The sequence below is a fragment of the Dokdonella sp. genome (assembly GCF_041395345.1).
Lineage (GTDB): Bacteria > Pseudomonadota > Gammaproteobacteria > Xanthomonadales > Rhodanobacteraceae > Dokdonella.
On the sequence record NZ_JAWLAR010000001.1, the window covers coordinates 228,682 to 343,463 of the forward strand.

A 114,782-nucleotide genomic window follows, 5' to 3' on the forward strand; every position below is an offset into this window, starting at 1 on the left:
CGTGACTTCGGACCTGCCGGATCCGGCCATGGCCGATGCGCTGGCTGTGGAGATGCCGGAACAGGATGCCGAGCCGGCGTCTGCAGAAGCGGCCGTCGAGAGCATTGACGAGGCGAGCCCGGGCAAGAGTGAAGATTCGGTCGCAGCCCAGGCGCAGGTTTCCGAACCGGATACTGCCGAAGCCGCGGCCAACGAAGTGGCCTCCGCCGCGCCAGAGTCCGGCACGGTCGATGTCGCACCTGAAGCGCCGACGAGCAGTCCCGGGCTGGGCGCAAGCGCGCCACCCCCACCGGAAGATTCGACCCTGGCCCTGGTCTGGAAGCCGGGCCAGATCGAGCGTCTGCCGCCGCCCAAGCCCAAGGCGCGAGACTACGACGTGGTTGCCGTATCCAGCCTGGGCGGTCTCGTGGGAAGAAAGGTGCAACTGCTGACCGCGGGCGGGAAGCAGGTCGATGGCGACGTCTTGAAGGTCCAGTCGGCAGACCTGGTCCTGCTCGTTCAGGTTGGCCGCGGCAGCGCGGAACTGAACGTGCCACTGGCCAATATCCGTGAGGTCCGACTGATGCGGCAGCGGCCGGCCGAGCCCAGATGAACAAGCCAGCCGCTGTCACCGGGGCTGCGACGAATGGCTGCCCTGGTTCGTCCTTTGCTGCATGGGCGCAGACGGTCTGCCAACGCGCGTGAATGCCGGCTTCGGCCAACCGCTTGATGCCCTCGTCCTGCAGCGGGCAAAGCGGGGCGATAGCGCGGCGATGGAGGCAATTTTCCGCCTGTATTCGCGACCTTGCTACAACCTGGCGCTGCGGATTCTCGGCGAATCCGCCGCAGCCGAGGATGTCGTTCAGGATGTGTTCTTGCGCATGATGGATACGATCAAGGGCTTTCGTGGCGATGCGCCGTTCGGGGCCTGGCTCAAGCGCATGACCGCGAACGCAACCATCGATGTTGTTCGGCGCAATCGCCGATTCGACAGTGACGATGCCGAGGCGCGCATCTCCAATATCGAGTCGGGGCAGGTCTCGGCGGAATCAGGCGTCGATGCGTGGTCCCTGCTGATGCAACTGAGTCCTCGCGCCCGCGCCGTTGTTCTGTTGCATGAAATGGAAGGCTACACGCACAAGGAACTGTCCGAGTTGTTCGGACAGAGTGAAAGTTATTCGAAGTCGGTGCTTGCCCGCGCACTCAAGCGCATTGGCACGCTTGCCGGCGATGATGAGGAATGAAGAGAGGTAGCGTGATGTCGAACAATGAATCACGGATGGACCAGGACGCTGCATCCCGCTGGGAGCTGCTGCCCGAGTTTGATCCGGATCCGGCCTTGTGGTCGCGGATTCAGTCGCGCCGTGCGCACCAGCAGGTGCGACGACGCCAGCGCCAGCGCTGGGTGGCATCTGGGCTTGCCGTTGCCGCGCTGCTTTGCGTGGTAGCCGTTTCCCGCTTCCAGATTGAACAGCCGAAACCCGACCAGGTTGCCGTATGGCAGGGGTATTCGCAGGCGCTGGAACAGGAATGGCTGGCCATGGCGCGTGCAACGCCTGATCCGCGCGTACGCGCCGAGTTGCGCCTGATCGATCTGGAGTTGCAGACTGCCTACGACCGTGGCGCTGCGGAAAGCGAGTTGATTCCTTTGTGGAAGTTGCGAAATGAGGCATTGCGTGAGCTGATCGACAACGATGTCAGTCGCATGCGTGCAGTCACACGTCTTTGATTTTTTCTGGAGAAGGGCATGAAAGGTGTATTGAAAGGATTGGCAAACCGCGCGGGCACGGTGGCCTTGTTCGGTTTTGTGGCGCTCGGCTCGACGACAGCTTCGGCTGACGGATCGTCCGTTGCGGCCCGGGTTGCTCCGCTTGCGGCGCAGTCGGATGCCTCGCTCGGTGTTTCCCCGGAGCAGCGATTGCAGGAAGAACTGCGCGTGCTGCTGCTCGACATGATCGAGTCGGGTGCATTTGGCCAGACCCCTTCGGATCAGATTTCCCTCTCGATCGATTCGCCGAAGCAACGCGCCACGAGTCTTGGGGTGCTGGTCGATAGCAGCGCCGGCTCGGCGGCGGTCGAAGGACTGCAAGTGGTCGGTACGACGCCAGGCAGCAGCGCGAGTCGGCTTGGCTTGCAGAGTGGTGACGTTATTGCGTCGGTGAATGGAGTCTCGCTGGCCGGTCTTGGCAACGACTCCAATGGCGGGGCACGCGCCGCCTTGGTCCTGCGTGACCAGCTCGAAAGCCTTCCGGATGATGCAACGATCGAGTTCAAGGTGATCCGCGACGGCCGTCCCAGGACAATATCGGGCGCCATGGCGTCGGCCTGGATTCCCGCATTGCACCTGACCGTGGGTGACGGTGTGGCCGTGGCATCGGCAGCCCAGGGAAGTGGGTACGGCAGCAGTGCTTCGCGTGGTGACGGATGCGGGCGCCTGAGCATCTTTGACAACGCCCCGCGTCAGCAGAATCTGCATGCGGCGGCCTTGATCAGCATCGACGGTGAGCGCTCGCCGATGGGCGGTCAGGAAGTATTCCGACTGTCCGAGGGCCGGCACGTGCTGACGGTTGGCGAGAAGATCGAGAGCCGCTATCTGGCTTTCAGCGAAGTGTTTCGCAACAGCAACGTGAAGAATCCGTACAAGACTCTCGAGATCGACGTGGCCCCGAATACGACCTATTTCCTGGCTGCAAAGCTGATCCAGGACAAGCGCAACGTATGGCGTGACGGTGCCTACTGGGAGCCGGTCATCTGGAGCCAGTCGACGGAATCGTGCAAGTAAGCCTGTAGCACCCGAAACGGGGCGTCTCGCTGGGACTGGGACGTGGCCACAGGTCCTCTGTCGGCCCATGGGGAATCCATGGGCCTTTTTTTTGCGCCGGTCAACAGCTCACGTAGACTGCGTAGCGGGCCTCGGCACTATGCGCAGGTTTCGCTCAGGCAGCTTCCGCTAGACTGTCGTTTTTCGGCAGGTTCGAAGCGATGACTGTCCTGAGCGTCAACGTAAACAAGGCTGCCGTCCTGAGAAACTCAAGGGGCGGGCGCCATCCTGACCCGCTGGCCCTGGCCAGGATCGCCCTCGCCGCCGGCTGTCACGGAATTACCGTGCATCCGCGTCCCGACCAGCGTCACATCCGGCTCGATGACGTGCTCGGCTTGCCCGCCGTCAGCGGTGATGCCGAGATCAACATTGAAGGCAATCCGTTCGCCCCCGCGCGTGAGGGCTACCCGGGCATGCTTGAACTGGTGCGCCGGGTTGCGCCTGCCCAGGTCACCCTGGTGCCTGACGGTGACGGTCAGCTGACCTCCGATCATGGCTTCGATCTGAACAGTGATCTGTCGGATCTGAAGCGTCAGGTGCGGGCCTTCAAGCAGTTTCCGCTGCGGTTAAGCATTTTTGTCGATGCCGGCAGCAGCGGGATGAGCCAATTGGCCGAAATGGGTGTCGACAGGATCGAAATTTACACGGGTCCGTTTGCAGACGCGTTTGCCCGTGGCGACTATCATCGCGAGCTCGGTGCCTGCCGCCGCACCGCGCTCGAGGCGCGTGATGCAGGATTGGGCGTAAACGCCGGGCATGACCTTAGCCAGGACAACCTGGACTGCCTCTTGCAGGAGCTACCGTTTATTGACGAGGTGTCGATCGGACATGCGCTTTTTTGCGAGGCCCTGCTCGAGGGCCTCGACACGACCGTCAAGCGGTACCTGCGCATTCTCGACCGGCAACGGAGTGCGCAACAGACCGCTGCTTCGAGCCGATGAACAAACCCCGCGCGACCCGGGTATCGGCCGCGCGAAAATCAGTCGACAGGCCGCGAACCTAGTCGGGCGTAACGGCGAGTACGCGAAGCTGGCTGACCTCGTTGTTCTGGGCAATCGTCAGGACCTGGGCCAGATTGTCGTACGAGGAATGGGCTTCCGGACGGATGTCCACTTGCAAGGGCTTGCCCGCCAGCACGGCTGCGTGCAGGCTGCGCCCGAGCGCAAGGCGATTGGTCGACTGGCCATCAAGGGTGATCTCGCCGCTGTCATGGATGCCAACCGTGAGTACCAGCGGTTCCGGCCTTTCAGGGTTTTCACTGCTCATGAGCGGGAAGTCGATCTTTTTCGTGATCAGAGGCGCGCTGATCATGAAGATGATCATGACGGTCAGGAGGATGTCGATCAGCGGGGTGATGTTGATTTCGGCCAGGGCCGGACTGGAAGAACTCTTGCGGACATACAACATGGTGCACCTCCGTTTGCCAGCTTCTCGAATGTTGCCGTGGCGACCCGGTGCCTGATGTGATCTGGCCTTCGCTGATCCGGAACGCCAGCTACAGCGTACTCCTGCGGGCCAACCCGGTGCCAGCACGAAAAAAGGCGCCGCTGGTGCGACGCCTTTTTCCCTGATGCCTGGAACGGTGTGGTGCGGATCAGTTCGTCTGAGCCGTAATGAATCCTATCTTGACCATGCCAGCGCTCTTGGCGTTCGCCATGACCGTAGCAATCAACTGGTACTGGGTGGTCTTCTCGGCTCGAATCTGCAATTCGGGTTGCGGGTTCTTCTGTGCCGCAACACGCAGCTGGGCCGAAAGCATGGCTTCGGTGATCAGTTCGTCGTTCCAGTACAGGTCACCGGTCTCCTTGACTGCGAGATCGATGGGTTCCGGTGGGTTGGTCTCCACCGTATTGGGGTTTGCCTGCGGCAGATCGATACGGATCTTGTGGGTCATCAACGGTGCCGTGATCATGAAGATGATCAGGAGCACCAACATTACGTCCACGAGGGGCGTAACGTTGATTTCCGCCATCGGACCACCGCCCGAATTGGATGAGAAGGCCATGGCTTACTTCCTCGCGGCTGCGGGCGCCGGGGCAGCTGCACCACCTTCGACGCGGGAACCGATTGCGAAGAAGTCATGCAGGTCGTGGGCAAATTCATCAAAGCGCGCGTAGATGAGTCGGTTGCTGCGTACGTAGAAGTTGTAGGCAAGCACGGCCGGGATAGCAACGAACAGACCGATGGCGGTCATGATCAGTGCTTCGCCGACGGGGCCGGCAACGGCTTCCATCGAGGCAGAGCCGGTCGAGGCGATCTTGATCAGGGCGTGATAGATACCCCAGACCGTACCGAGCAGGCCGACGAAGGGTGCCGTCGATCCGACCGTTGCCAGGACCGTCAGGCCGCCTTCGAGACGCATGCTTTCGCGAGCGACACCCTGGCGCAAGGCGCGATCGATGAACTCGGAACGATTGAGTGCCTCGACCAGACGACTGCCTTCGTGGCGGGTATGGTGCTGTGCCGCCGTCGCTGCCTCGAGGGCGATCTTCGAGAACGGCTCGGACTTCGGCTGTTCTTCCAGGAAGCGGATGGCCTCTTGAGCCGACGGCGTTTCCCAGAAGGTGTGAATCACCCGATCCATGCGCGATCGCACCATCGTGTTGCGAATCAGATTCGCAATGATGAAGTAGATCGACAACACCGACATCGTGATCAGGGTGATGAAAACTACCCATCCGACCAGGTCGAAGTTGTGGATGAGATGATCAAAGCCCATCTGCGACATGGCTTGGGCATTGTTGCCGCCACCGGGAAGGGGTGGGGGCATGGCACCTGACTGATCCGCAGGCGAGGTCGACGAAGCATCTTGCTGCATGGCGCTACCTTAGATGATTGCTACTGGTTGAGGTTGAACTCGATAGGTACCAAGGCGTAACCGCGACTTGCTACACCGTTCTTCTGGCCGGCATTGAAAACCCATGTCTTCACTGCCGCAATTGCCGCCTGGTCGAGTACGCGATATCCACTCGTACTTTCTACTGTGATCTCTTCCGGCTTGCCATCAAGGCCAACCAATACTTTCAGCACGACCTTGCCTTCCATGCGCTGGCGGACTGCCTGCGGCGGATACTTTGGCGGTCGCAGCCTACGGTAACTGATATTTTCGCTCGGTGCGATATCCACGGGCGGCGCCGGCGGAGCCGGTGGTGCGGGTGGCGGCGCAGGAACGGCCATCGGCGAGGCTTCCTCGACGATCACGGGCGGCGGTGGCTCCGGTGGCGGAGTCGGCGGCGGCTTGATCTTCTCGATCACCTTCGGCGGCGGCTTTTTCGGCGGCTCCGGTGGCGGCGGCGGCGGTGGGGGCGGTGGGGGCGGCGGTTCGATGAACTCGACCGTCACCTTGTTGTCGACTTTCTTTTCGGTTTGCTCAGGCGGCGACGCCGGCGTTGCCAGCAGCGCAAGGGCAAACACGTGCACAGTGAATGCGCCCGCCAGTGCTGCGACACGGAGCCAGCTAAAGGTGGCCTTTTCGGGTTGGTAGACGTCAGCCATCGGTGTTGACCAAACAGTTGTTGTTGTTCTTGCGCGCGATCCGCCGGATTCCCCGCGGACATGACTGATGCCAATCCCGCAAAGCAGAGCCCATCACGGTACAACACCCGTGTGCTATCCGACAAGACCCAGGCGTGGAAGCCGCGTGGGCGCAGGCTGCAGCGCGGCGATGTCGCGATGATGACGTTTCCGTATTGATCATTTGCGCTTCAACTTCACGCCGGAAGTGACCGCTTTTATTCGCTGCTCTGCCATGACCTTCGTGCTCGGAAAGGTGGCTGCCTTGCGCCATGCCGCCAGCGCGGCCGCATCGTTGTTGGCATAGCTCTCGATATCACCCAGAAGTACGTAAGCCTCCCCCTCCTGGCGCAGCTTGCCTTTCTTGATGGCCCGGTCGAGGGCCACCTTGGCTTCCGGACCGCGCTCGGCGTAGAACAGCATGAAGCCGAGCTGGTAGTCGACATTGCCGTCTTCGGACTGCGCGGACGCATTTGTATAGGCCTCGATGGCGCAGGGATCGTCCTCTGCCTGGCTGCAGACGTCGCCAAGCAGCTTGTTGTTCTCGTAGGTCGGTTTGACGATGCCCTTGCTCATGCCTTCCTTGAGCGTGCTTGCGGCTTCCTTGGGCTTGTCGGCATTCGCATACAGCTTGGCCAGTTGCGTGTAGTCCTCGGAAGCCACGATCAGACCCTGGTCCTTGGCCTTGCTGAGCACGGCTATGGCCTCGGGATACTTGTCGTCGTTGACGTAGATCGTGGCGAGCTGCTTGATCAACTTGATGTCATTCGGGTTCTTCGCCAGTTGTTCCTTGACCACGTCGGCAGCAGCCCCGTATTGATCCAGCTCGGCCAGGCTGGCCATCAGGATCTGGTTCCAGCTTTCCTTGGGTTCATCGGTGCTCGCGATAGCCCGCTTCATCGTATCCGCGGCTTCCTGGAACTTGTCTAGGCGATAGTAGATGTTGCCGAGCAGGGCAATCTGGTCCGCGTTCTCGGACCCGGTTTCGGTCTTGAACCGGTCCAGCGTGGCCAGAGCATCCTCGTACTGTTCGGTCTGGACCTGAAACTGGGCGAGACGATACATCAGGGCGAAATGCGCGTTGTTCGGCAACGAATCCAGCTCGACGGCCCGGGCCGTGGCAGCGATGGCTTCGGCCTCCTTTTCCTGGTCCCAATAGATGGATCCGAGCAACTGTTGCGCGAAGGCTTCCGCGTAGGGGCTGACCTTCTTCCCGCCCAGCACTTTCTCGATCTCGGGAAGAGCCTTGTCGAACTCGCCGTCATTGACGTAGTCGGTAGCCTTGTTCAATGCGCTCTGCTCGCGCGAGCTCATCGTGACCTTGGGGTCCTTGCGCGCGGCATTGGGGAAATCGACCTTTTCCTTGGCCGCAAGAACTGCAGTGCTTGAAAACAGCAGCACGGTCGCGCAAAGCACGATTTGTGCAAGCCTCGGTAGCTTCATGATCTCTCCTCGACTGTTTGTCCCGGGATGCTGATGCCCCGGCAACGAATCTTTCCGGATGGTTCGAGCGTACCGCCGCAGACACGGCCTGTACAGGCTTGAACCGGTAATTTTTCTCCAGTAGCGTGCTCTTGCAACGGTGCAACGCAGCTGTGCGTCTTGCGGGGTTGGCTGGCCGGCGCTGGCACCGGCCCTTGAGTATATTTTTATAAGTGTTAGCGGATTCGCTGGCCGCCTGCGCGGCTCAGATATCGAGGTTGCTGACCCTCAGCGCGTTCTGTTCGATGAATTCGCGCCGCGGTTCGACGACATCTCCCATCAGGGTCGAGAAGATCTCATCGGCAGCGACGGCATCCTCGATGCTGACCTGGAGCAGACGGCGGGTTTCGGGGTTGACCGTGGTCTCCCACAATTGCTCCGGATTCATTTCGCCGAGGCCCTTGAAGCGCTGGATCGTGCGCCCCCGTTTTGCCTCGTCCATCAGCCACGCCTGTGCTTCGGCAACGCCACCCGTCAACACGAGTGACTTGCTGCCACGGCTGACGGTTGCTCCGGGCTGGATCAGACCGGAGATCTGGCGAGCCGCTTCCGCGATGGGTCGGAATTCACCGCCGAAGAAGAAGTTGGACGGCAGTATCTGGGTGGTCAGGCTGCCGTGCTGTTCGCGATCGATGACGAGTGCAGCGGGGTGCTCGTCGGTGGCGGCTCGAAGCGTGAACTGATAGCGCGCGAGGCCCGAGCCGGCCCGGTTCATCAGCTCGCCCAGCTGCGACAGCCATGCCTGGGTCTGCGCAGCGTCCTGCCAGGATTCGCCCGATGGGGGCGGCGCGTCCATGAAGGCGCGCAGCAGGGTCACGTCGTGGCGCGAACCGAGGCGGTCGATCTGGTCCAGTGCGGCCTGGTAGTCGAACAGGAGTTTCTCCAGCCCGGCACCCGTCAGTGGGGGCGCATCGGGGCTGTAGGCGAGCTCGGCATTGTCGACCGCATTCGAGATCAGGTAGCTGTTGAGGGCGGCGTCATCCTTGAGATAGAGCTCCTGCTTGCCCTGCTTGAGCTTGTACAGCGGCGGCTGGCCAATGTAGATGTGCCCGCGTTCGATCAGTTCGGGCATCTGGCGATAGAAGAAGGTCAGCAGCAACGTCCGGATGTGGGAACCGTCGACATCGGCATCGGTCATGATGATGATGCGGTGGTAACGCAGCTTGTCGATGTTGTACTCGTCCTTGCCGATACCGGTGCCGAGTGCCGTGATCAGGGTTCCGATCTCGGCCGATCCGAGCATACGGTCGAAGCGCGCGCGCTCCACATTGAGGATCTTGCCCTTCAGCGGCAAGATGGCCTGAGTCTTGCGATTTCGCCCCTGCTTGGCCGAACCGCCGGCGGAATCACCCTCGACGATGAACAGCTCGCTCAGCGCGGGATCCTTTTCCTGACAGTCGGCCAGCTTGCCGGGCAATCCCGCGATGTCCAGGGCGCCCTTGCGCCGGGTCATCTCGCGGGCCTTGCGGGCTGCTTCGCGGGCGCGTGCGGCATCCACGACCTTAGCCGCAATGGCACGGGCCTCGTTCGGATTCTCGAGCAGGAATTCCTCGAGCTTCTGGTTGACCGCCGACTCGACGATGCCCTTGATCTCGCTCGAAACCAGTTTGTCCTTGGTCTGCGAGGAAAACTTCGGATCGGGCATCTTCACCGACAGCACGACAATCAGCCCTTCGCGCATGTCATCGCCGGAAAAACCGACCTTGGCCGTCTTCTGGATGCCGGCCTTGTCGATATAGCTGGTCAGGGTGCGGGTCAGCCCTGCGCGCAGGCCGGCCAGATGGGTGCCACCATCCTTCTGGGGGATGTTGTTGGTGTAGGGAAAGCAGGTTTCCTGATAGGAATCAGTCCATTGCAAGGCGGCTTCCACGGTGATGGCATCATTTTTCAGCGAGAAATAGATGACATTCGGGTGCAGCGGTGTCTTCAGATGGGCCAGGTGCTCGACGAACGACCGGATGCCGCCGGCGTACTCGAAGACGTCCTGGCGCTCGGTCCGCTCGTCGGTCAGTTCGATACGAACGCCCGAGTTGAGGAAGGACAGCTCGCGCAGGCGCTTGGCCAGAATATCGTAGTGAAATTCGACATCCGAGAAGATTTCCCTGCTCGGCAGGAAGCGCACGGTCGTGCCGAGGCGGGTCGACGGACCGACGACCTTGAGCGGGTACTGTGGCTCGCCCATGCGGTATTCCTGATGGTGCTCGGAACCTTCGCGATAGATGGTCAGCCAGAGATGCTCCGACAAGGCGTTGACCACCGAGACGCCGACGCCATGCAGGCCGCCGGAGACCTTGTAGCTGTTATCATCGAACTTGCCGCCGGCATGCAACACGGTCATCACGACCTCGGCCGAGGAACGACCCTCCTCATGCATGCCCACCGGAATACCGCGGCCGTTGTCGACGACACTGACCGAGCCATCGGTATGGATCGTGACGGAGACGCGGTCGGCGTGCCCCGCCAGGGCCTCGTCGATCGAGTTGTCGACCACCTCGAAGACCATGTGATGCAGGCCAGAGCCATCATCCGTGTCACCGATGTACATGCCGGGACGCTTGCGCACGGCCTCAAGGCCTTTGAGGACCTTGATCCTGCTTGAATCGTATTGCTCGCTCATGGGACTCCGCGGTGTTCGGGTGCGGCCACGGCGCAGGCTGCGCAGCGGCCGGAAGACAAGTCCTTGATTATAGCAGTCAGGCGGCATTTCCGGACAGTTGCCAGGTTGGCTTGCGAGCCTCCTGTTTGGGTTCCTGGCGCGGTCCGGGAGGGACAGGACCGGTTGAGCCGGAGCCGCTCAGTCTGAGCTCGGCTCGCCGACAACCCGGCCTTGTTCCACGTGGAACACCCGGCAGCCACCGGGCAAGTCCCGCACCCCCGCAGGCAAGTCGGTTCCGGTCACCAGAACCTGGGCACCGCTGGCATGGATCAGTTCGATGACGCGCGCCTGGTGATTCAGATCGAGCTCCGATCCCAGATCATCGAGGCATACCATGGGCCACTCGCCACTGAGTTCGGCATGCAAGCGGGCCTGGGCCAAGACCAGAGCCAGTGCACAGAGCTTCTCCTGACCACGCGAAAGATGTTCCTTTCTCGGTGCAGCCTCGAACCCGATCGACCAATCGGCCCGATGCGGTCCCCTGCCCGTATGCCCGCGCTCGCGATCCCGTTGTCGACTTTCGGCCCAGGTCTCCAGCAACTCGGATCCTTCCTTCCAGCCCTGGTCGAAAGCCATGGCAGGCGCACCCAACTCGGTCAGGAACTCACCCAATACCGCATCCAGCACGGGACGCAGGTGCTCGAAATAGGTTTTGCGCATCTGCGTCAGCGCGTGACCCGATTCCGCCATCTCGATCTCCCACGGCTCGAGTGACGCCACATCGGCCCCATTTCGAAGCGCGCTGTTGCGCTGGCGCAATGCACGCTGGTAGCGCCGCCAGTGTTCAAGAAAGGCGTGTTCCACGTGGAACACGCCCCAATCGAGATAGCGGCGACGCTCTTCTGCGGCTCCGTTGATCAATTCATGGGACCCGGGCTCGAAGCAAACCACCGCGCACGCCTCGACCAGCCCCGAAAGGCCGGTCGCTTCGCCGTCCACGCGTGATTCGAGCTTGCCACCGGCACGCGACAAGCCCAGACGTCGTTCACGGCCATTGCCGCATGAAACACTGCCAAAAACGGAAAACCCCGTGCTGCCGATCGAGCTCAGGCTTTCCCGTGCCCCGCGCCGGAACGAGCGCCCATGGGAAAGCAGAAACACCGCCTCGAGCACACTGGTCTTGCCGGCGCCATTCGGGCCGACGAATGCGTTCCAGCCTGACGTGGGCGTCAACACGACATCGCCCAGGGACCGAAGATTTTGAATGCGCAGTTCGCTCAGGTACATCGGCAACCGGTGCTCCGGAATGAAAAAGCCCGCGCTTCCAGGGAGGCGCGGGCTTCAGGGTGGCTCAAGATCAACCCGGATCAGAGGCGCAACGGCATGACCACATGCCGGGTGTCGTCGGAATCCACCTTGCGCAACAGGCAACTGGACTGGGCATCACGCAGACTCAGAACGATCTCTTCCCCACTCAACGCAGCCAGGGCATCCATCAGGTAGTTCACGTTGAAGCCGACGCTAAGCTCGGAAACACTGGTCTGCACCTCAAGTTCCTCGACCGCTTCTTCCTGCTCGGGATTGTGCGCGACGATGCGCATCTTGTTCGGGCTGACCTCCAGTTTGACTCCGCGGTACTTTTCGTTGGAAAGAATCGCGGCACGTTGAAGTGCAAAGCGCAGTTCGTCGCGACCGACCCTCACGTCCTTGTCGGCGCCAATCGGGATCACGGCCTCGTAATCGGGGAATCGCCCGTCGATCAGCTTGGAAGTGAAGGTTACGCCGCCACGGCGCAGACGCATGTGGTTCTTGCCCAGCTCCAGCTCGACATTCCCTTCCCCGGCCTCGAACAAGCCCTGCAATTCCAGCACACCCTTGCGTGGAATGATGATCTGGCGGCGCGCCGAAATCCTGGAATCGAGTCTGGTCTCGGCGAGAGCCAGGCGATGTCCATCCGTCGCCACGCAACGCAATGACTCGTCGCGCACGTCAAGCAGCAAACCGTTCAGGTAGTAGCGCACATCCTGATGGGCCATCGCGAATGCGGTTCGCCCGATCAGGTCCTTCAGCGTCGCTTCCGGCAGGCTCACGCGTTCGACGACATCGATGTTGTCGATGACCGGAAATTCGCTGGCCGGCAAGGTCGCCAGGGTAAATCGGCTGCGCCCGGCGCTTACCGACACACGTTCGCCATTCTGCTCCACCTTGACCTTGGCTCCATCCGGCAAGGCCCTGCAGATATCGAACAGCTTGCGTGCGGGAATCGTCACTTCGCCCTCGACCAGATCCTCGGCCGCCGTACGGGCGATCATTTCAACTTCCAGGTCGGTTCCGGTAAACGAAACCCCGTCGGCTCCGACGTTGACCAGCAAGTTCGACAGGACTGGAAGGGTTTGTCGACGTTCGACAACACCAACGACCTGTTGCAGCGGTTTCAGCAAGGCTTCGCGAGGAAGAATGAAGCGCATGATTGGGTCCCTTCCTGTTACTGGCTTTGGTTTATTCAAGACTTGTGGTGGCAGTAGGCTATGGGGATAAGCCTGTTTTTCTCAATAAAACGTTTATAATCAACAATTTGGGATGGAAACTCGGGGTGGAGAACTGAGCCGGCCCGATGTGCATGGTCTGTGGATAATTCTAACCTGATCAACTGTCCACCGCTTATCCACAACTCGTCAACCTGTCAGCGTGCGAACCAGCTTGTCCCAGTCCTGATTGAGCTTTCCATCCGTCTCGCGCAGATTCCTGATCGTACGACACGCATGCAAGACCGTCGTGTGGTCGCGCCCGCCAAAGGCATCGCCGATCTCCGGCAGGCTGTGCTCGGTCAATTCCTTGGCCAGGGCCATCGCCATCTGACGCGGCCTGGCCACCGAACGGCTGCGCCGCTTGGAGAGCAAATCCGCCATGCGCAACTGGAAGTACTCGGCGACCACCTTCTGGATATTGCTGATCGAGATCGCCTGGGCGTGAACCGTGAGCAGATCGCGCAGGGTTTCCTGCGCGAATGCGACGTCCACCTGCCTGCCGCCAAAATTCGAACGCGCGATCAGGGTATTCAGAGCGCCCTCCAGATCACGCACGTTTGAACGCATGCGCTTGGCGATCAGGAAGGCGACATCCTCGGGCAAATCGACACCCTTGCTCGCTGCCTTGCTCAACAGGATGGCGGCGCGTGTTTCGAAATCCGGTGGTTCGATGGCAACCGAAAGGCCCCAGCCCAGCCGCGACTTGAGGCGTGGCTCGAGATTCTCGACCTCCTTCGGGAACCGGTCGCAGGTCAGGATGATCTGCTGCTTGCCGTCGAACAAGGCATTGAACGTGTGGAAGAACTCTTCCTGGGTCGTGTTCTTGCCGGCGAAGAACTGGATATCGTCGATCAACAGCGCGTCCACGCTGCGGAACCGACGCTTGAATTCATCCATGTTCTTGGTTCGCAGCGCATCGATCATGCTGCCGACGAATTGCTCCGAGCGCAGGTACAGCACCTTGCATGCGGCGTTGTTCTGGCGCATCAGGTTGCCCGCCGCATGCATCAGGTGGGTCTTGCCGAGACCGGTGCCGCCGTACAACAGCAAGGGGTTGAAGGCGCGTCCGGGGTTGGTCGCCACCTGCATGGCGGCGGCCTTGCCCAGTTCGTTGGTCTTGCCTTCGACAAAGGTCTCAAAGGTGTAGTTCGGATCAAGATTGTGGGCGGCGCTGGATCGTGTTGCAGACTTGGCCTGGCTGCCGGCGGCCCGTTCGGCGCTCTTGCGCCCGTCCAGGGTGCCGACCGCGAGCACGATCGGGACCGGCGAACCGTTCTGGTATTCGATGACGGCTCGAATGCGCGCGAAAAAGCGCTCACGCACCATTTCCAGCGTGTAGTCATTCGGCGACAGCAGCTTCAAACCCTGCGCGCTCTCGCTGGCCTGCAGGGGTTTCAGATAGGTCTGCACGTCTTCGGCGCCGAATTCCGTTTCCAGACGCTCAATGCAGCGCCGCCAAAGCTCGCTCATGATTCCTCTTCGATCAGGTGGGGCCGCTCAATCGCGCGAAGGCCTGGGCCGACGCGAGCAGCGCAGTCTAACCCGAACGATTCGGGAGGTCGCTGGAATTGCTGCTGCACGCTTCCATGTGGTCTGATCGTGCGGCCGTGCCAGGCGCCGCGTACTCGACTCCGGCCTCGACCGAATGGGCGCGAATCGTCGGTGGCGCGGCGCCCGAGCGCCGAACCCCGCCGATTCCGGCACGGGCCGGCCTGGCTGCAACGCTTGACGCAACAGCCCGCGCGCCCCTATCATTCGCGCCCTTTTCTCCAAGCCTGGCGCCACATCATGGCCACCAAAAGAACCTACCAGCCGAGCAACCTCAAGCGCGCTCGCACCCATGGATTTCGCGCTCGCATGAAGACTCGTGGCGGTCGCGCCGTGATCAATGCACGTCGTGCCAAGGGCCGCAAGCGTCTCGCTGTCTGACAATCTGCCTGGCGGTGCCATGGGGCTGTACAGCCTCCCGCGCACCGCGCGACTGCTCAAGCCCGGTGACTTTGCCGCGCTGAAAGGAAAATCCAGACGCATCAGCGTCCGCCATTTCCTCGCCGAGTTCTCCCCGAATGACCTGCCGACCTGCCGTATGGGCCAGGCCGTGTCCCGGCGTGTCTCCAGGCGTGCGGTTGACCGCAACCGCATCAAGCGCCTGGTCCGTGAAAGCTACCGCCACGTGCGCGCGCAGCTGCCCAGCGTGGACATCCTGCTGATTGCCCGATCCAGCGCCGTGCAAACGCCGAGTGCAGAGCTGCGCGATGACCTTTCGTTGCTCTGGAAAAAACTGCTGACATTGAAGGCTGCAGCCAGCACCGGCACAATGCGCGGCTGATTGCGCTTGCCGAGCCGACTCGCCACGTATTCGTCGAGTCGGGTTCGGCCGCCCCATTCCTTTCCATTCGCCGAAGTCTGGCGAGCTCGTCCAAGAACCCGATGCCGCCATGAATAATCCCCGCACTTTCCTGCTGGTCGCCCTGTTTGCCCTGAGCTACCTGATCTATTCGCAGTGGCAGATCGACTACAACCCGCAGCGGGTCGAGGCGGTCGAAGAAGCCGCGCCGAAGGCGGCCAGTCAGGACCCTGCCATTCCAGTCGCCAGCGATGCCGATATTCCGCAGGCTGGCAGCGTGCCGGCCCCCATCAAGGCCGAGGTGCCGGGCGAACTTGCGCCGGCAGGCACGCAGATGGAGCCGGTCACGGTCACCACGGACCTGTTGCGCATCCAGATCGATCCCCGCGGTGGCAATGTCGTCAGCGCGGATCTGCTGGCGTACCCCGAACAACCGAACGAAGCCCAGCGCGTGCGCCTGTTCGATACCGATCCGTCGCGCTACTTCGTTGCCCAGAGTGGCCTGGTCAGCACCGACAGCCCTGCTCCGAACCACCAGGCACCGTTCCAGACGGCCAGCCACGACTACGTGCTTGCCGACGGTCAGGATCGGCTCGAAGTGCCGCTGACCTGGTCGGACCCGTCCGGTGTCCAGGTCAGCAAGATCTTTGTCTTCCAGCGTGGCAGCTATGTCATCGAGCAGCGCCAGCAAGTCGACAACCAGAGCACCACGAAATGGACCGGCAATGCCTACCGGCAGCTGCAACGCGTGCCGCTGGTCCTCGACAGCTCCGGCATCAAGGGATACACGAATACCTCGCGCTACAGCTTCATGGGCGCGGCCTGGTACAGCCCGGAAGAGAAATTCCAGAAACTGAAGTTCGAAGACTTCAAGTCCGATCCGCTCAATCGCACCGTCACCGGTGGCTGGATCGCCCTGCTTCAGCACTATTTCTTCGCCGCATGGATTCCACCCGCGGATGAAGCCGACCAGTTCAGCAGCAAGGAAGTGGGCAGTACAGGCCAGGTTCGCTACCTGGTCCGCAGCGCGTCTCCGGCGATCGAAATCGCACCGGGAGCACAGCAGACCTTCAGCGCCCGCCTGTACGTCGGTCCAAAATTGCAGAGCACGCTGGACGACCTCGCACCGGGCCTGGCCAAGACCGCCGATTACGGCATCTTCACCGTCATTTCCGAACCGCTGCACTGGCTGCTTGCCCAGTTCCACAAGCTGACCGGCAACTGGGGCTTCGCAATCATCCTGCTCGTCATCCTGATCAAGGCGGTGTTCTTCAAGCTGTCCGAGGCGCAATACCGATCCATGGCGAAGATGCGCAAGATGCAACCGCGCGTGGCCGCGCTGAAGGAACGCTACGGCGATGACCGCGCCAAGATGAATCAGGCAATGCTGGAGCTTTACAAGAAAGAAAAAATCAACCCGCTTGGGGGCTGTCTGCCCATGCTGGTCCAGATTCCGGTTTTCCTCGGCCTGTACTGGGTGCTGCTCGAAAGCGTCGAGCTGCGCCAGGCGCCGTTCATCCTCTGGATCCACAACCTGACGGCGCCGGATCCCTACTATGTGCTGCCCGTGCTCAATGCGGCAACGATGCTGGCCACCCAGTGGCTGACACCGATGACCGGCATGGATCCGATGCAGGCCAAGATGATGAAGTTCATGCCAGTCATCTTCTCCGTGCTGTTCGCATTCTTCCCGGCTGGCCTGGTCCTGTACTGGACGGTCAATGGCGCGCTTGGATTGCTGCAGCAGTGGATCATTACGCGGCGTATCGAAGCAGGACCAAAGGGCTCGGTTCCGGCCACGACCAAGTAGCTTTCATAGCGAATCAACAAGGATGCGCAAGGCGCAAGCATGACCAGCCAGGGCCAGACGATTGCCGCCATTGCCAGCGCAACCGGCGCTGGCGGTATCGGCGTTATTCGCCTGTCCGGTCGCAGCTGTCTGGAAATTGCCGTTCACCTGCTCGGGCGCGCGCCAAAACCGCGCCACGCGCATCCCTGTGCCATCCGTGACGCAGCAGGCGGCGTGCTCGATCGTGGCCTGCTGCTGTATTTCGCTGCACCCCATTCCTATACCGGCGAGGACGTGCTCGAGCTGCAGATGCACGGCAGCCCGGTGATGTTGCGAACCCTGCTCGCTCGCATGATCGAACTCGGCGCGCGTCCTGCCGGCCCAGGGGAATTTTCCGAACGCGCATTCCTGAACGGGAAACTCGATCTGGCCCAGGCCGAAGCGATCGCCGACCTGATCGCGAGCAGCTCCGAGGCGGCCGCCCGCGCCGCAACACGCAGTCTCGAAGGCGAGTTTTCCAGGCGCGTCAACGAATTCACCGAAGCCGTTGTGCGACTGCGCATGTGGATCGAGGCAGCGATCGATTTTCCGGAGGAGGAGATCGATTTTCTGGCCACGCCACGCCTGCTCGAGAATTTCGCCGAGTTGCGATCCCGCCTCGACCGCCTGCTGTCGGCAACGCGACGCGGCGTACGGCTTGCGGATGGCTTGCATGCGGTGATCATCGGTCGACCCAACGCCGGCAAGTCGAGTCTGCTCAACGCGCTGGCGGCCAGCGAGCGCGCCATCGTTACCGAAATCGCCGGCACGACACGCGATGTGCTGCGCGAAAGCATCGACCTGGACGGCATCGGTGTGACCCTGGTCGATACCGCCGGGTTGCGCGAATCCAGCGATGTCGTCGAGATCGAAGGCATCCGACGCGCGCGCGCCGAGCTGGACAAGGCCGACCTTGCGATCCTTGTCACCGACGACCGACAGGTCGACGTCGATCTGGAACTGATTGCCCGCTTGCCCAAGGCGGTTGCACGACTGATCGTGCACAACAAGATCGATCTGGCCGGCGCAACACCGCGGCGTGAAACAATCGACGGCATTCCTCATGTCTGGCTTTCGGCCCGGGACGGGCCCGGGCTTGACCTGCTAGTCGACGCGCTGAAAAGCGCTGCCGGCCAGGGCGAGGGCGGGGATGGTGCGTTCAGCGCGCGAGCGCGCCATGTCTCTGCACTGGAGCGCGCCAGCGAACATCTGGAAGCCGCAGCGAGTTCCCTGCAACATCAGCGAGCCGGAGAACTGGCTGCCGAGGGGCTGCGCCAACTGCAGCACGAGCTCGATGGAATCACCGGAGAATTCAGCAACGAAGACTTGCTCGGTCGCATTTTCGCGGATTTCTGCATCGGCAAGTGAACCCGCGCTGGGGTCGTTCCAACCGGGTCCTGTCGCGATTACGGAGTGCAACCATGCCGAAAGCCGACCCCCGCGTCGATGCCTATATTGCAGGATCCGCTGATTTCGCCAGACCGATCCTGGAGAATTTGCGCAAGCAGATCCATGGTGCCTGCCCGCAAGTCGAGGAAACTATCAAGTGGGGATTTCCCCACTTTGTCCACGCAGGTGGGGTGGTTTGCTTCATGGCCGCATTCAAGCGACACGCCGCATTCGGTTTTCACAGAGCCGCGCTGCTTGCTGGAATTCCCCCTGGCAAGGACCGGGAAGCGATGGGCCAGTTTGGCCGTCTCCTTTCCACTGCCGACCTTCCATCGCCGACGACTTTGGCCTCGCTTTTGCGCCAGGCGGCAAGGCTCAACGAAGATGGAACCGTCGCGCCGAGGCGAACCTCAAAGAAGAGCGCATCACCGTCACCCATGCCCCGCGAGCTGGCGCTCGCGCTGAGCACAAGCAGGAAGGCGCGCTCGACTTACGACTCTTTTCCCCCAGGCGAACAGCGCGAATATCGCGACTGGATTGCCGAGGCGAAGCAGGAGGCGACTCGCAAGCGTCGCGCTGCACAGGCAGTCGAGTGGCTTGCCGAAGGCAAGAGAAGAAACTGGAAGTACGCAGCGCGCCGTGAATGACAACGACAGCCATGCAAGACGCATGCACGGTCGATGGCGCCTCTGCGCGCAGGCAAATGGCACAACATCCATCTGAACGGACCATGTGTTCTCCGCTGCAAGGTATCAATCATCTACTGGCTTGCGGATAATGAGCGGCTTATCGGGAGATCGAGAATGCGCGCCCTGTTGTTTGCCATGATGCTGTTGCCTGTTGCCTGCGCCGCCGAGTCACTGACGATCGAAAGAATCTATTCCGGCGGATCGCTGGACGGCTCGGTGCCGCGTGAGCTGAAGATTTCACCCGATGGACAGCGCGTGACTTTTCTGCGCGCAAAGCAGGACGACCAGAACCGTCTGGATCTCTGGGAGTACAACCTCAAGGACAACGCTACCCGTCTGCTCGTTGACGCAGATGCGCTGGACAGCGGGAAAGAGCTTAGCGACGCCGAAAAGGCCCGCCGTGAGCGTGCCCGCACGGGCAGCCTGAGTGGCATCGTCAGCTATTCCTGGGCACCCAATGGCAAGGCTCTCCTGTTCCCGCTGGGAGGAAAACTTTATCTTTACACACTGGACGCCAAAGCGGAGACGGCAGTTCGTGAACTGCCGACGGGTGGAGATTTCATCGATCCCAAGGTATCGCCAAAAGGCGGCTATGTATCCTTCGTGCGCGAGCAGAACCTGTGGGTCATCGACCTTGCCAGCAACGAAGCCAGGGCACTGACCAACGACGGCGGTGGTCCCGTCCACAACGGCGAGGCCGAGTTTGTCGCCCAGGAGGAAATGGATCGCAGCGACGGCTACTGGTGGGCACCGGACGACTCGCTGGTCGCCTTCGAGCGTTATGACGAATCCGGCGTCGAAGTCGTCAAGCGCACCGAGGTCTATGCCGATCGCACCGAGACTGTCGAACAGCGCTATCCGGCGACCGGTACACCCAATGTCGAGGTCAAGCTCGGGCTCGTTGCACCGAGCGGCGGCGTGACGCGCTGGATCGATCTTGGCGTGGACCCCGACATCTATCTGGTCAGGGTCAAGTGGCTTCCAGATGCAAGCGGGCTCAGTTTCCAGATCGAGTCGCGCGACCAGCAGCGTCTCGAACTGAATCTGGTCGACGCGGCCAGCCTCGAGCAACGCACCGTGCTCGAAGAGACCAGCGATACCTGGATCAATCTCAATGACGATCTGCGCTTTCTCGCCGATGGCGAGCGCTTCATCTGGGCCAGCGAACGCAGCGGATACAAGCATCTGTATCTGTATGGACTGGATGGCAATCTGATCAACGCCATCAGTTCGGGCGACTGGAACATCGACGAAGTGCTGGGCGTTGACGAGAAACTGGAACGGGTCTACGTGATGTCGAACCGAGGCTTTGCCCCCGATGCACAGATCTATGCGCTCAAGCTGGATGGCAGCCAGGCGGATGATCCGCAGCGCATCAGCAAGCGCAACGGCACGCATGCGGCGAAATTCTCGACGGATGCGACCTTCTATCTGGACACATTCAGTGATCCGGAAACACCACCGCGGACGAGCGTGCGCAAGCCGGATGGCGAATTCATCGCCTGGATCGAACAGAACCCGCTGGATGCCGGGCATCCCTACGCAGCCTACGTCGAGAACTTCATCAAGCCGGAATTCGGAACCCTGACCGCCGACGATGGCCAGATCCTCCACTACCGCCTGTTCAAGCCGGCCGGGTTTGATCCCAGCCGACGCTATCCGGTACTCGACTATTTCTACGGCGGACCCGGCGCACAGAAAGTGACGCGCGCATGGGCGGATCAGACCACCCATTTCCTGCAGTACATGGCGCAAAGCGGCTACGTGGTTTTCACGCTGGACAATCGCGGAACTTCACGCCGCGGACGCAAGTTCTCCGATGTCATTCATCGCCAGCTCGGAAACGCCGAAGTACTCGACCAGTTGGCCGGCATCCACTGGCTGAAGCAACAGCCCTGGGTTGATGGTGATCGCATCGGCACGTTTGGCTGGAGCTATGGCGGCTACATGACCACCATGATGCTGGCCAAGGCTTCGGAGGATGTCGCGGCTGGCGTGGCTGTCGCGCCGGTCACCGACTGGACCCTGTATGACACCCATTACACCGAGCGCTACCTGTCGACGCCGGAGGACAACGCCGCCGGTTACATCCGCAGTGCGCCTTTCGCCTGGCTGGACGGATTCAGCTCGCCGCTGCTGCTGATTCATGGCATGGCTGACGACAACGTGCTGTTCTCGAACTCCACCCAGCTCATGTCGGCATTGCAGACACGTGGCATCCAGTTCGACCTGATGACTTACCCGGGCGGCAAGCACAGCCTCTCGTCGAATGCGATGAAAACGCATGTCTTCACCCTGATCGCGAACTGGCTTGACCGGCAACTCGAACCCGGGAAAGTGGTGGAAACGCCACCTGCCCAAAAGCCGCACTGAGCAGGCTGAGGCCAGCATTGTGCTGCCCGGTCCTCAGCGAGCCCGGCCCTGACATGGAAGGGCGAGGCCACAATCGGGATGACGCGGCGCTGTCCAGGCATCATCATCCCTCGTGGTGGAGGCCCCTGAGGCCGCCATTGAACGTATGGAGATCATTGAACCGATAGCCCCGCCGGGAGTCCGTCATGATTCGAACGCTCTTGATTCTGCTGTTCCTGCTCTGCTGTCTGGACGCCTACGCAGACGAACGCATCCTCGAATTCCACAGCGATATCGAGATCGCCCGGGATGCAACGATGGGCGTCACCGAAACGATTCGCGTGCGCGCCGAAGGCAATCGTATTCGGCGCGGCATCTATCGCGATTTCCCGACCCACTACAGGGATGCCAACGGCAACCGCGTACATGTCCTGTTCGAGCCACTCGGGGTCACCCGCGACGGCAAGCCGGAAGCCTGGCACGTCGAGTCGCTGTCGAATGGCGTCCGCGTCTACTTCGGTGATGCCAACGTCTACCTGGGCAATGGCGAATTCACCTACGCGTTCCGCTATCGGACAGCGCGTCAGCTCGGGTTTTTCGACAAGCATGACGAGCTCTACTGGAACGTGACCGGCAACGGCTGGGATTTCATCATCGAGAAAGCCAGTGCCAGCGTGAGCCTGCCCGAGGCCGTGAGTGCGGACCGCATCACCGTCGAGGGCTATACCGGGCCGCAGGGTTCGAAAGCGCAGAATTATGTGGCCAGCGTCGATGCCCAGGGGCGCGCGCAAATCGCGACAACACAGCCGCTGGCTCCGCAAAACGGCTTGACGCTCGTGGTCGGCTTTCCGAAAGGGGTGGTCACCGTTCCTGATTTCAAGCAAAGCCTGCGCTGGTTTGCTGCCGACAATCGCCGTGAAGCGGTGCTTGCGCTGGGCCTGCTCCTGCTGTGCGGATTTCTTGGATTGCAATGGTGGCGCGTGGGCCGTGATCCGGAAGGTGGCGCCATCATTCCGGAATACGATCCGCCGGCGGGTCTTTCGCCGGGGGCCATGCGATACATCCGCAGGATGGGCTATGACAACCGTTGCTTTGCCGCCGACATCGTCCAGCTTGGCGTACTCGGTGCGGTCAGGATCAGCAAGGAGACCCATTCCAAGTTCGTCGTCGAACGCAGCCACGCAGGTGGCTCCGGATCGGCCATGCCGGAATCGACCAGGCTACTCTATGAAGGCTTGCTCGGCGATCGCAGCTCGATCGAATTCAAGCAGGAAAACCACGACATCATCGGACCGGTACGCAGGGCCCACGAGAAATTGCTCGACAGCACCGAGGCCAAGCCGAACTTTCGCCGCAATGACGGCATCGGTTGCCTCGGCGGGCTGATCAGCATTGCCACCATCGTGGCCGCGTTCCTGATCGACAATCTGGGGCCCACCCCACAGGCGATAGTCGGAGCGGTGGCTACCTTCATCCTGGCCTCGATACTCGCCAGCGTGATCTACAGTCGGATCGCTGCCCGTATCGACGGTCGAGCCACGGGTGTCCTGAGTATTGTTGGCCTGCTTTTCGCGCTGGCGTTGACTGCGGGCGCGGTCTGGTTTCTTGCCCATTTCACCAGCCTGCTGTTTGCATTGCTGGTGGCCCTGATTGCCGGCGTACAGGTGCCCTTCGGCTACTTGATGCGTGCACCGACTCCAGCCGGCCGCAAGCTGCTCGACCGCATCGAGGGCCTGCGCCTGTATTTGGGCGTCGCCGAGCGCGACGATCTGGTTCGGGCCAAGGCACCGCCGATGAGTGTCGAGGAATACCAGCGCCTGCTGCCGTATGCCATGGCGCTGGATGTGGAAAAGACCTGGGGCGATCATCTCGCCGCCGCCATCGGTCCTGCGGCAATGGCAGCGGCGGCGGGCAGCATGGCCTGGTATGCGGCGAGCGATGCATCGCGCGGCTTTGATGCCGGCAGCTTCGGCAGCTCGCTTGGATCTTCGCTCAGCAGCGCGATCAGCTCGTCGTCGACCGCTCCGGGCTCATCCTCCGGTGGCGGCGGCGGTGGCTCGTCCGGAGGTGGTGGCGGCGGCGGCGGCGGCGGCGGATGGTAGCAGCCTGGACAGCGGCGTCAGGATGAGCCGCTGACAAGTGCAGGGATTCGCAAGTGCCCGGGCAACAGCGCAGTGGCCAGCCGCTGCCCAGTCCCGTATCCCGACCCGGCTATCCAGCCCGACTCTTGCCGGCGGCTTCGAGTGCAGCGAGGTATTCGGCCCAGTTCCTTTCCCGATCGCGACCCAATGTGTACAAGGTATCCCAGGCAAAGATGCCGGTCTGGTGTCCGTCGCTGAACTTGAGCAGCACGGCGTAGTTTCCAACCGGAACGATTTCGTCGATGTTGACGTCGATCTTGCCGGCCACCAGCACCTTCTGACCGGGCCCGTGCCCCTGCACTTCCGCGCTGGGCGAATTCACGCGCAGGTATTCGGCCGGCAACCGGAACACCTCGCCATCATCGAATCCCACCTCAAGATCGTGCGAAGCACGGTGCAGGGTGATCAGGGTTGGAGTGGGGTTCATTGGGGAAACGGGAATGAGGAACTGGGAAGTCTGGAGTACAGTCGGAAGGGAGCCGCCACTTTGGCTTGACCCGTTCCCTATTCCCTATTCCCGACTCCCAGCATTCAATGCACCGAATCGGACAAGGGCACGCGGGGGTTCATCGGCCCGGAGGGGGGGCCGGCGACCAGCCACAGCGCTTCCAGATAACCGGTACCGAAGCCGATCGAGCAGATCTCGTCGAATCCGTAGTCGCCGGCATCCGCATGCCAGTGCGCATTCGGATCCACCTCCCTCACCACCAGGGCGTCGGACTCCACGTTGACCAGCTGGCCGATGTAGCTGACCTCGCCGTCATCGTCTTCAAGTACGTTGACCGAAAGCAGCGGTGCGAAACGCATGGCTGCCTCGGCGATCACGGCCCAGTTGTCGAGCGGGAAATCCTTCGGGATGGTCAAGGCCTCGTCGCGAATGGCCAGTGCCTTCTCCACGAATTCGCGCGAGGGGTCTTCCTCGATCTGGCTCAGGTCGGCGATGGTCAGCACGACATAGCCGTCGAAACGCATGGCATCGCCGACTTCCGCGATCAGGCAGAAATCGCGCGAAAGGCCCACGACATAGCCGTGAATCCAGCCTGGCTGGACCTTTTCACGGGCGAAGCGCATCGGAATTCGGGCTTCCAGCGCCTCGCGCAGGATGACGCGGACACCGGTGGATCTGAACGGGACAACAGTACTCATGGCGCTATGGTCGGATGAATGGCTTGTGGCTGCAAGTTTGCAGCCGGGAACAGGGAATCGGGAGTCGGGAATGGGAGAAGCAGTCCAATGGAGCTGCTCGCGTTTGCTCCAACCATTCCCGCTTCCCCTTTCCCTGCAGTCAAAGGATGTACCGCGACAGGTCCTCGTCCCTGACCAGCTCGCCGAGATGATCCTCCACGTAGGCTGCATCGATCGTGAAGGATCCGCCTTCCTGATCGGAGGCGGTGAACGAGATCTCGTCGAGCAGCCGTTCAAGCACGGTGTGCAGCCGGCGCGCACCAATATTCTCGGTGCGCTCGTTGACCTGGAAGGCCACTTCGGCGAGTCGCTTGATGCCCTCCTCGGTGAACTCGAGCTTGACCCCTTCCGTCCCAAGCAGAGCCGTGTACTGCTTGGTCAACGCGTGCTGGGGCTCACTCAGGATGCGGCGGAAATCATCCGCGGTCAGGGCGCCCAACTCGACGCGGATCGGAAACCGACCCTGCAATTCGGGAATCAGGTCAGAGGGCTTGGCCAGCGAGAATGCGCCCGAGGCAATGAACAGGATGTGGTCGGTCCTGACGATGCCGTGCTTGGTCGACACCGAGGAGCCTTCGACCAGGGGCAGCAAGTCGCGTTGTACGCCCTCGCGGCTGACACCGGCGCCGCTGAACTCGCCACGCTGGGCCACCTTGTCGATCTCGTCGATGAAGACGATGCCGTTCTGTTCGCAATTGTCGATCGCGTGCTGCTTGATTTCCTCGTCATTGACCAGCTTGCCGGCCTCTTCCTCGATCAGCAGCGGTCGTGCCTGAGCCACGCTGAGCTTGCGCTTCTGCGTTTTTGAACCGGCCAGCGACTGAAACATGCCGTGCAACTGGTTGGTCATCTCCTCCATGCCCGGTGGCGCCATGATTTCGACGCCGACGTTGAGAGCAATTTCGATCTCGATCTCGCGATCATCGAGCGCGCCCTCGCGGTACTGCTTGAGCAGCTTCTGGCGCGTGTCGGCTGCGCGATCATCCTTTGCCTGGGGTTCATTGGCGAAACCGACCGACTGCCGACGCGGCAACAAGGCATCAAGGATGCGGTCTTCGGCGCGGTCTTCCGCCTGCGTGCGCACGCGCGCCTTGGCCTGCTCCCGCGCCATCTTGACCGAAGCGTCGGCCAGATCGCGGATGATCTGCTCGACATCCTTGCCGACATAGCCGACCTCGGTGAACTTGGTCGCCTCGACCTTGATGAACGGCGCGTTGGCCAATGCCGCGAGGCGCCGCGCGATCTCGGTCTTGCCGACACCGGTCGGACCGATCATCAGGATGTTCTTTGGCGTCACCTCGTTGCGCAACTCCGGCTCCAGCTGCATGCGCCGCCAGCGATTGCGCAGCGCGATCGAGACCGCGCGCTTGGCCGCGTTCTGGCCAATGATGAAACGATCAAGCTCGTGGACAATTTCGCGGGGAGTCATTTCTTGCATGGGGTGGAAGCCGGGAATAGGGAGTAGGGAAAGGGGAATCGGGAATCGGGAATCGTAAAAGCAGAATGCTGCGGGCAAGGGGCTGAAGTTGGAGAGTCTGGTTGCTGCTCTTTACCTATTCCCTATTCCCCACTCTCTATTCCCAGCTCTTCCACCGTTACATTGCCGTTCGTGTAAATGCAGATGTCACCGGCGATCTTGAGGGCCTGCTCGACGATGGCCCGTGCGTCGAGATCGGTGTTTTCGATCAGGGCCTTGGCTGCGGCCTGAGCGAAGGGTCCGCCGGAGCCGATCGCAATCAGGCCCGCTTCGGGTTCTACGACATCGCCATTGCCGGAAATCAGCAACGAGGCATCCTTGTCCGCGACCGCGAGCATGGCTTCGAGTCGACCGAGACGTCGATCGGTGCGCCAGTCCTTGGCCAGCTCGACGGCGGCACGGGTCAGATTGCCGCTGAAACGTTCGAGTTTTGCCTCGAACAACTCGAACAGGGTGAACGCATCCGCAGTGGCACCGGCAAAACCCGCCAGCACGTTGCCCTTGCCGAGCCGGCGCAGCTTGCGCGCATTGGCTTTCATGATGGTGTTGCCGAGCGTGACCTGGCCGTCGCCGCCGATGACGACCCTGCCGTTGCGGCGCACCGAGACAATGGTTGTGGCGTGAAAGGATTCCATCGAAATATCCACAGGCCTGCAGAATCGGTTGATCTGGGGGCCGCCTGGTGTATTCCAAGGGATACGGCAGCAAATCGGGTTGCCAGACCGCCAATCGACGCTCCAACGGCATTCTCTGGAGAGGGCTGCACAAGAAAAGGCCGGCTTGCGCCGGCCTTCGTTTGCATGCCTGACAAACGGAATCAGCGGTTGTAGTAGGCGCCCAGGTTGGTGGCAAACGCGGGATCGGCAAAGTTCGGCCAGTTGTCCTTGTCGAATCCAGGGGCGTCCTTCAAGCGTTCCTTGCTGACATTGAGGACAAGCTTGTGATTTGCATAGTCGATGCTGAAGGACTTCCACGGCACTGCAAACAGCTTGTCGCCAAGGCCGAGGATTCCACCGTAGGACACGACCGCATACGCGATCTCGCCCGTCGTGGTGTTGAGCATGATTTCCTTCAGATCGCCCAGCGATTCGCCTTGTGCATTGTGAATCGCGTCGCCGATCAAAGTAGTGGCGGACATGAATTTGGAAGCGGTACTCATTCTGAAATTCTCCTTTCGATGCATGAAACCGGCGAAGCTCCTTCGCGGTGATCCCATGCTGCCGAAACAAGAATGAACCCAGGGCAAAATGCACTTTTCCCATTCACCTGCGTGTCAGAATGCGTTCATCCGCGGTAAACAGACCCGGCATCGGCGCACAGCGAATGGCCGGGCGCGAACGCATGAAGGCCGGATGGCGCGTCTATCTGAAGGTATCCTGTCGGCTGAAACTTCAAGGACATGCTTTGACAGGCTCTCGACGAGCGAGAGGCAGGAATCGTCCTGCGACGGGCTGGCGTCGGAATGAAGCCGATCTGGCGTTGACTCCCGCGTTCGTTGTCCCTGCGCTGGCAGGGATCCGGTTCCGCTTTCAGGCTTCGCACCGCCGGCGAAGTCACTGCAGGGTCAGCCATCCGGCGCCCTTCAAGCGATTCCCGCCCACGCGAGCATGACCCGTGTCGCGTGGGTGCCAACTGCCACCGAGTCTGCCCCGGCCCTGATCCGGCGCGGAGGGCTCGGGTGCTCCCTAGTCCTTGCGCCTCTTGGCACGCGGATGGGCGGAGTCGTAGACCCTGGCCAGGTGCTGGAAATCCAGGTGGGTGTATATCTGTGTGGTGCCGATATCGGCGTGGCCGAGCAGTTCCTGCACGGCACGCAGGTCACCCGAGGACTCGAGCAGATGGCTGGCGCAGGAATGCCTGAGCAGGTGGGGATAGACGCGTTTCCACACACCCTGATCGCGGGCGCGTCGCTTGAGCCGTGTGCGCACACCATTGGTGCTCAGCGGGCGACCGTTGCGACCCCGCAGGATGTGATCATCATCGCCGCCTCCCTCCTGGGTACGAAGGGCCTCCAGCGCCTGCATGGCCTGGCGACCGACCGGAACGATGCGTGTCTTTGATCCCTTGCCGGTCACCCTGAGCATGCCCTCGGCCGTATCCAGATCGCGCCAGCACAGGCTGACGATCTCGGCGACACGCAATCCGCTTGAATAGAGCAGTTCGAGCATGGCGCGATCGTGCACGGCTTCTGCGTCGTCGGTCGGGAATTCGAGCAGGGCGCCCATCTCGTCGGCGTCGAGAACCTTAGGCAACTTGCGCAGAATCTTCGGTGAGCGCACGCCGACGGCCGGATTCACCTTGACCTCGCCATCGCGGGCCAGGTAGCGGAAGAAGCTGCGACAGGAGGACAGGAACAGGCCAAGGCTGGCCGGCGCAAGGCCGCCGCGATGCAGTTCCGCAAGCAGGGTCTGCAGCTGGGCGCTGCGCAGGTCGCTCCAGCGCTGCAGTCCGAGACGCTCCGCATGGGCCGAAAGCCTGCGCAGCGCGCGGGCGTAATTGGCCAGGGTCGACGGAGAGTAGCGCCGCTCTACGCGCAGATAGCCCAGAAAGCGATCCACTGCGCTGTTCAGTGGCGCGCTCATCTCATTCGCTGTGGGCGTAGCGACCCACGGCCGCCGCCATGGCCTCGGCAATCAGGCGCAGGAACACCGTACCCATTCCCGGGTGGAAGCGGTTGGCATCCTGACTGCCGATGGCAAGCATGCCGACATCGCCGATCGAGAGCAGTACCGCCGACTGGACTTCTCCGGCACGTGCGCCAAACAGGGTGTCGAGCTTGTCCTGCTGCAGGCGACCGCAAAGCGGCTCACCACGCCTGAGGAAATCCGCAAAGGCCGGCATCGAGGAAGGTCCGTCGGCCTCGACCAGCAGCCAGTCGGTGGCCGGCAACTCCGGCTCGCTCTTGAACAGCAGGACACGCACGAGGTCGGTATGGAAATCTTCGGTCAGGCTGGCGACAACGCCCTTTACCGTTTCGGCCAGGCTGTCAGCGCGCATCAGGGCCAGGGTCAGCGTGTGTACGCGCACCATCAACGATTCGTTTTCGTGAGCAATTTCGATCAGGTCATGCAGGCGCCGCGAGAGTTCGCTGTTCTTGTCGCGCAGCACCTCGAGTTGATAGCTCGCCAGCGAAGCGGCAGGCCCCTGTTCGCGTGGCAAGCGCAGCAACAGGGCGATGTCGGGGAACTCCTTGAGGAAATCCGAATTCCGTCGCAGGTAGCTGGCGACTTCCATGGCCGTCAGGCCGTCCTTCACGCTCAACTCACTCATGCCAAACTCCTTCAAATGCGAATGTTGCCGGGCCGGTCATCCACAGGGAATGTCCGCGCCCCTGCCATTGTATTTCGAGAACGCCGCCAGGCAGCCGGACCACCACTTCGTCGCCGATCTGGTCGCGCTGGCGCAGGACCGCGACAGCAGCACATGCCCCGCTTCCACAGGCCAGTGTTTCGCCGACGCCGCGCTCCCACACGCGCAGTTCAATCTCGGATTCAGACAGGATGCGGGCAAAACCGACATTGCAGCCGCGCGGGAAGGCACTGGCATGTTCAATTTGCGGGCCAAGCACCCGCACCGGCGCCGCAGCGATATCCGGGACTTCGAGCACGGCATGCGGATTGCCCATCGAGACGGCACCGATCTCGATCGAGCGCCCCAGCACATCGATGGAGTAGCGATCGCGTTCGCGGGGCGCGTCCAAGGGCAATGCCGCAGGTTCAAACCGGGGTTCGCCCATGTCCACACGCACACGGGCGTCCGCGAGGCGCTCCACGCGCACCGGTCCCGACGGACTCATCAGGCTGACCAGTCCACTGCCGAGCACGCCTTCGCGCGCCAGCCACGCAGCCACGCAGCGAACGCCGTTGCCACATTGCCCGGAGCGCGACCCATCGGCGTTCCAGATGCCATAGGCGTAGGCACAGCTCTCTTCAGTGGCGGGTTCGATAGTCAGCAACTGATCGAAGCCGACACCGAAATGACGATCACCGAGGCGCCGGATGGCGTCGGTATCGAGTGTCAACGGCGCGTTTCGACAATCTATGATGACGAAGTCGTTGCCGATCCCGTGCATCTTGCTGAATTCGAGGGCCATGTCGGGCAACAGGCCTACTCGGAGGCCGGCGTATTCTCGGCCGGATCCGCTGCGGCGGGCTTGACCAGATCTCCCTTGGCGCCGCATGCACCCAGCAGGGCGGCGAGCAGGAGGATCGGCAACAGTCGAGGGATGCGGTACATGGTGAGGCTCGCAGCAAGGGGGAGTATCGCCTGAAGTATAGCGCTGGCACCGCTACCCGGTTCATGAAAAAACCCTGACCCGGATAAGGACAGGCGAGCACGACAACGCGCCAAGCAGGTATGCTCGGTGCATGCCGCTGACACCCATTCTCATCGCGCTTTATATTTTTGCCGGGTTTTGCGCCCTGTTCGCGCTGATCAACGGCTTCGGCGCGCGCCGCAGATGGCGCGAAAGACACCGCTTCTCTGCCTGCCATCGCAGTCTCTGGGTGCTGGTGTTCATCTTGCTGGCCCTGCTCGGGGCATTTGCGGCGACCGCCCTGAACGGCTATCGGCGGCTGACCGAAGAAACCACGCTCGCCACGATCCAGGCGCGCCAGATCGAGCCCCAACGATTTGCCGTGCGTGTCGATTTCCCGGATGGCAGCCATCGCGGTCTGGAGCTCAGAGGCGATCAGTGGCAACTGGACGCGCGCGTGATCAAGTGGGAGCCGCGTGCCGTCATGCTGGGTGCGCCGACCCTGTACAGGATCGATCGCATCAGCGGTCGCTACGTCGATGTCGCGCACGAAAACGAGCGGCAGCGTACGGTTGTACCGATGGCCGAAGCCGGCATGATCGACCTTTTCGACGTCAAGCGCATGTATCCGCAATGGATCCCCTGGCTGGATGCGGACTTTGGCAGCGCAGCGTATCTGCCCCTGGTCGATGGAGGCGAATATCAGGTCAGCCTGGCGCCAGCTGGCGGTCTGGTGGCGCGTCCGGCCAACGAATTGACCGCGCAGAAGTTGCGTGAGGCGAATTGGTAGGCACGCCATGCTGGGCTAGAATTCGGCTACGCATCGGCCCGATGGGCCGCGAGGTCTGCACACCAAGCAAGGAACGGAATCCATGGCCTCAAAGCCGGACAAGGCGGACAAGCCCCGCGCATCCCTCTGGCGCATTCTCGGCGCCGTCGCAACCATCGTCGTGGTTGTCAGCTACACGATGATCCACACCAACTTCGTTACCGGGCGCTCGCTGCTGCTGGCCTTTCCCGGCTGGGAAGTCACCTATCGCAGTTGCTGGCCGAATCCTTTCGGAGGTGCCTGGGTCAGTGATGTCACCCTGATGCCGTATGAGGGAGACGAGCAGGACGCCTATCACTTCGACAGTCTTTCCGTCGATGTCCCGATGTTCCAGTTCTACAGCAGCGGCTTGCGCAAGAAATTTCGCAACCGGCTCGAGGCCATCAAGGAGATCCGCCTCGAATTCAGCGGCGGTCACAGCAACCTGAGCTGGCCCATCAGCGACGAGCTGCTGCTCTTCGGCAATGCCAGCGCGGCGCCCTTCGAAGCGATGGGTTGCATGGATGACGAGATCTGGCTGAGCGATGAGTTGACCGACATGGGACTGGCAGCCGAACCCACGCGTCTGACGATGAGCTGGAATCGCAGCAACAGCCGACTGATCAAGGAACAGTCCATCCACACGCCCGGTGTCGGGCGAGTCGATTACCGCGAAGAACAGATCATGTACGACGACTTCCCGTTGTTCAGCCTGATCGAGACCGATCAGAATGAACTGGTCTCCGGCGAGTGGCATGTCAGGGACGAAGGCTTTGTCGTGGCACGCAACGCCTGGTGTGCCAGGAAGGACGAAATCAGCCCGGCGCAGTTTCTCGATCGGCACATGGCGACCGTGCCCCGCGTGCTGGCTGCCTTCGGCATGGAGGCGAACGCAGAAACCACGGCGGCCTACCGGCGCTACGCAGAAAAGGGCGGATCACTCGATCTGGTCGTCAACTACAGTCCCACTATCGATGCGGCCGTCTACGAAGACGATGACTGGGGTCGATGGCTGGCCCGTACCCGGGGCGAGCTGCTGGTGGATGGCTACAGCACGAAACTGGGCATGCGCGCGATTGCCGAGCGCCCGTTCGGCGAGGAGTTCGAGGAGATGACCGCCTTTGCCGCCTTGCAAGCCGAGCAGGCGCGCCTTGCCGCCCGTCGCGCTGCACTGGCCGAGCAGGCAGATCCCGACAGCGACAAGCGCGAACCCGAAGCGACACCGGTTTCGATGGCAACGTTTCACGCGGAAACCCTGGCCGAAGCCGAAGCACTGTTTGCCCAAGCCGAAGAAGCGGTCGCGACGGACGACACGATCGTCGACTACAGCAAACTCGGTGCCGAAGTCGGACAGCGATTCGTGGTCCACGCGAAAGGCAAGAAGCCGATGCGGGTGGAAGTCGTGGGCACCGAGAACGGCGTCGTCCAGGTGCGCCGCCACCAACGCAGCGGCTGGATCGAACACGGCCTCGCCCGCAGCGGCTTTGAATTTGCCGAACGGGTACGCTGATCAGACAGCCGACGCGATCATGGCAGACCGGGCATCCATTGACTTGCCATGATCAGCGTTGAGTTCGGCTCAGCACCTTTCCGTAGCGCAACGCCGTTTCGCCATCTTCGTAGTACCTGGGGCGTTCACCGATCCGCAGGTAGCCACGACGCTCATACAACCGTTGCGCGGACGAGTTGTCCCGCCGCACCTCCAGCCTGATGCTGCGACAGTGCCGGCGCCGGGCCAACTGTTCGCTGGCAGCGACCAGGCGCTCACCGATTCCGCGACCGCGCGCCTCGGGCACGGTGGCCAGCGAATAGAGGCGCGCAATGCTCGAATTGCTGCGGAAGAAAACGACACTGGCGCCAAGCAGCATGCCGTGGCTGCGCGCGACAAGAACGCGCGCCGTGTCACTGGCCAGATGCCGGTTCCACTGCCGCGCACTGAGGCGATCACCGCTGAACACGCGATTCTCCAGCGCGATCAATTCGGCCAGGTCGCCCCTGACAGCCCGGCGTATGCGTACAGTGTCTTTGTCGGGATGGGTGCTCGTCATGCGCAGGGTTCGGGCTGATGGTTTTGCAGGGTCGGGGCAATTCGCCTTGCCTTTGCCGGAATCGGGAGTCGTCCTCGCGATCCCGTATTCGCGCAGTCTGATCGATGCGGGCTCCCAACGCATCCGTTTCCGCCACCTTGCCTGCAGCCGGAAACCGCAACGGGATGAACGGCACCTGTAGAAGACTGCACCCGGCATTGAGCCCGCCTGCACGCCCGACAACGCCTATGTCAGACTTGTGCGAGCCGTCTGGGCGGGCCCGTCACGGGCCCGGGCCCGGCAATCGAACCCCTGAATGGTCAAGCCTGCATGAGCCGCCTTGTCATCGTTGTGGAGAAAACCTCGGACTGGGGTTCCTACTACCCGTCCGACAACGTCATTTCTGCCCAGGACTACCTCAAGCAGTCGCTCAACGACGATGACGAGCGTACCCAGGTCATCAACCTGTGTCGCAGCTACAAGTACCTGGGTACGGGCTACTACGTCTCGTTGCTGGCCGAGGCTCGCGGGCACAAGGTGATTCCCTCGGTGCGCACGATCAACGATCTGCGCCGACGCTCGCTGTACGGACTGGACATCGAGGACCTCAGCAGCCGACTCGGCAAGTTCCTGCCGGCCGGAGGTCGCGACACGACCGATTTCGGCATTCTTGTGTACTTCGGCGAAACCTCGCACCCGGCCCTCGAGGATCTGGCGCGCCAGGTGTTCGAGGCATTTCCGAGTCCGATCCTGCGCATCGAGTTCGAGCGCGACCGCGTCTGGCAGATCAGTGCAGTCAAGCCGACCGGACTGCATTCGTTGTCGGACGAACAGGAAGACGCCTTCGCCCAAATCCTGGATCGCTTCTCGAAGAAGCTCTGGCGCAAGCCGCGGGCACGCAGGAAGTTCCGCTTCGATCTGGCCATGCTGGTCAACCCCGAAGAGGTGATGCCACCATCGAACAAGAAGGCGCTGAAGCAGTTCATCGAGGCAGGCAGCGAGCTCGGCATCGAAGTGGACCCGATCGGACGCAATGACTTCCAGCGCCTGGCCGAGTACGACGGATTGTTCATTCGCGAAACGACGGTGATCGACAACCACACCTATCGCTTCGCCAACCGTGCCGAGAAAGAGGACATGGTGGTCATCGACAGTCCCGACTCTATCCTCAAGTGCACCAACAAGATCTATCTGCACGACCTGATGCTGTCGCGCAAGCTGCCGATCCCGCGTACCGAGATCCTGTATCGCGACGATCCGAAAAAGCTTGAGGAAAGCGGCCATCGCCTGGGATTCCCGCTGGTACTGAAGATACCGGATGGATCCTTCTCACGCGGCATCGTCAAGGTTGAAAGCGCGGCACACCTGAAGGAATCCGCCGATGCCCTGTTCCAGCACTCCGCCCTGATCCTGGCCCAGGAATTCATGTTCACTGAATTCGACTGGCGCATCGGTGTGCTCAACCGCGAGCCGTTGTATGCCTGCAAGTACTTCATGTCGCGCGGTCACTGGCAGATATACAACCATGGCGCCAAGGGCACGGCAAAATCCGGTGGCTTCGAGACCTTGCCCATCGAGGAGGCGCCGGCGGACGTGATCAAGCTGGCCCTGAAGGCCACCGCGACGATTGGCGACGGACTGTATGGCGTGGACATCAAGAAGGATGGCGAGCGTCTGGCCATGATCGAGGTCAACGACAACCCCTCCATCGATGCCGGCGTCGAAGATGCCCATCTGGGTTCGGCGTTGTATCTGCGCATCATGGGTGAATTTCTCAGGCGCATGGAGCGCAAGCGTCTGGGGACGCGCGCCTAGTCGGCGCCCGATTCCTCCCCATCAACGGCACTCAACTGCAGTCCCGGCAGGAATGCTGGGTACGGTTTCGCCGCTCTTCGCAGGAACCGGCTTCAGCCGTGATGCTCTTTCTACTCGTAAGGGAACTTCGACACTGACTCGGGACAGGCTCTTGCCGCAACGCTTGTTCGCCCCACGACCAGAAGCATCGCGCATGAATGCCCTCCTACGCCGAACGGCGCTCGTGGGGGGAATCGATGGCAATCGTGGTGCCGGGAAACCGTAGGAGGGGCGTCAGCCGCGATGCTTTCCTGCATTCCGACCAGAAGCATCACGAACGAATGCGGCTTTTACACAAGTCGGTTGCACTCCCGGCATCAATGGCGGAACTCATCTACGGCGGGGTTTTGGCCCTGGATGGGCGAGCCAGCGCTTCCTGGTCAGCCACAGGATGTTCAAAAGCGGCGCCGCGACCAGAAAGAAAGGCAGGGTCAATCCGGTGGCGGGGCCTCCCCGCAAGGCCGGAATGCAGAGCAGGGCGATCCCGCCGAGAATGGTCCAGGCCAGCAACCACGACGGGATCGCATCGCGGCGGGGTGCTTCGCTGGCAACGCGTCGTGTTGCGGGTTCGGTCAGTGTGAAGGGGGCGAGCAGCATGAGAGTTCTCCTGTTTGCGCAAGACTGGCCGGAGTCGGTCTCAACGCTTGAGATGTGGCGATTCGTACGGACATTGCATGTCTCGAAAGGCTCCGAAACGGGTCGGCGGGTCTGTCCCCGCGTGCGATAATCCAGGCCGTAGCCGGAGTACCGAGTGGAAACCAGCAGCTTCATGCAATACGCCCTGGTCCTGCTGCTTGCAGCAGTGATCGCCGTGCCCCTGGCCAAGCGCTTCCGGCTAGGCGCCGTGCTTGGCTATCTCGTGGCAGGCGCGCTGATCGGGCCGTCGGCCCTGGATCTCGTCGGCAACGCCGAGGAGATCTCGCACATCTCCGAGCTCGGCGTGGTCATGATGCTGTTCGTGATCGGTCTGGAGCTGTCACCGCAACGACTCTGGGTCATGCGGCGTCATGTGTTCGGCTACGGCAGCGTGCAGGTGCTTGCCACCGCCATCGCAATCGGCGCCATCGGATTATTGTTCGACCTAGGCTGGAAGAGCGCGCTCGTGATCGGTCTCGGACTGGCGCTTTCCTCGACCGCGATCGGCCTGCAGATCATGTCCGAGCGCAAGGAGCTGCAGAAGCCGCACGGCCGTCTCGGTTTTGCGGTGCTGCTGCTGCAGGACGTAGCGGCCATTCCGATCATTGCGTTGGTGCCTTTGCTGGTCGTCGCTCCAACGGCGAGCAACGTGGAGCCCGACCTGGTTGCCGTGTTGCGAGTCGTGCTGACCATTGCCGCCGTGATCGTCGGCGGGCGACTGCTGTTGCGACCGCTGTTCCGGGTTGCCGCGCGCACGCAGATGCCCGAGGTGTTTACCGCAAGCACCTTGCTGGTCGTGCTTGGTACCGCGTGGATCGTCGATCGCTCCGGTATCTCCATGTCGCTCGGTGCATTCCTGGCCGGCGTGCTGCTGGCCGACTCGGAATACCGTCACGAAATCGAAGCGCGCATCGACCCGTTCAAGGGATTGCTGCTGGGCCTGTTCTTCATCAGTGTCGGCATGACTGCAAATACGCGGTTGGTACTCGAACAGCCGGTTATCGTCGCTTCGCTGCTGATCGGGCTGGTCGTCCTCAAGGGAACCATCCTGTTTGCGGTCGGGCGCCTTGCCAGGGAGACGAACAGCGACTCGCTGAGACTTGCAGCCGTGCTTTCGCAGGGCGGCGAATTCGCTTTCGTGGTGTTCACTCTTGCGGTCCAGAATCAACTGCTCGATCCGCATCTTCGCGACATCCTGATCGTCGTGATCAGCCTGTCCATGGCGCTGACGCCCGTGCTGGTGCTCCTGGCCGAGAAGGCGATACCGAAGGACGCCGCGGTCGCTCCCGACTACGACCATATTGAAGAAATCGATCCGCCGCGGGTCATCATCGCCGGCTTCGGTCGGTTCGGTCAGATCGTTGCACGCGTTTTGCGCGCCAATCACATTCGCTTCACCGCGATCGAAAGTTCGATCGAGCAGGTCGAAGCGTCGCGCAAGTTCGGCAGCGAGATCTACTACGGCGATCCCTCGCGCAGTGACTTGCTGCGGTCGGCGCATGCCGACAAGGCCGAGATTTTCGTTGTCGCCACCGACGATCCGGATACCAACATCCGCACCGCACGGCTGATTCGTCGACTTTATCCGCATCTGAAGGTGTTTGCCCGCGCGCGCAATCGCCAACATGCGTTCCGGCTCATGGATCTGGGCGCCCACATCGTTCGCGAAACCTTCTACTCGAGTCTGGTTCTGTCGGAAGAAGTCCTGGTCGAACTGGGTCTCGAACCCGAGCTGGCGGCGAGCCGGGTCGAGAAATTCCGCGAGTACGACGAGAAGCTCCTGGCCGAGCAGCACCTCTTCTACGACGATGAAGCCGCAATCATGCAGAACGCACGCGAGGCGCAACGCGATCTTGATCGCCTGTTCGAGGCGGATATCGCCGCCGACAAGGAAGCCGGGGCGTGAGCACGCCGCGCGGCTTTGCCTTGTCGCAAATGGAGTTGCGCAGTTTCGATCGCGGCTTCTCCACCCGCTGCCATGTACAAAAACCGGATCGCTACCGTCTGCTCGAGGCGCTGCCGGGTGACGTGCAGCGGATCACGCGCGGATCGGGTGTGTCCTATGTCGGCGCCAGCTTCGCCGCGGACAGCGTCGTGCAGGATCTTGGCGCCTTTGATCGACTGCTCGAACTTGATGCCGATCAGGGCTTGTTGACGGTGGAAGCCGGTGCGCGCATCGGAGACGTGCAGCGCTTCGCACTGGCGCGTGGCTGGATGCTGCCGGTCGCACCCGGGCATCCGCAGGCCAGCATCGGTGGGTGCATCGCCGCCGATGTGCACGGCAAGAATCCTGCCCGGGATGGCACCTTCCGACGCCATGTCGAGGCGCTGGAACTGTTCGACACGGCACGCGGCTGGATGGTCGCAAGCGCGGACGAAAATCCTGAACGTTTCGCGGCCTGCTTTGCCGGATTCGGTGTTCCAGGGCTGATTGCCAGCGCTACCCTGCGCATGGTGCCCGCGCCAGCGGCCTATTCGCTGCGAAACGTCGCCGTTGCCAGCCTGGTCGAGGCAGCCGAAGTGTTGCGCACGCATGCGGGTGCGCCCATGTTGTACGGCTGGCACGATGGTCGGCCGGCCCAGTTCGGACGCGGCGTCATTCGATTCGGCCTGGAAGCGCAGGAAAAAACGCGAACAAGCCGCAACGTCGCGGCCGACCTGCCCGGCATGATCGAGCCCTGGTCGCTATGCGCCTGGAATCGAGCCGGCATCGGCGTGATGAACCGGTGGATCGAACGACGCTACCGACGCAACAGCAGCGAGCGCGTTTCGGTCGAAGCGGCGATGTTTCCACTCAATGAGGCGCGTCGCTACTTCGCCGCGTTCGGCAAGGACGGCTTTGTCGAGGCGCAATGGCTGTTGCCACATGCGCGCTACTCCGAATTCGTTGTCGCGCTGGGTGAGGAAGTCAAACGCAGCCGACCGCGCATCAGCCTGATCGCGAGCAAGTTGTTCGATGGCGACGCCGATGGCCTGGCGTTTGATGGCAAGGGGATTGCACTGGCAATCCAGTTGCCGCAGCCGCGCCACGCTTCGCAGGCGGCGTTCATCGAAAGGATGACCGAACTGGCCCTCGCGCATCAAGGCCGCCCCAACCTGATCAAGGAGTCGAGTCTGCAGGCGGATGCCGCGCGGCGTGGCATTCCGGATTTCGACGCGGCACGCGAGCGTCTGCGCCGGTTTGATCCGGCTGGACTGCAGGTTTCGGAATTGACGCGGAGGCTGTCGCTATGACGGCCATCGTGATCGGTGCATCGAGCGGCGTCGGCCGCGCGCTCAGCGTCGTCCTGGCCCAGGCCGGCCAACCGCTGCTGCTGGTTGCCTCGGATGCCAGGGATCTCGCCCCGCTGTGCAGCGATCTGCATTTGCGTTTTGGTGTCCAGGCCAAAGGCCTGGCGATCGACCTCGCCGGCAACCCGGATCCCGGCGCACGCGTAATCGAGGCGCTCAAGGACATGCCGGCGGCGAGCACCCTGTTGCTGCCCGCGGGCATGTCACGCAGTGATGATGACGGCAGCCTCGGTGCGGCTGCCATCGGCCAGCTGCTCGCCATCAACCTGCATGCACCGTTGGCCATCGCGCACGCGCTGCTGCCGAGCCTGGTCGAATCGCGCGGCGTGATCGTCGGTTTCGGCAGTATCGCCGGTGCGCGTGGGCGCAGCAGGAATGTGGTCTATGCCGCAGCCAAGCGCGGGCTGGAAACGTATTTCGAAAGCCTGCGCCATCGCTACCCGCCCGCCAGGCTGCGCGTGCAATTCCATCGGCTCGGTTTCGTCAGCAGCAACCTCACCTATGGAAAGAAGTTGCCGCTGCCGGTGGCGACGGCGGAAGCAGTGGCAAACGATGTGGTCGGCCGATTGCGAGCCGGTTCATTCGATCGCTACACGCCGCGGTGGTGGAGCCTCGTTGCCCTGCTGGTCCGCTGCATGCCCTGGTTCGTGTTTCGTCGCATAAAAGAATAGGGCCTGCCTCGCGCCGCAACAGGTTGCGCACCGCATTGGCGCAGGAGATCCCCGCAGGAGGCGCGTCAGCGGCGTTGCTTTTCGACAACCTGCGAACAACGGCCTGGCCCCTGACGGCCCCCCTGAAAGACGACTCCTCCTTGCCAAGGTGACAGTTTGATCGCTTCATACCGTAGCTTGTGTTTCCTGGGATGAGCGAGTGGATTCCACTCCATGCATGGTCCCGCCGTTTCTTCGCAGGAGCAGGCTTCAGCCGCGATGCTTCTCGCGACTCGGAACAAGAGCATCGCGGCTGAAGCCCGCTCCTACAGTGCCGGGGTCGGGGCACAGCGCATTCTTAATGGGCGGGTGTGGTTACGAGCCACGTCAGCCTGCCCCTGAAACCTGAACAAAGCGCAAAGCCTCCTAGACTGGAAATTGTGCACTCCGCGGCGCAGAATCGGACGTCCTGCCTGCTTTGGCAAAGGGAAACGCCGTGAGCGCAGTACTGACTGACCAGCACGAAGCTCGTCCCGATGCCAGCTCGATGCTGCGCACGCTGGCGCTGTGCGACCTGGTCGATTCGACGGCACTGGTCGAGCGTCTGGGTGACCGCGAAGCGGCCGAGCTGATCCGCAAGCACGATCGTCTGGCCCGCACCCTGGCCGACCGTCACGGCGGCCGGGAGATCGACAAGACCGACGGCTTCATGATGATGTTCGACCGCCCGATCCAGGCGGTCGCCTTTGCGCTGGACTACCAGCGCAGCCTCAAGCAACTCAACGCTGCCGAGAAGACCGAGCTCAGTGCGCGGGTCGGCATCCATGTCGGCGACGTGGTGGTCTGGGACAACAGCCGCGAGGACATCGCCAAGGGGGCCAAGCCGGTCGAGGTCGAAGGCCTGGTCAAGCCGATCACCTCGCGCCTGATGAGCCTGGCCCTGCCCGGCCAGATCCTGCTCTCGAATATTGCCTATGCGCTGGCCCACCGGGCCCAGGGCGAACTGGGCGAACAACTGGAATTGGTGCGCTGGCGCACCCATGGCCGCTACCGCTTCCGCGGAGTTCCGGATCCGGTGCCGGTGTTCGAAGTGGGCGAAGAAGGCCTGGCCCCGCTGAAGGCGCCGCCGTGGTCGAGCAAGGCGCATCGCGAAGTGCCGTTCTGGCGTCGCCCGGCCACGGTGGTGATCGAGGCGCTGGTGGTGCTGGCCCTGATCGCGATTCCGGCGGTGATGTTCCTGCGTCCGGATCCGGCGATCGCATTCGCCAGTCGCGACTGGGTGGTGGTCGGCAGCCTCAATAATCTGACCGGCGAGACGGTGTTCGACGATGCGCTGGAAAGCGCGCTGCGCATTGGCCTGGAACAGTCCCGCTACGTCAACGTGCTGCCGGACCTGAAAGTGCGCGACACGATCACGCGCATGCAGCGCGATCCGGACACGACCGAAGTGAACCGCGAGGTCGGTTCGGAAGTGGCGATCCGTGATGGCGCAAGGGCCTTGATCCTGCCGACGATTGCCGAGATTGGCGGACGCGTACGCATCACGGCCGAGGTGATCGATCCGCAGACGCAGACCACGGTGTACTCGGAAACCGCCGACGGCATCGGCAAGGAATCGATCCTGCCTTCGCTGGATACGATCAACGACCGCCTGCGCGTACGCCTCGGTGAGGCGCTGGCCACGGTCACGGAAAACTCGATGCCGCTGGAGAAGGTGGCGACCGAGAACCTTGATGCCTTGCGTGCCTATTCCCTGGGATCCAAGAGCTATGCCCGCGGACAGTTTGATGAAGCCATGGTGCTCTACAAGCAGGCATTGGAGCTGGATCCGGAATTCGCCTCCATCTACATCCGAATCGGCAGCATTCATGCAAGCATGGTCCAGACCGACAAGGCCATCGAGGCGTTCGAGGCTGCACTGGCCAAACGTGAGCGCCTGACTCCACGAGACACACTCTATGCTGAAGTCATGTTGGCGGGCCTTCGCGCCGAGCCGGATGTGTTCGCAAAGTGGGAAGCGCTTTTCAGTCGCTACCCGGACTTTTTCGCTGGAAGCGGCGGTTACGCCTACATGAGCTGGCGCGATGCCAACCGCTTCGACAGCAAGACGCTCGCTGTCGCGCAGGCTTCCGCCTCCCCTCAAAACCCTGGACGCTTGCCAGCCTTGCATCTGCTCGGAATCTTGAATCTGGGCAATGAGCGCTTTGCAGATGCCCTGAGTATATTTTCAGACGCCGAGTCGGGTGGATTCGCTTACACTCAGTATCATGCAGCGACCGAAGCCGCAGAACGCAAGTTTGATCGTGCCAATGACACGCTTGCGCGTTCACCGAAGTTCGACCCGGAAAAGTATCTGCATGCCTACGCCACCAGTGCTGCGCTGGCAGTGGCTTTCGCGATCGATCGGGGTGAGTTCGAGGCTGCACGTGCACATCTGGCCGAAGTGCAGAGCGCTCTTGCGGACCAAAGTGTCCTGCACGGAGTCAACGAGGTCATTGCGCTGACGCTTGCCGAGCTGACGAATTCACAGCCGGGCAGTCAAAAGCAGCCGTTGGGCAAGGCTCTTGATCGCGCGACCGGGCAAAGAAGGAATGCCAGCGCTGGTTCACGAAGCTTTCTCGATTCACAGATCCTGGTGCTGGCCTATCTGGCGGCACATGACGGTTTACCCGCCCTCTCGAAATCTGCTCTTGCCGTGCTTAAGGCTGAGAAGTACGCCCCCTATTCAATGAACAACAAGCTGCGCCTCATTGCCGAAGCCGAACTGGCTCGGACAAGCGGCGATGCCACGCAGGCCGTACGCATTCTCGAGGCCTTGACCCAGGAAGCCGGCGAGCCTGTCTTGGCTCATGTCGCCCTGCTCGATGCCTATGTCAGCGCAGGTGAGCCCAGGAAAGCGCTGGCCGAAGCGCGCTGGCTGGCGTCACATCGTGGTCGCGCGTACGCCGAGTACGCGCCAGGCAATGTGCTTACGCCGTTCAATGTCAGTCAGACCAACCTGGCCTTGCTGCGTGGCGCGGAACTGGCGCTGGAAGCAAATGATAGGAAAGCCGCAGCAAACCAGCTCGAATCATTCCGCAATGTCTGGCCAGCCGCAGGGCAGAGCCCGGAGCTGGCCCGACGAATCGCCAGTGTTCAGTCCGCCTTGTCGCCGTAGTTCAGCCGCATTAACGGAAAGACCATGCAGGCATGACCGCCGAGTGTTTCGGCGTCCAGCTGCTGGTGCGCTGCTGCAATCTTGTCCTTTGGAGCCAGCGTCCCGGGCTTCAGGTTGTCAGGATCCAGTGCGGCGATATCGGAATCCGAAACCCCGATTTCCTTGAGTGCATCGGTCGGGCTTTTCTCAAAGCGTGCTCGATAGGCGTCATCGCTCGACAACCTCTTCATCAAGTCCAGTTCCTGTGCCTTTGGCAGTCTGCTATCGCTCATGAATCTGTTCCCCTAGTCAATGAATGGATTGGGTCGGGCTTCCCTGGCCCGATATTGAACCTGCATGCGCCGTGCACTGAAACGGCATCTGGCTTGTTGTGCACCGGTTGCAATGCGTAGGCTATCAGAACTGTTCCACCCGGAATGCCTCCATGCAAGTACGCCGCTGCACCGTGGTTTTCGTCGAACCGCGCGAACGCCTTGATTTTGATCTCGGTCGTCTCGTCGCCGGAGGGACCGGGGTTGCGCCGGTGCGCGAGTGGATTGCACTGGCGGCGCATCTGGATGAGGAAATCCTGCTCGAAGATGACGAAGTGCGCGTTCTGGGTCAGCTGTCGCCTGGAAACTGGACGGATTTCGAGGCGCTTGCGGCGAGTCTGGACAAGGCCGTGCTTGGACGTCTGATCGAAAAGGGCTTGCTGATTCGGGATACCGAAGACAGCGTGGACCTGTGTCGGCAGGACGACGAAGTTCGCCGCGGCTACTGGCGCGGACTCTCCGCGGCGCTGCACCGGCACACGCGCTGGCACGCCATCGACACGCTGGAGGCCGAGCGCAAGTTCGGCAACGAAACGGACCGGCCCTTTCTTGAACGCCTGGGCAGTCCCGAGCCACCGGTATGCGAGCGAGTCGAAGCGGACAAGCGCATTGCCCTGACACGACCGTCGGATACCGCCCTCGAAGACCTGATTCGCGGGCGTGTCACCTGTCGCAACTGGGATGCGTCGAAGCCGCTGACCGCCGAGGATTTTTCCGCCACGCTGTTTCGCACGTTCGCCGCGCGTGCCGTCAGCGACGAGCCCGGAATCGAAGTGATCAAGCGCGCGGTTCCCTCAGCCGGCGGACTGCATCCGACCGAAGCCTATTTGCTCGTGCAGAATGTCGAAGGCGTGATGCCCGGGCTCTATCACTATCACCCGATAGATCACGCGCTCGAACCACTGGGCGATGTTGCTCCGGAGGAAAGTGCCGAACTGGCTCTGCGTATCGTCGCTGGCCAGCGCCACTTCATGAATGCGCATGTGGTGATTGCTCTGGCAAGCCGCTTCCGGCGCACATTCTGGAAGTACCGCAATCACGCCAAGGCTTACCGCGCCGTTATTCTTGATGCCGGACATCTTTCGCAGACGCTGTATCTGGCGGCCACCGAGCGTGGCCTCGCTGCCTTCATCACCGCTGCCGTGAACGAGCGTGACATCGAGGAGATTTTTGGCCTCGATCCAATGTTGGAAGGCGTGCTTGCCGTCACCGGTTTCGGCTGGCGTGGCGAGCTGGTCGACGAAGTGGAGTTCGACCCTTTGGGTAGCGTCTGGCCGAATGGTGGAGGGATGAAGAAGGTGCAGGAAGAGTGAGTACCTTTCAACCGAGAATCGATGTACTGGAGTTTGATTCGCTGGGTCGTGTGTGACCGTTTGCGCAATAAGGCACGACGTTCGCGTTAGCACTGTAGGAGGCCCGTCAGGGGCGACGCTCTTCGTCACGCTGCAGTAAAGGCATCGCCCCTGACGGGCCTCCTACGAAACAGCTGATTTCTGCTTTGCAGTTGCCATCAACCGGGATCTAGCCGGGAGAGATCTTCGGGTTCGTCTATGTCCTGGGCGAGCTGCTCGGCGGTGATCACGGCGACCTCATCACTGCGCGTGCGCAGCAACTCGCGTGCGCCGCGATCGCCGTGTTCCGACTGTATCGCGGCAAACCAGCTGCGTGGAATCATGGCCGGGACACCAATGGTGCCGGCGTAGCCACTGGCGACCGCTTGTTCGGGCCTTGCGCGCCAGCGATCGCGCAACTTGCACAGGTGCCTTGCATCGAGTGCGGGTTGATCGGTCAGCACGACCAGGGCCGCACTGCAGGACGGATCCAGTGCTTGCAAACCGAGGCGCAATGAAGCCGACATGCCGCGTTCGTGATCGGGACACGGCAGACACCGGCAATCGAGATCGGCGACGACTTGCTCGATCTGATCCGGCTTCGCGCCGCAAATCACCACACAGTCTGCCGGCCCTGTTTCCATGCCGAATCGGACAGCGCGATGAACCAGGGACTCGCCGTCGATCAGCAGCAGTTGCTTGGACTGGCCCAATCGCGTCGATGAACCAGCCGCGAGTACGATGACGCCGTATAGCGGCCCGCCGCCTTCAGACATGCACGTCGTGGGCGAGGTAGTGCTGCAACTGGGCGATGATCGACAATGCAACCGCTTCCGGTCCGTCGCCGCCGAGGCTCAGCCCGGCCGGTGCGTAGAGGCGCAGTTCGAGCTGGGTGGCGACGATGTCACCGACGCGCCGGAGCAGCGCATCGCGGCGCTCGGGCGCGCCGAGCAGGCCGACATAGCCGATGCCGGAGGCACCCAGACAGCTCATGTAGCGGCCGTCGAGTTCGAGATCGTGGGCGCCGATAATGACGGCATCGAAATGACGCTCTTCGAGCAGGGCGGGCAGACCTTCGGGATCAACCGCATGCTGGCGATCTGCTGCATTGGCGTGAAAGAACTCCGCAGCCTCGCGCCGACTGTCGATGACTTCCACATACCAGCCGACCAGATGGGCCAGCCGGGTCAGTGGCCGGGTCTCGGGGCCGCAGCCGATCAGGGCGATCCGCGGCGGCGGTGCGAAACTGAGGTTGGCTGGTTGCGTGAACGTGCCCAGCGAGCTGCAAGCCCGACCCCTGCAGTCGAACGTGAAGACATCGGCGCCGGTCCGTGCCTCGCCCGACCCCGGCTCGCCGCGACTCCTGGTCTCATCGCCCAATTCGAGGCGCAGGCGCAACCAGGCGCTTCGCGTGCAGGCGCTCTCCAGTGCTGCGCGCAATGGTGAATCCGCGGCCGGCATGGGCAGCAGCAGAATCTGCATGGAGCCCTTGTCGCCCGGCATTCGGGAAGCGTGACTGCTGTCATCGGCAGCTTCGATGTGTACGAGTTCGGCGCGGCCCTCTTCGAGTATCGAACGGGTTGCCTCGCTCAGGCGCTGCTGGACCGAGCCACCTCCCAGCGAGCCGGCGCGATAACCGCTCGCGTCGAACAGCCCCATCGCACCACGCACCCGGGCCGACGCACCCGATGTGCTGACCACGATGGCGAGCACGCTGTCGATGGATTGAAGAGCCAGTTGCCCGGCCAGGTAGCTGAGTCCGCGTGTGCCGCCATAGCCGTGCGGCGAGGGTTGCCGATCGGTGGGCAGGGACAGCAGGGAGGCAGGGACGGACATACAGGCCGCAGTGTATCGCTGCGCGCTCCCGGATGGCAGCTATTTCTCCAATCGGAAACTTTCGCCCATGGGGAATCAGGCCAGACTGCCGCGCCGATACTGGATCGCTTCGGAAACGTGCACATCTTCAATTCGCGTGCAACCGGCCAGATCGGCGACTGTTCGGGCAACGCGCAGCACCCGGTGATAGGCGCGTGCGGACAGGCCAAGTCGCTCGACGGCACGGTCGAGCAGGGCGTGCTCATGGCCACCCAGCGCGCAGTCGCGTTCGGTCTCGCGATTGTTGAGCCAGGCATTCGGCTTGCCGGAGCGAGCCATCTGACGCTCGCGCGCGGCGGTCACCCGCTCGCGTACATCGGCGGATGACTCGCCCGGACTGGCCTCGCGCAGCTCGGCATGGCGAACGGCGGGCACCTCGAGCTTCAGGTCGATACGGTCAAGCAGCGGACCGGAAATGCGTGCGCGATAGCGGCTGATCTGGTCCGGGGTGCAACGACAGCGCCCGGCAGGATCGCCGGAATAGCCGCAGGGACAGGGATTCATGGCAGCGACCAGCTGGAACCGCGCCGGGAAATCGGCTTGTCGCGCCGCACGAGAAATGGTGATGTGGCCGGACTCGATCGGCTCGCGCAGCACTTCGAGCACGCGCCGGTCGAACTCGGGCAGTTCGTCGAGAAAGAGCACGCCGTGATGGGCCAGTGACACCTCGCCGGGACGCGGCACCGACCCGCCACCGACCAGGGCCACCGCCGAAGCGGTGTGGTGCGGCGCGCGAAAGGCGCGGCGCATCCAGTCGGCCACTTCGGTGCCGAGCCCTGCCACCGAGCGTACCGCAGCCAACTCCAGCGCCTCGTGCTCGGCCAGCGGCGGCAGGATGCCGGGCAAGCGACAGGCCAGCATGGTCTTGCCGGTGCCGGGAGGTCCGACCATGAGCAGGTTGTGCGCGCCGGCTGCGGCCACTTCGAGGGCCCGCCGGGCGTGCTGCTGGCCACGCACTTCGGCCAGGTCCGGTTCGTTGCCGGTCCGGGCGACAGCTGCGGAGCGTTCCGCGCGCGGCAGTGGCGCGCGTCCGCACAAGTGGGCACAGACTTCCAGCAGGCTGCCCGCACTGCGCACATCGACACCGCTGACCAGCGCGGCTTCGGCTGCGTTCTGCCGCGGCACGATGACCTTGCGCCCGGTTCTTGCGGCACGCATGACCGCCGGCAACACACCACTCACGGCGCGCAACTCGCCGGACAACGCCAGTTCACCGAGGAATTCATGCTGATCGAGTATGTCGCGCGGAATGCTGCCATTGGCGGCAAGGATGCCCAGCGCGATCGGCAGATCGAAACGGCCACCGTCCTTGGGCAGGTCGGCCGGGGCCAGGCCCACGGTGACCTTGCGTTGCGGATAGTCCAGCTGGCAGTTGAGTATGGCTGCGCGCACGCGGTCGCGGGCCTCGCGCACCGCCGTCTCCGGCAAGCCGACGATCGATGTGCTCGGCAGGCCGCCGGACAGATGCACCTCGCAGGTCACCAGAGGTGCGCTGACGCCTTCCTGGGCGCGGCTGTAGACGACGGCGAGGCTCATGGTCGCGTGTGGTTTGCAAAGTTCCGGCCGGAAAGGCGCTGACCTGTGCGATGTCCGGTCAGCATCCGTCCGCGGTGAGCCAGGCCTGCCCCGGACCCGCTTCGGGTACGAACGGCGGAAGTCGGTCTGATCTCGCTCACGTCCGTGCGATTCGAATCAGGTCGTCGACCGGGCGGCCGCCGCGATCAGTGCCGCGGCTGCGCGGAGAGTGCGGCCTCGAGCCTGGCGACCTGGCGCTCCAGTTCCTCGATCTTTTCGCGGGTGCGCAGCAGCACGCAACGCTGCACGTCGAATTCTTCGCGGGTGACGAGATCGAGCTTGCTCAATCCCGATTGCAGGGCGGCGCGGAAGTTGGCGCCGAGATCCTCCCGCGCATCCTTGAGGCCGGATGGCACGAGGGCAGCGAGGCGTTGGGCAAGGTCGTCAATGTGGCTGGCTTGAATCATGTCTGTTTCCAGGGAGAGGCGGATGGATGAAATGGTACCCCCGGACCCGCAACACTGCGGTCCGGACAATCAGGCGTGGACCATGCCTGAGCGTTCAGCTTGGAAAGATCCGGCCACATGGACGACACGCGTCCATGTGGCCGGTTGCGAATCCCTGCCTGCATCCGTGCTTGCATCCCTGCTCGCGTCCCAGCGCCTGCGTCAGCGGTGTTGCCGACGGGCCATCCCTTGGGCAACCACTCTAGGCAACGGCCGGTTCGGACGCAGTGGGCATTTTCGGAAATTCGTGTAGGAAATTTCCTACACGGCTTACAGGAAATCGATTCCGGTTATAGTTCGACTGCCTCCCATCAAAACAGGACGCACGCATGAAAATGGTCATGGCGATCATCAAGCCTTTCAAGCTCGACGACGTGCGCGAGGCGCTGGCCGACGTTGGCGTACAGGGCATTACGGTGAGCGAGGTCAAGGGATTCGGTCGTCAGAAAGGCCATACCGAACTCTACCGCGGGGCTGAATACGTGGTCGATTTCCTGCCCAAGATCAAGATCGAGATTGCCGTCGCCGAGGACCAGCTCGAACGCGTGGTCGAGGTCCTGCGTGAAAGTGCCAACACCGGCAAGATCGGCGACGGCAAGATTTTCGTCTGGCAGCTGGATCAGGTGATGCGCATCCGCACCGGCGAACTGGATGACGATGCGTTGTAGGCGGGAAAGCTCACCAGGAAGGCAAATCGGTTGACATGCAAATACGAATCATTATCATCTGAGCCCCGACGCCCAGAGGAGTTCGTCATGTTCAATCCCCCGTCCGTTGCAACGACTTCCGAGCAGGAAGCCGCTCGCTGGCAGGATCGAACTGCAGAGTCCGGAGATCAGGAATCCCGCCAACGCATCGACAGCGCATCCCTGTTGAGAGGCGGTCGGGAACTGTTGATCGCGCATGCGGGAGAGGAATATCAATTGCGCCTGACCCGCAACAACCGGTTGATCCTGACCAAGTAGTCGCGTCTCCGACAAAACGAGACACCGCTTCGCAACACGATCCAGCCAGCCCGCGACCGACCCGCCCTCCCCGGTCCCTTGCCAGCCAACTCCAGGCAGTGCCGATTCAATCCGGAGCACCGCCCCTCCAGGCGTGCGCCGCACGCAGCAAGAGAAGGCCAGCACCACGATGACCGATGGAGCCCACCGCGCAGAGCCGATCACAGCCCATGCAGGCCCTGATGAAGTCGTCGAAAAAGACCCGTTCGCCCATGCAGGACGTGCCTCCGCGCCGGCCGGGGTTTCGTCTCCCGGCTTGTTGGAACTCGCCCAATGGTTGCCGCGCCTCGGGCCGGTACTCTGGCTTCAGCAAGGCCACGCCGGAACCGGCGCACAAGCGGGTGAGCGGCACGCCCCGACCGGTCTGCTCGATCATCCGGCCTCACGCGTGCTATCGGCTTGCGCACTGCTGCATGCGCACCACGCAATTGCCGCGCATGGTCCTCGCGAATGGCTGTGCTTTCATTCTTCGGAACGGATCATCCAGGCAAGACTCTTCCTGTTGCCCGATTCCGACGTCCTCGAATGGGACCGAATGAATGCGGCCCTTGGAATCGTCCCGACTGCGGCGGATCGTCATGACCCACCCACGCATTCCACCTTTCTCGGTCGCGCCCTCAGCCGTTTCGGTCAGCGCTGGCAGGCGCGCCTGCTCGAATTTCGCTGCCCGGGCCAAGCGCGGCTGCCAGTTGTCGAAGCACGGCCGCCGCTGCGGATTTCGTTGCTGGGTATCGAGCTCGCACGCAGCATCGTGAACGATGAATACGCCGAGTGGGTTTCACCGCAGCTGGGCTAAGTCGCGAAAGCCTCCGGAACGGCATCAGCGCAGCGCAATCCACAGCGCCAGCGCGACGAACAGCGCTGCCGCCGCCATGCGAGTGACACGCAATGGCAGGCGGTCGGCGAAGCGTGCACCGAGCCATACCACCGGCACATTGGCCAGCAACATGCCGATCGTGGTGCCGGCGACTACCTGCCAAAGCGGCTCGTACTGCGCCGCCAGCACGACCGTCGCAACCTGGGTCTTGTCGCCCATTTCGGCCAGGAAGAACGCGGAGGTGGTTGCCACCAGCACGCTCGCGTGCCCGCGCAGGACGCCATCCTCGTCCTCGAGCTTGTCCGGCACGAGCGTCCAGAGCCCGATCGCGAGAAACGAGGCGGCAACAATCCACTTCAACAGCTCCGGGGTCAGCCACGCGGCGACGGCGGCACCAAACCAGCCGGCAAGTGCGTGGTTGGCCAGGGTCGCGATGAGGATGCCAAGGCAGATCGGTAGCGGACGCCGGTACTTCGCGGCAAGCACCAGCGAAAGCAGTTGGGTCTTGTCACCGATCTCTGCGATGGCGACGGCAGCGGTGGAAATCAGCAGGGCCTGCAAGGCAACTCCGGTAGTTGGGGGTACATCAATCAGCTTCCGACCACCAACAGCTTGGCCAGTTCGCGCAACTGCGAGTATGCCATCGAGCAGCAATCCGCTCCGTGCTGCTTCAGGCAGGCACTTCGACAGGCTCAGTGCGAACGGATATCGGGGTTGTGCGAACGGGTATCGGGGTTGATGGAATCGCGGTATTCGACACACATCGGTACGTGGTTGGCTTGTCGAACGGATCGCGCCCATCGACGAAACCCCCGTTCGTGCTGAGCTTGTCGATGCATGAGCGGCGGATTGCGAGGAATCATCATCCAGCGCTTTCCTGCTCCCTGAAATGTGCGCTTCCAAGCAGCCCACGCACGCACTTCGACAGGCTCAGTGCGAGCGCATAAGGCGACAACACGTCTGTCAATGGCGCATTTCCGCTAGGTTTTGCTTCTGCGTGAGCCACGCAATCGATCGACCGGAAAACTGGCAATGGCTGCGCCGTCTGCAGATCGGCGAGGCTGGCTCGCATCCGGTGCCCGGGCCTGGGCGTACACCACTTCGTAGCTGGCCGGAATCCGACCTTGCTGTCGGTGGCGCTCATAGGCCGCGATGACCCGCTGCAGATGCTGCTTCCCGGTCAGACTACGCGAGCGCTCGGTGTCGGCATTGGTCGCGCCGATTGCACGAAGTTCGCGCATCAGGGCCAGCACATCGGCATAGGTCAGGGTAAAGGTGTCGCGCTCGAGTACGGGGTCGCGAAAGCCCGCGGCCAGCAATGCATCGCCGATCTGATGAATGTCGAGGAAGCGGCTGACATGTGGCATCGCGTCCACTTCGGCAAAGGCCTGACGCAGTTCGTGCAGGGTCTCCGGGCCGAAGGTGCTGAACAGCAATGTTCCCTGCGGGCGCAGCACGCGACGAAACTCGTCGAGCACGGTACCCGGCTGTCCGCACCACTGCAGACACAGGTTCGAATGCAACAGATCGACGCTGGCTTCGGCGAGCGGAAGCGCCTCGGCGTCCGCACACACGCGCGAGAACGGGCGCAGCCAGCTGCGATGCCGTCTGGCCTCGCGCAGCATCGGCATGGCCAGATCGAGCGCAATGATGCGTGCCCCGGGATAGCGCTTGCGCAACGCAGCCGTTCCGCGGGCCGTGCCGCAGCCGACATCGAGTATGGTTTTCGGCGTCAGCGCAAGATCTTCCAGCCGCTCCTGCAGACGCCGCCGGACTTCGTCCTGCAACACCGCATGCGCCTCGTAGCTGGCGGCGGCGCGCCCGAATGCGCGGCGAACATGTCCCGTGTCAAAAATCCCGCTCATGCGTGCACCCGTGAATCGGCGAAGGCAATGATCGCATCGGCGACCCGCTGCGGGTCACTGAGAAAGGGCGCGTGTGCCGAAGGCAGTTCGATGAACTGACCGGATGGACATTGTTCTGCCGCCCAGCGCATGGCCGACGGCGTCACGATGCGGTCACGCCGACCGGCAAGCCAGAGGCTCGGCATGCCGAGCCCGTCCAGTTCGGCACGGGCGTCGAAGGTTTCAAGCAGTTCCAGTCCCTCCTGCAATGCCGCAAGCGAGGGTTCACCGCGCTCGAATACGTGCGCCTTGAGTTCTCGCAATTCTTCCTGCGCATGCGCCGAGCCCAGCGTTTCCAGGGCGACGAAACGATCGATGGTTGGACGAAAGCCCGCTGCAAGGGCCACACCGAAGTCGCGAAATATCTCGACCGAAACGGCATTGGACCAGTCATCGCCACGAACGAAACGCGGACTGGAAGCCATCGCGACGAGGCCCTGCACCCGCTCGGGAAAATCCAGAGCTGCTCGCAGCGCGATCAGGCCACCGAGCGACCAGCCCAGCCAGATGGCAGGAGGCGTCTGCGCAACGATGGCCGTGGCGACGCGCGCCGGGTCCAGCTCGCCGGAAATGAATTCACGGCTGTGACCGTGACCGGGCAGATCCACGACGTGCAGCCGGAAATGCGCCGAAAGCAGATCGGCGAGCGGCGCAAAGATTCCACCGTGCATGGCCCAGCCGTGAATCAGTACGAGGTCCGGGCCAGCGCCCGAAATACGGATGGAAATGCTCACGTCAATCGCCTGTCAGTATGGCCCACGCAAGGCAAGCGCAGAAAACGCCAATCCATCTCGCGTGTGAGCCAGGGCAACCTGTTCTACTCTTTCGCCAATGCGCAGGTCGCCAGTGCGTCGAGCAGGCTTTCGATCTGTGCCTCCTCGTGGGCGGCCGACAAGGTGACGCGCAGCCGCGCTGCATGCAAGGGCACGGTGGGCGGTCGGATAGAGGGGACAAAAAAGCCGGCTGCTTCAAGCCGATTCGCGGCGCGCAACGCATCGTCGCTGTGTCCAATCAGCACGGGCTGGATGGGCGTGCGCGATGCCGCCAGCGCAATGCCGCGCGCAGCCGCGCCTTCGCGAAACTGGCGGACATGGCTTTGCAGCCTTTCGCGCCGCCAGCTTTCCTCCCTTGCCAGGCGAATGCCAACGCGTGTCGCTGCGGCCAGTGCGGGTGGCATGGCCGTGGTGTAGACCTGGGTGCGAGCGAACTGGACCAGTCCGGTGATCAGGTCTGTGGATCCTGCGACGAACGCGCCGGCCACTCCGAGCGCCTTGCCGAGCGTTGCCATCAGGACCGGCGCGCTGTCCTGGTCGAGCCCGGCTTCTTCCAGGCTTCCTGCGCCGGAGGCACCGAGCACGCCGAAGCCGTGGGCGTCATCGACCATGAATGAAGCTTGCTGCTCGCGGCAGAGCGCGGACAGTTCAAGCAACGGAGCGACATCGCCGTCCATGCTGAAAACGCCATCCGTGGCAAGCAAGGCGGCCGCAGAAGGATCGGCGACGAGCTGGCGTCGCGCACCCTCGACATCGGCGTGGCGATAGCGCTTCATGCGTGCGCCAGCCAGGCGCGCACCATCGATCAGGCAGGCATGATTGAGCTTGTCCTGTATGCAGACGTCGCGTGGATCGAGCAGAGCCTGCATCGCGCCAAGATTGGCCATGTAGCCGGTCGAGAAAAGAAGCGCGCTCTCGCGTCCCGTCCAGGCCGCCAGTTCTGCCTCGAGCAGGGCATGCTCTTCGCGATGGCCGCCGAGCAGATGCGCCGCCGAAGCGCCGACCCCCCAGCGTGCAGCGCCCCGATTCAGCGCTTCGACCAGGGCCGGGTGCCGGGCCAGACCGAGGTAGTCGTTGCTGGCAAAATTGAGCAAGCGTCGGCCATCGATGACGGTATGCGCTGCATCCACATCGCTCACCGTACGGATGCGACGCAGCAGTGAATCCTGCGCGCGCGCCTCGCAGGCCCGGGCCAATCGGGCGAGCAGGGACGGCCTGCTCATGGCGGCAACACGATGTTGAGCGGATGGTGGGTCTGCATGGGCCACGCGAAAATCCACTAGACCGCGGTTTCGACCGCAACACCCGTGCGGTGTTCCATGATGTCGGTGTGCACGGTTCCTGTTTCCGCAGGCACGTCGAGCTGCATGGCAACAATGCCAAGCCGACGGAACAGCTTCTGGTCGGCAGCCACGTCGGGATTGCCCGTGGTCAGCAACTTTTCGCCATAGAAGATCGAATTGGCGCCGGCAAAGAAACACAGGGCCTGCAGTTCGTCGCTCATCTCTGCCCTGCCGGCTGACAGGCGCACCATCGATACCGGCATCAGGATGCGCGCAGCGGCAATCGTGCGCACGAACTCGAACGGATCGAGCAGGGCCGTTCCCGCCAGCGGCGTGCCTTCGACCTGGACCAGGCGATTGACCGGTACCGACTGCGGATGCTCCGGCAGGCAAGCCAGGGTTTGCAGCAGGCCAGCACGCTGTTCGCGCGTTTCGCCCATGCCGACAATGCCGCCACAGCAGGTCTTCATGCCGGTCTTGCGCACGTGCTCCAGCGTGTCGAGGCGATCCTGGAACTCGCGCGTGCCGATCACGTCGCCGTAGAACTCCGGCGCCGTATCGAGGTTGTGGTTGTAGTAGTCGAGGCCGGCGGAATGCAGGGCTTCCGCCTGCTCTTCGGACAACATGCCCAGCGTCGCGCAGGTTTCCATGCCGAGTCCGCGCACGGCGCGAATCATCGCGGCGACCTTGGGCAGGTCGCGGTCCTTCGGCGATCGCCAGGCTGCACCCATGCAGAAGCGTGTCGCTCCCGCGGCCCTGGCCTGGCGCGCGTGCTCAATCACGGTATCCAGCGGCAGCAGTTTCTCGGCCTTGACCCCGGTCGAATAGCGGGCTGCCTGCGGGCAATAGGCGCAGTCTTCGGGACAGCCGCCGGTCTTGATCGAAAGCAGGGTCGAGACCTGCACGGTATTGGCATCATGATGGGCTCGATGCACGGCATGGGCGCGCTGCAGCAGGTCTGCAAAGGGCAGCTCAAAGAGTGCAAGTACTTCATCGCGCGACCAATCGTGTCGGATGTCGGACATCAGGGCGTTCCGGTTTTCGCTAAAGTGCGGCGAGTCTGGGTTCGGCATCGGAGGCTGTCAACTTGGCATGGAGGAAAAAAGTTGACGGCCTGGTAGCGCAACTGCTGGATGCGGTGCTACCGCCGCGCTGCCTGTTGTGCAGGGCCCCGGCAACGCAGGTGCGCGGACTCTGTTCGGCCTGTCATGCCGACATGCCCCGCAATCTGTGCTGCTGTGGTCGATGTGCGCTGCCGCTGGAGCACCCGGCCGACGAATGCGGCGCCTGTCTGCGCCAGGCGCCGCCATTCGCCGGCGCCTGGGCACCGTTCCGCTATGCGCATCCACTGGATCTGCTCGAAGCGCGCTTCAAGTTTCGACGCGATCTCGCGGTCGGACGGGTGCTCAGCGAACTGATGATTGAAGCCGCAGGCACGAACCTGACCGTTGCCCTGCCGGAACGGCTCTACTGCGTTCCCCTGCATCCCGACCGCCTTCGCGAGCGCGGCTACAACCAGGCGCTTGAGCTGGCCAAGCCATTGGCGCAGGCACTCGGCTTGCCACTGGACAGCACATCCCTGATTCGTCTGCGCAGCACCAGGGCCCAGACCGGGCTCGATGCGAAGCAAAGGCGACGCAATCTGCACGGCGCATTCGCAATGATGGCGGATGCCAGGCCTCCCGAGCATGTGGCGATTCTCGATGACGTGATGACCACGGGCACGACCCTGCGCGAGTGCGCCAAGGTTCTGCGCAGGGCGGGTGCGGTCCGGGTGGATGTCTGGGCGCTGGCGCGGGCGCCGGCTCGGAGCTGAACTGATTTCTGCAAAAGTGTGATGTACTTCACACTTTGTTGGCGTATTCTGAGTATTCCGGTACTCGGTGCGACTGAGCGTGGAATGGATGCAGGATGACGACAGGTCAACCAGCTTCTGGATTCCGCTACTGGGCCTTTATCAGCTACAGCCACACGGACGCGTCCTGGGGCCGCTGGCTGCACAAGGCTCTGGAGACCTATCGTGTCCCGCGTCGCCTCGTCGGCATGCCGATCGCCGCAGGGAGCGTACCTGCCCGGCTGACCCCGGTCTTCCGCGACCGCGACGAGTTGCCCACCGCCAGCGATCTCGGAGCGGCGGTCGAGGAAGCGCTGAGCCAGTCCTGGTGTCTGATCGTCATCTGCTCGCCCGAGTCCGCACGGTCGCGCTGGGTCAACGAGGAAGTGCTTGCCTTCCAGCGACTCGGGCGCGGTGACCGTATTCATTGTCTTGTCGTCGATGGCGGGCCGGATCCCGCCGCGCCACTCTGCTTTCCGCCTTCGCTGGAGCAGGCACAGTCGAGAACCGCCAACAGCAAGAGCGAACCGGTTGCGGCGGACGCGCGCCGGTTCGCCGATGGCCGCAGCCATGCCCTGCTCAAGCTGATCGCCGGCATCCTCGGCATCGGTTACGACACACTGGTCCAGCGCGACCAGCAGCGCCGTCACCGCAGCATGTTCAGGGTCACCTGTGCGTCACTGGCGCTCGTCGTCGTGCTCGGGCTTTCCACCCTGATTGCCATCACCTCACGCCGCGAAGCCGTCGACCAGCGCAGTCATGCCGAAGGCCTGGTCGAATTCATGATCGGCGACCTGCGCAAGAAGCTCGAACCCGACGGCAAACTGGCCACGCTCGATGCCGTCGGCAAGGAAGCACTCGCCTACTACGCCGCGCAAAAGTCGGAGGATCTCGACGCCGAAGGCCTTGCCCGTCGCGCCCGCGCCTTGCACATGATCGGCGAAGTCTACGACCTGCGCGGCGAACTCGATGAAGCGCTGAAGGTATTCGAGCAAGCCGCCGACAGCACTGCCGAACTGGTCGTCCGCGAACCGAACAACGGGCAACTCATTTTTGATCACGCACAGAGTGTTTTCTGGGTTGGATACATCGCCTATCAGCGCGGCAATATTGCCGTCGCTGAGCCAGCGTTCCAGGAATACAAGCGGTTGGCAGAGCGGCTGATCGCTATCGATCCCGCCAATGATGACTGGCAAGCGGAAGTCGGCTATGCAAACAGCAATCTGGGGACCTTGCTCTACGAACAGGGTCGGCTTCGCGATGCAGCCGCCATTTTCTCGCAAGAACTGGAAATGGCGAAACAAGCCACCAACAGGCTTCCCGACTCCGGTGCCGCCAGCATGAGGACAGCACAAGCACATGCCTGGCTGTCAGACGTTCTGCGTGATCAAGGCCAATTCAGCGCAGCTGCCAGCAATCGCCAGGAAGAAATTGAAATCTACCTGCGATCGCTGGGAAAGGATGCGAAGAATCAGGAGGCCAGAGAGGCGCTTCTTGTCAGCAGAAGCAAGCTGGCTGGCATCGAGCTCGATCTCGGTCAGATTTCGCCGGCTGTTGCACAACTGCAGCAGAGTCTCGCACTGGCCATCGAACTGACGACGGCCGATCCCGACAACGCACGCTGGGCAGAAATAGCGTCCGGTGCATATGCAAGACTGGCAAATGCACTGGTTCATGCGGGTGAGCTTGCAGCTGCCGGCAAAGTCGCTGCCCAGGGAATTGAAGTCTCAAGAAATCTACTGAGGCGTGACGCAAGTGTTATCAGCTGGCAATTCGGCCTGATTGCCAATCTTCTCGCTCAAGCCAGAGTCGTTGCAGCAACTGGAGAAGAGTTGTCCGCCCTGCAGCAAGCCAGGGAGATAGTCCGGATACTCGACGCGTTGCCATCGACCCAGTTGAGGGAGGGGGACAGGGATCGCGCCATGGTGCAGGCGTATATGTTGATGGCAGAAATACAACAACAACAAGGATCGAGCACTGAGGCAAACAGGACTTGGCAACAAGTTGTCGAGCTGCTTGACACAGAACATGCGCCGTCGGATCCCGGAAGCAAGGCTTCATTGGCTATTGCACTCTATGCGTTGGGCCGCAGGGATGAAGCCAGCCGACTGGCCAGTTGGTTGAGCAGCATCGACTACCAGGAACCCGGGTACACGAGCGATCTGCAACATTACCTAAGTGGTCCCGGATGAGCCCTGCCGGGGCAAGATCGCGGGTGAGTCTGCTGGAAACAATCGAGTTGACGGACAAACAGGTGCACTGACCAAACATTCACTCTCTCCAGGCGAGAAGGAGCACTGCAATGGCTTCAGAAATGAAATTTGGCGTACTTGTGTTCGAAAAATCGGGAGAAAAAGTGCCGAAGGATGGCGCTGCGTATTTCGTGTTCATCCCGCGATCCAGCTTGCCGCAGGGAATGCAGGTGGGTGTGGATGGCACCATGGATATAGAAAATGTGGCGGAAAAGGTCATCCATGTCGAACTCAAGCTCGAATCCACTCAGGCGCGGTGGGACAACCAGGCGCACAACCTCAGGCTTGGAACAACCGCTCAGGATGATCCGAAGAACATGCTCTGGATTAGCCCGGATAAGGACAAACCGAAGGGCCCCTGGGCTGGCGGCAAGGGATTCTCAGACTTCAAGTATGACCATGCTGCGAAAACGCTGTCCTTCACAATTGACAAGAGTGCTTTAGCGAAAGGCAGCTATGCGTACGGCTTGGCAGTCAAGGCCGAAACACTTTCCGGACCGACTGTCTACACCGTGCGGGATGACCCGCAGATCAAGAACGGAAATACGTTCTCCATAACATGGATAGAAGGTTTGGCCGTCGCGGTCGGCTTCTTGATTGGCGTGCTGGCAGCGCTAGCCTACCGCCGGCTTTTTGCTGCTCGTCGACAGGGTCCGCAATGACAACATGGGTTCCACTGGCAGAAAGCCGCTGCCCTTGGACATAGGCATCCGTCACGGCCGTTTCGGGAGCGGAACGGTTCGAGCCAGACTACGGCCCGACTAACGAATCGCCAACGCCAGCAACAAGCCGATCCACAACACGCAACCGACCCAGTTGTTGTTGCGGAAGGCGGCGAAGCAGGCTTCGCGTTCGCGCTTGCGGATCAGCCAGAGCTGCCAGCCGAGCAGGCAGGCAGCGATGGCAAGACCGCCGAAGTAGGGCCAGAGCAACTCGGCGCGCGTGCCGGCCAGCAGCATGGCGAACAGGAACGTGCCCATGAGGATGCCGACGATCGGCACATCGGCGTCACCAAACAGGATCGCCGTGGACTTCGCACCAACGCGGATATCGTCGTCGCGGTCGACCATGGCGTATTCGGTATCGTAGAAAGTCGAGAACAGCACGTTGGCCAGAAACAGCAGCCAGGCAAGTACCGGTACCTCGCCCGTCACCGCTGCGAAGGCCATCGGAATCGACCAGCCGAAGGCGGCTCCGAGTACGACCTGGGCAAGGTGGGTATAGCGCTTGCTGAATGGGTAGATCGCAGCGATCGCGGCACCCACGAACGACAGCTTGATCGTCAGTGCATTGGTAAACAGCACAAGCACGAAGGCGGATGCCAGCAAGCCGAGAAACAGAAGGATGGCTTCACGCTTGGAAACGCGCCCGGCCGCCATCGGTCTTTCCCGGGTTCGTTCGACATGGGCATCGAGCCAGCCGTGATCGGCGTAATCGTTGATCACGCAGCCGGCAGCGCGCATCACGAACACGCCGAGGGTAAAGATCAGCAGCATGCCGATCGGCGGAAAGTCATTGGCCGCGAACCACAGGCCCCACCAGGTGGGCCACAGCAATAGCAATGCGCCAACCGGGCGATCCATGCGCATCAGTACCAGGTACTGCCGCACGCGTTCGCGCCAGGGCTCGCGCAGTCGCATGGTCAGCAGTTCGATGACGCGCATCGAGCGTGTCGATGCATCAGCCGGATGGGCCTTGGGCAAGTTCTTTACGGGCTTGCCCGCTCCGGTTTTCGGCGCTGCCTGCTTCGCCGGGGTCATTGCCGTGTCTAGGATTGCCCAGGGTGGCGAGACGGATTCGGCCTCGCCGGCGCGATGCGGCGAGGCTTCAATACGGGACGGGCGACCCGCAGAATCCGCGTCGACCGAACTTCGATTTGACGGGGGTGTCGTCTTCGTCGGTGCAGTCGCCGATTGTGCGGGACCACGGATAGCCGGACGCGTTGCAGGCGCACGATCCGCGGGCGTGGTCGCCGCCTTCGCTGCTGGCTTGCGCGATGACGTGGGCGGACTCGACGTGTCCGCAGCAGCCCTGGCCGGAGTCTTGCGCGCTGCCGTCTTCGCCGGTGCGGATTTCTTCGCACCAGCGGTTGTGGACGTCTTTGGCGCGACACGGCGGCGGGGCGGATCAGTGGGTGGTGGATCCTGGCTCATGAGCGAAGTGTATGCGATCGACGCGTGCGGGCTCCCTGCCAGAACATCCGGTTGACTCCAGGATCGGCAAGGTCCAGCCCGCGCTATTCGCGAGCGCGCCGTGCAATGCCCGGTTTCCAGAGCAGGGCGAACGTGATGCCGACGATGAAACCCGCGATGTGGGTCCACCAGGCGACGGCGCCAAAGGCAGGGCCGACGTAGGTGAAAAGGATCTGCAGCCCGGCCCAGAAGCCGATCAGCAGCGAAGCCGGCACACGCACGAATTCGAGGAAGAATCCGAGCGGCAAGACCAGGCCCAGCCTGGCCCGCGGATACAGGGCCAGATAGGCCCCGACCACGCTCGAAACCGCACCACTGGAGCCGATGATCGGCGAGTTGGTGGCCGCCAGGGTCAGTGCACCGGCCAGGTTGGCCAGGGCTCCACCGAGGATGAACAGCATCAGGAAGCGACCGGCACCGAGCGCGCGTTCGGCAGGCACGCCGAAGATCACGAGGAAGAGCAGATTCGTGGTCAGGTGGATCCAGTCCGCATGGATGAACAGGGCCGTGACCAGCCGGGCGAAACGCAATTCGGTGAGCTGGGTCAGCCACGGTACCTGGTTGTCCAGCAAGGTCGTGGGCACCGTGCCCCAGACCGTCAGCAGGCGCCCGCGCCCGTCTGCCGGCTCGGCGGCGATCCACAGGAACATGACCACGCAGGCGGCCACCAGCAACATCGTTGCCCAGGGCGGTCGGGGCCGACGTCTGCTTTCGAGCTGAACGAACATCCCGGTGGCTCAGCGGCCGCCGCGGGGATACAGGAAGCGCACACCTTCGTAATCGAAAACGACACCGTCGCGGCGAATTTCGATCAGATTGAGGCTGCCGACTTCATCTCCTTCCACTTGACGGTCGCCATTGATGATGACGAAGCGCTGGTCGGGCCGGTCAGCGTAGACATGCATGGTCAGCTTGATCTCGGGAAGCTCACGCCGGGTCTCATACGGCAACTCCCAGATCAGCTTGACACCCGATCCGGGCGCTGCCCCCGCCGCTGCAGATGCGGTTGTCGGAGTCGCGGCCGTTGCTGCCGGTGCCGGTGCCGGCTTGGGTGCAGCGGTAGCCTGGACAGGCGTCTTGTCCGAAGAGTTTCCGGCCGCTGCGGCTGCCGCCGCCATGGCGGCCGCGGCGGCCTGTTGCTCGCGCTGCGCATCATCGGCACCCGCGGCGGCGGCCTGCGCCGGCTCGTCGATGGTGGCGGGCTGACCGGGCTTGAGCAGCTGCGGATTGGGGACCACGACTTCACCCGACTTGACCTTCTGGCGCAGGTCCGGGGCGAGTCCGCTGGTCGCATCGGGCGGAACCTTGCTGCGCGGAACGCGCGAGGCCGCGGTGCTCTGCGCTACTTCGCGTGCGGCATTCACCGGAGGCGGGGGCTGCGGATTGTCATTGAACGTCGAGGCGTCGGGAACGGCAGGCGGAGCGGGAGCCGTAGCAACAGCGGCCGGCGCTTCCGGCTCGGCGACGGGTGCGGCGGACTCGCGCCTCATCCACCAGAGCGCGAGCAGGCCGAGAACGATCAGCACGACCAGCGCCGGCATCAGGCTGCGGCGCCGGCCCACGGCCATCACCGGAGAGCCCAGCGAAGGCGATTCGCCGAGCCGCCTCTGGCGCTCGGATTTTTTCAGGGCTTCAAGAATGAGCGACATGATGCGAGCGGGGTCTACTTGATGTTTCGGATCAGGTGGGGGCCTGTTTCGTCCAGTGCGGACAGTGCGAACAGGGTCTCCGGGCCAATGATGCCATCGGCCTGGATACCGTAGGCGAGTTGCAGCTTGCGCACACGCTCCTCCATGTCGGTATCGAAATACGCCGGACCGCTTTCGCCATCGGCGCCGCCATCCAGCCGGCTCAGGCTTTGCTTGGCCCAGGCGACGGCCGGACCAGCGTCGCCAACGCGCAGGGGCCCCGGGATCGAAGTCGGAACACGCCAGATGGCGATGAAGTCACCAGACCAGAATCGACCCAGTGCCTCGCGCGGAAGTTCAATGCTGTCCCCTGCCACATCGATGCGTACGCGAGCCGGTCCGGCACCCTGGAGCAGGGCATGGGCAGGCTCGCCGGCATTGTCGAGGACCAGGATCGCGGGGCGATCGAAGCGCACCACCTGCTCCAGCGTGCCGCGTCCGCGCAGGCAATGCAGTCCGTTCGAAATGACGGAAGGGCATCGCGTTGCGGCGCGAACGGAGGCTTCGCCGGATCCCACCTGCCAGCGTGACAGCAGGGTCGTTGCCGCGGAAAGTTCGGTTTCCGGTTTTTCGGCGAGACGGGCGGACAATCTCTGTTCGCCATCTTCCTGCGTGGTCGGATTCGCCACGGTGGCAGGTGCAACCGGCGCTGCCGGCTCCGGTTCACGCTGCTGCATCCACAAACCGGTGCCGACCAGCGCAAGCACCAGCAAGGCGGCCACGACCCAGCGCGCATAGCGGCGCATCCAGTAGCGGGCGTGTCCGGGCAGGGTCTCATCGGCAGAACGATCAACCAGGCGCTCGCCGATGCTTTGCTGCTCGCGCGCATAGCCGGCCATCAGGGCACGATCCGCGATCACGTTGATCAGGCGCGGAATGCCGCCGGAACGCTGATACAGGGCACGCAATCCGAGCCGCGAAAACGGCACTTTCTGGCAGCCGGCCACGGCCATGCGGTGCTTCACGTAGGCTTCGGTCTCGGCCGAATCCAGTGGCGTCAGGTGGTAGCGCGCGGTGATCCGCTGGGCCAGCTGGCGCAGCTCGGGGCGCATCAGCATGTCGCGAAGCTCGGGCTGGCCGAGCAGGATGATCTGCAGCAGCTTCTGAGTCGGCGTTTCCAGATTGGTCAGCAGGCGGATCTGCTCGAGTGCATCCAGGGAAAGATTCTGCGCCTCGTCGACAATCAGCACGATGCGCAGTCCCTGCGCATAGGCATCGAGCAGGTAGGTGTTGAGTGTGTCGGTCAGGCCCTTGAGGCTGCCGCGCTTGCCGGCGATGTCGAGCTTCAACTCCTCGCAGACGGTCTCGATCATTTCGACCGGAGACAGCTTCGGATTGAGCAGCAGGGCAACCTGGGTATTTTCCGGCAGCTGTTCGAGCAGGAGACGGCTCAGGGTGGTCTTGCCCGTGCCCACTTCGCCGGTCAGCTGGACGAAGCCGCCGCTGCCGCCCTTGCCGACCCCGTAGAGCAGGTGCGCGAGTGCATCCCGGTGCCTTTCGGACAGGAAAACATAGCGCGGGTCCGGCGTGATCGAAAACGGGGCCTCGCGCAGGCCGTAATACTCGAGATACATATGCCTACTCTACCCGACCGGGTGGCACCGATGCGGCATCGCGGCAAACAATCCCGACGTGGCAGGCGCTGCCAGAGCCAGGCCGCCCAGGGCGAGCCGGACTATGCAGTGAGCCAGCGAAGTCATTGAAAACAAGGCGTTTTCCTGGGGATTGAGGCGCCTACTCGGGCGCTGTCGGCGCGCGTTCAAGCTCGCGAATCCACTGCTTGTTGAGCTTGCGTGAACCTGCCGGCATGCGCTCGGCATGTTGCAGGGACTCCTCGATCAGGTGCTTCGCGGCCGCATGTTCGCCCCACGCGTTCAGGATCGCGACATAGCGGGCGCGCGCCTCCATGCCGGCGTAGCTGCCCAGCAGCGAGTCGAACTCCTTGCGCGCCAGATCGCGATCACCGGCCGCAGCCACGGCACGCGCGTGGATCAGACGACCGTCGGATGACTTGAATTCGGGCTGCTGGATCTGCAGCGCCTCAAGCAATTTGCGGGCTTCCGCAGCCTGGCCGTTGTCGAGCAAGGCGCGGGCCAGCTTGACCTGCAGATCGGCGTCGTCGCTGTTGAGGCCACTCAGGGCCTCGCGATAGGCCTCAATGGCTTCCGCGTGGCGCTGTTCGGCCTGCAGGGCATCGGCCAGGCGTTCGCGATTGGCAATCGTGGGCGAGTGTTCGAGCTCCAGTTGCGCCTCGCGCAACTCGCGGCCAGGATTCAATGTATCGCGCAGGCCGCGCATAACCTTGCGACCACTGCGCGAGCGGCTGAGGTCCGGGATGAATACGACCAGCGCGTAGACAAGACTGCCAAACAGCGGTGCCAGAAACAGCACGAGCAGCCAGTAGCGCTCCTGCCCGGTTCGCAAGACGTGCATGGCGAACAGGACGGCGATGACGACATGAAGACCTACACCCAGAATCGGCACCCAGGAGACTCCGCAAGTTGCGCTCAGGATCCTGCAGTTTCGTGGCAGCGCGTGGAACTGTCCATACAGCCGGCTGCTCGACTAGTCCGGCGCACTCCAGGCGAAAAGACGCAGTTCTTCGTCGTCCAGCCGGATGTTCCTTTCGAATTGCAGGCCAATGCGCTCCAGCAAGCGCGCAGAGGCAGGATTGTCCAGCGAGGTGATCGCAACAATGCGTTGCAGGCCGAAGCGCTGCCGCGCCGCGTGCATGACTGCCTGCGACGCCTCCAGCGCCAGGCCCCGGCCCCGCCAGGCCGGAAGAAAGGCGTAGCCGATGTCCACTGCATCCAGTTCGTCGCGCCTGGCCAATCCGCAGATGCCGATACGCTCACCGCTCTGGCGATCGACGACGCACCAGAATCCGAAGCCGTACTGGCGATAGCTCGGCATCGAACCCGCCGCGATGTACTGGCGGGCATCGTCCAGTGTCCTGACTCCGCGGTCGCCGATATTGCGCATGAAGTCCGCGTCATTGAGCAATTCGAGCATGAAGTCCGCATCGTCCATGCCAAGTTCGCGCAGGTCGAGGCGTTCGGTCTGGAGGACGAAGGTTTCGGCGTCAGCGAGCGCGGTGTTCATGTCACGAATGGTTGACCACGCGCAGGCCGTGGTCAACGGTCCTGGCAAGCCCGGTGCCTGGATCCTGGCAGAAACTCTGCTGTTGCCGACAAACCGGGGCGACCCGCGTGGAAACTGCCGAGCAACAGGCCTGTTCAGGTTTGATCCTCGTTTTGCCATTGGCGCCGCGCAGCCATCGTCAGGAACTGACAATCCGGTGGTCAGCTGGGAGCGGACTCTTTCATTCATATATGCAAGTTGACAATTTTTTTCCAGCGCAAGCCAGCGAAGTTCTCGGCAGTTTCCTGCAGCTATGCCAGACATCACCGAAGTTGCGGTCCCCCTTGGCCCGGCCCGCCTGCCAGAGATATTTACATCTGGCATGAAAAGCGCATTGTTCCATTCAGCCCGGATGCACGATGCATCGGCAAGCGGCTGCGGAGCATAGTCGAGGACGACGATTTTCCGCAGCCAGGGGGGGCTTCCCGATCGCACGCGTCAATCATCAGTCCTGTCCGGGTCTAGGGGACTGGAATTTTGCGAGAGGGAATTTCAAATGAGAACCAATCCATCCTTGGCACCACCCGGCGCCTCCTCGTTCTGCTTCATGAACCGCGTCGCGAGTGCCAGCATTCGCCTGACCGTGGCACTCCTGCTCCTCGTCAGCGGAGCCATGGCAATCTCAACGACTCACGCTGCGGCGGTTGCTGGCCCGAGTGCCGCCATCAGCGTGGCGAACGGTGATTTCTCCAATACGGCAAATGACGGCAGCATCGGAGGTCTTGGCGGCGGCGGTTCTGGAACCGGCGTACTCGGCACAGGCCCCTGGGGCGCCACCTACACCGGCATTGCCGGAGTTGGCCTGCCACCCTTGCTGACCATTGGTAGTGGCAATGCCAGCGTCAGTGGTCTGCTTGGGCTCGACATCGTCACCATCCTCAACAACGGTGGACGATTCCACCAGAATACGGGAGTCTCCTGGGAGCCCGGTCGCCGTTACACCTTGAGCGTCGATGTCGACGCGGGGAGCACACTGGCTGCCAGCGTACTCACCAGCGGAAATATCGGTATCGCCCTGGCAACGGACAACAGCATTGCCTCGCGTCTGGTCAGTACAACGGCTGGAACCGGTGTGCTCACCCTGCTTGGCGGCACCAGCTATCGCCTCGAACTCGAGTACGAAACCGGACCCACCGTCAGCGGAAACATCCATGTGCAGCTCTTCGCCGAACCTTCAGGCTTGCTCACCGCAAACCTGCTTGGCAGCGCCACGTTCGACAATGTCGGCCTCACGACACAACTGCTGACACAAGTTCCGAGTACGATCCAGCCTGCAAACCCGGGACCCTACTCAGCCACGGTTGGACTAGTGGTCAATCCCGCCATCGACATAACTGTACGCGATGCGTTGGGAGATCCGATCCAGGGCGTCAGCGTCAGCTTTGCTGCGCCATCGACCGGCGCAAGTGCCACTGTCGTACCCAATCCGGCGCTTACCGATATCAACGGCGTCGCCCAGGTGGTGACAACGGCGAATACCGTAGCCGGTGCCTATCAGATCAGCGCTACCGTCGCAGGCGTGGCGACGCCGTTGCAAATCGACCTGACCAACCTCGCAGATGTGCCGGCCAGTACTGGTCCGATCAACGGAGGCGGACAGAGCGCGGGTCCCGGTGCAGGCTTCGTCAATCCCATCGGATTGCAGGTGCTCGATCAGTTCGGCAATCCAGTCGGCGGCGTGGAAGTCACCTTCATTCCACCGGCGAGCGGTGCAAGTTCAAGCTTCAGCCCGAATCCAGCCATCACGGATGCCAACGGCATGGTTTCGGTTACCGCAACCGCCAACACCATCGCTGGCACGTATGACGTTGAAGTCAGTATTGCGGGCATCACGCCCAACGCGACGTTCGAGCTGACCAATCTGCCCGGTCCTGCTGCCGCGATCGGCAGCCTGAGTGGCTCGGGTCAGGGAGCAGTGACCAACACGGCTTTTGCCAACCCGCTTGGCGTGCAGGTGCAGGATGCATTCGGCAATGCCGTACCGGGCGTGGCGGTCAGCTTTGTCGCGCCAGGGGCTGGTCCGAGCGTAGTACTGAGTCCGATGATGGCGACCAGCGGTTCGGATGGATTCGTCAGCACCAACGCGACGGCCAACGCGATTGCAGGCGAGTATTCAGTTTCAATCAGCGTGGCCGGACTGGGTACGCTGGGCTCGTTCAATCTGACCAACCTGCTCGATCCTTCGATAGGCCCCGGGCCTGTCAGTGAGCCGAATCAGAATGCTGCGATAGGGACCGTATTCGCTTGCGTGCTCATGATCGAAGTCACCGACGGAAGTGGCGCTCCGTTGCAGGGATTGATAGTGGACTTCGTAGCGCCGACGAGTGGCCCCTCAGCAACTCTCATGCGCGGCGCTGCCAGTGGAACCAGTCTGCAGATTGCTTCAGATGCCGATGGTCTGGCCTGGGTCGAAGCAGTTGCCAACGGGATCGAAGGCGTCTACACGGTGGGTGCACAGCTCAGGTATTCGCTGGCAGCACCCGTGGAGTTCACCCTGCGCAACCTCGCGGCCAATGATCCGGTGTATTCCAACGGATTCGATGGCGGCTGCGTACCCGCAGTGGGCGCCGTCGAAGACGTTACCTCCACCGAATAACACAAGACATGCCATGGGCCATGGAGGGCCCTACCCCTCTCGAGGATGTGCAGCAGCGCAAAGCATCCTCGCAAACCGAGTCTCGTTGCATTCGTTGCAACGAGACTCACCGCTGCAAGTCAGGTCGAGCTCAGGCAGCGATCCCGTAGCTGCGCAAGAGGGCATCCGGGCTGGGCTCGCGACCGCGGAACTCGACGAAGGACTCCAGTGCGGGGCGGGATCCGCCGACGGCGAGCACGGCCTTGCGCCAGGCTTCGCCGACTTCGCGATTGAAGATGCCTTCCTGCTCGAAGCGCTCGAAGGCATCGGCCGAAAGCACTTCGGCCCACAGATAACTGTAGTAGCCCGCGCCATAGCCGCCGGCGAAAATGTGGGTAAAGGCGTGCGGAAAGCGATGCCAGTCCGGCGGTGTCACGACCGCGACTTCGCGGCGTACTTCAGCCAGCAGGTCCAGCGTGCGCGCGCCGCGTTGCGGATCAAACTCGCGATGCAGGCGGAAGTCGAACAGGGCGAATTCCAGCTGGCGCACGAGAAACAGACCGGACTGGAAGTTGCGCGCCGCCTGCATCCGTTCGAACAAGGCTTCGGGCAGGCGTTCGCCGGTCTGCCAGTGGCGCGCGATCAGATCGAGTCCCTCGCGCTTCCAGGCAAAATTCTCCATGAACTGGCTCGGCAGTTCGACGGCGTCCCATTCGACACCGCTGATGCCTGAAACACCGGAATAGTCGACTTCGGTGAGCATGTGGTGCAGGCCGTGGCCGAATTCATGGAACAGCGTGATTACGTCGTCGTGGGTCAGCAGCGACGGTCGCTCGGCGGTTGGCGGGGCGAAATTGCAGACCAGGTAGGCGACCGGAAGCTGCAGGGCATCGCCACGCCGGATACGCGAGGTACACACGTCCATCCAGGCGCCACCGCGTTTGCCGGTGCGTGCATAGAGATCGATGTAGGCGCCGGCGAATATCCGACCCTGGGCATCGAGCAGATCGTAGTAGCGCGCATCCTCGTGCCAGACATCGACATCCCTGCGTTCGCGCACGCTGATCCCGAGCACGCTCTTGATGACGGCAAACAAGCCGTCGAGCACCGAGGGCAACGGGAAATACGGCTTGAGCTCCTCCTCGTTCAGCGCGTACTTTTTCTCGCGCAATTTCTCGGCCGCGTAGCCGGTGTCCCAGGGCTGCAAATCCTCGATGCCGAGTTCGTTGCGCGCAAACTCGCGCAGCTCGGCCAGATCGGCTTCGGCCATGGGCCGAGCCTTGGCCACAAAGTCCCGGAGGAACTCGATGACCCGATCGGCCGACGGCGCCATCTTGGTCGCCAGCGATTCGTCGGCCGTGTTGGCGAAGCCGAGCATCCGGGCGGCTTCGTGGCGCAGGGCCAGTATCCTTTCGATGCGCGGCGTGTTGTCGAACCTGCCCTGGTCCGATTGGTCCGAAGCCCGGGTGCCATAGGCGCGATACACGCGGGCACGCAGCGCGCGATCGTCGGCATAGGTCAGCACGGCCTGCACGCTGGGCTGCTTGAGCGTGACCAGCCAGCCATCGAGTTTCCTTTCCTGCGCGTAGGCGAGCAGCACCGCGCGCCCCGAATCGGGTATGCCGCTCAAACCGGCCTCGTCGGTGATGTGCTCGGACCAGGCGTCGGTCGCGTCGAGCACGGCCTCCTCGAATTCGGTCGAGAGTCTGGCTAGCTCGCTGGAGATCTCGCGAAAGCGGGTACGGGCCGGCTCTTCAAGGGCCACGCCGGCCAGCTCGAAATCACGCAGCTCGTGCTCGACCAGGGTTCGTGCCGCGCGTGGCAATGAAGGGAATTCATCCGACTCGCCGACCGCCTTGACGGCCGCATACAACTCGCGGTTCTGGCCCAGCGCGGTCTGGAACGCGACGATCTTGTCCTGCGCGGCGGAATAGGCTTCGCGCAAGGCTTCGGAATCCTTGACCCCGTGCAGATGGCTGACCGGCGACCAGGCCCGCGAAAGACGGTCTTCGAGCTCCTCGCAGGTTTGCATGACGCTGGAGAAGCTGCGTGCGCCGGTACTGGCAAGCATGGCATCGATGCCGGCCTGGTACTCGGCAAGAATCGCATCGATGGCCGGTTCGACGTGTTCAGGTCTGATCGCCGTGAACCGGGGCAGGGCGGTGTTTTCCAGCAACGGGTTGGTCATGGGTACTCCTGGGTCGATCCGTGAACTTGGAGCGTGGATGGCGCAAAATCAAGCGCATCGACCCTTCGATACGACTCTCATGGAAAGCGAAGCCGGCCGCGACACCCTCGAGATCCTGCGTGCATTGCCGCTATTCCGGCAACTGGACGATGATGCCCTGGCCGAGCTCGGCCGCGAACTGACCTGGTTCGCCTTGCCGGGAGGCTCATCGCTGTTCGAACAGGGCGATCCCAGCGACGCCCTGTTTGTTCTCAAGAGCGGCAGCCTCGGTGCCTTTCGCAACGACGAAAAGGGCCATGTGCAGCTGGTCGGGGTCGTAGCCGCTGGCGAGACCGTCGGCGAAGTCGGCATGATGATCGACATGCCGCGCAACGCCAGCGTGCGGGCATTGCGCGATTCCGAACTGTTGCGACTTTCGCGCAGCGATTTCGACAAGCTGGTCAACCATCATCCGCGCGCGATGCTGGCAATGGCGCGTCTTGCCGTGCGCCGCCTGTCCTCACGAGACGAAGATGCAACGCTGGGCGCACCGCGCACGTTCGCCGTGCTGCGCCACGACGCGGGCGTGGACCTGCACGGCTTCGCCGACGAGTTCGTCAAGATGCTCGGTGCATTCGGCACCTGCACGATGATCGATGGCCAGACAGGCCTCGGCCACTTGAGCAGCTGGTTCAACGAAATCGAGGCGCGCACGCGCTTCGTCGTCTATGTGGCCGACGCGGATGACGAATGGCAGGCGCTGTGCGTGCGCCAGGCCGACTGCCTGCTGTTGCTGGCCAATGCGGCGGATACGCCGAAGGCATGGCCGGCGGGCGCCTGTGCCGATGCCTCCACGGCCCTGTCCAGGCCACGCAACCTGATCCTGCTGCATCCCGGCGAGCTCATCAAGGGCGCGGCCCGACTTTGGCTCAACAAGACACCCGGCATTCCGCATCATCATGTGCGTGATGCGCATGACGTACGCCGCATTGCCCGCCTGCTGACCGGGCGCAGCCTGAACCTTGTTCTTTCCGGCGGTGGTGCGCGCGGTTTCACGCAGATCGGAATCGTGCGCGCCTTGCGCGAGGCCGGTCTCGAGATCGACTGTGTGGGCGGCACCAGCATCGGTGCGATCATCGGTGCAGGCGTGGCGCTGGAGTGGTCGGATGAGGAAATGTTCGAGAACTATCGGCAGAGCTTCGTCGCCGGTCGTCCGCTCAGCGACTACACGCTGCCGCTGGTGGCACTCACACGCGGACGCCGGGTCGCTCGTCTGCTGCGCGAACAGTATGACGACCGCGACATCACCGACCTGCCGCTACCCTACTTCTGCTGCTCGTCGAACCTCAGCACCGGTCAACTGGAAACGCATCGCGACGGCCCCCTCTGGTTGTGGCTGCGCGCTTCCTGTGCGATTCCGGGGGTATTGCCACCGGTCTGTCACCACGGGCAGGTCTATGTCGACGGTGCCGTCATCAACAACCTGCCGACCGACATCATGCATGCGCTGCAGCCCGGCACGATCGCGGCTGTCGACATCGGTGCCGATGACGCCCTGCACGCGACCATCGAGGAGTACTACACGCCCTCGATATGGAAGTTGCTGTTCGAATTCGGTCGCGGCCAGAGGCCGGGCATCTTCGATGTGCTGATCCGCTCGGGCATGGTCAATGCCGAAATCGCAAGCGCGGAGCGTCGCCAGCTCGCCAAACTGCTGTTCGAGCCCCCGGTGCGCGAAATCGGCCTGCTCAACTGGAAGGCCTATGAATACGCGGTAGACAGCGGCTATCAATATGCCCTGCGCGCCATCGAGAAGCAGCGCCATGCCTTGCACGCGCATGCGCCAGGACAAGGCTGATCCGCTGGCAATCGGCGGCGCCGTCTCGCCGCGCGCCTGATCCGGGATTCAGGTCAGCGCCATCAGCTTGCCGAAATCGACGCGCTTGAGCAGGCGCGCTTCGCCGAGGCACTTGCCTTGCAGATAGTGGACACCGGCGCCGCGCAGGGCCTGCAAGGTCTGCTCGTTGTCGACTTCACCGGCAATGACGCGCATTTCCAGCGACTTCGCCAGACCGGTAATCGAGGTGACCAGGTGCAGGTCGCCACGGTCGCTGGCCACGCGTTGCACCACGCTGCGCTCGATGCGAACGAAATCGCCAGGACGACGTTGCGAATGCAGAAATGGCAGCAGGCCCGTCTCGGCGTCGGTGCCGTTGAGCACGAAACGGCAACCGATCGCGCGCAGGCGTGCGATGAAATGCAGGGCCGCCGGCAGATTGGCCAGCTCCGGGCTGTCGCTGATCTCGAGGATCAGGCGCTCCGCCGGAACCCCGGTCGCGATGATGGACTTTTCGATCGTTGCAAGAGAATCCGGGTCCGCCACCGTCGCCGGCGAGAGTCGCGCGATCATGCCGACCGGTGCATGGCGCGCGCGCTCGTTGGCCAGATGCATGAGCAGGCCGTTGATCACCCAGAGGTCGATGCGCTGGACCATGCCGACACGCTCGGCCAGCGGAATGAATGCCCGCGGCAAGATCAATTGGCCGTCCTTTCCGACCATGCGCAACTGCACGGCAAACAGCGGATCCTCTTCGCCACGCCCGAGTTGCCAGCCTGCCCCTCCAACCGGTTCGCCGGCATCGTCCGGGAGGTTGGCGGTCGGCACCACCGGCTGCACGAGGATGACGAAGCGTGCCTGTTCAAGGGCCAGTCGCAGGCGTTCACTCGGGGCGCTGACCGGAGCCGGTGCAGGTGTCGAAGTGCTCTTGCCCAAGGCACTGGCTTTTGCCGCTTCGGCGGGACTGGTTCCGGCCGCTGCCCGCGCGCGTTCCAGCGCTTCGTCGGCGGTGACCGTGCGCGGACTCAGCATTTCCGCACCGATGCGTGCATGCACGCGGTGTTGCACGTCGCCGATGGTGTATTCACGCTCGGCCAGCAGCTTCTGGAAACTTTCGGCCAGGACCTTGATGTTGTCGACCTGGACGCTGCTGAGCAGGAGCAGGAAGCTGTCGCCTTCACCCCGCGCGAGGACGTCGCCCTCGCGCAGGCGGTGAGCCAGGGCATGGGCGACGGTGCGAAGCAGCTCGTCGCCGCGCGGTGGAGAATGTTCGTCGTCGCGATCGACCTCGACATGGATCAGGGCCGAATAGCCGCCGCGGTCGCGCAGTCGAACCAGTTCGCCGATCAGGCGCTGGCGCAGGTGACGCGCATTGGGCAGGCCGGTCAATGGGTCGTGGCTGAGTTCCCAGCGCAGGCGTTCGGCCGTGCGCCGTTCCGCGATGTCGCGGAACACGACCACCGCACCCTGGGCCTTTCGATGCACCTGCAGCGGCAACACCGTGTATTCGACCGGTACGCCACTGCCATCGCGGCGGCGAAACATGGTTTCAACCTGATGGACTGCAACACCCTCGCTGTAGGCCCGGCTCAGCGGCGAGCTGCGAGCAGCCTCCTGTGGATGCACGGCAGCCTGCGCAAGCAGTCCGATCAGGTCATTGTCGTCGCCATAGCCGAGCAGGCGCAGACCGGTCGGGTTGACGAAACTGATGCGGCCTTCGGAATCGACCCCGAAGACGCCATCGCCGACCGAGCCGAGAATGCCATCGAGCTGCTCGCGACCCACTTCGGCCGAGCGTTGCATTTCGATGTTGCGAGCGAGGGTGCGTATGCGCGCCAGGAACAGCTCGCGCGCCTCGTTCTTGAACATGCATTCGCTGGCGCCGGCCTGCAGACAGCGTCGAATGATGTCTTCGCGATAGCTGCCGGTGATGACGGCCAGGATCGGCGGTTCGTCGCGCTCGCTGAGCTTTCGACAGAGCTCGTCGCCACTGCCATCGGGCAGGAAGTAGTCAACGACCACGAGGTCGTAGGGGTTGTTGTCGGAAAGTTCCACGGCTTCGGCAATCGAAGCGGCGACATCGACCGAGTAACCGTTGCGTTCGAGAAGATCGCTGTACGCCTGGCAGACACTCTTTGAATCGTCGACAAACAGTATGCGCACGCGTTCGCCGGATTCCACGGACGCGTTTTCGCCGGCGAGCTCGTCGGGAGCGAGTTCGCCGACACATGCCGGAATGCGGCTGAACTGCGACCAGAGCAGGAAGCGGCCGCGCATCGTCGCCGCTGCCCAGGCGCGGATTTCGGCCGTCTCCTCATGTGCCATCAGCAGCGTCGCCGGAGCATCAGGCGCGTGCCGCGTGTATTCAAGCAAGGCTCGATACTCGCGGGTCGGCCGCGCGGGTGCGCCGATGATGGCCAGCGAATAGGGCAGTTCCTTGGCGTTCGGATTGCCAACCCGGCGCAGGTGGTCGTAGGCCTCCAGGTAGTTGCCGATTTCCGCACGTACCGGCAACGATGCGGCCGCCAGCGTCCGTCGCAACAGATGGCTCAGGGTGGTCGATCGCTCGACTAGCAGGATTCCGCTCAAGGGGGCCTCGAAAGCACGTTGGTCCGATGCGCTGGAAGAATCTTTCGGCTGTCCCGCGCGACCGAAACCGCAGCGATCCTCGCCCTGGTCTCCCCCTGCGCGCGCCGTGCCATGAGACCAGTACGCGTTTCGCAATGCAAGGGCAGGCGCGACGCATGCCGGCAGTTCCGTTCAGCTGGCCGAGCAAGGCATCCGCGTCGCTCGGGCAAAACCACTTCGGTGCTGACGCCGCATTCATTACACTGTGGGCGACCCGACAGCGAGCGACCGATGACCTACCCGAATACCCGCTTGCGCCGAATGCGGCGCGATGCCTTTTCCCGGGCACTGATGCGCGAGACCCGCCTTGATGCCAGCGACCTGATCATGGTCGCCTTTGTCATCGACGGCAGCGACCGGCGCGAAGCCGTGCCCTCCATGCCGGGCGTCGAGCGTCTGTCGCTGGATCATCTGCTCAAGCTGGCCGATGAATGCGTCGCACTCGGTATCCCGGCGCTGGCCCTGTTTCCCTCGGTGGATGCATCACTCAAGAGTGAGGATGCCAGCGAAGCCTGGAATCCGGAGGGGCTGTTCCAGCGCGCTGCACGCGCACTCAAGGTGCGCCATCCCGGACTCGGCCTGATTGGCGACGTTGCCCTGGATCCCTACACCACGCATGGCCAGGATGGTCTGATCGACGCCGCTGGCTATGTGCTCAATGACCCGACCATCGCCGCACTGATCCGCATGGCCCTGGCCCAGGCCGAAGCCGGTTTCGATATCGTCGCGCCCTCGGACATGATGGATGGCCGCATCGGCGCGATACGCGAAGCGCTGGAGGATGCCGGGCATGTCAATACGCGCATCCTTTCCTACTCGGCAAAGTATGCCTCGGCGTTCTATGGTCCTTTCCGCGATGCAGTGGGGTCTTCGGCCAATCTCGGCAAGGGCGACAAGCACACCTACCAGATGGATGTCGGCAACAGTGACGAGGCGCTGCGTGAGGTTGAGCTCGACATTGCCGAAGGTGCCGACATCGTCATGGTCAAGCCCGGATTGCCGTATCTGGATGTCGTGCGGCGGGTCAAGGATCACTTTGGAATGCCGACCTTCGTCTACCAGGTCAGCGGTGAGTACGCGATGCTGAAGGCGGCTGCGCAGAACGGCTGGCTGGACGAGCACAGCGTCGTGCTCGAAGCGCTGATGGCGATGAGGCGTGCCGGTGCGGATGCGATCCTGACCTACTACGCCATCGAGGCAGCGCGCTGGTTGCGTGCAGATTTGTCCCGGACGCAGTAGTCTCGACCCGGGAAGCCCACGGCGTGGATGGGGATCGGAAGTTGAGTGCAGGGCCTGCCGCCGGGCGCGTTCCCGCGCAGGACTGGTAAAGCGAGGGCGAGCCCGAGGCTCGAACGTAGTCGGAGCGAATCCATGCAGATGATCGATGAGGAACCCGTGACCGTGCACCGCGCCAGCGATGGGCCCGGCCTGTACGCCGTGTTTGGCCAGCCCATTGCGCACTCGCTTTCTCCGCGAATTCATGCAGCGTTTGCGCGCGACCTTTCGATCGCGCTGGAGTACCGAGCCATTGAAGCTTCGGCCGAGGATTTCGTCGGCGCACTGGCCGCATTCGCCGATCGCGGCGGCCTTGGCGCCAATGTCACGTTGCCCCTGAAGCAACATGCGGCGCGCCTGTGCCTTTCGGTCAGCGAACGCGCGCGCCAGGCCGACAGCGTCAATACCCTGGTTCGCCGCGGCGAAGGCTGGCATGGCGAAAGCACCGATGGCGTCGGCCTCATCCGCGACATCACCGGCCGCCACGGCCTGTATGTGCGCGGGCGACGCACCCTGCTGCTGGGCGCTGGCGGTGCCGCGCGCGCCGTGGCTTTTGCCTTGCTCGATGCGGGCATTTCCGAACTGACCATCGCCAACCGGACCCCCGAACGTGCCGACGCCCTGGCCGACGCCATCGGCAAGCCGGAGGGCGTGCATACGCGCTACTGGAGCGATCTCGGGCAATGGGGATCCTTCGACCTGATCGTCAACGCGACCTCGGCCGGTCATGGCCGGATGTCGCTGGCCCTGCCGCCGTCCCTGATGGCACCGCGCGCCGTCTGCTACGACCTGTCCTATGGCCGTGCCTCATTCGGATTTCTGGCCTGGGCGCGCAGCGCGGGCGCCAGCCATGCCGTTGACGGCCTTGGCATGCTGGTTGAACAGGCTGCCGAGGCCTTCGAGGTCTGGCATGGACGAAGGCCGGAGACCGACGCAATCTACGCTGAATTGCGCGCCTACCTGCCGGGCGATGCCGAAGACTGATGGACTGCAGGATCGGTTGCGGCGCCTGCTGCATCGCGCCTTCCATTTCGTCGGCGATTCCCGGCATGCCCCATGGCAAGCCGGCCGGCGTACGTTGCGTGCAACTCACCGCGGCAAACGCCTGTGCCCTGTTCGGCCGACCCGAGCGCCCCGAAGTGTGCCGCCAGCTGCAACCCGATCGGGTCATGTGCGGCAACGATGCCGCTCAGGCGATGAAATACCTCGATGAACTCGAAAGCCTGACCAGACCCGTTGCACGGCCAGTCCGATCCGCGGGCGGCGCGTACTAGCCGGATCGGGTCAGCGCCGAGAGGTACTCGTTTTTCAGGCGCACGTAGTTCTGCGCGGAGTAGAAGAGCTTCTCGATCTCGTCCTCACCGAGCTTGCGCACGAAGCGCGCCGGGTTGCCGACCCAGAGCTCGCCTTCGCCGACCTGCTTGCCCGGGCTGAGCATGGCCCCGGCGCCGATCATGCTGTGCTTGCCGACACGGGCGCCATCGAGCACGGTCGCATTCATTCCGATCAGGCAGGCGTCTCCGATCGTGCAGGCATGCACGATGGCACCATGGCCGATGGTGACATCGGAGCCGATCAGCAGCGGAACGCCTCCAGGCGTGTACGGCCCGTCGTGGGTGACATGCAGCACGGCGCCATCCTGGACATTGCTGCGTGCGCCGATGCGTATGAAGTTGACGTCGCCACGTGCTACCGCGCACGGCCACAGCGAGGCATCTTCCTCCAGCTCGACATCGCCGATCAATACGGCGTCCGGATCGACGTAGACCCCCGGACCCAGACGCGGCCCGATGCCGTTGTATGTGCGGATGCTCATGGCGGAATCTTCGCTGGCAAAGCGCGAAAGTTATCACGCGACTGCGGCCAGGGTGAGCAGAAGCGAAACCGCGGACCTGCTTGCCCGAAGCCGGAAATTCCGCCCGATCGCACGCCTTCATTCGTCAATGGAAGTCCAATCAGGGTTAGACTGATCGCATGGACATGCCTGCCACGACCGATCTGAACGCGCTGCTGGAACGCCAGCGCGCCGCCTGGCAGGTGAGCGAGCCCACGCCCGCGCAACGCCTCAGGGATCTGGGCAAGCTGCGCGAAGTCCTGCGCCGGCGTTTTGACGAATTGTCGGCCGCCATGAGCGCCGATTTTGGGCGTCGCTCGCATCACGAAAGCCTGCTCACCGACGGCATGACGGTGCTGCACGAGATCGACTACATGCGCAAGCGCCTGACGCGCTGGTCGCGTCCTCGTCACCGTCTCGCCGACGCGATGTTCTGGCCGGCGCGCACCGAGGTCCAGAACCGCCCGCTGGGCGTGGTCGGCATCATTTCGCCGTGGAACTACCCGGTCAACCTGGCCCTGATCCCGCTGGTGTCGGCGATTGCCGCTGGCAATCACGTGATGCTCAAACCTTCGGAAAACACCCCACGCACCTCCGCATTGCTGGCCGAACTGCTCGCCGAGGTGTTTCCCGAGGATCGTGTGGCGACGGTACTCGGCGATGCCGATGTGGCGGCCCGTTTCGCCGCGTTGCCCTTCGATCACCTGTTCTTCACCGGCTCGACCGCCGTCGGTCGCAAGGTCATGGCTGCCGCCGCACCCAATCTGACCCCGGTCACGCTTGAGCTGGGTGGCAAGTCGCCGGCCATCGTGGCCGAGGGCTATCCGATCGAGACCGCCGCGCAACGCATCGCCGCCGGCAAGTTCCTCAATGCCGGGCAGACCTGCATTGCGCCGGACTACGTGTTCGTGCCGAACGACCAGCGCGAACCGTTCCTGGCCGTATTGCGCGCCTACGTGGCGCGCCACTATCCCCGGCTCAGGGAAACACCCGACTACACCAGCATCGTCAACGACGGTCACTATCAGCGCCTGCAGGCTCTGGTGGCGGAGGCTGGCGAGGCGGGAACACGCATCGAGGTCTTGCCGGATGCGGCTGCACATGACCCCGAGCGGCGTATTTTTGCACCGACTGTCGTTCTCGACCCGGACCCGAAGCTGCGCGTCATGCAGGAGGAAATCTTCGGGCCGGTGCTGCCGGTCATCGGCTATGGGCACATCGAGGAGGTGCTCAAGTTCGTCAACAGCCGGCCACGCCCGCTGGCGCTGTATCATTTCGACAAGGATCGTCGGCGCACCCGACACGTGTTGCGCTCTACCCTGGCCGGCGGCGTCACCGTCAATGACTGTGTCATCCACATCGCCCAGAGCGAACTGCCCTTCGGCGGCGTGGGCGCGTCCGGAATGGGACATTATCATGGACATGCCGGTTTCCTGACCTTCTCCAAGCAGATGCCGGTGCTGTTCCAGGCGCGCTGGTCCTCGCTGTCCCTGCTGCGGCCGCCCTATACGAAACTGGCGGATTTCGTCACCCGATTGATGACCCGCTGAGCCAGGACAACGCTGGACACCGCGTCGTTCCCCGCTGACCCGCCATGCGGCTGTCGAGCATCGCAGGGATGACGTGCGAAGGCTTGTCCCGCCTGGCCCCGAGGCTCCGGTCGGCAGCGCTTCAGCCGCGCTTCGCTAGGCTTGTTGCATTCCTCAAAACGAACTTGGCGCCAGCCTTGCATGGCAGCCCTTGTCCGATCGTCAAAACCACGGCAATAGTCCAATGACCAAGAAATCCGAATACATTCCCGCGCGCCGCAATGCGCCCGAGTCGGAAGCGGCGCTGGCCAGCCGTATCAGCCGGCACCTGCTGGATCTGCTCTCCAATGTGCCCAGGACCAGCGAGGTGCGCGACAGCAATGCCGATGCCCGGGTCCGTGCGTTGACTTCGGCGGCTGCCAACAAGGCAGCACTCGCCGCCGGGACCCTGGCCCTGCCGCCCGGTCCGCTGGGCTGGCTGACGATCATTCCCGAACTCATCGCGATCTGGCGTATCCAGGCCCAGCTGGTTGCAGACATTTCAGGTGCCTACGGGGTCAGCGCGCGACTGAATCGCGAGCAGATGATGTATTGCCTGTTCAAACACGCTGCGGCGCAGGCGGTTCGCGATCTGGTCGTGCAGGTGGGCGGCCGCCTGATCGCACAGGATGTCCCGGTGCGCGTGATCGAGCGCGTTGCCCAGGCCGTCGGTTTGCGTGTTACCAAGCGTCTGGTCGGTGGCGGTATCTCACGCTGGTTGCCGGTTATCGGCGCAGTCGGAGTCGGTGCCTATGCCTGGTACGACACGCGGCAGGTCGCGCGAACCGCGATTCGCCTGTTCGGGGCAGGTCCGACCACGGTCGACGCCGTGCTTGCGGCCATGGATGAAGAGGATGCGCGCGCTGCCGACCAGGCCGAATCCGTCGATCAGGCGCAAGCGACCGAACCGGAACGTCGTCGCGCCTGAGGCAATTCTCACTGCGCCTTGCGGGCAAATGCAGCCTGCGGCGCTATGCTCTGCGGATGCGCCTGCTCGCCGACTTCATCGCCCGCCACCAACGCCTGTTCGTGCTGACCGGTGCCGGCTGCAGCACGGATTCGGGCATCCCCGACTATCGGGATGCCGAGGGCGGCTGGAAGCGCGCGCCGCCGGTGACCCTGCAGGCCTTCGTGGGCGATGAATCCACCCGCCGCCGCTACTGGGCGCGCAGCATGCTGGGCTGGAATCGTTTCGGCCGCGCGAGTCCGAATGCGGTGCACCGCGCCCTGGTCGAACTCGAACGGCAAGGACGCCAGCAAGTCCTGCTGACCCAGAACGTCGATCGCCTGCACCAGCGCGCCGGCAGCCGCAACGTGATCGACCTGCACGGGCGAATGGATGTGGTTCGCTGCCTGGCATGCGAAGCACGCAGCGAACGGGAAGGGCTGCAGCGGGAATTGCTGGCGCGCAATCCCGATTGGCTGAACATCCCGTCGACGCCAGCGCCGGATGGCGATGCCGATCTCGACAACGCGGACTTCTCGACATTCGATGTGCCTGACTGCGAAGGCTGCGGTGGCGTGCTGAAGCCGGACGTCGTGTTCTTTGGCGAGAACGTGCCGCGCGAACGAGTCGATGCCGCTGTCGCCCATCTCGAGCAAGCCGATGCGGTGCTCGTGGTCGGCTCCTCGCTGATGGTGTATTCGGGATTTCGGTTTGCACGTATGGCCTCGGCGATGGGCAAGCCGATTGCCGCAGTCAATCTCGGTCGGACGCGAGCCGATGATCTGCTGTCGCTCAAGATCACCGAATCCTGCGGCGATGCGCTGGCATTCCTGATCGCAGAGACGGAACAGGCGCACGGAACCGCGGCGATCTCCGGTTGAGAATGGGGCGTCCCTGAAGGCAATGATCGGGAATCCATTCGTGTCGCTGACAACCCTGCGCGCACTTGTCCTGTTGCTGGTCTCGCTCGCCGGGCCTCAGCTCGCACCTGCGGCGGTGATCGAGATCACGCCGCAGGACAACTACCGCAGCGCCATGCAAAACCTGGTCGCTGGCGACACCCTCATCATGCACGGTGGCAACTATCCGTTGACCAGCTTTTTCCAGCTGAGTCTGAATGGCACCGCGCAGCTTCCGATCACGATCCGGGCCGCGGTCGGCGAGCAGCCGGTCATCGAATACGTCGGCAGCGGCCAGAACATCGTCAATGTCAGCAACTCGTCCTTCCTTACCTTCGATGGCATCGAGTTTACCGGCGGCTCGCGCGGCATTCGCCTGACCGCCTCCTCGGACATCACGATTCGCAATTGCCATGTGCACCACACTGCCGCCAACGCGATCAGTGCCAACGACATCGGCAGCGTCTATGCGCGCCTGACCATCGTGCACAACGAGATTGACCATGCCGGGGGTACTGCCGAGGGTCTCTATCTCGGCTGCAACAACGACGAGTGCCGAATCCACGATTCGCTGATCGCGAACAACTACATTCATCATCTCAACGATCCTGGTGTGACCCAGGGCGATGGCATCGAGATCAAGGCTGGAAGCTACGCCAACATCGTGCGCGACAACGTCATCCACGACACCCGCTATCCAGGCATCACCCTCTACCACACCCATGGCAACGGCGCGCCGAACCTGATCGAACGCAATCTGGTCTGGAACAGCGGTGACAACGGCATCCAGGTCACGGCCGACGCCATCGTGCGCAACAACATCGTGCTCGGCGCGGCAGCTCATGGCATCGGTATTCACGGCTCCCAGGGCGGCACGGTGGGCAATCTCGAAATCGTCAACAACACCGTACTCAAGGCCAGCGGCGATGCCATCCACATCAACGACGTCAGCGGCAGCGTGTTGATCGCCAACAACGCCCTGTATGCGCAGAGCGGTCGTGCCGTTTACGCGGACGGCACGACCAGCCTGGTCACGATGCTGGCGAATGCCGGAACAGGCGGCCTGAGCGGTGTCAGTACGGGATTCAATGCGGGTGGAAACATCGCCACGAACTTTGCATCGGCCAACTATTCGGGCGCACCACCGATGGATCTGGTGCCGACAATCGGGCTGCTGGTCGGCTCCGCCGATGCGACAACGATCGCGCAGGATGACTTCAACGCCCTGTCGCGCAGCCCGCAAGCGGACGTCGGTGCCTATCGCAGCAATCCGGCAGGCAATCCCGGCTGGGTGCTGCAGGCCGGATTCAAGGAAACGTCATTCCTGTTCGCGGATGGATTTGATCCGGCACCCTGAAACTTCGGCTGCGCGTATATTGAGCGCGCCGGATAACCGGCGCCGGAGCGCACGCCTGCATGAAATTCCCGATCTCATTCCTGCTGCTGGCAATGTTTGTCGCCGAGTCCAGCGCTGCGCCGGTTGACCCGGAGACCCGCGCCGAGGCGCGTGATCTTCTTGCAAGATCGATCGCCTTCAAGACCTCCGAAGGTCTCGGCCAGGTACCGGCCTACGCGTCGTTCCTCGCAGAGAAGCTGCAGGCCGGCGGCATTCCCGCAGAGGACATCCGGATCTTACCGGTCGGCGAGACGGCATCACTGGTGGTGCGCTATCGCGGTGATGGAAGTGGCGGCAAGCCGATCCTGCTGCTTGCACACATGGACGTGGTGACGGCCAATCCGGCCGACTGGAAACGCGATCCGTTCACCCTGATCGAAGAGAACGGATATTTTTTCGGTCGCGGCACCTCGGATATCAAGGCGGACGCGTCCCTGATCGTGGCCACGTTCCTGCGTCTGAAGCGCGAAGGCTTCGTGCCTGACCGCGACTTGATCATCGTCTTTACCGGTGACGAAGAATCCGATCAGTTGACGACGCGCGATCTGGTCGACAATCACCGTGATCTGATCGATGCCGAATTCGCGCTTAATGCCGATGGCGGTGGTGGCGTGCTCGATGAAGAAACCGGCAAGGCGCGCATCTACTACCTGCAGGGCGCCGAGAAGACCTCCGCGACCTATGCGATCACCGCAACCAACCCGGGCGGCCACAGCTCCGAGCCGCGCGTCGAAAACGCGATCTACGATCTGGCCGACGCGCTGAAGTCCTTGCAGGCATTCCGCTTTCCGGTGCAGTCGAACGAATGGACCCTGGCCAGTCTGGCGGCGGCCGGTGCGGCAACACCGGGACCCCTCGGTGAGGCGATGACACGTTTCGCAGCGGATCCGACCGACAAGGCCGCAGCCGACCTGCTGGCGACGGAGCCCTCTTACGTCGGGCGCACGCGAACCACCTGCATCGCGACCATGCTCAAGGGCGGACATGCCGAAAACGCGCTGCCGCAATCGGCCACGGCCACGGTCAATTGCCGCATCTTCCCCGGCACCACGATCGAATCGGTCCAGGCCGAGGTGCAGCGCGTGGTCGGCGACAAGCTCGACGTGCAGATTGCCGAACGCACCATGGATGCCAAGGCCTCGCCCTTGCGAGAGGATATCCAGTCCGCCGTCTCCCGGGCCGTGCACGCCAGCCACCCGGGTACGCCCGTCGTTCCGGACCAGGCCTCCTACTACACCGACGGCACGATTTTCCGCGCCGCGGGCATACCGACCTATGGCGTCAGCAGCAACTTCATGAAGGATAGCGACAGCTTCGCCCATGGCCTTGACGAACGGCTGCCGGTGGATGCCTTCTACAACGGTCTCGAGCACTGGTACGTGCTGATTCAGTCGCTGGCTGGGGGGCAGTAGGCGGGGTATTGGTTCGAGCAGAAATTTGCGTGGCTTGTTGTTGGAAAGCCGCGATGCTGAATGGTGCCGCCGTAGGAAACGGCTTCAGCCGCGATGCAATTTTGCATTGTGGCGAGGAGCGTCAGGCATGAATTTCACACCGAATAGCCGATCATGACCTGGGCCTCGATGGCTCGGCACGAATTGCCGCTTCGTTGTTGGATAGACCAGCCACTCGGCTTCGAAAGCTGATGCGACGATTTTCTTGTGTTGATCAGGAGCAGGAGCATCGCGGCTGAAGCCGCTTCCTACGGGCGGGCGCGGGCTTCGATCGGGTGCCTGTTGTTTCTTCCTAGTTGGCTATTCGACAACCGGATCGCGTTTCGCATCGATGCTCCGGCACACCCGATTGCGTCCCTCGTGCTTGGCCCGGTACAGGGCCGAGTCGGTTTCGCGCAGCAGGTCGGCGGCATGGTCGCCGGGCGCCGGCACCCGGCTCATGACGCCTGCACTGATGGTGATGGTCTGGCTGTCGTTGCCCAGGGTGCGAGGCGGCAGGGCCTCGACCAGGGCGCGCATGCGTTCGGCGCAGCGCGCAACGAGGTCGATGCTCGCATCCACCATCAGACAGGCGAATTCCTCGCCGCCAAAACGCGCGACCAGATCCTGCTCGCGCGTGACGCTGGCGAGTGCCTGGGCGACGGCGCGCAGGGCGACGTCACCGGCCAGATGGCCGTGGCGATCGTTGTAGTCCTTGAAATGGTCCACATCGATGACGATCAGGCCGATCGGCAACCCCCTGGTCACTGCGCGTTCGATTGCCGCGTCTGCGGCCTCCATCAGGCGACGGCGATTGGCGACGCCGGTCAGGGGATCCTGGTAGGACAGCTCGGTCAGTCGCTCATTTGCAGAACGGATTTCCAGGGTGCGGCGCGCAACCTCGCGTTTCAGATGGCGCTGGCGGGCACGCAACCCGCGATTGTAGAGAAGGACCAGACCGGAAGCGGCAGCGAGCACGAGCAGCACGAACAGCAGACGAACCCAGGGCAACTCCCACCAGTGGGCCTTCACGGAAAAATGCAGGGTCCGTGGCGAGCTCGGAATGCCTGCATAGTCGCGTGCCTCGACCTTTAGTGCGTATGAGCCCGGAGCCAGTGCGGAATAGCGTCGCTGGTGTTCCTCGGTCCAAGCACCGGGCCCGTCATCGTGTCCGACCAGCTCGGTGCGGAAAGTGGAATCCTGTTCGCGTATGCCGGACAGGAGCGTGAATCCGATCATCAGGTCGCGAGTGCCCGCAGGCAGATCCAGCGCGGTACTCCCTTCGGGGTCGATCGTCCTGCCGTCGACGATCATTTCGCTGAAGTGCAGGGGCTTGGGTACGGCATGTCCCGGCGCGGCGACGATCTCCGGGTCGAACATGCTCAAGCCACCCAGCGTGCCGACCCAGTACCTGTCATTCGCATCGATGACCTGCGTGTTCGTGTTGCACTCATCGTGGACCAGGCCATCGCGACGGCGAAAGACGCGTTCGGAATATCCCGGTCCGTCCGACTTCGGCGTCAGCAGTTGCACGCCGTTGTTGGTGCAGACATAGATTCGGCCACGACTGTCCTCAAGCACGGAGTAGACGGTCGGATCGGGTGGTGCAGGTACCGCGTCGTCCTTGATCATCACCGGGTTCCGCGGATCATCGATGGCCAGTCGCACGACGCCATTTCGATTGCTGCTCGCCCACAGCGTGGCGCCTGCATCCGTCCGGGTTACGGTGACCCCGCGAAAGCCGTCTTCGGGCAGGCCCTTGATGCCCGTCAGCGGCGTCCATTCGCTGCCATCAAAACGCGCCAGTCCCTGCTGACCGGCTGCCCAGATCCAGGAACGGCCGTGGGCATCCACCTGCTGGCCGAGGTTGACCACACTCCACGGCTTGCCTGCGTCGCCAATCGGGAAGTTCGTCCAATCGCCATTGCGAAATCGATAGACGCCACTGCGCAGCGTTGCAAACCAGAGTTCGGTCTTTCCCTGGAAAACTCGCGAGAGGGCATGGGTGGCGATGTCTTCACCCCTCTGCTGCCACGGCACTGGCAATGGCGTGAACTCCAGATCGTCGCTGACGCGAAGCAATGCGCCGTCATTGAGGCTCAGCAATCGCCAACGGGTGCCATCGGGTCCGGCGAGATTCCAGATTTGACGCACGCCTTCATCCGGCAACGTGCCATTGGCGCGCGTGAAGTATTGCCACTCGCCATCCTGGAGCAGTCCCAGGCCCTGTTTTGAAGTGCCGACCCAGACCCGCTGCCCGCCCTTTCCATCGTCTTCGGGCAGGACGCTGAAGATGCCGTTCTCGCGCGCGCCGAGCAGGGATACGGTTTGCCATTGTGTGTCGGCCAGGGCCGCCCGCGCGATTCCGCGCTCGGTCGCCAGCCAGAGCAGATCGGTGCCATCCATGCTCCGTTGCAGCTTGATGCCGCGCACGGCGTCGGACGGCAGACCGTGGCGGCGATCGAAGACCGCGACCTCGTCATCAATCACGCGCAACAGGCCGGCACGCGACGCCAGCCAGACAGCGTTCTTTCCACTGGACATTCGGGTTGCCACGGCCGAGTAGATCGCTTCGGTCGGCAATTCACCGCTGGCGGCCCGCCAGACCCGGATACCGTCTTCACGAATCCGGTAGAGGCCATCGCCATAGGTCAGCAGCCACAACTCCTCGACGCCCTGGTTGACCGTACGCATCAGGTCGGTCGAATGCAGCTCGGGCTGGTCCAACAGCTCGAAGCGCTGCCAGGGCCGGGTGATGCCGGTGTTGTCGATGTCCCGATACCAGAGCCCGTCAGCAGTGGCTGCCATCCATTGCCGGGGTCCACCGAACAGCGTATCGGTTTGCGCGATGCTGGCGGTCGGTCCCTGTCGTACCGAAGCATTGCCCGGGTCCGCAGTCCAGGTCGTGTAGTCGGCGTCCTGCTTCCAGAAGCCGTCATCCAGACCGACCCAGAGCTGCGAGCGGTCGTCGGCGGTCCGGGTTTCGGAGAAGCGCTGGTGGAACCTGCTCTCCGAAGGTTGCAGTGCCCAGCGTTCGCCATCGTAGCTGGCCAGGCCCTCGCGTTCGAAAATGGCCCAGAGCGTCCCCTCAGCGTCTGCCTGCATGTCGCGAACCAGACTGTGCGCTTCCGGGAATGGCCATGCGGTCCAGCGGTAGCCGTCGAAGCGTGCCAGTGACGAAGCCGAACCGGCCCAGACAAAGCCCTTCCGGTCAAAGCCCACGGTGCTCCATATTTCGTCCGACAAGCCTTCGCGCGAGGAGAACACGGTAAACGTCGGTGCACCCTCGTCGGCCAGGTCGAGGGCAGAAATCGCGCGCTCGGCCGCGTGCGTCGCAGTCGAGGAAACGAACGACAAGAGCAAGGACAAGAACAGGCAGCGCATGCGCAAGTAGCTGAAATCCGGTAGTCGGGCAGGAGTGCCCGTTGAGTGATCTGCTCCCTGCTGGCGGAACAGGGGGTGTGGATGGGGCACAAGCTGCAAGAACCGTGCCCCACGCCCCGCACTGACAGGCGTATCGCCTGGCCCAGGTCCGCTTTTCAGCCGGGAGCCCGTCTCGGATGTCTCGCTGGAGCAAACCGTGCGCAGGATCACGATAGCAGGGCATGGGCCTGCGCAGACTTGAATGCCCGCCGGGCCGGTCGATGAATTGAATCGCCAATTCCCGCAACGGTTGAGCGAAAGCGAGCGAGGCTGGGGCTGACCGGGCCCGGCCACCATGGAGAAACTGAGGATGCGCCACTGCCTGCCCGCGCTGGTAGCGAGTCTGTCGGCACTGCTGCTTGCTGGTGGCGTGAAGGCGCAGACCCTGCGCGATTACGACATCGTATACGTGCGCCAGGCCCGTTTCGGCGACAACCAGAACACGACCTGGCCCGAGGTGTTCCATCCGGCCCGCATGGATCCGGGTGCAGACCTGATGCTGCTGCATCCGGATGGCAGCGAGGAAGTGCTGGTCGCGGGCGGCAATGGAGGCATTACCGACCCGTTCGTCTCGTTTGATGCGCAGTGGGTCTATTACGCGCAATTCCCGGACCTGCGTTCGCAGTCGCTCAATCATCAGCGCGGCGACCTTCCCATCAGGGGTGCCGATATCCATCGCATCCATCTGGCCACGCGGCAGACCGAACAGCTCACCCATGGCGAGTTCACGCCAAACACCGGCGCCGGAAATTGGGACGAGGCCAACCCGCTCGATCCGCCGTCCGGATTCAATCGGCTCGGCTACGGCATCCTCAATCTCGGACCCTGCCCGCTGCCCGGGGGACGCATCGCCTTCACCAGCAACCGCAACGGTTTCGAACCACCAAAGGGCTACACCACTCCGACCCTGCAACTGTTCGTGATGGACGAGGATGGACAGAACGTCACCCAGATCGCGCCGATGAACATTTCGAGTGCGCTGCACCCGACCATCCTGCGCGACGGCCGGCTGATGTTCTCTTCGCATGAGGATCAGGGCCTGCGCGACCGGCGCATGTGGGGGGTCTGGGCGATCTGGCCGGACGGGCGCAAGTGGGAGCCGGTGCTCAGTGCATTCCGTGAGGGTCAGGCCTTCCATTTCATGACCCAGCTGTCCGGGGGCGATCTGGTCATCGAGGACTACTACAACCTCAACAACAACGGGTTCGGCACGCTGTATCGAACACCGTCCCGACCGCCGGCCGGGCAACCGGCTTTCTTCAGCGCCTACTCCGACGACAATCCGCTGATCGAGCGTACCGTCGGCGGCGGCTTTCCGTATCCGTACACGATCCCGTTCACCCCACGCGGCGGCCTGGTTTCGCTGGCCCCGTTCACGCACGGCGATGACGAGGCCGCACCGGTCGGCAGCAACGGACAGCGGGTCGGCAAGTTCACCCATCCGTCCGCCGCGCCGGACGGCAACCTGCTCGTGGTCTGGACACCGGGTCCGGCCAACGATCTCAATCGTCCAACCCCGATGCCCTATTACGATGCCGGTCTCTATGAAATCGTTGGCGGGAATGTCGTGCAGTCGCCGCAGGATCTGGTGCTGATCAAGAACGATCCGGCCTGGAACGAAGCCTGGCCGCGCGCGGTGGTGCCGTACAGCCGTATCCATGGTGTCGCCGAGCCGGACGATCTTGCCTGGTTGCCGAATGACGGCGGCGAGCACCCGATGTTGCCGGCCGGCACGCCCTATGGCCTGGTCGGGAGTTCCAGCCTGTACAAGCGCGAAAGCTTTCCGGCCACGGTGACCCCGTGGTCGAACACCTTCGACGGTCTGGATGCGTTCAATACCAGCGAGAACGGCCAGTCCAGCAACTGGTTCAGCCAGGGCAGCGATGCGGGAAAATATTCCAACAGTGACATCTGGGCCGTGCGCATCCTCGCGATGGAGCCGCATAGCCATCGCAGCTACGGTCCGAATGAAGGGCGCCAGTTCAGCAGCCATGCCGATGAGCGCCTGCGCGTGCTTGGCGAAATTCCGGTGCGCAAGTTCGGTGCGGGCGGGCAACCCGTGCTCGATCTCGAAGGCAATCCCGACACGAGTTTCCTTGCCCGCATTGCCGCCGATACGCCGTTCACGTTCCAGACCCTGGACCGCAAGGGCATGGTCCTCAACATGGCCCAGACCTGGCACCAGGTCAGGCCCGGCGAGCTGCGCGCCGACTGCGGCGGTTGCCATGCGCACAGCCAGATGCCGCTGGCCTTCGGCAGCACCGCGGCCGCACAGACCGGTCATGTGGTCCCCGACCTCGCCACGACCACACCCCTGCTGACACTCGATGCCAGCGGACAACCGGCGCTGCGCGTGGAGAACATCGCACAGGTCAGCGTCGAGTTCCTGCGCGATATCCGGCCCTTGCTGCAGCAACGCTGTGCCGGCTGCCATCAGGGCGCGAGCCCGCCCGGCAACCTCAATCTGGCAGATACGTCGATGATCGATGGTCTGCCTGGCGACTACCGCAGATTGGCCGCTGACAGCGCTGCGCAGTTTGGCTACGCGCCGGTGATTTCCAATGGCAGCTGGCGCCAGACCAATGCCAGTCGCTATGTGCGCATGTTCCAGAGTCGGCGCAGTCTGCTGATCTGGAAACTGTTCGGCGAGCGCCTCGATGGCTGGAGCAATGCCGAGCACCCGACCGAAACCGTTCCGGGCAATCCGGCGACCCTGCCTGCCGGCAGCGATGCCAATGAAGCCGATCTTGATTTCACCGGTACCATGATGCCGCCTCCCGGCAGTCCGGTCGTACCCCTGACGGCCGACGAGAAACTCCTGTTCGTGCGCTGGATCGATCTCGGTGCGCCGATCGATACCGGCAATGCGGATCTGGGCTGGTTTCTCGATGACCTCAGGCCCACCGTAGCCCTGAGCCTGCCGCGTGCGCGTGCGAATCCGGCGCCGCTGCAGTCAATCCGCTTCGGACTCGCAGACGCCGATTCCGGTGTCGACCTGACCAGCCTCAGTGTCAGCGCCGACTTCGTCGTCAACGGACGCGCGCCCGGCACCGAACTCGCCGATCTTGCCCAGGCTCAAGGCGATGGCATCTGGAGCATTGCGCTGCTGCCACCCTTGCAATCGGCATGGGATCGGCATGTCACGGTCAGTGTGCGCGACCAGCAGGGCAACACGACGCGTGTCCGGCGCGCCTTTTTCGTGGGCGCCGACGATACGATCTTTCGTGAGGGATTCGACTAGCCTGGACGTTACATCTACTCGGCAATGTATCGCCACGGTTGATCCGGCCCTGCCCTGCGCCAGACCGTGAAGAACGGAATCGGTGGTCGTTCGCTGCCATCTTCGGCTTTTGCGTTGTGGCGGATGAAACCGACGCTGAGGCCGAGATCACCGGCATCGGAAACGACAACACGCTCGTCGGCGGCCCAGTTCAGCGTGCTGCCGCCGGCCGGTTGGCCTGCGCTGACCAAGGTCGCGATCGCCTCGGCACCGAAGACGAAGTCCGCATGCGCGGGACCACCGAGATTCATCGATTGGGCGGTGCCGAATTCGGCAAACGCCGGACCAAGCCCGATGTCTTGCGCACGATCGGAGAACATGCGCTCGGCGGCAGCCAGGCCTTGCGCGAGATCGACCGTGGAAACCTCCGTTGTACCGGACCAGGCTTTCGTATCGGGAAGGACGAGCGGGCCGGGCGGCTTCGCATGTGGCCCCACCGCACGCCGACCGCGCTTGTAGGCAATCACGCGCCAGCCCGAATCCTTGCGTTGCCAGTAGGCCAGGTACTTCAGCGGCACGGTTTCGCCATCCGCCCTGTGCACGTCCATGAAGCCGAAGGTGTAGCCCTGCATGCCGTTCACGGAGACACCCGCACCGAAAGGCGTCCACTCGATGCGTGAGGACTCGAAGTCGGGCTGCGCCCTGAATGCCTCCACCACGGCCTGCTTGCCCTTGGCAAAACCCTTGCCTGGCACGGGCATGATCACCTCATCCGCGAACGGTGCGAACAGGTCGTCGGCCGAACGGCCGGCTGCAGCCCTCTCGGCGAATTCGCGATCCTGTGCGAGCAATCCGTCGGCAAAGGTTGGCGGGCTCATGGAATGCGCCCGGCTGTTCATGCACAGGCAGGAGATCGCGATGGCAATGATCGGTGCAATGGCAATGGATCCCCTGCGCATGTCGGACTCCGCTGTGATGAGACGATGATGGATCCCGCGTATTTGCCTGGCCGACTTGAAGTGTCGCAAGTCACTCCTTCAATAAATCTGATCATTCGCCGCAGAGCACACTTATTCGAATCCATTGGCGAAAATGGTGTCGTCGAACGGGAGTTCGATTGCTCCGAGATCGACCGGGCCGTAGACGTGTTCGGTACCGCCGGCTGGATCGAAGCCATGGGGCGCCGTGGAAGTCCGTGGCGGGTGCCTTTTGAAGCCGACGCACAAATGTCGATGGCAGGCGATGTCGGTGGATGGCGCTTAGCCCCCATTCAGGTTCGACGCCTACGCGCGGCGTGGAGTTGGGGTGAAGGCCAGCCTACGCATCATCGACCAGCAGGCAGCGCCGCCATGACGTTGCCGGTGCTGAACCTGATCGACGAAATCGGGCTCATAGACAATCGACCCGGTCAGGTTCAACGGCGAGGCAAAATGCGCAAGCACATAGCTGCTACCCTGAGCCTTTCGGTGTTGCCGGAAACGGTGGACCATGCGATCCGGTTCTCGCTTGGAAGAATTCCTCCAGATTTTGAGAAGACCAACTCGGGTCACGTTGTTTCGGGTGATGAGGATCCTTCGACGATGCCGTAGTCCGCCGAGCGCACAGCAGGCCACAGCAGCACATCGGCTTCGTTGTCGACAATCGCGGTTCGGCTCACGTTGAGACTCGGACTGCCCGGGCTTCGTGACCGACTCGATGACACTGCCAGGGCCTGTCGAGCCGTCCGTGAATGGGGCGATGTTGCCGATCACGGCCGAACATGCTTCGAAACCCACGTCGGGAAGGCGCAGCGCTCGTGGCCGTCCAGTGGACGCATCGCCAAGTCCACGTCTCCTGCGATGTAAACGGCCGCGCCGCGCGACGCCTCATTGCCGACAAAGACGCTCGTCAGCAGATTGACGGCGGTGCGACTGCCCGGCCACCCTGACCCTCGATCCCGCCGCCGGTAATCGAGGCCCCGTTGCCGGCCAGCCAGAACGGCGCGCTTGCGTCGCCCTGTATCGTCAGCGGCGAGTTCCTGATGGCAAAGATCCCGCCGCCACGCTGCGCCTGATTCTCGAACAGGCCGGTCACGCTGCCCGGAACAACGATCGAATCCAGAACGCAACTCTTGTGCAGATAGACGCTGCCACCGGTCTCCATCGCCGTGTTTTGCGCGACCACGCCGCCATCGATGTACACCGACGCATAGTCGTAGCAGATGCTGCCATCACTCAGCTGCGCACTGTTGTTGGCAATGCGTGAATCGGAGAGGATCTGCAGCGTTGGTCGGTTGTTGGAGTTCCAGCCGGCGATCAATACGCCGCCGCCGTTGCCGGATTCGTTGTTTATGAAAGTCTCATCATCCAGAACCACGAACACCTTGCCGAGAATGAGGAGACCGCCACCGCCAAGCGCCGAGCTGCCGCCAGCCGGGGTGCCTCCGCGCACCGTAATGCGCCTGAGCGTAACCAGGTGGATCGGTGAGCGCCGGGCGCAGCCTCGATTGCAAGCGCCGTCCCATTGACCCCTCCGCTCGCGTCGATGATCGAACGCTGACCGGCGCTCGGGGTCGAGTCACTGCAACCGGCATAGCCCCCGCGAATCGAGATATTGGCGGCGCTGGCATCGAGTTCGCTTCTATCCGGCACGGAAAAAGTCTGAGCGCGCAGGCGTAATCTCGTGCGGGCTGGGTACGCCGGTCAGGCCATCTACCACGAAAGCCAAGTCGCTGTAGTCGCAGCCCGTGCTGCTGACCGTAAGGGTTAACGCATGGGCCGATGTCGAACACGGTTGTATGCAACGAGAAGGAAAAGTCGGGCTGAGAGTCTCTGTTTCGCTTAGGCATGGGGATCACCGGTCGTTGGCGCCGCAACAGGCAGGGCTGAATTGACATACGCAATAAACCGACCAGTCTTGCCAGGAATTCTTTCGCGGCGGCAGACAAAGCTGGCTACGTGAATCCGTCGAAAAATCCCTCCAACTCGAGAGACACGAATCAATCGGCCAGCAGGTCGAGTGCGGCATCATTCCGAATCGTTGGATAGCGTCGTGTCGCCAAGCGCGATTCGATGCCCTCCTGGATCGGTGGGCTCGTGGATATCGAGTACGCAGACCGATTGACCGCGCGCACCTGTCAGTGAATGCACATTCACGGCAGACGAGTTCAATGTCGGCACCACCGTTGCCGACGCGCGGGTGGCCGACACGCGCCAGGATCGTCGAATCTGGCGAGGTAGTTGCGTTGACGACAGGCCAGAGCGGCGTTGTCGTGCCGCGCAACATCAAAGGTGCGCAGCCCTTCCCGTATACGCCAGCGTCTTCGCGCGACTCGTTGTTGTGAATGTTTGGTATAGACTGGATTGCGAATCGCAGAGGATTCCTTCTTGACTGAAATTACCGAACTGCTGAGGGCGCAGGAAGGAAGTCAGACACTCGATCTCGGCCCCGTCTTCCAGCAGCTTTATTCCGATCTGAAGCGCATCGCGCTGGCGCGTGTCGGCCAGCTTGCGTCGACCACCCGGCTGGGGCGACCGAACTGGTCAACGAGGCATTCATCAAGCTCGCCGGCGCAGAAAAGTTGTCGCTGGAAAATCGCCGTCATTTTTTCACGTGCGCGGCACTGGCCATGCGCCAGATCCTTGTCGACCAGGCGCGACTGGCGCAGGCTGACAAGCGCAATGCCGGCTTGCAGCAAGTAACACTGGGAGACGGTGAGGTGCAGGCCTCTGCAGCAGGCCTGAGCGACCTCGATCTGGCTCTGGACGACCTTGAACGGATCGATCCGGGTGCGTCGGCTGGTCGAACTGCGCTATTTCGCAGGATTGTCACTGCCAGCCATCGCCCGGAGTTGCAGAAGCGTGTCTGCGCGAACAGTGTCCCGTGACTGGGAGCGCGCTCGCGCGCCTTCCTCAAAGGTTCGTCTGAGCGCCGATGGACTGTGATCGGCTGCAGCGTTGGCGGGAGGCCGACCGGCTATTCACGATGTGGCTGGAGATCGAGCCCGGGGACCGCGCAGACTGGCTGACTCGCCAGAGCATGGAAACCACAATCCTTATTGCGCTCAAGCGACTGATTGCCAACCACGAGGACATCGACGAGGCCGATGGGCGCGCTTGCCGGACTCGCGGCGGCGGCGGATTGGAGCAGCTGCTCGTGACGGATTGCGAGGCCGTCGCGTGGGCGGTTGGGAGCTGATCGAGGAGATAGGCCGCGGTGGCATGTCGGTGGTCTATCGCGCGCGTCGCATCGATGCAGACTTCGAACAGGTCGCCGCGGTAAAACTTCTGGTCTCGCTGCTCTCGGCACGCACTGGGTCGGGAGCGATTCGAGCGCGAACGACGCGTGCTAGCCACGTTTGCACCATCCGCACATCGCCCGCGCTCATCGATGGCGGTCTGGGGAGGACGGTACCCCTATCTGGTCAGCACCACTGGTACCGGCTGCGATCTTGCTACGCATTGTCGCGAACGAGACTGGGTTGGGAACAGCGCGTGGCCCTGATCGTGGAGATTTGTGCGGCTGTTGCCCACGCGCATCGAAGACCTCCTCGTGCATCGCGACCTGAAGCCCGGGAACATTCTCGTTTCAGATGAAGGCGTTCCGACTGCTGGATTTCGGCATTGCCAAGTTGCTGAACGTCGAGGAAGAGGCGACGCACACGGGCTTGCGCGCGATGACGCCAGTACGCCTGCTCCGGAACAGCTGGACGGTGGACCCATAACCACCGCGACCGACGTCTATGCGCTCGGCGTGATTTGCGGATTGTGTGCCGATCTCCCCGCGTTGCCGAATGACTTGCGCAACATCGTCGCCATGGCCGCGCGTGTCGAAACCGGGCTCGCCGCTATCCCGATGCGCGCGCCCTCGCCGATGACCTCAGCCGCCTGCGCCCACATCGGGCAATGTCGTGACAGCGACGCCGGACAGTCTTGGCTTCCGAATGCGATCATTCCTGCGCCGCCGCCCGCGGCCGATTGCTGCGGCGGCATCTGCCATCCCCTGCTTGTGCTCGTTTCCGGACTCGCGGCCACTCAATGGCAGGCGCGTCGGGCTGAAGCGCAGGCTCGCGAGGCGCTTCGGCAGAGTGCACGCGCCGAAACGTGCCGCATTTCCTGTTCGACCTGTTTGAGGCTGGCAATCTCGATCGTACCGAGGCGAAGACCCCCGCGTTTCGACATTGGTCGAACGCGGCGCCCGCCTATCCCGGCTTGATCAAGAGCCCGAGCTGCATGCGGAAATGGCTACTCTCCTTGCGCGTATCGACATCGCCATTGGCCGCCACGAGCGCGCCCCGGCGACTGCTGGAGGAGGCGATCGCGAGCGCCGAACGGACCACCGACGAAAAGCTGCACGCGCAAGTGGAGCTGGCACAGGCGAACCTGGCCAACGCCACGGGCGATTCGACCAGGGCGGGGATGCTCTATGAGCGCGCTGAAAACGCGTGAACAGGCCGGTGCATCCGACCCGTCGTTCGCGTCGCAGTGCTTTCAGGTTGGAGCTGCAATGAAGATCTCGGCAAGCAAGATGTCGCGCGCCAGCGAAATCAGGCACGAGTTGTCCAATGTGGAAATGAACTACTCTGCCAATCAGCGTGGCGAATTGCTGCTGGGCCAGGCATTGGTCACGAGGACATCCAGCGTCGACTGGACCTTGCTCCAGGCGAGCGGCCCGAGGAGGTTCGCCGAGCAGCCGACCACGGCCGCCAATGAGCTGGCCCTTGAAGTCGAGCTTGGCAACGACTTGTTCGCGCTGGGAAATCACGAGCAAGGCATCGCGCATACGCGTCGTTGCGTCGAAATCGCCGATCAGCTGTATCCCAGGTCTACGCGCTACCGCGCGCGCACCAACAATCTCGGTTCGATGCTGCGTGTGGATGATCAGCTTGGCACAGCAGAGGCCGCCCTTGCGGTCGCCGAGTCGATCTATCGCGAGCCCAGGGACGAACGAAGTGCAGCGTTTGCGGCGCTGCTTCACAATCGCGGATTGCTTTTGCACGATACGGGAAATTCAGCGCGCAGTTCCGCCTCTGGTTGAGCAAGCGCTGGCCTGGCCCTGGAACAGTTCGGCGAGAACGATCGTCGCAGTGGCCTTGCCCGGCGCAGCGTGGCTCTGTTACGGGCTGCCGCCACAGCCGATCCGCAGGCAAATGTGGAGTGGAATCGGGCACGCGAACATGCCTGGGATGCGTTCCGTACCAGAGCAGATAGATACCTTGTTGATCGGTGCGGAGATAGCTCTCGAACTGAATCAACCGCAGGCGAGCACGCCTGCTCGAGGCTGATGCGCTGATCAGGAGTGGCCAATCAGGCTGTCCAGCCATCAGCGAATTCGCAGGGGATTTTGCTTTGGGGGAACCCTGCAGTCGATGGATGGCCAAGAGAAGCTGGCAAAGGCGTCATTCGATGCGGCCTCCGCATTGCCCATTCGGAGTCGGGCAATGCCGCTCACAGCCGTGGCAAGTCGAAATGGCCACTGGCGAACACTTTCAGCGCATGGGCAGACCTTCGTCGGCGAAGACGCACTATCGGGCAGCACTTGATTCACTCCTGGGCTTGGCGCCGACCCGGCGGCCACCAGCGTGGTCGAGTTGAGCAACCGCCTCGCAGCGCTGGATACGACCAGTGAGCCCTAGCAGATGGGTCAATTTCTGCCCGCAGGAGCTGATCCTGCACCACCCGTCCGGTGTGCAGCGCGGCGGAGTCTGGCGGGTCAGGATCGGCGAATCGCGACAGGCGTATCGCCAGGCCGCCGATGGTTTCCGACTGCCTTCCAGCTTCAAGGAAATCATGTTGCAAGCCTGACACGTGCCGTCCGTCGCGAATACAGCGGGACATGGATCATGCAAGGGCGGTCATCCACCGGACGGCCACACACATCGTCTCCGTGGACAAGACTGGCTTCCGCGGTGCTCAGTTCCTCGATCGACCCAACCTTCGGAACATGGTCAATTCGTCCGATCAGGCTATTCATCAATACCACTCGCTCCACCCTGATGCCGAAAACGCTGCTGGCGCAGCCGGCAAGCCAGGACATAAAGAACTACCAGCGACAAGAGCGCAATGATGATCGACACCCATTCGGCACTGCTCAGGGTGAACAGGATCGCGATCATGGCCAGCGAACCGAGCGCAGGAATCAGCGCGCCTCCCGGCAGCAGCATCGGTATGCCGCCACTGCGCGATACACGCTTCTGCGCAAACCAGGTCGCCGAGCAGACGCCAAGATAGAGCAGGCAGATCGCTCCGCCCGAAATCAGCGCCAGGGCTTCGGAATTTCCGACCAGGGCCAAGCCGCAGGCGATCACGCCGTGGCTGATGATGGCCAGCAGGGGGGACGCGGTAGTGCGCCGTCACTCGACCGTAGGCCGACGGCAGGTAGCCGTCGCGACCGAGTGCATAGAGTAAGCGCGAAGAAGCCAGCAGATTTCCCATCAGAAACCCGGTCATCGAGACACCGGCGGTGATCAGCAACACCACAAGGCCGGGTGCCAGGTCATGGCCCCTGCGGTATCGGCAATCGGTGCAGTACTCCAGACGCCGACCGAGACACCCAGCACACCCTGGGTCACGATCTGGATGCCCATGCCTGAAGGACAACCACCAGAATTGCGGCGATGGTCGCGCGCGGCACGCTGCGCGCGGGATCACGCAGTTCGCCCGAAGGGGATCAGTGCGGTTTCCATGCCCGAGTAGGCAAACATGACCGGCACCATCGCCGCGCCAAGAGTGGTCCAGGGATGGAATCGTGATCAGCTCACCTGGGTCCAGTCGACGAACAGCGAGCCCAGGGTCGCGAGGAGGAACAGGGGTGTCAGCTTGAGCGTCGCAAGCACGGTAATCGCACGCGCGCCGAGCTTGACGCCGAACGCATTGAGCAGGACCAGCAGGGAGAACACCACGACCAGGAACAGACTGCGCCAGCCCGTCTCTCGAACTGTGGCCAGGCGCGCGCAACCTGCAGTACCAGCGCCGACGCCACGCCACCACTGGAGGAGACATTGCAGATCCACATCAAGGAGGCGCCCGCGATGAATCCTGAAAACGGGCCGAATGTTGCGGTCACATGGGTATAAGGGTCCGCCCGGTGGTGGATACGCGGCTGCCGATTGCGGCAAAGCACAGGGCCGACCGGAACGATCACGACGGCGCCGGCAAGAAAGGCGATCGGTGCCGAGCTGCCCATGCGCGTGGCGAGGATGGCCGGCAGCATGAAGATGCCTGCGCCGACGATGATGTTGATGATGGCGGCGCCGAGTGCGATTCCGCCAACCGCACGGATCAGCGCGGACTCGCCTTCCAGGCTTGCGTGATCGCGTGAGTGCGAAGCGTCTGAGGTCATGCGGGCCGGCTCTCGAAGGGTTTCGGCAGCGTGCCACAGATTCGCGTACGGGCGGGATCGCATCGCCGACGGAGCCTGCGGACTGGTTTTCGTGCCGAATCTCGCGCCGGCAATGCCAACAGGTTGGCGGTTGCATCCGCGACCTGCTCAACGGTGGCCGCACAGTCGACTGTCTAGGCTGGTTGCGTGACCTGCGGGTCGCACCCCTGACAAAGGAGAAGACATGGTCAAGAAGATACCCGGTGTAGTTGTCGTGGCAGCGCTGTTTGGCAGCCCGCTTCCCCGTTTTGCAACCGAAGCGACGTCCAAACGGATTTCCTCCGGCACAGAATGCTTGAGCTACCGCTCCAGGGCCCGACCTGGCGTCCGACGGAAGCGCCGCACCTTCAGGAGGCACCCAGTACCTGTTTCTCGCGGGCTCTGCATTCACGCCGCGGACCAGCAGTCTTAAGACGGTCAGCTATCCGGGCAGCGGTTGCAGCTTCCGGACAACGCGCTGACCACAAGTCTCGAACTGCCCGAAGTGCAGTCCAGGGCGTGCGCCTCTACTACTACAACAACGGCTTGCCAACAGCGTCGGCTTGTTCCTGACTGACTGCCTATACCGGCGCTGGCGGCACGAGTGACCTGCTCACCGGCAGTTCGTCGGAAGACACCGGCTATGCAACCAGGTACTTCGCGGCGTCGACTCCCCTGTCCATCGACTATGCCGGGCAGTCGTATGTACTGACGGCAACGATGAATTCCGGCCAGCGCCGCTGCGGCATGCGCGTGTTCTGGCCACCGTAAGGGAGCTTGACCATGACCATCAACAGGGTTACTCCACTGCGACGTATCTGCGCTGTCCGCCGCCTGGCTGGGATTGCTGATTGCCTCGTTTGCCCTTCCGGCTGTCGCCGCACCGGCGATCACCCGGTCGATCCGCACTCAGCGCAGTCGGCCCAGGCCGACCAGCCCGCAGGCACCCTGTTCGGCTATCTGTGGATTGCCGGATCAGCCTTTCATCCACTCGGTAACGCGACCACCTACAGCTATCCGGGCAACGGTTGCATCTCCAGACCGGCGGCACTGACAACCGGTTCGCACACAAGGTGGTGTTGCCCGAGCACCCTCGTGCGCTACCTGCGTCTCTACTCACTTCGACGATTCGACCGGTACGGTAACCGCATACTTCACCAGCTACGACGGGCGGGCAATTTCGTCGAACATGCCAGCGTCGGCTCCAGCAACGGGGCAGGTGGCTACGGTACCAGCCTGTCACCGCTGTTCAGCTACGAAGTCGACCCGTTTGGCGCAGCCATCAACGTTGTCGCTAATCTCGGTGATCAGAACACCAGCACGCTCCTTTGGCGTTCGAATCGCCTATGATGCGCCGATCACGGATCGGATCTTTGCCGACGACCCTGACCGATACCGCTGTAGCAGGAATCTTCAGGAGAACGAGATCGAGTCGCCTACTATGCGATTACAACTGCGGGCGCCGGGCTCGATCTTTCCTGAACCTGAACCGGTGGAAGCCCTGCATGACTTTCGGGCTTGTCTGTTCGAGCGATCGGCCTGTTATTGAACTCGCAAGTATTGAATTAGACGGGTTCAGGCATGAGTGCTTACAGTTTCGCGCCTCGGATCGACCGGTCCGGCGGGCGCGCTATTACTCGTCAACACGGTCGCCCAGCAGACCGGCTTGCTGATCGCTGCCCTGGCATTTTCCAGCGGATGTGCGGTCGGACCGGACTTTCGCGCGCCGGTGCTGCCCGACAACGCGGGCTACCGGACCGACGACCTGCCGAGGTCGACAGTATCCGCCGGGCACCCACCGGCGCGGCGCAACGTCTGGTCGAAGGCGCTCAGGTTCCGGCTCGATGGTGGGAGAGTTTTGCCAGCGCAGGCTGAATCGCCGCGTCGAGCAGGCCTTCGCCAACAGCCCGGATATCGCCTCGGCCCAGGCGGCACTGCGCCAGGCCGTGGCGCAATCCGACGTCGCCAGGGCGGTCTGTTTCCTTCGGTCGATGCGGCAGCAGGTGCCAACCGGCAGGAGAGTCCGTTCTCGACCGGGCCGGTCTCCGGTTCCGCCTCGCCTTACACGATCTACAACGCGTCGATTGATGTCGGCTACACGCTTGACCTGTTTGGCGGCGTGCGCCGCTCGGTCGGGCGCAAGACACGATCCCGCCGACCTTCAGCGCTACCAGTTGCAGGGCACTTATCTGAGTCTTGCTGCCAACGTCGTGACCACGAGCATTCGTGAAGCTTCGCTGCGCGCGGGCAAATCCTCGCCAACAGGGAGATCACCCGCATCTATCAAACTGAGCTACCGATTGACCGATCGCCAGTACGAGACCGGCGTGAAGTCCCAGGGTGATGTGCTGTTCGCTCGCAGCCGAACGGCAGCGGCGCGGTGCGCAGTTGCCGACCCTGAGCAAGCTGCTGGCGCAGACCCAGACCCAATTGGCCGTCTATCTCCGGACGGTTCCCTCCGAAGACCGAATTTGAAGCCCTGACCCTGGATGATCTGCAACTGCCGCTCGAGGGTGCCGGTCAGCCTGCCGTCGGCACCGTGGTGCGTGCACGACCTGACGTACTTGCAGCCGAAGCCAGCCTGCACCAGGCCACGGCAGCAGTCGGTATCGCCACCGCCAACCTGTTCCCGAATATCGTGCTGTCCGCATCGCTCGGGTCGCAGGCACTGGAACGCGGCGACCTGTTTGGTGGCAACAGCGAAGCCTGGAGCATGGTCTGAACCTGCTCCAGCCGATCTTTCGCGGCGGCAGCCTGCGTGCGCGAAGCGCGCGGCCGAAGCAGGACTGGACCAGGCGTCCGCCGACTATCGAAGCGCACCATGCTGACCGCATTCCAGAACGTCGCCGACGCTTCTGCGCGCGCTGGAGCTCGATGCCGAGCCTTGCCTCGCGCAGCTGCGCTCGAGGCCACTGCGGATAGCCTGGCCATCGCCCGTCGCCAATACGAAGACGGGTCGGTCGGCTACCTGCAAGTGCTGATCGAATCGCGGCTGTTCGAACAGGCACGCGTTCTCATCATCGAGGCGCGTGCCAATCGCTGCCCGCACCGACGGCCGCGGGTACCTTCCTCGGCAGCGCTGGCACCGAGGCAAGTCGGCCGGTTCCCGATCGACACTGCGTCACCTGAGCATCGTTCATTGCCAGACATGCAACATCGAACAAAACCATTCCCGGCGTATCGGTTCGCTGCCTCCCAGGCGGCTTCCGATACCCATTCATCGAACAATGGACTGCGCATGAAGACGCGCAACGAACGCAAGCCCAGCACGACCAAGCGCATGATCATCATGGTTGGAATCGTCGGCCTTCTGCTTCCGCGCTGATCCGGCTGGAACATTCTTGCTTAAGGTCGCGGGCTGACCCGCAGCCAATATGCCGGTGCCGCCGCAGACGGTGACCTCCATGAAGGTGACGACCCAGTCCTGGCAGCCCGAGCAGAGCAGTGTCGGATCGCTGCGTGCCGTCAGGGGCGGACGCGCCGATGTCGGCGGCGTGGTGACCGCGGTGAAGGCAGGATCCAGGCCAGCAGGTCGAGGAAGGCTGAACGCTGATCGAACTCAATGCCGATGACATCGTCGCCGAGCGACGCCCAGCTCGAAAGCCAACGCCGCCTTGCTCAAACTCAATCTGGACCGGGCCTGAAAGCAGCTTTCCTACAAGGGCATCAGCCAGGCCGAAGTCGACACCGCGGAAGCCAGCACCACCATAGACAGCCGTTGCCGGTGTCAGTCAGCAGCAGGCCTTGATCGACAAGCGCCAGTTGAGGGCGCCGTTCAGCGGCCGCATCGGCATCATCAGCCTGACGCCCGGCAGCTATGTAAGAGCGGGCGATCGGTGGTCACCCTGCAGCGACTCGATCCCGTACTCGTCGACCTGAACGTGCCGCAGGACAAGCTCGGCGAGATCAAGACGGGTCAGGCAGTGGTGCTGTCGCTGGACTCGTTTCCCGATCACCCCTTTCTCGGCGAGGTCACCGCGATCAGCCCGAAACTTGATCCTGCCACGCGCAATGCCCAGGTCGAAGCCAGCGTACCCAACCCGGAGGAATTGCTTAAGCCCGGCATGTTCGCGAGAGTCGCCGTGCAGGTCGGCGAGCAAGAAATCCTATCTGACCCTGCCGCAGTCGGCGATTACCTTCAATCCGTATGGCGAAACCGTTTTCCTGGTCAAGCCATCGACCGGCAAGGGCGCGGACGGCAGGTCAACCTGCCGTCCGCGCAGTCGGTGTTCGTCACGACCGGAGCCAAGCGTGGCGATCAGATCAACGTGCTCAGTGGCATCAAGGGAAGGCGATGAAGTCGTTACCAGCGGGCAGCTGAAGATCAAGAACGGAACGCCGGTGATCATCGACAACAGCAGCATGCCGCCCGACGACGCAGACCCGACTCCCAAGAAAAGTGATCGAGCGGCACCGGCATTCGAACATGATCGTTTCAATGCCTGTCCTCGAATGCAGCTCGCGTCAGTCCTCACCAAACATAGCGAACATCCATGAAATTCACTGACACCTTCATCAACAAACCGGTTTGGGCCATCGTCGTCAGCCTGATCATTCTTGTGCTCGGCCTGCGCTCGGTCATCGACATGAGCGTGCGCCAGTTTCAGACCGAGAATGCCGTGGTTACCGTGACTACGGTCTACTACGGTGCCGATGCACAAACCGTCGCAGCTCATCACCCAGCCGCTGGAATCAGCGATTGCCCAGGCACAGGGCATCGACTATCTGTCGTCATCGAGCCAGAGCGGCGTGTCTTCGATCACAGCCACGCTCAAGCTCAGCTACGACTCCAACCGTGCACTCACCGAAATCCAGACACAGATCAGGTGCGGTGACCAATCAGTTGCCGCCGCAGGCCAGCAGCCGGTGATCACGGTGCAGGTGGGCCAGACCACCTCACGGCGACCGCCGGCTTCTACAGCGAGACTCTTCCGACCAACAACATCACTGACTACGACGTGCGCGTGGTCGAAGCCGCAGCTCGATTCCTTCGAAGGCGTGCAGGGCTGTGATCGGTGGCCGCCCAGTTCGCCCTGCGAGCGTGGCTGGACCCGGTGCGCATGGCAGCCCAAGGGCGTGACGGCCGCTGATGTGTCGCAGGCCCTGGTGCAGCAACTATCTTGCTGCCGTTGGCGCGACCAGGGGCAATTCCGGTCACCGGTGCGTGACCGCCGCCACCGATCTGCATTCCGGTGGACGAGTTCCCGCAAGCTTGCGGTGAGATCGCAAGGATGGCGCAGTCGTGCGCCTGGAAGATGTCGCCAATGTCGTGCTGGGTGCCGAGGACTACAACTCCTTCGTCGCCATCAACGGCAAGCAGTCGGTGTTCATCGGAATCAACGCCGCGCCGGACGCCAACGTGCTGGATGTCGCCGAGCGTGTTCGCAATGTATTCCCGGAGATCGAGGCGCAGCTGCCGAGCCGGCCTGGAAGGAAAGATCGCCTACGACGCCACCGACTGTCACCACCTCGATCGACGAAGTCATTACGACCCTGGTCGAAGCGCTGGTGATCCGTGACTCGTGATCTTCCTGTTCATGGGCAGTATCCGCGCCGTGATGATCCCGGTCATCGCGATGCCCTTGTCGCTGATCGGCGCTTTCTTCGTGATGCTCGTGCTTGGCTACACGATCAACTGATTACTCTGCTTGCGTTGGTGCTTTCCATTGGTCTGGTCGTTGACGACGCCATCATTGTGGTCGAGAACGTGGACCGCCATATCACCGAGAAGGCAAGACGTTACCGCTGCAGGCAGCCCTTGTCGCCGCGCGCGAGCTGACCGGTCCCATCTTTCGCGATGACGATTGTACTGATAGCAGTGTACGTGCCGATCGGATTCCGGGGCGGCCTGACCGGTGCGCTGTTCACCGAGTTCGCCTTTACGCTCGCTGGCGCCGTCACGGTCTCGGCCATCATCGCTCTGTGCTGAGCCCGATGATGTGTTCGCGCTTCCCTCAGGCCGACCCATGAGGCAACCGCCTGGTCGCCTTCATCGATCGCCAGTTCGATCGCCTACACTCGAGCTACCAGCGTCGTCTGCACGGTACGCTCGATACCTGGATCGTGATGGTTGTCATGGGCGGGATGATCTTTGCCGGTACCGTGTTTCTGTTCATGAACTCGCAGTCCGAGCTGGCCCCGCAGAAAGACCAGGGAATCGTCATCGGCGTTGCCACGGCGCTCCCAATACGGCGCCGGCCGAGATCAAGAAGGTGATGGCGCAGATGCGAGATACCGCGAGCATCCCCGAGGTCAAGCCGAACCTTCCAGTTCACCGGATTTGCCGGTCCGACTTCGGTGGCTGACCGGTGCCAAGCTGGTGCCGTGGAGCGAGCGCTCGCGCGGCGCGAAATTCGGCAGGGCTGCAACAGAAATGGGGCGCAATGGCGTCGACCAATGCCTTCGCATTCCAGTTTCCGTCATTGCCGGGTGCGCAGGGCCAGCCGGTCGAGGGTCCGTAATGTCGACTACCGAACCGTTCGAGAATCTTTGGTATCGAAAAACGTCCTCGACAAGCTCAAGAAACGGCGGCAGGATTCTGGTTTGTCGATATGGACCTGAAGATCGACAAGCCGCAGGCTACACGCTCGAAGTGGACCGCGACATGGTCACTGCGCTGGGCCTGACCCAGGCCGACGTAGGCTCCTCACTCGGTGCAGCGCTGGGCGGCGGCTACGTCAACTACTTCTCGATTGGCGGGCGCTCCTATCGCGTCATTCCGCAGGTGCTGCAAAGGTTGGCTCAATCCCGACCAGGTGCTGGACTATTACATTCGCGCGGCCGATGGCTCGCTGGTCCAGGCATCGACCGTTGCCAGCATCAAGGACACGGTTGTGCCGCAGTCCCCTGACCCGATTCCAACAGCTCAACTCGGTCACGTTCTCCGGTGTTCCCTCGGTCACCCAGGGTGAAGGTATCGAACTGGTCCGCAACACCATTCGCGAGATCGCGCCTTCGGTTACCAGGTGGACTACAGCGCAGCGGCCAGGCGCGCCAATTATGGCCGAAACCGGTGGATTCGCATGACCCTGCTGTTCGCCGTGATCATCGTCACCTGGCCCTGGCCGCGCAGTTCAACAGCTTGCGTGATCCGATCGTGATCCTCGTGTCGGTGCCGATGGCCATGTTCGGGCGATGATCTTCATCAATCACCCTGCTGCCGGGTTTCGTCGGCATGGGCGCTCTCTCATCGCTGGGCGACTTCGCTCAACATCTACACTCCAGGTCGGTCTGGTTACGCTGATGGGCCTGATCTCAAAGCATGGCATTCTCATTGTCGAATTCGCCAATGGTGCAGCGCGCCGGCAAGACCAAACGCGAGGCCATCGAGCAGGCCGCGGCAACGCGGTGCGCCCGATCCTGATGACCACGGCCGCGATGGTGCTCGGCGTGATGCCTCTGGTGATGCGACCAGCGCCGGGGCCGCTGGTCGGTCAACATGGGCCTGGTCATTACCACGGGCCTGACCATCGGCACACTGTTCACCCTGTTCATGGTGCCGGCCTTCTATCTGTTGCTGGCTCAGGATCACCATGGCGAGTCGGTCAAAGCGGCTGGAGGACGATGCACCCGCAGCGCAGCCTGCGGCCCACTGAATCGGGACACGGCCGCGCACGGCCGGTCCCTGCATGCACAATCGGATGCACGCGCCCCGAAGTAGAATGCGCAGATGAATCCGAACGTCCACGATTCGCCGCTGGAAAGACGGCAGCCGGCAGTGCCATTACGACCCGGCTCTGCTGTTTCCGATTCCGCGTGCAGGCGGTCGCGAGGCGCTGGGCATCGGTAATGTGCTGCCCTTCGACGGCGTCGATTTCTGGAATGCCTATGAACATCCTGGCTCGACGCACGCGGCAAGCCCTGCGTGGCGATCGGCGAGCTGCGCGTGCCCTGCACTACGCCGAACCTGATCGAATCGAAGTCGCTCAAGCTCTATTTCAACAGTTTCAACCAGCATCGTTGCGATTCGCCGGAGAATTCACGCCAGACCCTTGCTCGCGACCTGTCGGCTGCCGCGGGCGCCGCCGTGGGTGTGCGACTGCAAGATCGGATACGGTCGAGAGCGGAATGCTGCGCTCGCTGGGCGGTGAATGCATCGATGCGCTGGAGATCAGCGTCGACTACCAGGCCGCCGAACGCCGGCTACCTGACGACCAGCGAAACACAAACCGAAGAGATCCTGGTGTCGCATCTGCTCAAGTCAATTGTCCGGTGACGGGCCAGCCCGACTGGGCCAGCGTGCAGATTGCTGCCTATGCCGGCGCGAAAATGGATCGCGAGGGCTTGCTGCGCCTGTCTGGTTTCCTTCCGCAACCGCGACGACTTTCATGAACAGTGTGTCGAAGAGCGGATGTTCGTTGATCTGCTGGAACGCTGCAGGCCGCAATGGCTGACGGTCCAGGCCCGCTACACGCGACGCGGCGGCATCGACATCAACCCCTGGCGCAGCAATCGAAAGAGAACGCCACGGCCGACAATCCGCGCCAGCCACGCGCCAATATAAGGGCCATCGGACGGGTTGAACACGGCGTAACTACTGTTCACATCCGGCCGCCGGAAAAACGTTTCTTAACGCCGACTCCGGTGTACCTTGGGCGCCTGTTTCGCTTTGGAGATGACCACGATGTCCAATGACCCCAAGAAGCGGACTTTTCCAATGTGAAAAGCGGCAGCGAATCAACCGCCAAGCCGGCCCCGGAAAAACCCGATTTCGGCAATGTCAGCGGCGTGGCCTCGACCGCGCCCGTCATTGAATCGGCCAGCACGGTGCAGACCTATACGGTCACACGCGGCGACACACTGTCCGGGATTGCCAGAGTTCTACGGCAAGGCCAGCCAGTGGCGCGTGATCTGCCAAGCCAATACCGACCGCATCAACCAATCCCGACCTGATCCAGATTGGACAGGTGCTCAAGATTCCAGTTGCCAAACCCTGATCAAGGAGATCACACCATGAAAATCACACCCTTTGCGCCTGCACTTCTGGTCCTGGGCATCGCCGTTGGCTTGTCCGCCTGTGGCAAGAAGGAAGAAGCCCCCGCACCGGTTGTCGCGCCGGCGCCAGCCCGCTGTCGAAACCGCGCCGCCGCCGGCTCCGGTTGCTGAAGCGGTCACTTTTTCCAGGCTTTCACTTGGCAATGCCGTCGATGCAAAACCAGGCGGTAGGCCGCTCCCGCCACGACTTCCTTTGCGCCCACCGACACCGTCTACGCGGCCGTCGAGACCACGGGTGCGGCACCGAACGCCGCCATTGTGGCGCGCTGGACCTACAGTGACGGCCAGCTCGTTGATGAAACCAGCCAGTCGATCGCACCCGATGGTGCGGCCACGACGACCTTCCATATCGCCAAGCCGGACGGTTTTCCGGAGAGGGCAGCTACAAGGTCGACATCATGATCGACGGCGCTCCGGTTGCCAGCCAGAGCTTCGAAGTCAAGGCTCCCATGTAAGCTTGCGACGCCAGCAACAAGACCGAACGAGGCGCGGAAAGATCCGCGCCTCGTTTGCTGGATCAAGGCAACGCCGATCAAGTGGCGCCATCGGCACAATCCGGCGACAATAGCCAGCCCAGCGCGCAGTACTTGCACCTCCAGGCGGGTCCGCGGCGCTCCCCGATCATCTACGGAACTTTCATGGCCGATACCAAACTCACGCCGCCCGCCGGTGGCGAAGATCACCATCGCCGACGGCATCCTCAACGTTCCAGCCCAACCGATCATTCCGTTCATCGAAGGTGACACGGGCCAGACGGCATCTGGAACGCCTCGGTGCGCGTTTTCGACGCGGTCGTGGAAAAGGTCTACGGCGGCAAGCGCAAGATTCGCTGGATGGAAGTGCTTGCCGGCGAAAAGCCTTCAACGAGACCGGCAACTGGCTGCCCGACGCGACCGTCGATGCCTGTCGCGAATACCTGGTCTCGATCAAGGGCCCGCTGACCACGCCGGTCGGTGGAGGAATCCGTTCGCTGAACGTCGCCCTGCGCCAGATGCTCGACCTGTACGCCTGCGTGCGCCCGATGCGCTGGTTCAATGGCGTTCCGTCGCCGGTCAGGATCGTCCAAGGTCAACATGACGATCTACCGCGAGAACACCGAAGACATTTATGCCGGCATCGAATTCCAGCAGGGCTCGGACGACGCGAAGAAATTCGCTGCCCTGATCAAGAGAGGCTTTGACCGCTACAAGAAGATTCGCTTTCCCGAAACCTCGGGTTTTGGCATCAAGCCGGTTTCGAAGGAAGGCACCGAGCGTCTCGTGCGCGCGGCCATCAAGTACGCCATCGACAACGACAGCGAATCCGTGACCCTGGTGCACAAGGGCAACATCATGAAGTTCACCGAGGGCGGCTTCCGCGACTGGGGTTATGCACTCGCGCACAACGAGTTCGGCGCGGTCGAAATCGACGGCGGACCGTGGAGCAAGTTCAAGAACGAAGACCGGCAGGAGATTATCGTCAAGGACGCCATCGCCGATGCCTTCCTGCAGCAGATCCTGTTGCGTCCGGCCGAATACGACGTGGTGGCGACGCTGAATCTCAACGGCGACTTCTTCTCCGATGCGTTGGCGGCGCAGGTCGGCGGAATCGGCATTGCGCCCGGTGGCAACATCAACTGCGTCACCGGTCGTACGGTGTTCGAAGCGACGCATGGCACCGCGCCGAAGTATGCCGGCATGGACAAGGTCAACCGGGTTCCGGTGATCCTCTCCGGCGAGATGATGCTGCGCTACATGGGCTGGAACGAAGCGGCGGACGCGATCATCGCCGCGATGGACAAGGCGATCAGTCAGAAGCAGGTCACCTACGACTTCGCCCGCCTGATGGATGGCGCTACCGGGTCAAATGCTCGGAATTCGCCGATCGCATGATTGCGGCGATGTAGCTTGGTGACGGGGTTCGGGGTTCGGGATTCAGGATTCGGGAATAGGGAATAGGGAATAGGGAATAGGGAATAGGGAATAGGGATTCGGATCTGAACAGCCATGCGGCTGTTCAAAGCCGGAATGGGGAAACGTTGAATGGCCCGTCATTCCAGCCTGCGCCGGGATGACGACGAGACAAATTCAGGCTTGCCCCGGGATTTGGTGGGGATGCGGCAGAATCGATTTGAGAGCTCGCATGGAGAATTCGGAGTGATCGAAAATCCGCAGACGCTTCGCTTCGAGGCTGCTCTTGCCAATCCCGAATCTCGACTCCGACTCCCGGCCGTCCCAACGTGACGGCCGCCATCCAGCAGCGCGCGGCGGCGTTGATCTCGACGCCTTTCTCGACTACAACGCGCTTTTCCGATATCACGCGTCGTGCCAAGCGGCGCTTCGAGCGACGCGACTGGAGCTACGTGCGTGTCGACGCGGCGCGTATCGATCTTTACGATGTCTGTGTTCGCGAAACCCTCGGCCGGCTTGAACTGCTGCTCGAAGAGCGCGTGCGTTCCCGCCAGGTATGGTCGGCGACGCGCGACGAGTTGCAGATCACAGTTAGGCCGCTGCTCGATCGCGAATTTCAAAAGCCTTCTACAACTCCTTGTCGCGCCGCTTCTTCCATACCAATGGCGTGGCCGCAGACATCGAGTTCCTGGCGCTCGACAGCGAGCCGACGGCGGGCATAGACGATGCGGCCGATCTGCACCGCTACTCGGTCAGCGACGGACTGACCGCAGTCTGCAGACGCATCTGGCCGACTACCCGTTCGCCAACGGCTATGCCGACATCGGCAGTTGCATCCGTTCGATCTCGCGCACGCTGGGCAAGCGCATGCGTGAACGCGGCGTCGAGCGCCCGCATGCCATCGAGCTGATCAAGACGGCCTTCTTTCGCGAGCGCCGCGCCTATCTGGTCGGTCGTGCGTTGACTGGGCACGAACAAGTGCCCGTGGTGATCGCTTTGGTCAGTGACGCCGATGGCGTGCGTGCCGATGCGGTGATCACCCGAAGTGGACCAGGTCTCGCTGCTTTTCAGCTTCACCCGCAGCTATTTCCATGTCGACCTGCCCACCGTGGCGGATATCGTGGTCTTTCTTGGCGGGCTGTTGCCACGCAAGCCCATCGAGGAGCTCTACACCGTGCTGGGTCGCGCCAAGCGGGCAAGACCGAGCGCTACCGCCATCTGTTCCGTCATCTTTCCATGCATGCGGATGAGCGCCTGGTTCGCGCCGACGGCGAACGTGGCATGGTCATGGCAATGTTCACGCCGCGCGACTACCCGCTGGTATTCAAGGTGATTCGTGACCAGTTCGCCTATCGAAAGACATCGCGCGGCGTCAGGTCGAGGAGAAGTACCGGCTCGTGTTTCGTTACGATCGCATCGGCCGGCTGGTCGATGCGCAGGAGTTCCGCCACCTGCGCTTTCCGCAGCGCCAGTTCGAGGAAAGCATGCTCGAGGAATTGCTGGGTCAGTGCGCCGAGACCGTGTCGCTCGATGGCGAGCATGTGCTGGTCCGGCATTGCTACGTCGAACGACGCCTGCGCCCGATGAACCTGTTCGTGCGGGAAGCGGAGCCGGAGGCTGCGCTGCAGGCCATGCTCGACTACGGGCAGTCCATCAAGGATATGGCTCGCAGCAATATCTTTCCGGGCGACCTGCTGCTGAAGAACTTCGGCATTACTCGCGGCGGGCGTGCCATCTTCTACGACTACGACGAGTTGTGCCTGCTGGATGCCTGCACGTTCCGGCATATTCCGGAAGCCCGGGAAGAAGACGAGACCCGCCCGCTGGAAGAGTGGCTCACCGTGCGCGAAGGCGATGTCTTCCCGGAGATGTTCCCGCGCTTTCTCGGCGTGCCGGCGCACCTGCGTCTGGCCCTGATCGAACGTCACGGTGAGATCTTCGACGCGGACTGGTGGCGTGGCGTGCAGGAAGGCCTGGCACGCGGCGACTACAGCGACATTCCGCCCTATCCGCAATCTTCCCGTCTCAAGGCAACACGACTGAAGTGAGCGGATCGTGGCGGCAGCTGCCGGGGGAAACCGGCAGGCCTGAAACGAAACGGGCCCGCAAGGCGGGCCCAATTCAGGTCATGCTGTTTCGCAACTAGAGCTTCTTGCGACCAAACACCAGCGACACGATGAACAGGACCAGGAACACCAGGAACAGGATCTTGGCGATACCGGCCGACGCGCCGGCGATTCCGCCAAATCCGAGGACGGCGGCGATCAGCGCGATGACGAGGAATACGATGGCGTAGTGCAGCATGACAAATCTCCTTGTTGTTTGGGGCGTCCATCGCGAACCGGGACCGGCTCGGCGATCGCGTGGAGTGGTGAACACACTAGTCCTCGTCAGCTGAATACCGTCCGAGAATCTCCCGACTGCTAGCTGAACCGATGGCTGGCATTCATCTTCAGGCAGGCTCCGGCCAAGTGGCCGTGCGGTCGCGACGCCTTCCAGCCGGCAGGTCCGGCAGGGCTTGCTGTTCATTCATTTGCGCGTTGATGTACGCTTGGCGGCCCCCTGCCGCCCTGTCGGCAACGTACTGGAGTCGAACATGAAACAGCTTCCCCTCACGCTCGCCCTGACCCTCGCTCTGGCCGCCTGCGGACCGGCCGCAGAACAGTCGGCCGCACCCGAAGCGGCCTCGGACCAGCCCGCCGAAGTCGTTGCACCGGCCGCTGCGCCTGTCGAATCCGCTCCGGCTGAAGCGATGCCCGCAGACCCGGTAGCCGTCGTCCTCGCGGGCGACTGGCGCTCGGATGAGAACAAGGCACGCGATGCCTATCGCCACCCCGCCGAAACCCTGGCCTTCTTTGGCGTCAAGCCAGGCCAGACCATCATCGAGATCACGCCGGGCGGTGGCTGGTACACCGAAATCCTGGCTCCCCTGCTCAAGGGCAATGGAACCTACGTCGCCGCCTTTCCGGTGGACTCCGCCTCGGACTATGCAAAGCGCAACAACGAGAAGTTCCGCGCCAAGCTGGCCGACGGGCCCGAGCAGTATGCCGCTGCCATGAGTGTCGAATACGATCCCAAGGCGCCGAATTTCGGCATGGACGGTTCCGCCGACGTGGTCCTGACCTTCCGCAACGTGCATAACTGGGGCGAGGGCGCACCGGCGATGTTCGCTGCCTTCAATGCCGTGCTCAAGCCGGGCGGTACGCTGGGCGTGGTCGAGCATCGCGCCGCCGAAGGTGCCGATGCCAAGGCACTCGAAGGGTCCGGCTACGTGCCGACCGAGAAGGTGATCCAGCTGGCCACCGACGCCGGATTCGAACTGGTCGAGCAGAGCGAGATCAACGCGAATCCGAAAGACACCAAGGATCACGAGAAGGGTGTCTGGACCTTGCCGCCTTCACTCGCACTCAAGGATGTTGATCGCGACAAGTATCTGGCGATTGGCGAGTCCGACCGCATGACGCTCAAGTTCGTGAAGCCGGAAGGCGACCAGATCTTCGAGCAGGGCACGGACAAGAACAAGCCCACCCCGGCCAGCAACTGAGCCTGGGCATGCAGCCGGTCACCGACGGTGGCCGGCTGCATCCATCCACGACACCTCTCCGGGACAGCAGGATTCATGCTGATCCTTCTCAACAAGCCCTACGGCGTACTTTGCCAGTTCACCGATCGCGAGGGCCGACCGACCCTGGCCGACTTCGTCAGCCAAAAAGGCGTCTATGCGGGCGGACGACTCGATCAGGATTCCGAGGGCCTGCTCTTGCTGACCGACGATGGCGCGCTGGCCCATCGCATCACCGATCCGCGCCACCGGCAGGCCAAGGCCTACCTGGTCCAGGTCGAGGGCGAAGCGGATGCGCGTGCTCTGGATGCCTTGCGTTCGGGTGTGACTCTGAAAGACGGCCCGACCTTGCCGGCGCAGGTGCGTGCACTCGAAGGCGAACCGGAATGGCTGTGGCCACGCGATCCACCGGTGCGATTCCGCAAGACCGTGCCGACTTCGTGGCTGGAGATGCGCATTCGCGAGGGGCGCAATCGTCAGGTGCGACGCATGACTGCCGCGGTCGGCCTGCCGACCCTGCGACTGGTGCGCACGCGAGTAGGCGATCACGAGCTCGGCGACCTGCCGCCCGGGCACACGCGAGTCGTGGCCCCCGACTGAGGATTCGACAGTGAACTTCAAGGATCATTTCTCGGCCCACGCCGCGATCTATCGGGAAGCGCGACCGCAGTATCCGGCGGCACTGTTCGAGTTTCTTGTCGCGCAGGTCGCCACGCCGCAGCTCGCCTGGGATGCCGGCTGCGGCAATGGCCAGGCCAGTGTCGATCTGAGCCGCTACTTCAACAGGGTCATCGGCACCGATCCCAGTGCCGAACAGATCGCCAACGCCACGCCGCGGCCCAATATCGAGTATCGCATCGAGCCCGCCGAACAGTCCTCGATCGCAGACGACAGCGTCGACCTGGTCTGTGTCGCACAGGCCCTGCACTGGTTCGATCTGCCGCGGTTTCACGAAGAAGCCCGGCGCGTGCTCAAGCCCGGTGGCGTGGTCGCGTTCTGGAGCTATGCCGATTGCCAGGTCGATACCGAAGTCGATGCCCAGAAAGATCGCGTCTACATCGACTTGACCGGGCCCTACTGGCCACCCGAGCGCGCCCTGGTCGAAAGCGGTTACGCCAGTCTGCCGTTTCCATTCGAGCGCATCGAAGCTCCGAACTTCTACTTGCGCATGCAGTGGAACGTGGATCGCTATCTGGCCTACCTGCGCTCATGGTCGGCGAGCCAGCGCTACATGCGCGCGCTTGAGCAGGACCCCGTTTCGCTGGTCGAGGCCGACTTGCGCCGTGCCTGGGGTAGCCCGGATCGCGTCCGCGAAGTGCATTGGGACTTCCATCTGCATTGCGGGCGAGCCTGAGCGGCGGATCAGACACC

General features: G+C 62.8%; 107 protein-coding genes and 9 pseudogenes (1 of these 116 running past the window's edge). 69 read left to right on the top strand and 47 right to left on the bottom strand.

Annotated features, from left to right (window positions below):
* The 5 genes from R3F00_RS01100 to R3F00_RS01120 form a co-directional block, all read left to right on the top strand.
* Positions 1–592: the final stretch of a hypothetical protein gene (locus tag R3F00_RS01100; RefSeq protein WP_371279851.1), read on the top strand. It extends 1,010 nt beyond the left edge of the window; the window shows 592 of its 1,602 coding nt (coding positions 1,011–1,602); its start codon lies off the left edge, out of view; it ends in the stop codon at positions 590–592.
* Positions 593–653: 61 nt separating this feature from the next.
* Complete coding sequence (locus tag R3F00_RS01105) at positions 654–1,223, top strand: RNA polymerase sigma factor (RefSeq protein ID WP_371279852.1); 570 nt, start codon at positions 654–656, stop codon at positions 1,221–1,223.
* 14 nt (positions 1,224–1,237) lie between these two features.
* A complete protein-coding gene (locus tag R3F00_RS01110) occupies positions 1,238–1,708 on the top strand; it encodes a hypothetical protein (protein ID WP_371279853.1) in 471 nt (156 codons plus the stop codon).
* 18 nt (positions 1,709–1,726) lie between these two features.
* Positions 1,727–2,761, top strand: a complete 1,035-nt coding sequence (locus R3F00_RS01115) for a PDZ domain-containing protein (RefSeq protein ID WP_371279855.1) — start codon at positions 1,727–1,729, stop codon at positions 2,759–2,761.
* A 200-nt stretch (positions 2,762–2,961) separates the two neighbouring features.
* Positions 2,962–3,741: a pyridoxine 5'-phosphate synthase gene (locus tag R3F00_RS01120; protein ID WP_371279856.1), complete on the top strand. Its 780-nt coding sequence runs from the start codon at positions 2,962–2,964 to the stop codon at positions 3,739–3,741.
* 58 nt (positions 3,742–3,799) lie between these two features.
* On the opposite strand, the gene R3F00_RS01125 is transcribed toward R3F00_RS01120, so the two are convergent.
* The 4 genes from R3F00_RS01125 to R3F00_RS01140 all read right to left on the bottom strand — a co-directional run bounded on the left by R3F00_RS01125 (position 3,800) and on the right by R3F00_RS01140 (position 6,295).
* Positions 3,800–4,207, bottom strand: coding sequence for an ExbD/TolR family protein (locus R3F00_RS01125; protein WP_371279857.1), 408 nt, complete (start codon positions 4,205–4,207; stop codon positions 3,800–3,802).
* A 187-nt stretch (positions 4,208–4,394) separates the two neighbouring features.
* Positions 4,395–4,805, bottom strand: a complete 411-nt coding sequence (locus R3F00_RS01130; protein WP_371279858.1) for an ExbD/TolR family protein — start codon at positions 4,803–4,805, stop codon at positions 4,395–4,397.
* 3 nt (positions 4,806–4,808) lie between these two features.
* Positions 4,809–5,570, bottom strand: a complete 762-nt coding sequence (locus R3F00_RS01135; protein WP_371279859.1) for a MotA/TolQ/ExbB proton channel family protein — start codon at positions 5,568–5,570, stop codon at positions 4,809–4,811.
* 68 nt (positions 5,571–5,638) lie between these two features.
* Entirely contained in the window at positions 5,639–6,295 is a 657-nt protein-coding gene (locus R3F00_RS01140) for an energy transducer TonB (protein WP_371279860.1), read from the bottom strand.
* Between the two features lie 60 nt (positions 6,296–6,355).
* On the opposite strand from R3F00_RS01140, the gene R3F00_RS01145 reads away from it, so the two are divergent.
* On the top strand, positions 6,356–6,493 hold the full coding sequence (locus R3F00_RS01145) for a hypothetical protein (protein ID WP_371279861.1): 138 nt from the start codon (positions 6,356–6,358) through the stop codon (positions 6,491–6,493).
* On the opposite strand, the gene R3F00_RS01150 is transcribed toward R3F00_RS01145, so the two are convergent.
* The 5 genes from R3F00_RS01150 to dnaA all read right to left on the bottom strand — a co-directional run bounded on the left by R3F00_RS01150 (position 6,494) and on the right by dnaA (position 14,389).
* Positions 6,494–7,756 (bottom strand): tetratricopeptide repeat protein, encoded by a 1,263-nt coding sequence (locus R3F00_RS01150; RefSeq protein WP_371279862.1) that lies wholly within the window; start codon positions 7,754–7,756, stop codon positions 6,494–6,496. It lies immediately after the preceding gene.
* Between the two features lie 244 nt (positions 7,757–8,000).
* Complete coding sequence (gene gyrB / locus R3F00_RS01155) at positions 8,001–10,412, bottom strand: DNA topoisomerase (ATP-hydrolyzing) subunit B (RefSeq protein ID WP_371279863.1); 2,412 nt, start codon at positions 10,410–10,412, stop codon at positions 8,001–8,003.
* Between the two features lie 177 nt (positions 10,413–10,589).
* Positions 10,590–11,678, bottom strand: coding sequence for a DNA replication/repair protein RecF (gene recF / locus R3F00_RS01160; RefSeq protein ID WP_371279864.1), 1,089 nt, complete (start codon positions 11,676–11,678; stop codon positions 10,590–10,592).
* 80 nt (positions 11,679–11,758) lie between these two features.
* The gene (gene dnaN, locus R3F00_RS01165; RefSeq protein WP_371279865.1) at positions 11,759–12,859 is read right to left on the bottom strand and encodes a DNA polymerase III subunit beta; all 1,101 of its coding nucleotides are present in this window, start codon (positions 12,857–12,859) and stop codon (positions 11,759–11,761) included.
* A gap of 207 nt (positions 12,860–13,066) precedes the next feature.
* The gene (dnaA, locus tag R3F00_RS01170; RefSeq protein ID WP_371279866.1) at positions 13,067–14,389 is read right to left on the bottom strand and encodes a chromosomal replication initiator protein DnaA; all 1,323 of its coding nucleotides are present in this window, start codon (positions 14,387–14,389) and stop codon (positions 13,067–13,069) included.
* A 318-nt stretch (positions 14,390–14,707) separates the two neighbouring features.
* Here dnaA and rpmH point away from each other — a divergent pair, with 318 nt between their 5' ends.
* The 7 genes from rpmH to R3F00_RS01205 all read left to right on the top strand — a co-directional run bounded on the left by rpmH (position 14,708) and on the right by R3F00_RS01205 (position 23,626).
* A complete protein-coding gene (gene rpmH / locus R3F00_RS01175; protein ID WP_092408490.1) occupies positions 14,708–14,848 on the top strand; it encodes a 50S ribosomal protein L34 in 141 nt (46 codons plus the stop codon).
* Complete coding sequence (gene rnpA, locus R3F00_RS01180) at positions 14,817–15,248, top strand: ribonuclease P protein component (RefSeq protein WP_371279867.1); 432 nt, start codon at positions 14,817–14,819, stop codon at positions 15,246–15,248. Before rpmH ends, rnpA begins: the two co-directional genes overlap by 32 nt.
* Positions 15,249–15,357: 109 nt before the next feature.
* Positions 15,358–17,076, top strand: coding sequence for a membrane protein insertase YidC (gene yidC, locus R3F00_RS01185; protein WP_371279868.1), 1,719 nt, complete (start codon positions 15,358–15,360; stop codon positions 17,074–17,076).
* A 39-nt stretch (positions 17,077–17,115) separates the two neighbouring features.
* Positions 17,116–18,462: a tRNA uridine-5-carboxymethylaminomethyl(34) synthesis GTPase MnmE gene (gene mnmE / locus R3F00_RS01190; protein ID WP_371279869.1), complete on the top strand. Its 1,347-nt coding sequence runs from the start codon at positions 17,116–17,118 to the stop codon at positions 18,460–18,462.
* Between the two features lie 53 nt (positions 18,463–18,515).
* Positions 18,516–19,130, top strand: coding sequence for a YdeI family protein (locus R3F00_RS01195; RefSeq protein ID WP_371279870.1), 615 nt, complete (start codon positions 18,516–18,518; stop codon positions 19,128–19,130).
* Between the two features lie 156 nt (positions 19,131–19,286).
* Positions 19,287–21,545 carry an alpha/beta fold hydrolase gene (locus R3F00_RS01200; protein ID WP_371279871.1) on the top strand — a complete coding sequence of 753 codons (2,259 nt, stop codon included), beginning with the start codon at positions 19,287–19,289 and terminating at the stop codon, positions 21,543–21,545.
* Between the two features lie 185 nt (positions 21,546–21,730).
* Positions 21,731–23,626, top strand: coding sequence for a DUF2207 domain-containing protein (locus tag R3F00_RS01205; RefSeq protein ID WP_371279872.1), 1,896 nt, complete (start codon positions 21,731–21,733; stop codon positions 23,624–23,626).
* A gap of 109 nt (positions 23,627–23,735) precedes the next feature.
* On the opposite strand, the gene R3F00_RS01210 is transcribed toward R3F00_RS01205, so the two are convergent.
* From R3F00_RS01210 to R3F00_RS01250, 9 genes are all read right to left on the bottom strand, one after another.
* Positions 23,736–24,092: a gamma-butyrobetaine hydroxylase-like domain-containing protein gene (locus tag R3F00_RS01210; protein ID WP_371279873.1), complete on the bottom strand. Its 357-nt coding sequence runs from the start codon at positions 24,090–24,092 to the stop codon at positions 23,736–23,738.
* A 104-nt stretch (positions 24,093–24,196) separates the two neighbouring features.
* The gene (locus R3F00_RS01215) at positions 24,197–24,811 is read right to left on the bottom strand and encodes a hypothetical protein (protein ID WP_371279874.1); all 615 of its coding nucleotides are present in this window, start codon (positions 24,809–24,811) and stop codon (positions 24,197–24,199) included.
* 139 nt (positions 24,812–24,950) lie between these two features.
* Positions 24,951–26,288 (bottom strand): ATP-dependent protease ATPase subunit HslU, encoded by a 1,338-nt coding sequence (gene hslU / locus R3F00_RS01220; RefSeq protein ID WP_371279875.1) that lies wholly within the window; start codon positions 26,286–26,288, stop codon positions 24,951–24,953.
* 122 nt (positions 26,289–26,410) lie between these two features.
* Positions 26,411–26,962 carry an ATP-dependent protease subunit HslV gene (hslV, locus tag R3F00_RS01225; RefSeq protein ID WP_371279876.1) on the bottom strand — a complete coding sequence of 184 codons (552 nt, stop codon included), beginning with the start codon at positions 26,960–26,962 and terminating at the stop codon, positions 26,411–26,413.
* Positions 26,963–27,144: 182 nt separating this feature from the next.
* Entirely contained in the window at positions 27,145–27,486 is a 342-nt protein-coding gene (locus tag R3F00_RS01230; protein WP_371279877.1) for a PRC-barrel domain-containing protein, read from the bottom strand.
* A gap of 526 nt (positions 27,487–28,012) precedes the next feature.
* On the bottom strand, positions 28,013–28,909 hold the full coding sequence (locus tag R3F00_RS01235; RefSeq protein ID WP_371279878.1) for a tyrosine recombinase XerC: 897 nt from the start codon (positions 28,907–28,909) through the stop codon (positions 28,013–28,015).
* A 1-nt stretch (position 28,910) separates the two neighbouring features.
* Positions 28,911–29,597: a DUF484 family protein gene (locus tag R3F00_RS01240; protein ID WP_371279879.1), complete on the bottom strand. Its 687-nt coding sequence runs from the start codon at positions 29,595–29,597 to the stop codon at positions 28,911–28,913.
* Positions 29,590–30,420 carry a diaminopimelate epimerase gene (gene dapF / locus R3F00_RS01245; RefSeq protein WP_371279880.1) on the bottom strand — a complete coding sequence of 277 codons (831 nt, stop codon included), beginning with the start codon at positions 30,418–30,420 and terminating at the stop codon, positions 29,590–29,592. Before dapF ends, R3F00_RS01240 begins: the two co-directional genes overlap by 8 nt.
* Positions 30,421–30,434: 14 nt before the next feature.
* Positions 30,435–30,563 carry a hypothetical protein gene (locus R3F00_RS01250; protein ID WP_371279881.1) on the bottom strand — a complete coding sequence of 43 codons (129 nt, stop codon included), beginning with the start codon at positions 30,561–30,563 and terminating at the stop codon, positions 30,435–30,437.
* 131 nt (positions 30,564–30,694) lie between these two features.
* Here R3F00_RS01250 and R3F00_RS01255 point away from each other — a divergent pair, with 131 nt between their 5' ends.
* Both R3F00_RS01255 and R3F00_RS01260 read left to right on the top strand, forming a co-directional pair.
* Positions 30,695–31,372 (top strand): hypothetical protein, encoded by a 678-nt coding sequence (locus tag R3F00_RS01255; RefSeq protein ID WP_371279882.1) that lies wholly within the window; start codon positions 30,695–30,697, stop codon positions 31,370–31,372.
* An 82-nt stretch (positions 31,373–31,454) separates the two neighbouring features.
* Positions 31,455–32,900 (top strand): hypothetical protein, encoded by a 1,446-nt coding sequence (locus R3F00_RS01260; protein WP_371279883.1) that lies wholly within the window; start codon positions 31,455–31,457, stop codon positions 32,898–32,900.
* A 52-nt stretch (positions 32,901–32,952) separates the two neighbouring features.
* On the opposite strand, the gene R3F00_RS01265 is transcribed toward R3F00_RS01260, so the two are convergent.
* Entirely contained in the window at positions 32,953–33,438 is a 486-nt protein-coding gene (locus R3F00_RS01265) for a GNAT family N-acetyltransferase (RefSeq protein ID WP_371279884.1), read from the bottom strand.
* Between the two features lie 309 nt (positions 33,439–33,747).
* On the opposite strand from R3F00_RS01265, the gene R3F00_RS01270 reads away from it, so the two are divergent.
* Positions 33,748–35,232, top strand: coding sequence for a RimK family protein (locus R3F00_RS01270; RefSeq protein WP_371279885.1), 1,485 nt, complete (start codon positions 33,748–33,750; stop codon positions 35,230–35,232).
* Between the two features lie 369 nt (positions 35,233–35,601).
* Here the strand turns inward: R3F00_RS01270 and R3F00_RS01275 are convergent, their stop codons facing one another.
* Positions 35,602–35,868 (bottom strand): hypothetical protein, encoded by a 267-nt coding sequence (locus tag R3F00_RS01275; protein WP_371279886.1) that lies wholly within the window; start codon positions 35,866–35,868, stop codon positions 35,602–35,604.
* A gap of 154 nt (positions 35,869–36,022) precedes the next feature.
* Here R3F00_RS01275 and R3F00_RS01280 point away from each other — a divergent pair, with 154 nt between their 5' ends.
* The 4 genes from R3F00_RS01280 to R3F00_RS01295 all read left to right on the top strand — a co-directional run bounded on the left by R3F00_RS01280 (position 36,023) and on the right by R3F00_RS01295 (position 43,005).
* Positions 36,023–37,813, top strand: a complete 1,791-nt coding sequence (locus R3F00_RS01280) for a monovalent cation:proton antiporter-2 (CPA2) family protein (RefSeq protein WP_371279887.1) — start codon at positions 36,023–36,025, stop codon at positions 37,811–37,813.
* The gene (locus R3F00_RS01285; protein ID WP_371279888.1) at positions 37,810–39,141 is read left to right on the top strand and encodes an FAD-dependent oxidoreductase; all 1,332 of its coding nucleotides are present in this window, start codon (positions 37,810–37,812) and stop codon (positions 39,139–39,141) included. The genes R3F00_RS01280 and R3F00_RS01285 overlap by 4 nt, the downstream gene beginning before the upstream one ends.
* The gene (locus R3F00_RS01290; RefSeq protein WP_371279889.1) at positions 39,138–39,869 is read left to right on the top strand and encodes an SDR family NAD(P)-dependent oxidoreductase; all 732 of its coding nucleotides are present in this window, start codon (positions 39,138–39,140) and stop codon (positions 39,867–39,869) included. Before R3F00_RS01285 ends, R3F00_RS01290 begins: the two co-directional genes overlap by 4 nt.
* A gap of 475 nt (positions 39,870–40,344) precedes the next feature.
* A complete protein-coding gene (locus tag R3F00_RS01295; protein ID WP_371279890.1) occupies positions 40,345–43,005 on the top strand; it encodes a putative peptide modification system cyclase in 2,661 nt (886 codons plus the stop codon).
* On the opposite strand, the gene R3F00_RS01300 is transcribed toward R3F00_RS01295, so the two are convergent.
* Positions 42,984–43,277: an NHLP-related RiPP peptide gene (locus tag R3F00_RS01300; protein WP_371279891.1), complete on the bottom strand. Its 294-nt coding sequence runs from the start codon at positions 43,275–43,277 to the stop codon at positions 42,984–42,986. The two genes, R3F00_RS01295 and R3F00_RS01300, sit on opposite strands and share 22 nt — an antisense overlap.
* Positions 43,278–43,429: 152 nt before the next feature.
* On the opposite strand from R3F00_RS01300, the gene R3F00_RS01305 reads away from it, so the two are divergent.
* Complete coding sequence (locus tag R3F00_RS01305) at positions 43,430–44,629, top strand: putative peptide maturation dehydrogenase (RefSeq protein WP_371279892.1); 1,200 nt, start codon at positions 43,430–43,432, stop codon at positions 44,627–44,629.
* Between the two features lie 197 nt (positions 44,630–44,826).
* Here the strand turns inward: R3F00_RS01305 and R3F00_RS01310 are convergent, their stop codons facing one another.
* The 4 genes from R3F00_RS01310 to R3F00_RS01325 form a co-directional block, all read right to left on the bottom strand.
* Complete coding sequence (locus tag R3F00_RS01310; RefSeq protein ID WP_371279893.1) at positions 44,827–45,423, bottom strand: NTP transferase domain-containing protein; 597 nt, start codon at positions 45,421–45,423, stop codon at positions 44,827–44,829.
* On the bottom strand, positions 45,416–46,483 hold the full coding sequence (locus R3F00_RS01315) for an XdhC family protein (RefSeq protein WP_371279894.1): 1,068 nt from the start codon (positions 46,481–46,483) through the stop codon (positions 45,416–45,418). The genes R3F00_RS01310 and R3F00_RS01315 overlap by 8 nt, the downstream gene beginning before the upstream one ends.
* A gap of 75 nt (positions 46,484–46,558) precedes the next feature.
* Positions 46,559–48,058 (bottom strand): YifB family Mg chelatase-like AAA ATPase, encoded by a 1,500-nt coding sequence (locus tag R3F00_RS01320; protein ID WP_371279895.1) that lies wholly within the window; start codon positions 48,056–48,058, stop codon positions 46,559–46,561.
* Between the two features lie 185 nt (positions 48,059–48,243).
* A complete protein-coding gene (locus R3F00_RS01325; RefSeq protein WP_371279896.1) occupies positions 48,244–48,504 on the bottom strand; it encodes an accessory factor UbiK family protein in 261 nt (86 codons plus the stop codon).
* 368 nt (positions 48,505–48,872) lie between these two features.
* On the opposite strand from R3F00_RS01325, the gene glnK reads away from it, so the two are divergent.
* From glnK to R3F00_RS01340, 3 genes and pseudogenes are all read left to right on the top strand, one after another.
* Positions 48,873–49,211, top strand: coding sequence for a P-II family nitrogen regulator (glnK, locus tag R3F00_RS01330; RefSeq protein WP_371279897.1), 339 nt, complete (start codon positions 48,873–48,875; stop codon positions 49,209–49,211).
* Positions 49,212–49,403: 192 nt separating this feature from the next.
* A pseudogene (hemP, locus tag R3F00_RS01335) lies at positions 49,404–49,508 on the top strand (hemin uptake protein HemP); the annotation flags it as partial.
* 169 nt (positions 49,509–49,677) lie between these two features.
* Complete coding sequence (locus R3F00_RS01340) at positions 49,678–50,343, top strand: hypothetical protein (RefSeq protein ID WP_371279898.1); 666 nt, start codon at positions 49,678–49,680, stop codon at positions 50,341–50,343.
* 24 nt (positions 50,344–50,367) lie between these two features.
* Here R3F00_RS01340 and R3F00_RS01345 read toward each other — a convergent pair whose 3' ends face one another.
* The 5 genes from R3F00_RS01345 to bioB all read right to left on the bottom strand — a co-directional run bounded on the left by R3F00_RS01345 (position 50,368) and on the right by bioB (position 55,349).
* A complete protein-coding gene (locus R3F00_RS01345) occupies positions 50,368–50,925 on the bottom strand; it encodes a TMEM165/GDT1 family protein (protein ID WP_371279899.1) in 558 nt (185 codons plus the stop codon).
* Positions 50,926–51,344: 419 nt separating this feature from the next.
* On the bottom strand, positions 51,345–52,229 hold the full coding sequence (gene bioC, locus R3F00_RS01350) for a malonyl-ACP O-methyltransferase BioC (RefSeq protein ID WP_371279900.1): 885 nt from the start codon (positions 52,227–52,229) through the stop codon (positions 51,345–51,347).
* Positions 52,226–52,996, bottom strand: coding sequence for a pimeloyl-ACP methyl ester esterase BioH (gene bioH / locus R3F00_RS01355; RefSeq protein ID WP_371280025.1), 771 nt, complete (start codon positions 52,994–52,996; stop codon positions 52,226–52,228). The genes bioC and bioH overlap by 4 nt, the downstream gene beginning before the upstream one ends.
* 89 nt (positions 52,997–53,085) lie before the next feature.
* The gene (gene bioF / locus R3F00_RS01360; protein WP_371279901.1) at positions 53,086–54,264 is read right to left on the bottom strand and encodes an 8-amino-7-oxononanoate synthase; all 1,179 of its coding nucleotides are present in this window, start codon (positions 54,262–54,264) and stop codon (positions 53,086–53,088) included.
* Between the two features lie 56 nt (positions 54,265–54,320).
* Complete coding sequence (bioB, locus tag R3F00_RS01365; protein WP_371279902.1) at positions 54,321–55,349, bottom strand: biotin synthase BioB; 1,029 nt, start codon at positions 55,347–55,349, stop codon at positions 54,321–54,323.
* Between the two features lie 62 nt (positions 55,350–55,411).
* On the opposite strand from bioB, the gene R3F00_RS01370 reads away from it, so the two are divergent.
* The 3 genes from R3F00_RS01370 (at position 55,412) to R3F00_RS01380 (ending at position 59,072) form a co-directional block, all read left to right on the top strand.
* On the top strand, positions 55,412–56,140 hold the full coding sequence (locus tag R3F00_RS01370) for a ComF family protein (protein WP_371279903.1): 729 nt from the start codon (positions 55,412–55,414) through the stop codon (positions 56,138–56,140).
* A 95-nt stretch (positions 56,141–56,235) separates the two neighbouring features.
* Positions 56,236–58,350 (top strand): TIR domain-containing protein, encoded by a 2,115-nt coding sequence (locus R3F00_RS01375; protein ID WP_371279904.1) that lies wholly within the window; start codon positions 56,236–56,238, stop codon positions 58,348–58,350.
* Positions 58,351–58,460: 110 nt separating this feature from the next.
* Positions 58,461–59,072, top strand: a complete 612-nt coding sequence (locus tag R3F00_RS01380) for a hypothetical protein (protein WP_371279905.1) — start codon at positions 58,461–58,463, stop codon at positions 59,070–59,072.
* A gap of 99 nt (positions 59,073–59,171) precedes the next feature.
* Here R3F00_RS01380 and ubiA read toward each other — a convergent pair whose 3' ends face one another.
* Positions 59,172–60,050, bottom strand: a complete 879-nt coding sequence (ubiA, locus tag R3F00_RS01385) for a 4-hydroxybenzoate octaprenyltransferase (protein ID WP_371280026.1) — start codon at positions 60,048–60,050, stop codon at positions 59,172–59,174.
* Positions 60,051–60,174: 124 nt separating this feature from the next.
* On the opposite strand from ubiA, the gene R3F00_RS01390 reads away from it, so the two are divergent.
* Positions 60,175–60,618, top strand: a complete 444-nt coding sequence (locus R3F00_RS01390) for a hypothetical protein (protein ID WP_371279907.1) — start codon at positions 60,175–60,177, stop codon at positions 60,616–60,618.
* Between the two features lie 28 nt (positions 60,619–60,646).
* On the opposite strand, the gene R3F00_RS01395 is transcribed toward R3F00_RS01390, so the two are convergent.
* The 5 genes from R3F00_RS01395 to R3F00_RS01415 form a co-directional block, all read right to left on the bottom strand.
* A complete protein-coding gene (locus R3F00_RS01395; protein WP_371279908.1) occupies positions 60,647–61,330 on the bottom strand; it encodes a rhomboid family intramembrane serine protease in 684 nt (227 codons plus the stop codon).
* Between the two features lie 9 nt (positions 61,331–61,339).
* Positions 61,340–62,251: a general secretion pathway protein GspB gene (locus R3F00_RS01400; RefSeq protein WP_371279909.1), complete on the bottom strand. Its 912-nt coding sequence runs from the start codon at positions 62,249–62,251 to the stop codon at positions 61,340–61,342.
* A 14-nt stretch (positions 62,252–62,265) separates the two neighbouring features.
* The gene (locus R3F00_RS01405) at positions 62,266–63,864 is read right to left on the bottom strand and encodes an AAA family ATPase (protein ID WP_371279910.1); all 1,599 of its coding nucleotides are present in this window, start codon (positions 63,862–63,864) and stop codon (positions 62,266–62,268) included.
* A 160-nt stretch (positions 63,865–64,024) separates the two neighbouring features.
* Positions 64,025–64,774, bottom strand: a complete 750-nt coding sequence (locus R3F00_RS01410) for a tetratricopeptide repeat protein (RefSeq protein WP_371279912.1) — start codon at positions 64,772–64,774, stop codon at positions 64,025–64,027.
* A gap of 81 nt (positions 64,775–64,855) precedes the next feature.
* Positions 64,856–65,392: a GNAT family N-acetyltransferase gene (locus R3F00_RS01415; RefSeq protein ID WP_371279913.1), complete on the bottom strand. Its 537-nt coding sequence runs from the start codon at positions 65,390–65,392 to the stop codon at positions 64,856–64,858.
* 535 nt (positions 65,393–65,927) lie between these two features.
* Here R3F00_RS01415 and R3F00_RS01420 point away from each other — a divergent pair.
* Positions 65,928–68,027: an Ig-like domain-containing protein gene (locus tag R3F00_RS01420; protein WP_371279914.1), complete on the top strand. Its 2,100-nt coding sequence runs from the start codon at positions 65,928–65,930 to the stop codon at positions 68,025–68,027.
* A gap of 130 nt (positions 68,028–68,157) precedes the next feature.
* On the opposite strand, the gene R3F00_RS01425 is transcribed toward R3F00_RS01420, so the two are convergent.
* Complete coding sequence (locus tag R3F00_RS01425) at positions 68,158–70,194, bottom strand: M3 family metallopeptidase (RefSeq protein ID WP_371279916.1); 2,037 nt, start codon at positions 70,192–70,194, stop codon at positions 68,158–68,160.
* A gap of 37 nt (positions 70,195–70,231) precedes the next feature.
* On the opposite strand from R3F00_RS01425, the gene R3F00_RS01430 reads away from it, so the two are divergent.
* Positions 70,232–72,031 (top strand): patatin-like phospholipase family protein, encoded by a 1,800-nt coding sequence (locus R3F00_RS01430; RefSeq protein ID WP_371279917.1) that lies wholly within the window; start codon positions 70,232–70,234, stop codon positions 72,029–72,031.
* Between the two features lie 48 nt (positions 72,032–72,079).
* On the opposite strand, the gene R3F00_RS01435 is transcribed toward R3F00_RS01430, so the two are convergent.
* The gene (locus R3F00_RS01435) at positions 72,080–74,599 is read right to left on the bottom strand and encodes an EAL domain-containing protein (RefSeq protein ID WP_371279918.1); all 2,520 of its coding nucleotides are present in this window, start codon (positions 74,597–74,599) and stop codon (positions 72,080–72,082) included.
* Between the two features lie 270 nt (positions 74,600–74,869).
* Here R3F00_RS01435 and hemB point away from each other — a divergent pair, with 270 nt between their 5' ends.
* From hemB to R3F00_RS01450, 3 genes are all read left to right on the top strand, one after another.
* The gene (hemB, locus tag R3F00_RS01440; protein ID WP_371279919.1) at positions 74,870–75,877 is read left to right on the top strand and encodes a porphobilinogen synthase; all 1,008 of its coding nucleotides are present in this window, start codon (positions 74,870–74,872) and stop codon (positions 75,875–75,877) included.
* Between the two features lie 138 nt (positions 75,878–76,015).
* A complete protein-coding gene (aroE, locus tag R3F00_RS01445; protein WP_371280027.1) occupies positions 76,016–76,897 on the top strand; it encodes a shikimate dehydrogenase in 882 nt (293 codons plus the stop codon).
* Positions 76,897–77,187, top strand: a complete 291-nt coding sequence (locus R3F00_RS01450; RefSeq protein ID WP_371279920.1) for a YkgJ family cysteine cluster protein — start codon at positions 76,897–76,899, stop codon at positions 77,185–77,187. Before aroE ends, R3F00_RS01450 begins: the two co-directional genes overlap by 1 nt.
* Here the strand turns inward: R3F00_RS01450 and R3F00_RS01455 are convergent.
* Positions 77,184–77,729 carry a gamma carbonic anhydrase family protein gene (locus R3F00_RS01455; RefSeq protein ID WP_371279921.1) on the bottom strand — a complete coding sequence of 182 codons (546 nt, stop codon included), beginning with the start codon at positions 77,727–77,729 and terminating at the stop codon, positions 77,184–77,186. The two genes, R3F00_RS01450 and R3F00_RS01455, sit on opposite strands and share 4 nt — an antisense overlap.
* Before the next feature lie 164 nt (positions 77,730–77,893).
* Here R3F00_RS01455 and R3F00_RS01460 point away from each other — a divergent pair, with 164 nt between their 5' ends.
* From R3F00_RS01460 to R3F00_RS01480, 5 genes are all read left to right on the top strand, one after another.
* Positions 77,894–79,297 carry a coniferyl aldehyde dehydrogenase gene (locus R3F00_RS01460; protein WP_371280028.1) on the top strand — a complete coding sequence of 468 codons (1,404 nt, stop codon included), beginning with the start codon at positions 77,894–77,896 and terminating at the stop codon, positions 79,295–79,297.
* 223 nt (positions 79,298–79,520) lie between these two features.
* Positions 79,521–80,243 (top strand): hypothetical protein, encoded by a 723-nt coding sequence (locus R3F00_RS01465; protein WP_371279922.1) that lies wholly within the window; start codon positions 79,521–79,523, stop codon positions 80,241–80,243.
* Between the two features lie 56 nt (positions 80,244–80,299).
* Complete coding sequence (locus R3F00_RS01470; RefSeq protein WP_371279923.1) at positions 80,300–81,142, top strand: NAD-dependent protein deacetylase; 843 nt, start codon at positions 80,300–80,302, stop codon at positions 81,140–81,142.
* 40 nt (positions 81,143–81,182) lie between these two features.
* Complete coding sequence (locus R3F00_RS01475; protein ID WP_371279924.1) at positions 81,183–82,517, top strand: right-handed parallel beta-helix repeat-containing protein; 1,335 nt, start codon at positions 81,183–81,185, stop codon at positions 82,515–82,517.
* A gap of 59 nt (positions 82,518–82,576) precedes the next feature.
* The gene (locus R3F00_RS01480; protein ID WP_371279925.1) at positions 82,577–83,968 is read left to right on the top strand and encodes a M20/M25/M40 family metallo-hydrolase; all 1,392 of its coding nucleotides are present in this window, start codon (positions 82,577–82,579) and stop codon (positions 83,966–83,968) included.
* A 339-nt stretch (positions 83,969–84,307) separates the two neighbouring features.
* Here R3F00_RS01480 and R3F00_RS01485 read toward each other — a convergent pair whose 3' ends face one another.
* Positions 84,308–87,370: a diguanylate cyclase gene (locus R3F00_RS01485; RefSeq protein ID WP_371279926.1), complete on the bottom strand. Its 3,063-nt coding sequence runs from the start codon at positions 87,368–87,370 to the stop codon at positions 84,308–84,310.
* Positions 87,371–87,704: 334 nt separating this feature from the next.
* On the opposite strand from R3F00_RS01485, the gene R3F00_RS01490 reads away from it, so the two are divergent.
* Positions 87,705–90,650, top strand: coding sequence for a hypothetical protein (locus tag R3F00_RS01490; protein ID WP_371279927.1), 2,946 nt, complete (start codon positions 87,705–87,707; stop codon positions 90,648–90,650).
* Between the two features lie 14 nt (positions 90,651–90,664).
* On the opposite strand, the gene R3F00_RS01495 is transcribed toward R3F00_RS01490, so the two are convergent.
* Complete coding sequence (locus R3F00_RS01495) at positions 90,665–91,588, bottom strand: nuclear transport factor 2 family protein (protein WP_371279928.1); 924 nt, start codon at positions 91,586–91,588, stop codon at positions 90,665–90,667.
* A 27-nt stretch (positions 91,589–91,615) separates the two neighbouring features.
* On the opposite strand from R3F00_RS01495, the gene R3F00_RS01500 reads away from it, so the two are divergent.
* Positions 91,616–92,218 (top strand): hypothetical protein, encoded by a 603-nt coding sequence (locus R3F00_RS01500; RefSeq protein ID WP_371279929.1) that lies wholly within the window; start codon positions 91,616–91,618, stop codon positions 92,216–92,218.
* Positions 92,219–92,516: 298 nt separating this feature from the next.
* Here the strand turns inward: R3F00_RS01500 and R3F00_RS01505 are convergent, their stop codons facing one another.
* Positions 92,517–93,059, bottom strand: coding sequence for a hypothetical protein (locus R3F00_RS01505; RefSeq protein ID WP_371279930.1), 543 nt, complete (start codon positions 93,057–93,059; stop codon positions 92,517–92,519).
* Positions 93,060–93,634: 575 nt separating this feature from the next.
* Entirely contained in the window at positions 93,635–93,817 is a 183-nt protein-coding gene (locus R3F00_RS01510) for a hypothetical protein (RefSeq protein ID WP_371279931.1), read from the bottom strand.
* A gap of 371 nt (positions 93,818–94,188) precedes the next feature.
* Here R3F00_RS01510 and R3F00_RS01515 point away from each other — a divergent pair.
* The 6 genes and pseudogenes from R3F00_RS01515 (at position 94,189) to R3F00_RS01540 (ending at position 97,411) form a co-directional block, all read left to right on the top strand.
* Positions 94,189–94,552 (top strand): annotated as a pseudogene (locus R3F00_RS01515) (ECF-type sigma factor).
* 40 nt (positions 94,553–94,592) lie between these two features.
* Entirely contained in the window at positions 94,593–94,805 is a 213-nt protein-coding gene (locus R3F00_RS01520) for a hypothetical protein (RefSeq protein ID WP_371279932.1), read from the top strand.
* Between the two features lie 394 nt (positions 94,806–95,199).
* Entirely contained in the window at positions 95,200–95,331 is a 132-nt protein-coding gene (locus tag R3F00_RS01525; RefSeq protein WP_371279933.1) for a hypothetical protein, read from the top strand.
* A 379-nt stretch (positions 95,332–95,710) separates the two neighbouring features.
* A complete protein-coding gene (locus tag R3F00_RS01530) occupies positions 95,711–96,055 on the top strand; it encodes a hypothetical protein (protein ID WP_371279934.1) in 345 nt (114 codons plus the stop codon).
* 58 nt (positions 96,056–96,113) lie between these two features.
* A complete protein-coding gene (locus R3F00_RS01535; RefSeq protein WP_371279935.1) occupies positions 96,114–96,644 on the top strand; it encodes a hypothetical protein in 531 nt (176 codons plus the stop codon).
* Between the two features lie 587 nt (positions 96,645–97,231).
* Positions 97,232–97,411 (top strand): hypothetical protein, encoded by a 180-nt coding sequence (locus R3F00_RS01540; protein WP_371279936.1) that lies wholly within the window; start codon positions 97,232–97,234, stop codon positions 97,409–97,411.
* A gap of 161 nt (positions 97,412–97,572) precedes the next feature.
* Here R3F00_RS01540 and R3F00_RS01545 read toward each other — a convergent pair whose 3' ends face one another.
* Positions 97,573–97,914, bottom strand: coding sequence for a hypothetical protein (locus R3F00_RS01545; RefSeq protein WP_371279937.1), 342 nt, complete (start codon positions 97,912–97,914; stop codon positions 97,573–97,575).
* Between the two features lie 444 nt (positions 97,915–98,358).
* A complete protein-coding gene (locus tag R3F00_RS01550) occupies positions 98,359–98,619 on the bottom strand; it encodes a hypothetical protein (RefSeq protein ID WP_371279938.1) in 261 nt (86 codons plus the stop codon).
* A gap of 77 nt (positions 98,620–98,696) precedes the next feature.
* Here R3F00_RS01550 and R3F00_RS01555 point away from each other — a divergent pair, with 77 nt between their 5' ends.
* The 9 genes and pseudogenes from R3F00_RS01555 (at position 98,697) to R3F00_RS01595 (ending at position 104,895) form a co-directional block, all read left to right on the top strand.
* Positions 98,697–98,927 carry a hypothetical protein gene (locus R3F00_RS01555; protein ID WP_371279939.1) on the top strand — a complete coding sequence of 77 codons (231 nt, stop codon included), beginning with the start codon at positions 98,697–98,699 and terminating at the stop codon, positions 98,925–98,927.
* Between the two features lie 822 nt (positions 98,928–99,749).
* Positions 99,750–100,316, top strand: a complete 567-nt coding sequence (locus R3F00_RS01560) for a hypothetical protein (protein ID WP_371279940.1) — start codon at positions 99,750–99,752, stop codon at positions 100,314–100,316.
* Positions 100,317–100,551: 235 nt separating this feature from the next.
* On the top strand, positions 100,552–101,196 hold the full coding sequence (locus R3F00_RS01565) for a hypothetical protein (protein ID WP_371279941.1): 645 nt from the start codon (positions 100,552–100,554) through the stop codon (positions 101,194–101,196).
* A gap of 312 nt (positions 101,197–101,508) precedes the next feature.
* Positions 101,509–101,688 (top strand): hypothetical protein, encoded by a 180-nt coding sequence (locus R3F00_RS01570; RefSeq protein WP_371279943.1) that lies wholly within the window; start codon positions 101,509–101,511, stop codon positions 101,686–101,688.
* Between the two features lie 99 nt (positions 101,689–101,787).
* A complete protein-coding gene (locus R3F00_RS01575) occupies positions 101,788–102,291 on the top strand; it encodes a hypothetical protein (protein WP_371279944.1) in 504 nt (167 codons plus the stop codon).
* A 382-nt stretch (positions 102,292–102,673) separates the two neighbouring features.
* Positions 102,674–103,264 carry an efflux RND transporter periplasmic adaptor subunit gene (locus R3F00_RS01580; protein WP_371280029.1) on the top strand — a complete coding sequence of 197 codons (591 nt, stop codon included), beginning with the start codon at positions 102,674–102,676 and terminating at the stop codon, positions 103,262–103,264.
* Between the two features lie 195 nt (positions 103,265–103,459).
* A pseudogene (locus R3F00_RS01585) lies at positions 103,460–103,793 on the top strand (efflux RND transporter permease subunit); the annotation flags it as partial.
* A 415-nt stretch (positions 103,794–104,208) separates the two neighbouring features.
* Positions 104,209–104,478: an efflux RND transporter permease subunit gene (locus R3F00_RS01590; protein ID WP_371279945.1), complete on the top strand. Its 270-nt coding sequence runs from the start codon at positions 104,209–104,211 to the stop codon at positions 104,476–104,478.
* A gap of 64 nt (positions 104,479–104,542) precedes the next feature.
* Positions 104,543–104,895 (top strand): annotated as a pseudogene (locus tag R3F00_RS01595) (efflux RND transporter permease subunit).
* A gap of 94 nt (positions 104,896–104,989) precedes the next feature.
* On the opposite strand, the gene R3F00_RS01600 reads toward R3F00_RS01595, so the two are convergent.
* Positions 104,990–105,241: a hypothetical protein gene (locus R3F00_RS01600; protein WP_371279946.1), complete on the bottom strand. Its 252-nt coding sequence runs from the start codon at positions 105,239–105,241 to the stop codon at positions 104,990–104,992.
* 185 nt (positions 105,242–105,426) lie between these two features.
* On the opposite strand from R3F00_RS01600, the gene R3F00_RS01605 reads away from it, so the two are divergent.
* The 11 genes and pseudogenes from R3F00_RS01605 (at position 105,427) to R3F00_RS01655 (ending at position 111,897) form a co-directional block, all read left to right on the top strand.
* Positions 105,427–105,816 (top strand): hypothetical protein, encoded by a 390-nt coding sequence (locus R3F00_RS01605; protein WP_371279947.1) that lies wholly within the window; start codon positions 105,427–105,429, stop codon positions 105,814–105,816.
* A gap of 162 nt (positions 105,817–105,978) precedes the next feature.
* Positions 105,979–106,104, top strand: a complete 126-nt coding sequence (locus tag R3F00_RS01610; RefSeq protein WP_371279948.1) for a hypothetical protein — start codon at positions 105,979–105,981, stop codon at positions 106,102–106,104.
* Between the two features lie 104 nt (positions 106,105–106,208).
* Positions 106,209–106,313, top strand: a pseudogene (locus tag R3F00_RS01615) (hypothetical protein); the annotation flags it as partial.
* Between the two features lie 91 nt (positions 106,314–106,404).
* Positions 106,405–106,626 carry a hypothetical protein gene (locus R3F00_RS01620; protein WP_371280034.1) on the top strand — a complete coding sequence of 74 codons (222 nt, stop codon included), beginning with the start codon at positions 106,405–106,407 and terminating at the stop codon, positions 106,624–106,626.
* A 13-nt stretch (positions 106,627–106,639) separates the two neighbouring features.
* Positions 106,640–107,469, top strand: a pseudogene (gene queF / locus R3F00_RS01625) (NADPH-dependent 7-cyano-7-deazaguanine reductase QueF).
* Between the two features lie 155 nt (positions 107,470–107,624).
* Complete coding sequence (locus R3F00_RS01630) at positions 107,625–107,858, top strand: hypothetical protein (RefSeq protein ID WP_371279949.1); 234 nt, start codon at positions 107,625–107,627, stop codon at positions 107,856–107,858.
* A 60-nt stretch (positions 107,859–107,918) separates the two neighbouring features.
* The gene (locus R3F00_RS01635) at positions 107,919–108,071 is read left to right on the top strand and encodes a hypothetical protein (protein WP_371279950.1); all 153 of its coding nucleotides are present in this window, start codon (positions 107,919–107,921) and stop codon (positions 108,069–108,071) included.
* A 527-nt stretch (positions 108,072–108,598) separates the two neighbouring features.
* A pseudogene (gene icd / locus R3F00_RS01640) lies at positions 108,599–109,845 on the top strand (NADP-dependent isocitrate dehydrogenase).
* Between the two features lie 333 nt (positions 109,846–110,178).
* Positions 110,179–111,025, top strand: a pseudogene (locus R3F00_RS01645) (isocitrate dehydrogenase kinase/phosphatase AceK regulatory subunit); the annotation flags it as partial.
* A complete protein-coding gene (locus R3F00_RS01650; protein WP_371280030.1) occupies positions 110,949–111,182 on the top strand; it encodes an isocitrate dehydrogenase kinase/phosphatase AceK regulatory subunit in 234 nt (77 codons plus the stop codon). The pseudogene R3F00_RS01645 and the gene R3F00_RS01650, both read left to right, overlap by 77 nt.
* Positions 111,143–111,897, top strand: a pseudogene (locus tag R3F00_RS01655) (isocitrate dehydrogenase kinase/phosphatase-domain containing protein). Before R3F00_RS01650 ends, R3F00_RS01655 begins: the two are co-directional and overlap by 40 nt.
* Positions 111,898–111,991: 94 nt before the next feature.
* On the opposite strand, the gene R3F00_RS01660 reads toward R3F00_RS01655, so the two are convergent.
* Entirely contained in the window at positions 111,992–112,153 is a 162-nt protein-coding gene (locus tag R3F00_RS01660) for a DUF1328 domain-containing protein (protein ID WP_371279951.1), read from the bottom strand.
* 292 nt (positions 112,154–112,445) lie between these two features.
* Between R3F00_RS01660 and R3F00_RS01665 the strand changes: the two genes are divergently transcribed.
* The 3 genes from R3F00_RS01665 to R3F00_RS01675 all read left to right on the top strand — a co-directional run bounded on the left by R3F00_RS01665 (position 112,446) and on the right by R3F00_RS01675 (position 114,765).
* Positions 112,446–113,393, top strand: a complete 948-nt coding sequence (locus tag R3F00_RS01665) for a class I SAM-dependent methyltransferase (RefSeq protein WP_371279953.1) — start codon at positions 112,446–112,448, stop codon at positions 113,391–113,393.
* A 75-nt stretch (positions 113,394–113,468) separates the two neighbouring features.
* Positions 113,469–114,011, top strand: a complete 543-nt coding sequence (locus R3F00_RS01670; protein WP_371279954.1) for a pseudouridine synthase — start codon at positions 113,469–113,471, stop codon at positions 114,009–114,011.
* Positions 114,012–114,021: 10 nt separating this feature from the next.
* Positions 114,022–114,765 (top strand): class I SAM-dependent methyltransferase, encoded by a 744-nt coding sequence (locus tag R3F00_RS01675; RefSeq protein WP_371279955.1) that lies wholly within the window; start codon positions 114,022–114,024, stop codon positions 114,763–114,765.
* Positions 114,766–114,782: the final 17 nt, after the last annotated feature.

Bases quoted from the DNA above. Each gene is read 5' to 3' on its own strand.
- R3F00_RS01235 (WP_371279878.1), bottom strand. From the start codon at position 28,909: ATGAGCGCGCCACTGAACAGCGCAGTGGATCGCTTTCTGGGCTATCTG.
- R3F00_RS01375 (WP_371279904.1), top strand. From the start codon at position 56,236: ATGACGACAGGTCAACCAGCTTCTGGATTCCGCTACTGGGCCTTTATC.
- rpmH (WP_092408490.1), top strand. From the start codon at position 14,708: ATGGCCACCAAAAGAACCTACCAGCCGAGCAACCTCAAGCGCGCTCGC.
- R3F00_RS01665 (WP_371279953.1), top strand. From the start codon at position 112,446: ATGAAACAGCTTCCCCTCACGCTCGCCCTGACCCTCGCTCTGGCCGCC.
- R3F00_RS01325 (WP_371279896.1), bottom strand. From the start codon at position 48,504: ATGATTCAAGCCAGCCACATTGACGACCTTGCCCAACGCCTCGCTGCC.
- R3F00_RS01620 (WP_371280034.1), top strand. From the start codon at position 106,405: ATGGGCCTGGTCATTACCACGGGCCTGACCATCGGCACACTGTTCACC.
- R3F00_RS01290 (WP_371279889.1), top strand. From the start codon at position 39,138: ATGACGGCCATCGTGATCGGTGCATCGAGCGGCGTCGGCCGCGCGCTC.
- R3F00_RS01270 (WP_371279885.1), top strand. From the start codon at position 33,748: ATGAGCCGCCTTGTCATCGTTGTGGAGAAAACCTCGGACTGGGGTTCC.
- R3F00_RS01535 (WP_371279935.1), top strand. From the start codon at position 96,114: ATGAAGATCTCGGCAAGCAAGATGTCGCGCGCCAGCGAAATCAGGCAC.
- R3F00_RS01240 (WP_371279879.1), bottom strand. From the start codon at position 29,597: ATGAGTGAGTTGAGCGTGAAGGACGGCCTGACGGCCATGGAAGTCGCC.
- R3F00_RS01670 (WP_371279954.1), top strand. From the start codon at position 113,469: ATGCTGATCCTTCTCAACAAGCCCTACGGCGTACTTTGCCAGTTCACC.
- R3F00_RS01395 (WP_371279908.1), bottom strand. From the start codon at position 61,330: ATGTTCGTTCAGCTCGAAAGCAGACGTCGGCCCCGACCGCCCTGGGCA.
- R3F00_RS01195 (WP_371279870.1), top strand. From the start codon at position 18,516: ATGCCGAAAGCCGACCCCCGCGTCGATGCCTATATTGCAGGATCCGCT.
- R3F00_RS01315 (WP_371279894.1), bottom strand. From the start codon at position 46,483: ATGTCCGTCCCTGCCTCCCTGCTGTCCCTGCCCACCGATCGGCAACCC.
- gyrB (WP_371279863.1), bottom strand. From the start codon at position 10,412: ATGAGCGAGCAATACGATTCAAGCAGGATCAAGGTCCTCAAAGGCCTT.
- R3F00_RS01215 (WP_371279874.1), bottom strand. From the start codon at position 24,811: ATGAGTACTGTTGTCCCGTTCAGATCCACCGGTGTCCGCGTCATCCTG.
- R3F00_RS01260 (WP_371279883.1), top strand. From the start codon at position 31,455: ATGGCCTCAAAGCCGGACAAGGCGGACAAGCCCCGCGCATCCCTCTGG.
- bioB (WP_371279902.1), bottom strand. From the start codon at position 55,349: ATGTCCGACATCCGACACGATTGGTCGCGCGATGAAGTACTTGCACTC.
- R3F00_RS01420 (WP_371279914.1), top strand. From the start codon at position 65,928: ATGAGAACCAATCCATCCTTGGCACCACCCGGCGCCTCCTCGTTCTGC.
- R3F00_RS01205 (WP_371279872.1), top strand. From the start codon at position 21,731: ATGATTCGAACGCTCTTGATTCTGCTGTTCCTGCTCTGCTGTCTGGAC.
- R3F00_RS01575 (WP_371279944.1), top strand. From the start codon at position 101,788: ATGCTGACCGCATTCCAGAACGTCGCCGACGCTTCTGCGCGCGCTGGA.
- R3F00_RS01320 (WP_371279895.1), bottom strand. From the start codon at position 48,058: ATGAGCCTCGCCGTCGTCTACAGCCGCGCCCAGGAAGGCGTCAGCGCA.
- hslU (WP_371279875.1), bottom strand. From the start codon at position 26,288: ATGCAAGAAATGACTCCCCGCGAAATTGTCCACGAGCTTGATCGTTTC.
- R3F00_RS01425 (WP_371279916.1), bottom strand. From the start codon at position 70,194: ATGACCAACCCGTTGCTGGAAAACACCGCCCTGCCCCGGTTCACGGCG.
- R3F00_RS01305 (WP_371279892.1), top strand. From the start codon at position 43,430: ATGCAAGTACGCCGCTGCACCGTGGTTTTCGTCGAACCGCGCGAACGC.
- R3F00_RS01520 (WP_371279932.1), top strand. From the start codon at position 94,593: ATGTGGCTGGAGATCGAGCCCGGGGACCGCGCAGACTGGCTGACTCGC.
- R3F00_RS01480 (WP_371279925.1), top strand. From the start codon at position 82,577: ATGAAATTCCCGATCTCATTCCTGCTGCTGGCAATGTTTGTCGCCGAG.
- R3F00_RS01605 (WP_371279947.1), top strand. From the start codon at position 105,427: ATGTCGACTACCGAACCGTTCGAGAATCTTTGGTATCGAAAAACGTCC.
- R3F00_RS01210 (WP_371279873.1), bottom strand. From the start codon at position 24,092: ATGAACCCCACTCCAACCCTGATCACCCTGCACCGTGCTTCGCACGAT.
- R3F00_RS01525 (WP_371279933.1), top strand. From the start codon at position 95,200: ATGAAGGCGTTCCGACTGCTGGATTTCGGCATTGCCAAGTTGCTGAAC.
- R3F00_RS01265 (WP_371279884.1), bottom strand. From the start codon at position 33,438: ATGACGAGCACCCATCCCGACAAAGACACTGTACGCATACGCCGGGCT.
- R3F00_RS01560 (WP_371279940.1), top strand. From the start codon at position 99,750: ATGACCATCAACAGGGTTACTCCACTGCGACGTATCTGCGCTGTCCGC.
- R3F00_RS01380 (WP_371279905.1), top strand. From the start codon at position 58,461: ATGGCTTCAGAAATGAAATTTGGCGTACTTGTGTTCGAAAAATCGGGA.
- R3F00_RS01310 (WP_371279893.1), bottom strand. From the start codon at position 45,423: ATGTCTGAAGGCGGCGGGCCGCTATACGGCGTCATCGTACTCGCGGCT.
- R3F00_RS01495 (WP_371279928.1), bottom strand. From the start codon at position 91,588: ATGCGCAGGGGATCCATTGCCATTGCACCGATCATTGCCATCGCGATC.
- R3F00_RS01115 (WP_371279855.1), top strand. From the start codon at position 1,727: ATGAAAGGTGTATTGAAAGGATTGGCAAACCGCGCGGGCACGGTGGCC.
- R3F00_RS01460 (WP_371280028.1), top strand. From the start codon at position 77,894: ATGCCTGCCACGACCGATCTGAACGCGCTGCTGGAACGCCAGCGCGCC.
- R3F00_RS01430 (WP_371279917.1), top strand. From the start codon at position 70,232: ATGGCGCAAAATCAAGCGCATCGACCCTTCGATACGACTCTCATGGAA.
- hemB (WP_371279919.1), top strand. From the start codon at position 74,870: ATGACCTACCCGAATACCCGCTTGCGCCGAATGCGGCGCGATGCCTTT.
- aroE (WP_371280027.1), top strand. From the start codon at position 76,016: ATGATCGATGAGGAACCCGTGACCGTGCACCGCGCCAGCGATGGGCCC.
- R3F00_RS01660 (WP_371279951.1), bottom strand. From the start codon at position 112,153: ATGCTGCACTACGCCATCGTATTCCTCGTCATCGCGCTGATCGCCGCC.
- recF (WP_371279864.1), bottom strand. From the start codon at position 11,678: ATGTACCTGAGCGAACTGCGCATTCAAAATCTTCGGTCCCTGGGCGAT.
- R3F00_RS01255 (WP_371279882.1), top strand. From the start codon at position 30,695: ATGCCGCTGACACCCATTCTCATCGCGCTTTATATTTTTGCCGGGTTT.
- dapF (WP_371279880.1), bottom strand. From the start codon at position 30,420: ATGGCCCTCGAATTCAGCAAGATGCACGGGATCGGCAACGACTTCGTC.
- R3F00_RS01135 (WP_371279859.1), bottom strand. From the start codon at position 5,570: ATGCCCCCACCCCTTCCCGGTGGCGGCAACAATGCCCAAGCCATGTCG.
- hslV (WP_371279876.1), bottom strand. From the start codon at position 26,962: ATGGAATCCTTTCACGCCACAACCATTGTCTCGGTGCGCCGCAACGGC.
- dnaA (WP_371279866.1), bottom strand. From the start codon at position 14,389: ATGAGCGAGCTTTGGCGGCGCTGCATTGAGCGTCTGGAAACGGAATTC.
- R3F00_RS01145 (WP_371279861.1), top strand. From the start codon at position 6,356: ATGACTGATGCCAATCCCGCAAAGCAGAGCCCATCACGGTACAACACC.
- R3F00_RS01275 (WP_371279886.1), bottom strand. From the start codon at position 35,868: ATGCTGCTCGCCCCCTTCACACTGACCGAACCCGCAACACGACGCGTT.
- R3F00_RS01340 (WP_371279898.1), top strand. From the start codon at position 49,678: ATGACCGATGGAGCCCACCGCGCAGAGCCGATCACAGCCCATGCAGGC.
- R3F00_RS01130 (WP_371279858.1), bottom strand. From the start codon at position 4,805: ATGGCCTTCTCATCCAATTCGGGCGGTGGTCCGATGGCGGAAATCAAC.
- yidC (WP_371279868.1), top strand. From the start codon at position 15,358: ATGAATAATCCCCGCACTTTCCTGCTGGTCGCCCTGTTTGCCCTGAGC.
- R3F00_RS01150 (WP_371279862.1), bottom strand. From the start codon at position 7,756: ATGAAGCTACCGAGGCTTGCACAAATCGTGCTTTGCGCGACCGTGCTG.
- R3F00_RS01500 (WP_371279929.1), top strand. From the start codon at position 91,616: ATGGATCCCGCGTATTTGCCTGGCCGACTTGAAGTGTCGCAAGTCACT.
- R3F00_RS01125 (WP_371279857.1), bottom strand. From the start codon at position 4,207: ATGTTGTATGTCCGCAAGAGTTCTTCCAGTCCGGCCCTGGCCGAAATC.
- glnK (WP_371279897.1), top strand. From the start codon at position 48,873: ATGAAAATGGTCATGGCGATCATCAAGCCTTTCAAGCTCGACGACGTG.
- R3F00_RS01415 (WP_371279913.1), bottom strand. From the start codon at position 65,392: ATGAACACCGCGCTCGCTGACGCCGAAACCTTCGTCCTCCAGACCGAA.
- bioF (WP_371279901.1), bottom strand. From the start codon at position 54,264: ATGAGCAGGCCGTCCCTGCTCGCCCGATTGGCCCGGGCCTGCGAGGCG.
- R3F00_RS01105 (WP_371279852.1), top strand. From the start codon at position 654: ATGGGCGCAGACGGTCTGCCAACGCGCGTGAATGCCGGCTTCGGCCAA.
- ubiA (WP_371280026.1), bottom strand. From the start codon at position 60,050: ATGCGACTGCGCGAGCCCTGGCGCGAACGCGTGCGGCAGTACCTGGTA.
- R3F00_RS01485 (WP_371279926.1), bottom strand. From the start codon at position 87,370: ATGCGCTGCCTGTTCTTGTCCTTGCTCTTGTCGTTCGTTTCCTCGACT.
- R3F00_RS01455 (WP_371279921.1), bottom strand. From the start codon at position 77,729: ATGAGCATCCGCACATACAACGGCATCGGGCCGCGTCTGGGTCCGGGG.
- R3F00_RS01200 (WP_371279871.1), top strand. From the start codon at position 19,287: ATGCGCGCCCTGTTGTTTGCCATGATGCTGTTGCCTGTTGCCTGCGCC.
- R3F00_RS01110 (WP_371279853.1), top strand. From the start codon at position 1,238: ATGTCGAACAATGAATCACGGATGGACCAGGACGCTGCATCCCGCTGG.
- R3F00_RS01465 (WP_371279922.1), top strand. From the start codon at position 79,521: ATGACCAAGAAATCCGAATACATTCCCGCGCGCCGCAATGCGCCCGAG.
- dnaN (WP_371279865.1), bottom strand. From the start codon at position 12,859: ATGCGCTTCATTCTTCCTCGCGAAGCCTTGCTGAAACCGCTGCAACAG.
- R3F00_RS01230 (WP_371279877.1), bottom strand. From the start codon at position 27,486: ATGAGTACCGCTTCCAAATTCATGTCCGCCACTACTTTGATCGGCGAC.
- R3F00_RS01140 (WP_371279860.1), bottom strand. From the start codon at position 6,295: ATGGCTGACGTCTACCAACCCGAAAAGGCCACCTTTAGCTGGCTCCGT.
- R3F00_RS01250 (WP_371279881.1), bottom strand. From the start codon at position 30,563: ATGTACCGCATCCCTCGACTGTTGCCGATCCTCCTGCTCGCCGCCCTG.
- R3F00_RS01300 (WP_371279891.1), bottom strand. From the start codon at position 43,277: ATGAGCGATAGCAGACTGCCAAAGGCACAGGAACTGGACTTGATGAAG.
- bioC (WP_371279900.1), bottom strand. From the start codon at position 52,229: ATGAGCGGGATTTTTGACACGGGACATGTTCGCCGCGCATTCGGGCGC.
- R3F00_RS01400 (WP_371279909.1), bottom strand. From the start codon at position 62,251: ATGTCGCTCATTCTTGAAGCCCTGAAAAAATCCGAGCGCCAGAGGCGG.
- R3F00_RS01120 (WP_371279856.1), top strand. From the start codon at position 2,962: ATGACTGTCCTGAGCGTCAACGTAAACAAGGCTGCCGTCCTGAGAAAC.
- R3F00_RS01470 (WP_371279923.1), top strand. From the start codon at position 80,300: ATGCGCCTGCTCGCCGACTTCATCGCCCGCCACCAACGCCTGTTCGTG.
- R3F00_RS01405 (WP_371279910.1), bottom strand. From the start codon at position 63,864: ATGTATCTCGAGTATTACGGCCTGCGCGAGGCCCCGTTTTCGATCACG.
- R3F00_RS01635 (WP_371279950.1), top strand. From the start codon at position 107,919: ATGAAAATCACACCCTTTGCGCCTGCACTTCTGGTCCTGGGCATCGCC.
- R3F00_RS01450 (WP_371279920.1), top strand. From the start codon at position 76,897: ATGGACTGCAGGATCGGTTGCGGCGCCTGCTGCATCGCGCCTTCCATT.
- mnmE (WP_371279869.1), top strand. From the start codon at position 17,116: ATGACCAGCCAGGGCCAGACGATTGCCGCCATTGCCAGCGCAACCGGC.
- R3F00_RS01490 (WP_371279927.1), top strand. From the start codon at position 87,705: ATGGAGAAACTGAGGATGCGCCACTGCCTGCCCGCGCTGGTAGCGAGT.